Here is a 112719-nt window from a genome sequence, read left to right as displayed (position 1 = left end):
CCAGCTGCGCACGCCGGTCCCCGGCCCGCGCTGCCTGGCGCAGTAACTCATGGCCAATACGCCGGTCACGGGCATTGCCGCAATCCCGGCACAGCATTTGCCCAAGCCGGCTTTGCGCCACCACCACACCTTGGCGGGCCGGCTGCTTCAGCAGGCGGCCTGCCAGATGCTTGACCTGGGGCTTGTCACCAAGGCGCGGGCTATCGAGCAGCCACAAGGCCACTTTCAAGCTGAACCGCTTGGCGTCAGGGGGTGGTGTAGTGGCGGCGGAGGTGGCGAGCTGTTTATAGCGGAACTTCATGGCAACACGTATGGCAATGCGAAAGGCGAGCCACTGTACGCTTTTTTTTTTGCCATGACCCGTCGAAATCGAAACAATGAAAAAAATTTTAAATGATCTTTTCTTGACGTTCGTGGGCGCATAAGAAGGCAGGTCATCCAGGCTTCGCGTTGGTCGGACGGCTCACAGCGCAGCGGACACGCCCGTGCTAGAGCAAGTGCCGGGGACAATCCACAGTTCCTGTGGATAACTCGGTGGACAACCCTATGACACACCCCGCAAACCCCCGTAAACTGTGGGCTTCGGTCAAACTGACGATTTTTTCACCAGCTGAAAATAGTGTTTTTTTTCATTGACTTAACCGCGCAGTCAAGGCATTGGCGAAGTCGGCAGGGGTTGTTGCGGTGCTGTTACAAGCCCTGCACCGAATGTGAACAAATGCACCCTTTGCCCTCCTTTGAATGCACGCAATGGGCACATCCTCGGCGATTCGAGCCATTTTCACCCTCTTCCCAGCGTGGCAAATTCACGCCATACTGCTCGGCTACCCAAGACTGACGTAGTGCTTGCCAAGCGCACTCATTCACTGTACAGTCCGCCTCGTTAGTACCAAGCTGAAAGTCAATTCTGGCCCCATGTCCTTGCAGTCGCCCACCTCCCAAGTGCGGCCCTGCTGAAACCAGGACCGGCCCATTCGATGATTCACTCGCCAGCCACAGGCTGGTCAAGCACGAATCACCCGACAGATTGATCAGGATCCCACCCCGATGGCCGCGAACCTTGGCCCCGGCGTGCTGCCTGCCTTCTGAAGTACCTACCAGTCAGCCCAAGCGCCCACATTTGATTGCGCCCCCTCTGGCTGCCCTGTTCCAGTCAGGTTCGCTCGTCCCTTAATAATGGCGTCACTGGAACGTTTCTATCATGCACGGATCATACTCCCCGTGTTTAAAGCAGGAACATCCAACAATATGCAAACTCATCATCAGATTCAGGCTGCCATTGGCACCCTTTCCCAGGCCTTCTCGCCGTTGAAGTGCCTCATCGTTGCCCCACGCAAAGGCAGCTTCAGCTTTACCCTGGTAGACGAACACGGCGTCGCCTGCCACACCGAGCGTCTGTACCCTGAACAGTACAGCCGCAATGAACCCTTGCAGGCGGTCATTGCAAGGACTCGCCAGTCGCTCACCGCGTGAGCGGCGAATACTGCAGTATTCATGCGCTGAATCGTAGCATCGCCTACCTGCCTGAACGTTCATGGCGTAATCGCCTTAGGGCATATAGCTCGCGACGTCAGGCAGCAATCGATTTAAAAACAGCTCTTTACACCACGATTATCACACTACACTTCAACTCGAGCGGTACTTGCCGCTTCCGGCGGGCCTGACTACTTCACCAGCTGCCAAGCTCCAGCGCCCGTCCGGCCCTTTACTGTTCGAGGGCATCATGGGTATTGCGGCGAATGAATTGTGTCAGTATGTGATACGGCCCACCCTGGTTTACCTGAACCGTCACTGCGCCAGCGCTGAAGCCTTGTTACTGGGCGTTGCCGCCAGCCAGTCGGCACTCGGGGCCGCCTTGCACGACCGACGCGGGCACGGCCTGTACCGCATTGGCGAACACCGCCACCAGGCGCTGTGGGACAACTACCTTGCCCGTGATCCCGACCTGGCCAGCCTGGTCCGGGGCCTGGCGAGCCAGCATGCCTTCCTCGGCGGCCCACACCTCGAGCTTACGGTCAACCTGCGATACTCCACGGCCATTGCCTGGATGCTCATTGAGGAGCATGCCACGCCCTTGCCTGCCGCTGACGATTTACTGGCACTGGCGCGTATATGGCGTCAGATCTTCCACCCCCAAGGCCGCTTGCGCGACTTCACTCACGCTTGGCACACCTGCGTTGATCAAAGATTGCCACAGGCATCTTGAGAAGCGTCCTACATCAAAGCCGGAAAAAAGGGAATTTTGGTCGGATTGTCCTACAAAACCGCTCTAACTCCTGCGATTGAGGCTATAGCGCGGCGCGTCATTTGTTGGTAGCTTTTCGCCCCGGAGATCCCAAGGAGTTTTCTAATAATGAAAAAAGTAATGCTCAAAACCTCCCTCGGCGTAGCCGTTGCTCTTGCATCCAGCCAGCTTTTCGCCAGCGGCTTTGCATTGAACGAACAGAGCATCAGCAGCATGGGGACAGGTTTCGCGGGACGTTCTTCTTCTGCCGAAGATGCCAGCACCGTGTTTGGCAACCCGGCCGGCATGTCCCGCCTCAAACGTGAACAGTTCACCGTGGGCGGCGCAGCCGTCATCGCCAAAACCGACATTTCCGGGCCAGGCAGCAACCTCGGGGGGGAAACCGATGGTGACATGGTGCCGGTCGTTGGCGTGCCCATGGGCTACTACGTCAAACCTATCGACGACCACTGGAGCGTCGGCTTCGGTGTCTACGTGCCGTTCGGCCTGGTAACCGACTACGGCAGCGATGACGCTGCGCGCTACTGGGGCAAAAAGAGCCACGTCGAGGTCGTCACCTTCCAGCCCACCGTCAGCTACGCTTTCAACGACAAGGTCTCGATCGGTTTTGGTCCAACCATCAACCGCATCAAGGGTGAGCTGGGCTCCAGCCTGATCAACCCATTCACCCCGGGCCGCAACGATGGCGAAGTGAAAATCAAGGGTGACGATACTGCCGTAGGCTACAACATCGGCCTTATGGTGCAGGCCACCGACCGCACCCGCGTCGGCCTGACCTACCACTCGATGGTCGACTACAAGCTGGAAGGCAAGACCCGCGTCAGCACCCCGCTGATCGGGCCGTTCAACGGCAACAAGTTCGATGCCAGCCTGAAGATCAAGACGCCGGAATCGGTCGACCTTTCGGTTACCCACGAACTCGATGACCAGTGGACCCTGTACGCGGGCAGCACCTGGACCCGCTGGAGCCGCCTGGAAAACATCACCGTGCAGAACGATGTGCCTGCGCCACTGGCAGGTTCGGCATTCCAGACCATTACCGAAGAGCAGAACTGGCACGATACCTGGGCACACGCCATTGGTGCATCGTACAAGGTCAACAAGGAGTGGGTACTGCGTACCGGCTTTACCGTTGACCAATCGCCAACCAACAACCACGACCGTTCGCCGCGCATCCCCACAGGTGATCGCAAGGTGTTCAGCCTGGGCGCAGGCTGGAGCCCGAATGACGACATGACCATTGACGTGGCCTATTCCTACCTCTGGGAAGAAGACACCAAGGTCAACCAGGTCAGCGCAACCAAGGGCAGCTACCAGGCCAAGTATGAGAACAGCGCGCACGGTGTCGGTGCGTCGCTTACCTATCGTTTCTGACGGTACGCGCTACCTGAAAAAAACCGCCCTCGCGGTTAATGCCTGTCAGTTAAGCGTTACTGGGGCTGCTTTGCAGCCCTTCGCGGGCACGCCCGCTCCCACAGGGGATCGCGCATTTCTTGAGTTCAGCGCCAAACGTGTGGGAGCGGGCGTGCCCGCGAAGGGTCGCAAAGCGGCCCCAAATTACTTAACTCACTCCCATTACCCTCGTGGCGGTTTTTTCACGTCTGGACCTGCCAGGTGTCAGCCAGGTGTTCACGCAGGTACGCCATGAACACGCGCACAGCAGGCGTCATGGCAAAGCGGTCTGCCAGGCACAGGTAGATGTCCATCGGCTCGGTCTGGGCGTATGCCTGGCCGTTGTCGCTGTATTCAAACAACGGCACCAGCGCACCTGAAGCCAGATGTGGCCGCACGATGAATTCGGCCAGGCGGGTGATGCCACCATCATGCACGGCCATTTGGGTCAGCGCATCGATGTCATCACTGATGAGCACGTTGCCGAACACCGGCTCGAAGCGCAGCCCGTCACGCATGAACCCCCAACGTAGCAGGCGGCCGTCCACCGGGTAGCGGAACACCAGGCACCGGTGATCGCGCAGAGCCTCAGGCGTACTTGGTAGGCCGGCGCTTTGCAAGTAGCCGGGTGAGGCGCAGCAAATGAACGGGATACGGGCGATGTGCCGGGCCAGCAGTTGCTCTTCCAACTGCGGGGTGATGCGCAGGCTCACATCGACATCTTCACGGGCATGGTTGACGCGGCGATCGGTCGTTACCAATTCTATCGAAAGCAGTGGGTAGCGGGCGCTGAATGCGGGTATAAGGGGAGCCAGCACATGGCGACCGAAGGCCGAGGTCGAAGCAATGCAGAGTTGGCCCTGGGGTTCACTGTCTGGGGTGGTGATGGCCTGCTCGGCTTCGGCAAGGTCACGTTCGATATGGCTGACACGTTGGTAGTACTGGTTGCCTGCGGGTGTCAGGGACATGCTGCGGGTTGTGCGGGTAAGCAGGCGCACCTGGAGATGGCTTTCCAGGCGGGCGAGGTTCTGGCTGACCGCGGCCGGGGTGAGGCCGAGGTTACGGGCGCCAGCGGCAATGCTGCCGGCTTCGACCACCTTGATGAAGCAACGAATGGCGTTGAGCAGGTCCATGTAGTGGCCCTTGAATTCGTAAGCATCTCTTTATAAAGAACTCAGTATTGCTGGTCTACTGCTGCCACTGCGAGGGTTGCTAGCCTGCGGCTTCACTCAACTTCAAGGAGTTAGCATGAGCGATCTCTCCCCAACCCGCAGCCGCCGCAAATTGCACCCCGTCGCCACGCCCTATGTTTTCGCGTTCTACATGTCTTCCATCATGGCGTTATTGATGAGCTTTGTTATTACTGCGGCGAACGCTGGCGTTACCCCCGACTACCTGAGCAATGTATTGAAGGCCTATCAGTTGGCGATGCCGGTGGCGTTTGTCTGTGTATTGATGGTGAGGCCGGTGGTTGTACGGCTGGTGGCGATCACAGTGCATGCCAAGTGAGGTCGCCTACCGCTGGCACAGGCGGCGCTGGCCCACCTCTTCAACCCCCGCACGCCTGTTGATTTGGTTGGAGCATGACCGTAGCGAGGGAACCCCGGAGCGCAGCGCAGGGGCCGGATGACGGGAGCGCAGCGTTTTTTGGTTACTTTTTGTCGCGTTTGACAAAAAGTGACTCGCCGTAAGGGCGAAAAGGTGACTTTGTGTCGCTATCGCAGCTGGAGTTATCGCGCTATCAAAACCAGCGCTCAAGATTTCAAGCTCTGCAAAGGTGTGGGCGTTTACACCTCATAGGTATTCGTTCGCGGCGGCGGCGCCGAGTCACTTTTCCGCCCTTACGGCGGGTTACTTTGGTCTTGGCCAAAGTAACCAAAGCCGCCCGCTCCCGTCATCCGGCCCCTACGCTACGCTCCGGGGTTCCCTCGCTACGGGCATGCTCCCGGGAGTACGCGCTGCAGGCCCCGTCCCTGGGGCCTCAGCGCTTGACGGGCATCCATGCCCGTCACCTCCCTGCGCATGCCCTTCGCTCGGCCTCCTGAAGTCGCAATCTGCGTCGCCTGTGCTACCGCGCGCTTAGAAGCAAAAGCAAAAAGCAGAGGCAACAGCTGCGCTTACGTGGGTTCGCATCACGCAATCAGACCACGCACAGATTTTGATCTGGCTGTTGATCTTGATCTTGATCTTGATCTTGATCTTGATCTTGATCTTGATCTTCGCGACTTCAGGAGGCCGAGCGGAGGGCATGCGCAGGGAGGTGACGGGCATGGATGCCCGTCAAGCGCTGAGGCCCCAGGGATGGGGCCTGCAGCGCGTACTCCCGGGAGCATGACCGTAGCGAGGGAACCCCGGAGCGCAGCGCAGGGGCCGGATGACGGGAGCGCAGCGTTTTTTGGTTACTTTTTGTCGCGTTTGACAAAAAGTGACTCGCCGTAAGGGCGAAAAGGTGACTTTGTGTCGCTATCGCAGCTGGAGTTATCGCGCTATCAAAACCAGCGCTCAAGATTTCAAGCTCTGCAAAGGTGTGGGCGTTTACACCTCATAGGTATTCGTTCGCGGCGGCGGCGCCGAGTCACTTTTCCGCCCTTACGGCGGGTTACTTTGGTCTTGGCCAAAGTAACCCGCCGTAAGGGCGAAAAGGTGACTATGCGTCGCTATCGCAGCTGGAGTTTTCGCGCCACCAAAACCAGCGCCAAAAAGCTTTCAAGCTTTCAAGCTACGCAATAACCCCCCCATCACTGCGAAGCAATAGCCTTCTCGATAGCCGCCCGGAACGCCGGATCATCCGGCTTCGTCAGGCTGGAAAAATTACCAACCACCTTGCCCTTGCGATCAACCACATATTTGTAGAAGTTCCACTTCGGCGCACTGCTCTGGTTGGCCAATTCAACGAACAACGGAATCGCATCCTTGCCCCGAACCGGCTGAGCCTTGGTCATGGTGAACGTCACACCGTAATTGGCATAGCAGACCTTGGCCGTCTTCTCGCTATCGGCGTCTTCCTGCTTGAAGTCATTGGACGGCACACCCAACATCTCCAGGCCTTGTTCGTGATACGCCTTGTACGTTGCTTCAAGCCCCTCGAACTGCGGCGCAAAACCACAGTAACTGGCGGTATTCACCACCACCAAAGGCTTACCGGCAAACCGCTCGCACAGCTCGATCTGCCCCTTGCCCCGCAATTCCGGCAAGCTGCCCTGCAACAACGCCGGGCAATCGGCAGCCCAGCTCGACGCACTGGCCAGCAAGCCCAGCACCGTCACCGTCAACCCCTGTATACGCATGTCAGTTGCTCCCGCAATTCAAGCCTTGAGCTTGCAGGGTAGCGCCTAACAGACGCTCATGCCCAACTGCATCAACGCCAAGCCCCCGCGGTGCCAGCCCCACCACACCAGCGCCAGCAGCAATAACCCGGCAACAGCCAGCAGCCCGCGAAGCCAATGGCGGCTCATGCTGCCTGCGCCTGCAAGCGGGCGACCGGGCGTTCGCGTACCGGCCAGTTCAGGGCGGCAGCCAACACGCTGAGCAGGATGGAAATCTGCCACACCAGGTCATAGCTGCCCGTGCGGTCATACACCACCCCACCCAGCCAGCCCCCCAGGAACGCACCCAACTGGTGGAACAGAAACACGATACCGCCCAGCATGGAAAGGTTGCGCACGCCGAACACCGTCGCCACGGTGCCGTTGGTCAGCGGCACGGTAGACAACCACAGCAGCCCCATGGCGATACCGAACAGGTAGGCACTGAACTGAGTCACCGGCGCCCACAGGAACAGCACGATCACCACCGCCCGCAGCAGGTAAAGCCCGGTCAGCAGGCGCGGTTTGGACATGCGCCCACCCAGCCAGCCAGCCGTGAAGGTGCCGACAATGTTGAACAGCCCAACCAGCGCCAGCACTGTGGTACCGGTACTGGCGGGCAGATGCTGGTCAACCAGGTAGGCCGGCAGGTGCACGCCGATGAACACCACCTGGAAACCGCAGACGAAGAAGCCCAGCGCCAGGAGCCAGAACCCAGGGTGCGAACACGCCTCACGCAACGCCTGGCCCAGCGTCTGCTCGGCACCATGGCTGGGCAATGGGCGGTCGCGCAGCAGGCCGACAAAAGGCACGATGAATGCCACCAGCAGCCCCAATACCAACAGGGCTGCCGACCAACCCAGCCACTGGATGAGGCCCAGGGTGCCCGGCAACATGGCGAACTGGCCGAACGAGCCTGCGGCGCTGGCGATGCCCATGGCCATGCTGCGTTTTTCGGCCGGCACAGCCCGCCCGACCACACCGAGGATCACCGAAAACGAAGTGCCGGAGAGGCCAATACCAATCAGCAAGCCCGCACTCAGCGACAACGACCAGGCCGAGTCGGCCGTGCCCATCAGGATCAACCCCACGGCATAAAGAATACCGCCGATGATCACCACCCGTGCCGCGCCCAGGCGGTCGGCCAAGGCGCCGGCAAAGGGTTGCGCCAACCCCCAGATCAGGTTCTGCAAGGCAATGGCGAAGGCAAACACCTCACGGCCCCAGCCAAAATCGGCGCTCATGGGCGCCAGGAACAGACCGAAACCGTGCCGTACCCCCAATGACAACGCCAGAATCAACGCTGCCCCCACCAATACCCATCCGCTGGTTCGCCACACCGAAGTCATTGTCGTTATCTCCAGCACATCGCAAGGTTTACGGGTATATACCCGCTTATGGTCATATCATTTCAGGCCAGCTGGTTCAGCAGGTGCACCAGTTGATCACGCTGCCCGCTCCCCAGGCGTTCCACCAAATCGGTTTGCGCCTGCTCCCAGGCCGGGTGGGCGGCTTGCAGCAACTGCGTGCCGGCTGCGGTCAGCAGCACCTCACGGTTACGCTGGTCATCGCCCTCGGCCAGGGCTACCAAGCCCTCTGCCTGCAGCACACGCAGGTTGCGGCCCAACGTACTGCGCTCCAGCCCCATGGCCTCGGCCAGGGTCGTGATGCTGGGACGATCGAGGCGCTGCAGGTGCCGTAACAGCGAAAACTGGGCGACATTGACCCCGAAGCCGGCAAGGGCTTCGTCGTAATGCCGGGTCACCCCACGGGCAGCACGGCGTAAATGGGTACAAAGGCATTCACTGGTCAGCATGGATACGTGTATATACCCGCGTGTTGCATGTTGCAAGAAGTTTCATGGCGCCGGGCGAGGCGCCGCTTGAGTGACACGACGTTCAGAGCCCCAGCGCCATGCCAAGCACCACCGCCAGCTCGAGCAGTTCCAGCAGCGCCCCGGCCGTATCGCCCGTTGTGCCACCCAGGCGTCGGCACATGAGCTGCCGCAGCCAGGCAAATACCGCCAGCGCCAGCACCACGCTCCACCCGCCCAGCCACAGGCAAAACAGCGCACAACCCAGCAGTACCCAGCCCGCGGCGCGCCGTGGCAGATGTTCTGACAGTGCCTGCCCCAAGCCGCCTGGGCGCACGTAAGGGGTGCACAGAAACAAACCCAGCATCGCCGCCCGCCCGAGCAGCGGCGCCAGCAGCAGGTGAGCAGTGACGCCCTGCTCGACCAGCACCCAAAGGGCACAGAACTTCAGCAACAGCACCAGTACCAGGGTCACCACGGCCATTGGCCCGCTGCGTGGGTCTTTCATGATCCGCAGCGTGCGCTCGCGGTCGCCAAAGCCGCCCAGCCAGGCATCCGCACTGTCGGCCAGCCCATCCAGGTGCAAGGCCCCGCTGAGCAGCACCCACAGTGCCAACAGCAACGCCGCCTGCAGCGGCGCCGGCGTGCCCTGCAGCAGGTGGCTTGCCAGCCACAACAGCAACCCGAACAGCAGCCCGACCAGCGGGTAATAGAGCAGCGAACGGCCCACCTCACGGGCGGCGGGCATGCCTGGCAGACTCACCGGCAAGCTGCTGAGAAACTGCAAGGCAATCCAGAACGGCAACGGCAGCATCTCAACCTTCCTCGACCAACTGCCCGCCCTCACCCACCAACAAGCGGACCAAGGCACCATGCCCGACCTCGACCTGCAACAGTTGGTGCCTGGGCAAGCCGCGAGCACGCGCCAGTAGCAAGCGCATCACCCCACCATGGGTGATTAGCAGCACACGCTTGCCGGCGTGCTGCTGGTACAACCCCTCGACCGCCGCCAGCACTCGTGACGCAAAGGCGTGCACCGGCTCGCCGTTAGGCGGCGTGAAGGCGTAGGGGTCTGCCCAGAACTGCCCCAGCGCATCGGCCTGGTCTTGCATGATCTGTTCGGCGCTGCGGCCTTCCCAGTCACCAAAGTGCAGTTCTTGCAGGGCTGGCACCCGGCACACCGGCAAATTCAGTTGCGCACCCAGCTCATCGGCAAACCGCGCACAGCGCTGCAGCGGCGAGCTGACCAACACCTGCCACGGGCCGGCACCGGCCACGGCACTGCGCATCTGGGCCCAGCCTTGGTCGGTCAGCGCGTCATCCAGGCTGCCACGCAGCCCGCCCTGCTCGGTTTCGCCGTGGCGCAGCAGGTCAAGGATCATGCCGGGCGGTCCGCCACAGCGGCTTCGGCAAAGGTCGCCATTTGCCCATGCAGCGCACACGCCAGGCGTAACAGCGGTACCGCCAATGCGGCGCCACTGCCCTCGCCCAGGCGCAGGCCCAGGGCCAGCAACGGCTCGGCCTGCAGCGCCGCGAGCAGGGCCTTGTGCCCAGGCTCGGCACCTTCATGAGCGAACAGCAGCCAGGCCCGGCACTGCGGGTTCAGGCGCACCGCCACCAGCGCGGCGACGCTGCAGATGAAGCCATCGACCAGTACTGCGATACCCGACTGCGCGCAGCCGATATAGGCGCCGACCAGGGCAGCGATCTCGAACCCGCCAACGCACCCCAATGCCTGCAACGGCGCGTCAGCCCGCAGACCATGCAGGCGCAACGCCTGTTCGATGACCTGCGCCTTGTGCCGCACACCCGCGTTGTCCAGGCCGGTGCCAGGCCCGCTCAGCTGTGCCGCCGGGCAGCCCAGCAAGGCGCTGGCCACGGCAGCCGCGGCAGTCGTATTGCCGATGCCCATCTCACCACCGATGAACAACTGCGCACGCTGTTCGGCCGCGCGCAAGGCGCTGTCGCGGCCCGCCTGCAGGGCTGCCAGCAGCTGGCCTTCGGTCATCGCCGGCTGGCGGGCAAAGTTCGCGGTACCGGCCCCCAGGCGCAAATGACGCACGCCGGGCAGCTCCAGCTGTAGGTCGATGGTGCCGAGATCGACCACCTCCAGGCTGGCGTGCAGTTGCCGCGCCAGCACACTGATTGCCGCGCCACCGCCGACGAAATTGCACAGCATCTGCCCGGTTACCGCCTGCGGGTAGGCCGAGATGCCTTCCTCGACCACACCGTGGTCACCGGCAAAAATGGTGATGGCCAGCTGGTCCAGCACGGGGCGTTCCCGCCCCTGCAAACCGGCCAGCTGAATGGCCAGGCCTTCCAGCTGGCCAAGCGAGCCGGCAGGTTTGGTCAGTTGCTGCTGACGCGCGCGGGCCTGGTCCATGGCGGCGTTGTCGAGGGGTTGGCAGGGGGTTTGCCACCAGGGTTGGGTCATCGGGGGAAGCCTGTTCAGGGTTGGACAATGGGTAGTGGGGGTTGCACGATGGGTGGCTGGGTCATGGCGCGGCGCCCTTGAGTACCAATGGCAACCCGGCAACCGTCAACACCACGCGTTGACAGCGCTCGGCTACCGCCTGATGCATCCAGCCCGCCAGGTCGACATAACGCCGGGTCAGCTCGCCCATGGGCACCACCCCCAGGCCGGTTTCGTTACTGACCAAGATAACCGTGCCAGGCAGTTGCTCCAGGCAATCGAGCAGTGCATCACGCTCCTGGGCCAGGCGTTGGTCATCCTCCAGCATCAACAGGTTGGTCAGCCACAGCGTCAGGCAATCCACCAGCAGGCAACGCCCCGCGGCCGCTTCTGCGCGTAATACCGCCGCCAACGCCAGGGGCTCTTCGATCAACCCCCAGGCGGCAGGGCGTCGTCGCCGGTGCAGCACTACCCGCTCGTTCATTTCACCGTCCAGCGGCTGGCTGGTGGCAATGTAGGTCACGGGCAAACCGCTGGCAGTGGCCCATTGCTCGGCCAGGCGGCTTTTGCCCGAACGGGCACCGCCGAGGATCAGGCTGCGCATGTCAGGCCACCCCGCACAGTTGGCGCAACAAGGTGGTGTTCAGGTGCGCGTCCACCAGGTCGGCCAGGCGCTCGATGTCACGTTCACGCAGGGCTTCGTAATCGATGACCTGCACATCGTCCAGGCCCGCCCAGCGCAGCAGGGCGGCACATGAATGGCTGCCTTCGAACAGACCATGCAGGTACGTGGCCAGCACCTGCCCGTCGTCGCTGATGGCGCCGTCGCTGCGGCCATCGGCCAACTGCACGGCAGGCTGCGCCAGGGCCGGGCCGCGGGTGACGCCCGCATGGATCTCATAACCGCTCACCGCCGCAGCCTCGAGGTTCAGCGTGCCGGTGACATTACGCAACTGCTTCTGGGCTTCGAGCACGGTGGCGTAGTCGAACAGGCCCAACCCGCGGCTCGAACCGGCAACCCCTTCGAGCCCCAGCGGGTCATGCACTTCATGGCCGAGCATCTGCAGGCCGCCACAAATTCCGATCAGTTTGCCGCCATAGCGCAGGTGGCGTTCGATCGCCTTGTCCCAACCACGCTCGCGCAGCTGTGCCAGATCGCCGCGGACACTTTTCGAGCCGGGCAGGATGATCAGGTCGGCAGCCGGAATCGGCTGGCCAGGGCCGATAAATTGCAGGTCTACCTGCGGATGCAGGCGCAAAGGGTCGAAGTCGGTGTGGTTGCTGATACGCGGCAGCACCGGCACGATCACCTTGAGCACGCGGTCCTGCTTGCTGCCCTGGCGCCTATCGATGCCATCTTCGGCTTCAAGGTGCAGGTCGGTGACGTAGGGCAACACGCCCAGTACCGGCTTGCCGGTGCGTGCCTCCAGCCAGTCCAACCCTGGTTGCAGCAGCGCGATGTCGCCACGGAAGCGGTTGATCACAAAGCCCTGCACCCGCGCCTGCTCACTGGGCGACAGCAGTTCCAGCGTGCCCACCAGGTGGGCGAACACGCCACCACGGTTGATGTCCGCGACCAAAATCACCGGGCAGTCGACCGCTTCGGCAAAGCCCATGTTGGCGATGTCGCCAGCGCGCAGGTTGATTTCTGCCGGCGACCCCGCGCCCTCGACCATGACCACCGGCCAGGCAGCGCTCAGGCGCCGGTGCGAGGCCAGCACTGCCTGCATGGCGACAGCTTTGTAGTCGTGGTAGGCCACCGCGTTCATGCTGGTGACGGCACGCCCATGGATGATCACCTGGGCGCCGGTATCACTGTTGGGCTTGAGCAATACCGGGTTCATGTCGGTATGCGGCGCCAGCCGGCAGGCCTGGGCCTGCACCGCCTGGGCACGGCCAATTTCGCCGCCATCGGCGGTTACGGCACTGTTCAGCGCCATATTCTGCGGTTTGAACGGCACCACACCCACGCCCTGGCGCAACAGCCAGCGGCACAATGCAGTTACCAGCGTGCTTTTGCCGGCGTCGGAGGTGGTGCCTTGCACCATGAGGGTGGTCATGCCGTTTCCTTTTGGTAGGCCGCCAGGGCCTGGGCCAGGCGTTGCTCATCCGCCAGGCTGGCGGGCAGCCCCAGGCGTACTGCAGCAGGCTGCTCGAACAGCCGCACCAGAATGCCGCGACGGGCGAGAAAATCGTGCAGGTGGGCTGCGCCTGGGCTGCGTACATACTGGAACAGGTCGCAGCCGCCGGTGGGCGTCAGGCCTGCGCTGTGCAACATTGCCGCCAGTCGCTGGCTGGCGGCGGCACAGCGTTCGGTTTGGGCACGCTGCGCGGCCAGGTCAGCCAGGCTGACCTGGGCCAACACCCGGGTCGGGCCGTTGACAGTCCACGGGCCAAGCAGCTCGGCCAGGCGCAACAGCAGGCTGTGCTCGGCGGCCACGAAGCCCAGGCGCACGCCAGCCAGGCCGAAGAACTTGCCGAACGAGCGCAATACGATCAAGCCAGGGCGTGCGCTGCAATCCACCACGCTGTCTGCGGGGGTATTGTCCATGAAGGCTTCATCCACCAGCAGCCAGGCGCCGCGCGCAGCCAGCCGGGCGTGCCAGGCCAGCAGCCGCTCACGGGGCACGCGGCGCCCTGTAGGGTTGTTGGGGTTGACCAACACCAGCACGTCGAGGCCATCGAGTGCGGCCTCAACCTGTGTTTCGTCCAACTCGAGCAGCTGGTGCCCCGCCCTTTGCCAGGCATGGGGGTGCTCGGCATAGCATGGGCCCAGTATCCCGACCCGTCCGCTGGCACGCAGCAGCGGGAGTGCCTGAATAGCGGCCTGCGAGCCGGCGACTGGCAATAGCTGGCTGGCGCCGTAATAGCGGCGCGCGGCCGCTTCCAGGCCGTCCTCGGTTTCCGGCAAGCGGGCCCAGGCTTCAACGGGAATGGGCGGAATGGGGAACGCCCACGGCGCAATGCCGCTGGACAGGTCCAGCCAATGCTCACGGGCAATACCGTATTGGTGCACTGCACGCAGCAGGCGACCGCCGTGTTCAAGCATCCAGGTAGGCCCCCAGGCAAATCACCAGCAACCACAGCCATACGCCGCGCTGCACCAGGCTCCAGCCGCGCTCGATGGCGTCGGCATCGGCTACCGGCCCCTCGCCCAGGCGTGGCCGCTCGTGCAGTTCGCCGTGGTACACCGCCGGGCCGCCGAGTTCGACCCCTAGCGCACCTGCACCGGCCGCCATGACCGGGCCGGCGTTGGGGCTGTCCCACAAGGGGCCCTGCCTGCGCCAGCAGGCCACGGCCACCCGGGTTTTGCCGAGCAGCGCATAAGTCAGCGCCACCAGCCTGGCGGGAATATAGTTGAGCACGTCGTCGATGCGCGCTGCGCACCAGCCAAAGCGCTCGAAACGCGCATTGCGGTAACCCCACATGGCATCGAGGGTATTGCTCAGGCGGTACAACACCACACCCGGCGCCCCGGCCACCACGAACCAGAACAGCGCAGCGAATACAGCGTCGCTGCCATTTTCCAGCACCGACTCGGTAGCTGCCCGCGCCACCGCAGGTGCGTCCAGCTCGCGGGTTTCACGGCTGACCAGAAAACCTACCCGGCGCCGCGCTTCGTCCAGGTCGCCCTGGCGCAACGCCTGAGCCACTGGCAGCACATGTTCGCCCAGGCTGCGCAGCCCCACTGCGCAGTACAACGCCAGCACATCAACCAGCCAGCCAATGCAGGGCAGCCAGGACAGCACCAGCGCCACCAGGGTCAGCGGCACCACGGCCAGAAACCAGGCGCTGACACCGTGGCTGCGCCAACCGCGGCCTCCGGCATTCAGGCGCCGCTCCAGGTGACTGGCCATGTTGCCGAAAGCCACCAGTGGGTGGCGGCGCTGCGGCTCGCCCAGCAACGCATCCAGGGCCACGCCAGCCACGGTCAGCAAAGCCACGCTCATTGGCACTCTCCCCATTGGTTTTCGAACAGCATTTCACTCAAGGGCCGCTGCTGGGCCCAGTTTTCCTGGACCAGCATGGGCGCTGGGTAGAACGCCGTAACCGGCCCCAGGCACAGCACTGCCACCGGTTTGGCCCCCGCCGGCATACCCAGCAGGGCCGCCAGGGCCTGCGGGTCGAACAGCGACACCCAGCCCATGCCCAGGCCTTCGCCACGTGCTGCCAGCCACAGGTTCTGAATGGCACAGGCCAGCGACGCCAGGTCCATCTCAGGGAGGGTGCGGCGACCGAAGATGTGCGGCTCACGGTTGTCCATCAAGGCCGCCACCAGCACCTCGGCACAGTCGTTGATGCCTTCCACCTTCAGTTTCATGAACGCGTCGGAACGCTCGCCCAGGGCTTGGGCAGTGCGCACCCGCTCCGCCTCGACCAAGGCCTGGATCTGCCCGCGCAGTTCACGCCGGGTGATACGAATGAAACGCCAGGGCTGCATGAGCCCGACGCTCGGCGCCTGGTGGGCAGCGGCCAGCAGGCGAGCCAGCACAGCCGGCGCCACGTCCCCGCCAGCGAAATGGCGCATATCGCGGCGCTCGCCGATGGCCCGGTAGATGGCAGCGCGCTCGGCGGCGCTGAAGGCGTGTTCGCTCATGGTCGTAACAGTGCCGCCGCCGCAGGCGGGTTGGAGGGGAAATAGAAATGTACGTAGGAGGCGGTCAGGCGGCCGATCCGGTACACCGCTTCATTACCGCGGCCGCCGTTGGGGCTCAGGCCGCGGGCAATCGGTTCCAGCCCGGTGGTGGTCAGCGAATGGTGGTAGGTGTGCCCGCGCAAGGTGCCTTCCGGCAACTCCACTGCCTGCAAGGCCAGGGCCGCCAGGCGCTTCTGCATGGTCGCCTCACCCGGCAGCAGGCCGAGCAGTTCGGCGCGCTCGCCGGCCACGTCGGTCAACGCCTGGAGCAGGTACAGCATGCCGCCACATTCGGCCAGCAGCGGCTTGCCCTGGGCATGGTGGGCGCGGATCGCTGCGCACATCGGCGCGTTGGCCGCCAGGCCGTGATGGTGCAATTCGGGGTAGCCACCCGGCAGGTACAGGCTGTCTACCGCCGGCAGTTCGCGGTCGTGCAGCGGCGAAAAGAAGGCCAGTTGGGCACCCAGGCTACGTAACAGGTCGAGGTTGGCACCGTAGGTGAAGGCAAAAGCCTCGTCGCGTGCCACGCCGATACGCACACCGGCCAGCGAGGCTGCGCAGGCGTGTACTGCCGGCTCGGCAAAGCACACCGGTGGCGGCAGCGCCGCATCGCAACTGGCCCCCAACGCTTCGGCGGCGGCGTCCAGGCGGGCATCGAGATCGTTCAATTCACTGGCCTGGACCAGGCCCAAGTGCCGGCTGGGCAATTCGATGCCACGCTCGCGGGACAACCCGCCATACCAGCGCAAGCCTTCGGTCAGGCTGCCTTCCAGCAGCTGTGCGTGGCGCAGGCTGCCGACCCGGTTGGCCAGCACCCCGGCAAACGGCAGGTCGGCTTGGTAGCGCGCCAGGCCCAAGGCCAGCGCGCCGAAGGTCTGGGCCATGGCCGTGCCGTCGATCACTGCCAGCACCGGCACACCGAAATGGCGTGCCAGGTCGGCACTGGAGGGGGTGCCATCGAACAACCCCATCACCCCTTCGATCAGGATCAGGTCGGCCTCCCCTGCCGCTTCCCACAACAGCCGGCGGCTTTCCTCCGCGCCGATCATCCACAGGTCCAGCTGGTACACCGGCGCGCCACTGGCCCGTTCCAGAATCATGGGGTCAAGAAAGTCCGGCCCGCACTTGAATACCCGCACCTTGCGCCCGCGGTTACGGTGCAGACGGGCCAGTGCGGCGGTGACGGTGGTCTTGCCCTGACCGGAGGCGGGAGCCGCGATCAGCACGGCTGGGCAGTGGCGCCCCTGACTCACAGCTCTACGCCTTTCTGTGCGCGGATGCCGGCCTGGAAGGCATGCTTGAGCATGCCCATTTCGGTCACGGTGTCAGCCAGCTCGACCATTTCAGGCTTGGCCCCGCGGCCAGTGACGATCACATGCTGCATCGGCGGGCGGGCCTGGAGGTCGGACAGGACCTGGTCAAGGTCGAGGTAGCCGTGCTTGAGGGCGATGTTCAGCTCATCCAGCACCACGAACTGCACGCTGGGGTCCTGCAGCAACTGACGGGACACCGCCCAGGCGGCTTCGGCGGCGGCGATGTCGCGCTGGCGGTCCTGGGTTTCCCAGGTGAAGCCTTCGCCCATCACGTGGTAGCGCACCTGCTCGGGGAAGCGGCGGAAGAACAGCTCTTCACCGGTGCTGTTGCGGCCTTTGATGAACTGCACCACACCACACTGCATGCCGTGGCCCAGGGCCCGCGCAAGCATGCCGAAGGCCGAGCTGCTCTTGCCTTTGCCATTGCCAGTCAGCACCAGCAGCAGGCCGCATTCGTTGGGGGAGTTGGCGATACGTTCGTCGATGACAGCCTTCTTGCGCTGCATGCGCGCCAAATGGCGTTCGTCGCGTTCGGTGGGTTCGCTCATCAGGGTTCTCCGCTGGCTGTCACCACGGCAACGCGCGGCAATAAAGAGTAGGCAGGCAGACGGAGAACGCGCAGGGGCCATGGCAAGGGGCCACGGTGCACCGCGCATCACCCTCCGTGATGCCGTTGGCAGATATCAGGCCGGTCTCCGGGCTTGTGAGGGGGCCTTGGCCCTGGCCTGCGCGCCTTCCCGGGTAAACACCCAGTGGCCCTGCGCGGCCGCGACTCACCTACCGTTGCGGGGGCAGCGCCGGACTCGCGCCATGCTGGCGCCCACCGGCTTCCCAGTTTCACCCTGCCCAGTCGGGGCTGGCAGGGCACCTGAAACACGCGCGAAGGTTAGAGGGTTGTACCGGGAGCGTCAATCGAGGCGGCGACGCTGGCCAATTCTGCTGGCTGTGCCACACTGATATCACATAGCCATCACGCTTGACTGTACGTCACCACAATTACACAAGGAGAGTGCAGCATGCGAGGCCATCTCATTAACAATTCAAACCTGGAATTCCTTGGCCCGGTGCTGGAACGCTGGGTCGACTGCATTGACCGCTGCAACCAGTTTTACGGCGATGGCGAGGCACCTTACTGGCACGGGGCGGTTGCCAATGCCGGGGTGCTGGCAGCCGCGGCGTGGGAGGCTGAGCTGGCGGCGTTACAGCAGTTTGCCGGCAAGAAGCAGCGCGATGAAGGTGAGCATGAGGGGCGCTGCGATCTGTCGATCAGCAGTGCTGACCACGTGCTGTACCTGAGCGTGGGTCAGCGGTGGCCAAGGCTGGCCAAACTGGACATGGCAGCTGCACTGCAGGAAACCGCCGTGCGCGCCCGGCAGGTGGCCTATCCCAGCCAGTTGAAGGCGGGGGCTTTGTTCATCAGCCCATGGAAGGCTGGCCAGCACGCCAGCCCTGAAGAGTTGCAGGACATGGTCGACGACTTACAGAAACACAGCGCGTGCGCGGTGGCCTGGTACTTCCCGTATGCGTACCGCAAATTGCATAACGAACTGGGGCAGTACTTTCCGGGGGTGGCGTTGTTGCTGAAGCAGGCTTGACTGGGTCAGCGTGCGAATGGGGTTGTGCCTTATCAGAGCCGGGGTTTGAAGTTTCAGCTTCTGAGTGTGTGGCGTGGGCGTTTACACCGCATAGCTATTCGTTCGCGTAGGTGGCGCCGAGTCACCTTTCCGCCCTTACGGCGGGTTACTTTGGTCTTGGCCAAAGTAACCAAAGCCGCCTGCTCCCGTCATCCGGCCCCTGCGCTACGCTCCGGGGTCCCCTCGCTACGGTCATGCTCCCGGGAGTACGCGCTGCAGGCCCCGTCCCTGGGGCCTCAGCGCTTGACGGGCATCCATGCCCGTCACCTCCCTGCGCATGCCCTTCGCTCGGCCTCCTGAAGTCGCAATCTGCGTCGCCTGTGCTACCGCGCGCTTAGAAGCAAAAGCAAAAAGCAGAGGCAACAGCTGCGCTTACGTGGGTTCGCATCACGCAACCAGACCACGCACAGATTTTTGATCTGGCTGTTGATCTTGATCTTGATCTTGATCTTGATCTTGATCTTGATCTTGATCTTGATCTTCGCGACTTCAGGAGGCCGAGCGGAGGGCATGCGCAGGGAGGTGACGGGCATGGATGCCCGTCAAGCGCTGAGGCCCCAGGGATGGGGCCTGCAGCGCGTACTCCCGGGAGCATGACCGTAGCGAGGGAACCCCGGAGCGCAGCGCAGGGGCCGGATGACGGGAGCGCAGCGTTTTTTGGTTACTTTTTGTCGCGTTTGACAAAAAGTGACTCGCCGTAAGGGCGAAAAGGTGACTATGCGTCGCTATCGCAGCTGGAGTTTTTCGCGCCACCAAAAACCAGCGCTCAAGATTTCAAGCTCTGTAAAAATGTGGGCGTTGAAACCGCATAGGTATTCGTTCGCGGCGGCGGCGCCGAGTCACTTTTCCGCCCTTACGGCGGGTTACTTTGGTCTTGGCCAAAGTAACCAAAGCCGCCCGCTCCCGTCATCCGGCCCCTACGCTACGCTCCGGGGTTCCCTCGCTACGGGCATGCTCCCGGGAGTACGCGCTGCAGGCCCCGTCCCTGGGGCCTCAGCGCTTGACGGGCATCCATGCCCGTCACCTCCCTGCGCATGCCCTTCGCTCAGCCTCCTGAAGTCGCAATCTGCGTCGCCTGTACTACCGCGCGCTTAGAAGCAAAAGCAAAAAGCAGAAGCAACAACTGCGCTTTCGTGGGTTTCGCATCACACAACCAGACCCCGCACAGCTTTTGATCTTGATCTTGATCTTGATCTTGATCTTGATCTTCGCGACTTCAGGAGGCCGAGCGGAGGGCATGCGCAGGGAGGTGACGGGCATGGATGCCCGTCAAGCGCTGAGGCCCCAGGGACGGGGCCTGCAGCGCGTACTCCCGGGAGCATGACCGTAGCGAGGGAACCCCGGAGCGCAGCGCAGGGGCCGGATGACGGGAGCGCAGCGTTTTTTGGTTACTTTTTGTCGCGTCTGACAAAAAGTGACTCGCCGTAAGGGCGAAAAGGTGACTATGCGTCGCTATCGCAGCTGGAGTTTTCGCGCCACCAAAAACCAGCGCTCAAGATTTCAAGCTCTGCAAAAATGTGGGCGTTGAAACCGCATAGGAACAGAGACCGCGATAAACCATGGGGAACCCTGCAAGCCCAGCCGACCTCTCACCCTCATGAGCCCGCAGCGGAGAACGCCGCCCATGAAACACCTCATGCCATGGCTGCTGGCCACCAGCCTGACCGCCTGCGGCGACACCGCCCTGCTGAGTGTAAACGACGGCACCGGCCCTTCCCCCCAGCTACCCGCCCCCGTACGCACGCCCCTGCCCACCGTGAACATCGCCCCAGCAGTAGGCTGGCCGGAACATGCAAAACCCACGGCAGCCCCCGGACTTCAGGTAAACGCGTTCGCCAGCGGCCTCGACCACCCCCGCTGGCTATACCTGCTGCCAAACGGCGACGTCCTCGTGGCCGAGACCAATGCCCCACCCAAGCCGGAAGACGCCAAGGGCCTGCGCGGCTGGGCCATGAAAAAGGTCATGGCGCGTGCAGGTGCTGGCGTACCCAGCGCCAACCGCATCACGTTGCTGCGCGATGCGAATCACGATGGTTCGGCAGAAACCCAGGTGCCGTTCATTGAAGGGCTGAACTCACCGTTCGGCATGGCCCTGATAGGCGAGGATCTCTACGTCGCCGACACCGACAAGCTGCTGCGTTTTCATTACCAAAGCGGCGCAACACACATCACCGACAAAGGCCAGGTGGTGACTGCGCTACCCGGCGGCCCGCTGAACCACCACTGGACCAAGAACCTGATCGCCAGCCCCGACGGCAAACACCTTTACGTGACGGTAGGTTCAAACAGCAATGTCGCCGAGAACGGAATGGACAAGGAACAAGGGCGGGCAGCGATCTGGGAAGTGAACCCGGCCAACGGCCAGCACCGGCTGTTCGCCACCGGGCTGCGCAACCCCAACGGCCTGGCCTGGGAGCCGAACAGCGGCAGCCTGTGGACTGCCGTCAATGAACGCGACGAAATCGGCAGCGACCTGGTGCCCGATTACATCACCTCCGTGAAGGACGGCGGCTTTTATGGCTGGCCCTACAGCTACTACGGCCAGCATGTGGACAGCCGTGTGCAACCGCCCGCACCGCAAAAGGTAGCCCAGGCGCTGGTCCCCGATTATGCCGTGGGGCCACACACCGCCTCGCTGGGGCTGGCGTTCGCCGAACCGGGTGCGCTGCCAGCGCCATTCCAGCGCGGCGCGCTCGTTGGGCAACATGGCTCGTGGAACCGCAGGCCTCACAGTGGCTACAAGGTCATTTTCGTGCCGTTCGATCGTGCAGGCAAACCTGCAGGCAATCCCGTGGACCTGCTAAGCGGCTTTCTGGATGAACAGGGCCAGGCCAAGGGGCGCCCGGTCGGGGTCATCAACGATGGACGCGGGGCGGTGCTGGTGGCAGACGATGTGGGCAACGTGGTCTGGCGGGTGAGCAAGGCACCCGCCACCGCGCCGTAGCCCCGCCCCCCCCTTCGAACCTGAAAGGTCGCGGGGCCATCAAGCGACGGCTATCAGGGGTTCTGCGCCAGGTGCCCTTGTGGAATCACCCGCTTGGCCTGCAGGTACGCTTTGGCCCAGTAGCTGTTGGACAGGTAGTCCAGGCGCACGGTGCCACCGGTAGAAGGGGCATGCACGAAGCGCCCGTCGCCTACGTAGATACCTGCATGGCTGACTTGCGAGCCGCCACTGGTAGCGAAGAACACTAGGTCACCGGACTGCAACGCGTTGAGGTTTACGGTGGGCGCCCGCATGACAATCATCTCCCGCGTCGAGCGCGGCAGACTGATGCCGGCGGCATCCCGGTAAACGTACTTGATCAAGCCGCTGCAATCGAAGCCAGAATCCGGCGTATTGCCACCCCAGCGGTAGGGCGTGCCCACCAGACCAATGGCACGAATCAACACGTCATCGGCAACCGGCGAAGGGCTGGCCTGGCTATAGGAGGTGACCTGGGGCTTTATCACAGGGGCCGGCGCAGGCGCACGGCTGGAACAGGCAGCCAGCAAGGTTGCCAAGGAGAGGAATGCGAAGCGCGCCATCTTTACCATGGCCATAACTTCCTGTCTGAGACCGCTGCGCCGCAGCTGAAAAGAGTTGAGAAATTAGATTAGACGCTTTCTGTAAATGCGCACGGCGGCGAGCTTTTTTTAAAAAGCATCACCGCCGTGGCAGGGTACAGCATTTTGCCATCAGTTGCGCGCGATGTTGGTCGGCGCCATGGCCAAGGCGCGCTTGGCTTCAATGAAGGTCTTGCTCCAGTAGCGGTCACCGAGGCTGTCGATGCGCACACCACCGCTGCGGCGGCTGCTGGAGTGGATGAACTGGTTGTCACCCAGGTAAATGCCGGCATGGCTGACGCGACCGCGGCCATTGGTGCTGAAGAACAGCAGGTCACCTGGCTTGAGTTTGTTGCGCGCCACTTTCGGGGCATCGACGTTGATCATTTCACGCGTGGAGCGCGGCAGGGTCATGCCAGCCTCTTCGCGGAACAGGTAGCCGATGAAGCCACTGCAGTCGAAGCCGGACTTTTCCGAGGTACCGCCGAAGCGATAGCGGGTGCCGATCAACGACATGCCGCGCTCCAGGATGCTGTCGGCCAGAACCGGCAGCTGGTAAGGCTTGCTGCTGGAGAACGACGCGAGGTCATCTTCGGTAGCCAGCTCTTCCGGTTCGCCGAATACCGACGAAGGCGAGGCTTGGGTTTTAACTGCCGCCTGAGCGGCGACAGGGGTGTGATCCTGGGGCTGGGAAACCGGGCCTTGGGCCGCACAGCCAAAAAGCAGGGTCACGAGTGCGAGTGGCACGAGGGGTGCAAAGCGCTTCAGCATGGGCACGACCGTGTCTGTAATCCTTTAGAAGGGGGAAACTATGCCCTCTATCATGGCCATTTGCAAATTTTATCGAAAAAGATGTGACTTTTTCGTTTTACTGCTCTGGCCCAAGGATTTCAGGGGGTTACCAGCCGAGGGTTTCCTTGAGGAAAGGGATGGTGAGCTTGCGTTGGGCCTGCAGCGATGCCTGGTCGAGGCGCTCGAGCAGGTCGAACAGCGCACTCATGCTGCGTGCACCACGGGTAAGGATGAAATGCCCGACTTCGTCGGTGAGGTGCAGGCCGCGGCGCGAGGCACGCAGTTGTAGCGCACGCAGCTTGTCTTCATCGGACAGGCCACGCATCTGGAACACCAGGGCCAGGGTCAGCCGCGACTTCAGGTCCGGCAATTTCACCGGCAGTTCGCGCGGTGATGCCGAAGCGGCCAGCAACAGGCGTCGGCCGCTGTCACGCAGGCGGTTGAACAGGTGGAACATGGCCTCTTCCCAGTCTGGCTTGCCGGCGATCACATGCAGATCGTCTATGCAGACCAGTTCATACTGCGCCAGGTAGTCGAGCAGCCCTACGCCACGCTCGAGCAGTTGCGCCAGTGGCAGGTAGACCGCGGGCTCACCGCGCTGCTGGAAACGGTGCGTGGCGGCCTGCAGCAGGTGGCTACGGCCAACACCCTGCTTGCCCCACAGGTAGATAAGGCTTTCGGTCCAGCCGGCGTCGGCTTCGCACAACCGCTCGACGTAACCCAATGCCGCAGCATTGGCGCCCGGATAGTAGTTGATGAAGGTGGCGTCATCGCGCAGGCGCACACCCAGGGGCAACTGGATCGGTGGTTTCATGCTCGCGGGCGGTCAATGCGACCGCAGGGGGCCTTAGGTGAACAATCTGCAAAGTCTATACCCGCAACGCGGGGTACACAATCTCGGCAACCGATAGCGCAAGCAAAATCAACAGGTTGCGCTGCAAGCCCCGAGACTGCGCCATGGCAGCAGCGCCCCATGAAGCCGCGACGCGGTGGCCGGGGTTACAGCTCCGGGTCGACGTCCCCGGCATACATGTCCGACTCTTTATAAAGATCATGCACGTGGCGCAGCAGCACCATGATCACCGCCGCCACCGGCAACGCCAGCAATACCCCGGTAAAACCGAACAGCTCGCCCCCTGCAAGGATGGCGAATATTACCGCCACCGGGTGCAAGCCGATGCGGTCGCCCACCAGCAACGGTGTCAGCACCATGCCTTCCAGTGCCTGCCCGATGACGAATACCGCGACAATGCCCAGCATCGGGTACAGGTCGCCACCAAACTGGAACAGCCCGGCCACCAGCGCCGCGCCGATGCCGATAATGAACCCCATGTACGGCACGATCGCCGCCAGGCCGGCGAGCATGCCGATCAGCAGGCCCAGTTCCAGGCCCACCAGCATCAGCCCCACCGAATAGATGATGCCCAACGCCACCATCACCATCAGCTGCCCGCGAACGAAGGCGCCCAGCACTTCATGGCATTCGCCTGCCAGGCCGACTATCTGGGGTTCCTGTTGGCGGGGCAACAGGCTGCGCAGCTTGGCCATCATCAGATCCCAGTCCCGCAGCAGGTAGAAACCCACGACCGGAATCATCACCATGTTGGCCAGCCAGGCGATCAGCGCCAGGCTCGAAGCAGTCGCCTGCGACAACACCACCCCGACAATGTCGGTGGTCTGGCCCATGTGCTCGCTGATAGCCGACTTGATCTTGTCGAATTTCCAGAAACCATCGGCCAGGCCAAGCCGCTGCTGCACCCACGGCAAGGCCACGTGCTGCAACCAGTCAAGCATCTGCGGCGCCAGCTCGTACAGGCGCACCAGCTGCTTGGCCAGCATTGGCACCAGCACCAGCAACAACGCCATGAACAGCAAGGTGAACAGCGCGAACACCAACACCACACCCCAGGTCCGCGACAGCCCACGGCGCTCCAGCCAATCAACCAGCGGGTCGGCCAGGTAGGCCAGCAGAATACCGATCAGAAAGGGCGTGAGAATGTTGTGCAAGCTATACAACAGCACGACCACCAGCAGTATGGCGCCGAGCCAGATCCAGCGACGCAGGTCAGTCAATGTCAGTACTCCTTACCAACGAAAACGCAGGCCGTCGAACGGCCGGGGTGCGGGTTGCGGCTCGGTAGCCGGGGCCTGGCCGCCGGCAGGCGCCGGCGTGGCAGGTACGGCGGCGGCCTGTTCCACCGGCAGCTCCTGCAATTTGGCCAGGCCCAGCTGGGCACGCAATTGCTCACGGTTGCCAGTCACGCCGTAGGTCAAGGTGGTGCCATCAGCCAACTGCAAGCGTGGGCCATAGGGTTCCAGCACCCGAGCCAACTCGGCGTAGCGCTGCAGGTTCATTCCCTGCACCTGCACCTGCAACTGGCTGCTGGCCCCTGGCCGGGTGACATAACGCGGTGCAAGGCGGCTGCCCACCGCCAGCATCACGGCATCGGCCAGTGCGGCCTGGTCGGCGCCCTCGGCGGTGCCCTGCTCGCGCTGGTCACCCAGCCACAGCTGCCATTTACCTTGCCACTTGCCATCGGCTTCCTGGGCATGCACCGCCAGCATGGCGTCGGCGCCGTAACGCTCGGCGGCCTCGCGCAGCGGCGCCGGGTCGCTGCCTTCGAGTTGCTTGGCATTGGCTACCAATTGCTCCTGCAGGTCGGCCAGCGGCAGGCGCAGCGGCAAGCCGCGGTGCTGTGCGGCACGCCGCAGTGGCTGGGCACTGGGCTGGCCATCACCGACCAGGCTGCTGCCTTCGACACTGTCATTGAGCCACCAGCTGAGGATCGACGGCCGGTTGCTCCCCCACAAGGCCAGGCCAGCCTTGCGCAGTGCGCGCTCGGTACTGCCCGGGTCGAACTCGACCACAACCGATTCCGGCGGGCCCGCCTCGGTGCCGACTTGGTTGATGATTTGCTGCGGGTCTTTGCGCAGGCCCGCCAACCCTGGGCTTTGCACCGCCTTGGGGTCACCGGTCAGGCGCAGGATGAGGGTTTCGAGGGCCTTGCCGGTAGCAGCTGTACGCGCTTCGGCGCCCTGCCCCGCAAGCGGTTCGTGCACCTGGTAAAGGTCGGAGACGTTTTCAGCCATGGCGGCGGCCGACACAAGGGCCAGGCAACCGGCTGCCAGAATAGAGATCAAGCGCATCGAGGATTCCGTCCAGTCGTGCTTCAAGCCGTGAGCTTCACGCTACAAGCTTAATGCAGCGCCAACGCGGCGCTGCATTTTCTTGCGGCCTGAGGCTCGCTGGTTGCAGCTTATACACATGCAACCCCATCAACCACCCTGGGCCATTTTTCAGCAATTTACCGGCCTGCCCGTCGGCCTGAGGATGGCCGCTGCCCGGCAACCCTGATAAAATCGCGCGCCTTCACAGACCACTGACGTTTCAGGCAGCCGTCGCTCACCCGCCGGCCTTGGCCGTCATGGTCGTTTTTAAGAATCCCTCCCTCCTAAAGGCCTGGATCAATGAGCAAGCAACCCTCCCTGAGCTACAAGGACGCCGGTGTAGACATCGACGCCGGCGAAGCACTGGTCGAACGCATCAAGGGCGTGGCAAAACGCACCGCACGCCCTGAAGTCATGGGTGGCCTGGGCGGCTTTGGCGCCCTTTGCGAGATCCCGGCCGGCTACAAGCAGCCGGTGCTGGTCTCCGGCACCGACGGCGTCGGCACCAAGCTGCGCCTGGCGCTGAACCTGAACAAGCATGACAGCATCGGCCAGGACCTGGTCGCCATGTGCGTCAACGACCTGGTGGTGTGCGGCGCCGAGCCGCTGTTCTTCCTCGACTACTACGCCACCGGCAAGCTCAATGTCGACGTGGCGGCCACCGTGGTCACCGGCATCGGTGCCGGTTGCGAACTGGCCGGCTGCTCGCTGGTCGGTGGTGAAACCGCCGAAATGCCTGGCATGTACGAAGGCGAAGACTACGACCTGGCCGGTTTCTGCGTGGGCGTGGTGGAAAAGGCCGACATCATCGACGGTTCCAAGGTTGCCACTGGCGATGCACTGATCGCCCTGCCGTCCTCCGGCCCGCACTCCAACGGTTACTCGCTGATCCGCAAGATCCTCGAAGTGTCGGGCACCGACATCGAGAACACCCAGCTGGGCGGCACCCCGCTGACCGACCTGCTGATGGCCCCCACCCGCATCTACGTCAAGCCGCTGCTGCAGCTGATCAAGAACACCGGCGCGGTCAAAGCCATGGCCCACATCACCGGTGGCGGCCTGCTCGACAACATCCCGCGCGTACTGCCGAAAAACGCTCAGGCCGTGGTAGACGTGGCCAGCTGGCAGCGCCCGGCGGTGTTCGATTTCCTGCAGGAAAAAGGCAACGTCGACGAGCACGAAATGCACCGCGTATTGAACTGCGGCGTTGGCATGGTCATCTGCGTGGCCCAGGACCAGGTCGAAGCGGCCCTGAACGAACTGCGCGCCGCCGGTGAACAGCCATGGGTCATCGGCCACATCGCCGAAGCCGCCGAAGGCGCCGCCCAGGTCGAGCTGCAGAACCTCAAGGCACACTGATGCCGAGCAAGACCTGCAATGTAGTGGTACTGCTGTCGGGTTCCGGCAGCAACCTGCAAGCCATGATCGACAGTTGCCAAGGCCAGGACAGCCCGGTGCGCATTCGTGCGGTGGTCTCCAACCGCGCCGATGCCTTCGGCCTGCAACGCGCCGCAGCCGCCGGCATTGAAAGCGCCCTGCTTGACCACACCCGGTTCGACGGCCGTGAAGCCTTCGATGCAGCGCTGATGGCGTGCATCGACGGCTTTGCCCCGGACCTGGTGGTGCTGGCCGGGTTCATGCGCATCCTCAGTGGCGACTTCGTGCGCCACTATCAGGGCCGCCTGCTCAATATCCACCCGTCGTTGCTGCCCAAGTACAAAGGCCTGCATACCCACCGCCGGGCGCTGGAGGCAGGCGACGCCGAGCATGGCTGCAGCGTACACTTCGTGACTGAGGAACTCGATGGCGGCCCACTGGTCGTACAGGCAGTAGTGCCGGTGGCGCCAGACGACACCGTCGAAAGCCTGGCCCACCGGGTTCACCAGCAGGAACACCTGATCTACCCGCTGGCAGTGCGCTGGTTTGCCGACGGCCGCTTGCGCCTTGCTGAACAGGGTGCATTACTGGACGGCCAGCCGCTGGCGGCCAGCGGTCACTTGATTCGATCCTAGGAGAACTTATGCGTCGTGCCCTGCTCTTGGCTCTCGCCGTGCTCGCCCTGCCGCTCCAGGCAGCTGATCTGAAGCCCTTCTCGGCCAGCTACACCGCCGACTGGAAGCAGCTGCCCATGAGCGGCACCGCCGAGCGCAGCCTGGTCAAAAATGCCAACGGTACCTGGGACCTTAACTTCAAGGCTTCCATGATGATCGCCAGCCTGACCGAGCAAAGCACCCTGCGCCTGGAAAACGACACCCTGCTGCCCCAGAAGTATCACTTCGAGCGTGGCGGCCTGGGCAAGGCCAAGAAGGTCGACCTGAACTTCGACTGGAACACCAAGAAGATCACCGGTAGCGACCGGGGCGACGCCATTACCCTGCCGCTTAACCGCGGCGTACTGGACAAGTCTTCCTACCAGCTGGCCTTGCAGCATGACGTGGCGGCAGGCAAGAAGAGCATGACTTACCAGGTAGTCGATGGCGACGAGATCGACAATTACGACTTCCGCGTGCTGGGCACTGAAAAAGTCACCACCAAGACTGGCCAGGTCGATGCGGTGAAGGTCGAGCGCGTGCGCGATCCAAGCCAGAGCAAGCGCATCACCGAGCTGTGGTTTGCCAAGAACTGGGACTACCTGCTGGTGCAACTGCGCCAGGTGGAGACCGATGGCAAGGAGTATGTGATCGTGCTGCAGGATGGTACGGTCGATGGCAAGCCGGTGAAGGGTAACTGAGCCAGCGTTGCCAGTGACATCCAATAGCCCCGCCTAGTGCGGGGCTTTTTTGTACCCGGGTTTCTGGGTGGCCCGTACTGGCCCTATCGCTGGCAAGCCAGCTCCCACAGGTTCTATGCAAGGCTCAGGCTCCAGGAGGTCCCTGTGGGAGCTGGCTTGCCGGCGATAGGGCCAGCCCAGGCACTACACCTTTGAGCCTTCATGAAACTTGTTTCATGCCCGTTTTATTTACTTAGGCTGCTAACAAACTCTATAAAGAAGGTGTGCGACAGAGTGTCGCAGCCCTCTCAAGAAGTGGAGTTTAACGATGACAGTCCAAGTAACCGAACGCGACGAATCGAAAATGTCCCACGAAGGCGTGGCCGCTGGCGTACGCATCTGGGATGTGCACCAGCAAGGTCAACTGGTCGGCATGTTCCACAATGAACACGAGGCCCACCAGTACCGGGCAGAGCTCGAGAACCTGGAAAACCAGCGCACCACGCAATGACCCCATTCGTCATGAAAAACCCCGCCGAAGCGGGGTTTTTCGTGTTTACCACATCAGATCGTCAGGGATCTTGTAGGCCGCGTACGGGTCATCTTCGTCCGCTTCCTCGACATGGGTGTTAAGCAACAGGATACGGCTGGGGTCGCGCTCCTGGATCTTCACCGCTGCTTCGCGCGGGATCACCTCGTAACCACCGGCATGGGCCACCACTGCCAGCGCACCGTTGCTCAGCTTGGTACGCATCAGCGCGTTGACGGCGATACGCTTGACCTTCTTGTCGTCAACGAAGTTGTAATAGTCATCGGTGCTCAGCTTGGGCAGGCGCGTGGCTTCGATCAGTTGCTTGATCTGTGCGGCACGGGCCTTCTGCTCCGCCTTTTCCTGCTGCTGGCGGTTCAGCTCCTGGTCGCGCTTGACCTTTTCGGCCATGGCTTCCTTGGCCAAACGCTGCTGGCTGTCGTCGACGTCGACCTGGCCTTTGTGCTCCATGCGCTTCTGTTTCTTTTCAGCTTTATTGGTCTGCGAGACCTGTTTCTGGTTGACCAGACCGGCTTTGAGCAATTGGTCGCGAAGGGAAAGGCTCATGAATGTTCACTCACTTATGCAACAGCTCAGCCGCAGCTGGGCAGGTTCTTTTCCTGACGCTTGGCTTCGCCCCAGAGGGCGTCCAGCTCGTCAAGGTTACACGCTTCAATAGGGCGACCGCTGTCGCGCAATGCCTGTTCGATAAAGCGGAAACGGCGCTCGAACTTGCGATTGGCGCGGCGCAGGGCATGTTCCGGGTCTTGCTTGAGGTGGCGCGCCAGGTTCACGGCAGCGAACAGCAGGTCACCGACCTCATCTTCGAGCGCATCGGCATCGCCATCGGCCATGGCCTGCAGCACTTCGTCCAGTTCTTCACGGACTTTATCCAGCACCGGCAGCGCCGCCGGCCAGTCGAAGCCGACCGTGGCCGCACGCTTTTGCAGTTTGGCCGCCCGCGACAGCGCCGGCAAGGTCGTGGGTACGTCGTCGAGCAGAGACAACTGCTCGGGCAGGCTTTTTTCCGCCCGCTCCTGGGCCTTGATTTCTTCCCAGCGTGACTTGACTTGGGCCTCGCTCAAGCGGGGGATGTCCAGCGGCGCATACAGCTCACCCGTGGGGAACACATGCGGGTGGCGCCGAATGAGCTTGCGGGTGATGCTGTCGACCACGCCATCGAACTCGAAACGCCCCTCCTCCCTGGCCAGCTGGCTGTAGTAGACCACCTGGAACAGCAAGTCGCCCAGCTCACCTTGCAGGTGCTCGAAGTCACCGCGCTCGATGGTGTCGGCGACTTCGTAGGCCTCTTCGAGGGTATGCGGGACGATGCTCGCGTAGTTCTGCTGCAGGTCCCATGGGCAACCGTACTGCGGGTCACGCAGGCGGGCCATGAGGTGCAGCAGGTCTTCGAGGGTGTAGGTCATTCAGGCAGGTCCTTCGGTGGTGGCTTCTTCGCGGGCTTGCCCGCTGCCACAGGATGGGTGCAGGTTTCGAAACCTGCACCGTACCTGTGGGAGCGGGCAAGCCCGCGAAGCAGGCGCCGCGGTCTCAAGGGGTACGATTACGCCGCGTCTCGATGATGTTCGGCAACTGCGAGATGCGCCCCAACAACCGCCCCAGCGCGTCCAGGCCTGGAATTTCGATGGTCAGCGACATCAGCGCGGTGTTGTCTTCCTTGTTCGAGCGGGTGTTCACCGCCAGCACGTTGATCTTCTCGTTCAGTAGCACCTGCGACACATCACGCAGCAACCCCGGGCGGTCGTAGGCACGAATGACGATGTCGACCGGGTAGGTCTGCACCGGTATCGGCCCCCAGCTCACCTGGATCATGCGCTCCGGTTCCTTGCCTGCCAGTTGCAGCACCGAGGCGCAATCCTGGCGGTGAATGCTCACGCCACGGCCTTGCGTGATGTAACCGACGATGGCATCGCCCGGCAGTGGCTGGCAGCAGCCGGCCATCTGCGTCAGCAGGTTGCCAACCCCCTGGATCTGAATGTCGCCACGCTTGCCGGTACGCGGCCCGGCAGGCTTGCGCGGCACCAGTTCGATCTGCTCGATACGCTCGGGCTCCAGCAACTGCTGGGCTGCGTTGACCAGGTGCGCCAGGCGCAGGTCGCCAGCACCGAGCGAAGCGAACATGTCTTCGGCGGTCTTGACGTTGGTTTTCTCCGCCAGGCGCTCGAAGTCCACCTGCGGCAGGCCCAGGCGGCTGAGCTCCCGTTCGAGCAAGGTCTTGCCAGCGGCCACGTTCTGGTCGCGCGCCTGCAGCTTGAACCAGTGCACGATCTTGGCCCGTGCCCGCGACGTGGTGACATAGCCCAGGTTGGAGTTCAACCAGTCGCGGCTCGGGTTGCCGTGCTTGCTGGTGATGATCTCGACCTGTTCGCCCGTTTGCAGGCTATAGTTCAGCGGCACGATCCGGCCGTTGATCTTGGCGCCGCGGCAGTTGTGGCCGATTTCCGTGTGCACGCGGTAGGCGAAGTCCAGCGGGGTCGCACCCTTGGGCAGGTCGATGGCATGCCCGTCCGGGGTAAACACATAAACCCGGTCCGGCTCGATGTCGACCCGCAGTTGCTCGGCCAGGCCACCGATGTCGCCCAGCTCTTCGTGCCATTCCAGCACCTGGCGCAGCCAGGAGATCTTTTCTTCGTAGTGGTTGGAGCTGGGCTTGACGTCGGTGCCTTTGTAGCGCCAGTGGGCGCACACGCCAAGCTCGGCTTCCTCATGCATGCCGTGGGTACGGATCTGCACTTCCAGCACCTTGCCCTCAGGCCCGATTACCGCCGTGTGCAACGAGCGATAGCCGTTCTCCTTGGGGTTGGCGATGTAGTCATCGAACTCTTTGGGGATGTGCCGCCACAAGGTGTGGACGATGCCCAGTGCGGTATAGCAGTCGCGAATTTCCGGCACCAGCACACGCACTGCGCGCACGTCATAGATCTGGCTGAATTCCAGGCCTTTGCGCTTCATCTTGCGCCAGATCGAATAGATGTGTTTTGCCCGGCCGCTGATGTCGGCTTTCACCCCGGTGGCCAGCAGTTCGTTCTGCAACTGGTTCATCACGTCGCTGATGAACCGCTCGCGGTCCAGCCGGCGCTCGTGCAGCAACTTGGCGATCTGTTTGTACTGCTCGGGCTCCAGGTAGCGGAAGGACAAATCCTCCAGCTCCCACTTGATATGGCCGATACCCAGGCGGTGCGCCAACGGCGCATAGATGTCGAACACCTCACGCGCGACGCGCAGGCGTTTCTCATCGTCGGCCGCCTTGACCGCACGGATGGCGCAGGTCCGCTCGGCCAGCTTGATCAGCGCCACGCGTACGTCGTCGACCATGGCCACAAGCATCTTGCGCAGGTTTTCGACCTGCGCCTGCGAGCCCAATACCAGCGACTGCCGCGGGCTGAGGCTGGCGCTGATGGCGGCCATGCGCAGCACGCCGTCGATCAGCTTCGAGACCACCGGCCCAAAGCGCTGGCTGACCTCGGCCAGCGTGACCTTCCCCTCGCGCACCGAACGGTAGATGACCGCGGCCACCAGCGAATCCTGGTCGAGCTTGAGGTCGGCGAGGATTTCGGCAATTTCCAGCCCTGCCTGAAAGCTGGACGTGCCGTCCGCCCAGGAATGCTTGGCGGGGTTGCCCTTTTTTTCGACCTCGTGAGCAAACTCGCAGGCTTCTTTCAGCGCTGCGCGATCCAGTGCCGAATCGACACTTACCACATGGTCCAGCCATGCATCGAGATTGATACTGCCGTCCGTGTTGACCGGCTGGTGCACTCTCACCTGTACCATCTTGTTTTACCTTTCCATACAGCGCTGCACTCACGGCGGCGCTGGCGATCACCGTACGACCACCCTTCCGTGGCGGCCGCACCAAGGGGCCAGTCAGCTAGCCCGCTTCGAATAACGCCATGGCCTCGACATGCGCCGTTTGAGGAAACATGTCGAGAATCCCGGCCCGTGTTAACCGGTACCCCTGGCCGGCCAGCACCTGGGCGTCTCGCGCCAGTGTGGCCGGGTTGCACGATACATAGACCAGCCTGCTGGCCTTGAGGCGGGCGATGCCTTGCACCACCTCGTAAGCACCGTCGCGCGGTGGGTCCAAGAGTACCGCAGAAAAGCCCTCGGCGGCCCATCCGGTGCCGGCCAATGGCTGCGATAAATCGGCCTGAAAAAACCGTGCGTTATGCACATTGTTGTTTCTGGCGTTGGCCGCGGCCCGATCGACCATGGCCTGCACACCTTCCACTGCCACCACTTCACGCGCCTGGCGTGCCAGCGGCAGGGCGAAGTTGCCCAGGCCGCAGAACAGGTCGAGCACCCGCTCATCGGCCTGCGGCGCAAGCCAGGCCAGCGCCTGCTCGATCATCGCCGTATTGACCTGGGCGTTGACCTGCACGAAGTCGCCAGGGCGCCAGGCCAGCTCAAGCTGCCACGGCGCCAGGGCAAAGCCCAATGGTGCCGCAGGTTCGACGGGCGCCGGTTCAGCTTCGCCTTGCAGCCATAACTGCGCGTTGGCCTGCTCGCAGAACGCCTGCAACCGGGCCAGGTCCTGCGCCGGCAATGGCGCCACATGGCGCACCAGCAGCGCTTGCGCAGAGCCGCTGAACAGCTCCACATGGCCCAGGGCCTGCGGTTTGTCCAGCGAACGCAGCACGGTCGGCAGGTGGCGCAGAATCGACTGCAAGGGCTGTACCAGCACCGGGCAATCGTCGATGGCGATGATGTCCTGGCTGGCTTCGGCACGGAAGCCGACCTGCAGCTCACGCGCCTTGACGTCCCAGCGCACCGCCACGCGAGCACGGCGCCGGTAGCCGAACGCTGGCCCGCTGAGCGGTGGCGCCCAGGCGTCGGGCTGCACACCGGCCACCCGTTGCAGTTGTTCGGCCAAGGTCCGCTGCTTCAGCGCCAGTTGCGCCTCGTGCGGCAGGTGCTGAAGGGTGCAGCCACCACAGCGGCTGTAATGGCGACAGGGGGCTTCACGGCGCTCGGGGCTGGCCTGCAGCACACGCTCCAGGCGGGCCTCGACCACCTTGCCGCGCGCATTGAGCACCCGCGCTTCCACAGCCTCACCGGCCAGGGCGCCACTGACGAACCAGGTACGCCCTTCATGGAAGGCAATGCCGCGGCCGTCGCCGGCCAGGCGCTCGATGTCCAGGCGCTGCTTCTTGCCCACGGGGACCTGGGGGCTGCGGCTACCGCCGGCCGGCTGGAAGCGCAGGCCGCTGTTGGTTTTTTTCTTGGCCATTTAGCTGGGATCGAACAGGCCGGTGGACAGGTAGCGGTCACCGCGGTCGCAAATGATCGCCACCATTACCGCATCTTCCACCTCACGGGACAGGCGCAGCATGGCGGCAACCGCACCACCGGAAGACACGCCGCAGAAAATGCCCTCTTCGCGGGCAAGGCGGCGGGTGGTGTCTTCGGCTTCCTGCTGCGACATGTCGACCACGCGGTCTACGCGCGTGGCGTCGAAGATCTTCGGCAGGTACTCCTGCGGCCAACGGCGGATACCCGGGATGGCCGAACCTTCCATCGGTTGCAGGCCGATGATCTGCACCGCAGGGTTTTGTTCCTTGAGGTACTGCGAGCAGCCCATAATGGTGCCGGTGGTCCCCATGGAGCTGACGAAATGGGTGATGCTGCCGTGGGTCTGCTGCCAGATCTCCGGGCCGGTACTGTTGTAGTGGGCCACCGGGTTGTCGCCGTTGGCGAACTGGTCCAGCACCAGGCCGCGGCCTTCACGCTGCAGCTTATCGGCCAGGTCGCGGGCACCTTCCATGCCCTCTTCCTTGGTCACAAGAAGCAGCTCGGCGCCGTAGGCGGTCATGGCCGCCTTGCGCTCAGCGGTGGAGTTGTCTGGCATGATCAGGATCATCTTGTAGCCCTTGATCGCCGCCGCCATCGCCAAGGCGATGCCGGTGTTGCCGGAGGTGGCTTCGATCAGGGTGTCACCGGGCTTGATCTGGCCACGCAGTTCGGCGCGGGTGATCATCGACAGGGCCGGGCGGTCCTTCACCGAGCCGGCGGGATTGTTACCTTCGAGCTTGAGCAGGAGGGTATTGCTGGTTTGGCCAGCAATGCGCTGCAGGCGAACCAGTGGCGTATTGCCGACGCAATCGGCGATGGTTGGGTACTGCAAGGTCATGGCGTATTTCACAATCCGGACGGCAGGGGCGCCTATCATACCGGCAAACCCTTCCCGGCCATATCACGCAATCTGTAGTGGATATAGCTACAGGCTATATGACGGGGGCTGCTGCACCGGCAACCTCATGCACAGGCGTAAACCACGCTTGCCGTTCTGCGCCCACAGCGTGCCACCCTGGCGCTGGATGGCGCTGCGGGCAATGCTCAGCCCCAGGCCAAAGCCACCCACGCCGGGCCGCGAACCGTCCAGCCGCAAGAACGGCGCGAAAATCCGCTCCAGCTCATCGTCGCCAACGCCACCGCCCTCGTCTTCCAGCCACAGGCACCAGTAGCCACCTTCACGTTGCCCACCCAAGCGCACGACACCGTCGGCCGGCGAATACCGAATGGCATTGCGCAGCAGGTTCTCCAGGGCCTGGGCCAGGTGGTTGAGGTTGCCCTGCACCCAGCAACCGCCTGGTACTTCGCACCGCAGCCGCGTGGGCGCCCAGCCACTTTCATAGCAGGCATTCTCGGCCAGCAGGTCCCACAAGGCCTGAACCTCGATCGGCTCCAGGTTCATCGGCGCACGCTCGGCGTCCTGCCAGGCCAGTTGCAGGGTCTGCTCGACCAGTTGCTGCATGCCGTCCAGTTCCCGGCCGAGGCGCTCGCGCAGGCGTTGCATATCGGTTTCCCCGTCGCAAGCCACGCGCAAACGGCTCAGGGGGGTGCGCATTTCATGGGACAGGTCGCGCAGCAGCTGTTGTTGCAGGGTGACGGTGCCCTGGAGGCGCTCGGCCATCTGGTCGAAGGCGCGGGCCAGTTCCCCCAGCTCGTCGTGCCGGGCGATGAGCCGCGAATCAAGGCGAGCCGAAAGCTGGTCGGCACGCCAGGCCCGGGCCTGCTCGCGCAGTTGGTTCAACGGCACGATCAGCATGCGGTACAGGCCCACGCACAGCAGCAAGGTGAACAGGCCCGGGATGATGCCGTTGGTGATGATGCGCCACAGCACGCGGCGCTGGTCCGGGTTGAAGCGCTTGGGCAGTTCGACCACCAGCATGCCCTGCTCGGGCGCACCGGGGAACGGGATGCGTAGCCACGGTTGCTCGGCGCTGCGCCGGCTCATCGGCCAATCGACCCCGCGCAGGCGGGTCAGGCGCTGCATGATCTGCGGGTTGAGGGCCGCGCTGTCGAGCGGTTTGAGGTTCATATCGAGCACACCCACCCAGCCGTGTTCACGCTGGTGCATGGCCGCCACCCACTGGTCCAGCCCGGCTCGACCACGGCTGCGCCAGGCCTGCTCGGCCTCGCTGGCATAGCCGCGCAAAGTCTGGCGCGCCGGCTCCGACAAGAAGGCGCTCTGCAGCTCCATGCGCTGGCCCCAGGTGTAGCTGAGGCCGATCATCAGCAGGCAGAAGCCGACCAGCAGGATGGCCAGTTTCCAGAACAGCGAATGGCGGTCGAGCATGGCTATTGCGCCTCACCCGCGCCGAGCACGTAGCCTTTGCCCCATACGGTGCGGATCTGCAACCCCTGATAACCGATGCCCTTGAGCTTGCGGCGGATCTGGCTGACATGCATGTCCAGGCTGCGGTCGTGCCGCGAATAGCCGCGTTGCAACACCTGCTGGTACAAGAACGCCTTGCTCAGCACTTCCTCCTGGTTGCGGTAAAGGGTGTCGAGCAGGCGAAACTCACTGGGGGTCAGCCCAGCCAGGCGGCCATCAAGGCGCACGTCGCACAGGCCCTCGTCGAAGTGCAGCGCGCCCGCCTCTGCCGGCGGCTGCGGCGCCTGGTAGCGGCGTTCGAGCGCGACACGGCGCAGGATCGCTTCAATGCGCACTTGCAGCTCGGCGATGCTGAACGGTTTGGGCAGGTAGTCGTCGGCCCCGCGCTGAAAGCCGCTGATGCGGTCCGCCTCGGCGCCCAGTGCCGACATCAGAATCACCGGTGTGGTCATGCGCTGGCGCAACTGGGCCAGCGCGTCCAGGCCATTCAACCCCGGCAGCAGGATATCCATGAGTACCACGTCGAACACCTGGCGGCCGGCCGCTTCCAGCCCCTCCAGGCCACTGCGGCACCAGGTGACCTGGAAACCACCGCGCTGCAGCGCTTCATGCAGGTAGGCGCCAAGCACCGGGTCGTCTTCGATGGCGAGGACATTGGCGTTGTGAATAGCTACAGGACTCATTGGCAACTGCCATGCATTCTCAATTGCGCGATTATTGTGTATAGGCGGCCTGCCAGGCAACTGCGCTGCACCCCATGCTGCGGGATCGGCGCAAAACACCGACTAAACAGGTGCAATGGCGTGGCAGGCGGAGTAACGTCGCGCCTTAGCCGTCACCAACTGACGGTGGCCAGGCACATCACAGGAGGCGCGTGTGCTCGATCGTTTGGGAATCCGCAGCCGGGTCCTGCTGCTGGCACTGTTACCGGCAGGCCTGATGGCGCTGGTGCTGGGCAGTTATTTCACCTGGCTGCAACAAAACGACCTGCGCACCCAGCTGCTGCAGCGCGGCAAGATGATCGCCGAACAGTTGGCGCCGCTGGCCGCCCCGGCCATGGCCCGGCTGGCGCCTGCACAGCTGGAGCGCATTGCCGCGCAAACCCTGGAGCAGAGCGACGTGCGCTCGGTTGCCTTCCTGGCGCCGGACCGCACACGCCTGGCCCATGCCGGGCCGAGCATGCTCAACCAGCCACCCAGCGGCGGCACCGGCACCCAGTTGCTGCAGCGCAGCGGCAATGACGCCACCCGCTACCTGATGCCCGTGTTCGGCCACCACCGGGACCTGGCCACCGATGCCGTGCCCGCCGAGGCCGAACGGCTGCTGGGCTGGGTCGAGATCGAGCTGTCCCACGATGGCACCCTGCTGCGCGGCTACCGCAACCTGTTCACCAGCCTGCTTTTGATCCTCGCCTGCCTGGTGCTCAGCGGCCTGCTGGCATTGCGCATGGGCCGCTCGATCAACGACCCCATCGAACGTATCAAGCATGCGGTCAACCAGCTCAAGGACGGCCACCTCGAAGAGCGCCTGCCGACCATGGGCAGCCATGAGCTGGACGAACTGGCACGCGGCATCAACCGCATGGCCGAAACCCTGCACAACGCTCATGAAGAATTGCAGCACAGCATCGACCAGGCCACCGAAGACGTGCGCCAGAACCTGGAAACCATCGAAATCCAGAACATCGAACTGGACATGGCGCGCAAGGAGGCACTGGAGGCCAGCCGCATCAAGTCGGAGTTCCTGGCCAACATGAGCCATGAGATCCGAACCCCGCTCAACGGCATCCTCGGCTTTACCCATTTGCTGCAGAAAAGCGAGATGACCCCGCGCCAGCTGGACTACCTGAGCACCATCGAAAAGTCTGCCGACAACTTGCTGGGCATCATCAACGAAATTCTCGACTTCTCCAAGATCGAGGCCGGCAAGCTGGTGCTGGACAGCATCCCGTTCAACCTGCGCGACCTGATCCAGGACACCCTGACCATTCTGGCACCGGCCGCCCATGCCAAGCAGCTGGAACTGCTCAGCCTGATCTACCGCGACACGCCAACGTCGTTGGTCGGTGACCCGCTGCGGCTCAAGCAGATCCTCACCAACCTGGTCAGCAACGCCATCAAGTTCACCCGCGAAGGCACCATTGTCGTACGCGCCATGCTCGACGATGAGCATGAAGATCATGCTCAGCTGCGCATCAGCGTGCAGGACACCGGCATCGGCCTGTCACCGCAGGACGTGCGCACGCTGTTCCAGGCTTTCAGCCAGGCCGATAACTCGCTGGCCCGGCAACCAGGTGGTACCGGCCTGGGCCTGGTGATTTCCAAGCGCCTGATCGAGCAGATGGGTGGCGAAATCGGCGTCGACAGCACCCCGGGCGAGGGCTCGCAGTTCTGGATCAGCCTGAACCTGCCCAAGGCGCACGACGATATCGAAGAGCTGCCGCTGCAAGCGTTGCTGGGCCGCCGTGCCGCCATCGTCGATAACCATGAACTGGCCCGGCAAGCTTTGGAGCACCAGCTGGAAGACTGTGGCCTGAGTGTCAGCCTGTTCGCCTCCTACGACCAATTGCTGCAAGCCGTGCAGGCCGCCAGCCAGGCCGGGCAGCCATTCGAGCTGGCTGTGCTGGGCGCCAACCTGGGCAACCTGTCGCCAGAACAACTGGGCCGCTACCATCAACAGCTCGAACGCTACCATTGCCAGTGCGTGGTGCTGTGCCCGACCACCGAGCAGGCGCTGTACCACCCCTTCCTGCCCAATGGCCATGGCCAGTTGCTGTCCAAGCCTACCTGCACGCGCAAATTGCGCCGGCTGCTGCTGGAGTTGGTCCAACCCCGCCGCCTGCTGGGCGAGGTGAAGAGCAGCAACGGCCCGCGGCGGCCGAAAATCCTGTGTGTCGACGACAACCCTGCCAATCTGCTGCTGGTGCAGACGCTGCTCGAGGACCTGGGTGCCGAAGTGCTGGCCGTCGACAATGGCTATGCGGCACTGCAGGCCGTGCAGCAGGAACCCTTCGACCTGGTGCTGATGGACGTGCAGATGCCCGGCATGGACGGCCGCGCCTGTACCGAACAGATTCGCCGCTGGGAAAACACCCAAAGTGGCAACCCATTGCCGATCGTCGCCCTCACCGCCCATGCCATGGCCAACGAGAAACGCGCACTGCTGCACGGCGGTATGGATGACTACCTGACCAAGCCGATCAGTGAACGGCAACTGGCACAGGTGGTGATGAAATGGACCGGTCTCAGCTTGGGCACACCGCAGCAGGCGCCGACTGAACCCACCGCCAACGGTGATGAACTCAAGGTGCTCGACCCGCAGGAAGGCCTGCGCCTGGCAGCCGGGAAAGCGGACCTTGCCGCCGATATGCTGAACATGCTGCTGGCCTCGCTGGAGGCCGACCGCGAAGCCATCCACGCCGCGCGCCTGGCCAATGACCATGAGGGCCTGATCGAACAGGTACACCGCCTGAACGGGGCTTCACGCTATTGCGGCGTGCCGCAGTTGCGCGCGGCGTGCCAGCGCACTGAAACCTTGCTCAAGCAGGAAAGCCCGCAGGCCCACCAGGCACTGGATGAACTGGATGCGGCGATCAGCCGCCTGGCCGTCCAGGCGCGGTCGAGCGCTTGAGCTCACTGCCAACCCGGACATGCCCGACAAAGGAACCCTGACCATGCGCGCGCTATTGTTCAGCAGCCAGCACTACGACCAGGAAAGCTTCACCCGAGCCGCCAGCGGTACCCCACTGGACCTGCATTTCCAGCCTGCCCGCCTGAGTCTCGACACCGCAGCGCTGGCCGACGGCTACGAGATTGTCTGCGCCTTCATCAATGATGAACTGGACGCCCCGGTACTGCAGCGCCTGGCCGCCGGCGGCACGCGCCTGATCGCCCTGCGTTCGGCCGGCTACAACCACGTCGACCTGGCTGCTGCGCAACGCTTGGGCCTGGCCGTGGTGCGTGTACCGGCCTACTCACCGCACGCGGTCGCCGAACACGCCGTGGCGCTGATCCTGGCGCTAAACCGGCGCCTGCACCGGGCCTACAACCGTACCCGTGAAGGGGACTTCACCCTGCATGGCCTGACCGGCTTCGACCTGCATGGTAAAACGGTCGGGGTCGTGGGTACCGGCCAGATCGGCGCAGCCTTCGCCCGCATAATGGCCGGTTTCGGCTGCCAGTTACTGGCCTACGACCCCTACCCCAACCCGGAACTGCTGGCCCTCGGCGCGCGCTACCTGCCACTGCCCGAATTGCTACGCGAAGCGCGCATCATCAGCCTGCACTGCCCGTTGACCGAACATACCCGGCACCTGATCAACGCCCGGAGCCTGGCCGAAGTCCAGCATGGCGCCATGCTGATCAACACCGGCCGCGGCGCACTGGTCGATACCCCGGCACTGATCGACGCGCTGAAAAGCGGCCAGCTCGGCTACCTGGGGCTGGATGTCTATGAAGAAGAAGCCCAGCTGTTCTTCGAGGACCGCTCCGACCTGCCGCTGCAAGACGATGTGCTGGCACGCCTGCTGACCTTTCCCAATGTCATCATCACCGCGCATCAGGCGTTCCTGACCCGGGAGGCGCTGGCTGCGATCGCCAGTACCACGCTGGACAACATCAACTGCTGGGCGGCAGGCAATCCACAGAATCTGGTCATGGGTTAATGCTAGGATACGCGGCATTTCTGGAGGACCCATGGTCGAGCACGATTTCCGCTATACCCTTTTCAACCCGCAACACACCCTGATCGAGTGCCGCGCCCTGGTGCCAGGCCGCTATCAGGTCACTGGCAACGGCGGTTCGATGCACAAAGGCGATACCCTGCTGGTGACCCTCAAAGGCAGCAAGGACCTGGCCATGCGCCTGACCGTGGAGAGCGTGCGCCACCTGATCAACCCGCGCGGCCAGTGGGTTGCCGTGGCCACTGGCCCGGTGTTCAACGCGCTGGAAATCCTCAACTGGAAGGTTGAGTGCGACCACTGTGACGCCGCCCTGGACTTCGAGTTCGCCGTAGACGCCAAGCTGGGCAAGCAAGCCCGCCAGCCTGCAGCCAGCGCTCGTATCGCCGAGCTGGACTGGGCCAGCCGTGGCGACAAGCATGTGTGCCCACGTTGCCAGGAGAGCGCCGAGTGAAGAATCTGCTGACCGGCGCGCTGATTGCCACCGGCCTGCTCGGCTGCGCTGCGCAACCTTCAAAGTTGCAGCAGGAGCGCAGCTATGTGCTGGAGTGGATTGGTGAGCGCCCGTTGATCGACTACAGCCACCTGACCCTGACCTTGGCCAGTGATGGCCGTGCCTATGGCAATGCCGGCTGCAACCACTGGTTTGCGCCCTACACGCTGGACGGCGAGCACCTGAGTTTCGGCAAGGTCGGCAAAACCCGCAAGCTATGTGCGCCGGCGCTGATGGAGCAGGAAAAACGCTTCCTGCAGGCGCTGGAAACGGTGCAGCGCTGGGATGTATCACCCATCGAGCAACTGCGCTTCTGGCCGGCCGAGGGTAAGCCGCTGCGCTTCTGGGCTGAAGAAGGCTGAGCGCAGCTGCAAGCTGCAAGCTTCAAGCTTCAAGCTTCAAGCTTCAAGAAAAAGCAGATCCTAGCACCGGCCTGCTTTTCTTTTAGCTTGTAGCTTGCAGCTTGTCACCCCTGCTTCAGGGCCTTGATCCTGGCCTGCAGCCCTTCGAGGGTCTGTTCGCCCAGCAACTGCTCACGCACCTTGCCCTTGTCATCGATGATGTACGTTACCGGCAACGCCTCGCTGCGCGGCAGGTCATAGCGCTCGGCCGGGTCCTGGGCCAGTACGGTGAACCCGATGCCCAGGGTTTCGGCGGCCTGCTTCAGGTCCTGGCCCTGCAGGCCATCGAAATTCACCCCCACCACCTTGATGCCCTCGGCCGCCCACTGCTTGGCCGCGGTATTGAGTTCCGGGATTTCGGTACGGCACGGCCCGCACCATTCCGCCCAGTAATTGAGCACCAGCCAGTGCCCGTCGATCTGTTCGGCCTTAACCGTATTGCCGTGCTGGTCTACGCCATAATCGGCACCGCAACCACCGAGCATCAGGCTCGCGGTGATGGCCAGTACTGCTGCCAGACGCCTTGCCATGGGTCAATCCTTCTCGAGTTTTAAAGCAAACTGGTCAGTCGCTGCGGTTAGAATAGCCGCCACAACCAGCTGGATGCGACCCCACATGACTGACCTCACGCTCTATCATAACCCGCGCTGCTCAAAATCCCGCGGCGCGCTGGAACTGCTCGAAGCCCGTGGCCTGGCCCCGGTCATCGTGCGCTACCTCGAGACCCCGCCAGACGCCGCCACCCTCAAGGCCTTGCTCGGCAAGCTGGGCCTGGCCCCTCGGCAGCTGCTGCGCACGGGTGAGGATGAATACAAGGCATTGAACCTGGCCGACCCTGCACTGACCGACGCACAGCTGATCGAGGCCATGGTCCAGCACCCCAAGCTGATCGAGCGGCCGATCCTGGTAGCCGGTGACAAGGCGGTGGTCGGTCGCCCACCGGAAAAAGTGCTGGAGATTCTGCCGTGAGCCAACCCTACATCCTGGTGCTTTACTACAGCCGCCATGGTGCCACCAGCGAAATGGCCAGGCACATCGCCCGCGGCATCGAGCTGGCCGGCATGGAAGCGCGCCTGCGCACGGTGCCGGCGATTTCCACCGAATGCGAAGCTGTGGCCCCGGACATTCCGGCCAGCGGCGCGCTGTACGCCACCCTCGACGACCTGCGCCACTGCGCCGGCCTGGTGCTGGGTAGCCCGACCCGCTTCGGCAACATGGCGGCGCCGCTCAAGTACTTCCTCGATGGCACCAGCAGTCTGTGGCTGGGCGGTGAACTGGTCGGCAAGCCCGCCGGTGTGTTCACCTCTACCGCCAGCCTGCACGGTGGCCAGGAAACCACGCTGCTGTCGATGATGCTGCCGCTGATGCACCACGGCATGCTGGTAATGGGCCTGCCCTACAGCGAATCGGCACTGCTGGAAACCCGCGGTGGTGGCACCCCTTATGGCGCCAGCCACCATGCCGGGGCAGACGGCAAGCGTGAACTCGACCCGCACGAGATCGCCCTGTGCCGCGCCCTTGGCCAACGCCTGGCGAGCACCGCCAAGGCCCTGGAGGCCGCGCGTGGCTAAGAAGCCCAAGGTGTTGCCGCCGCTGGCTTGGCTGGCACCGCGCTTGCGCCTGACGCGGGCGCTTAGCCTGGCGTTTTTCTTTGGCCTTATTGCCCTGCTGGTGGTGAACAACCTGTGGTTCGCCAACCTGCATGGGGCTCGGGTCGAGGTGATCCTGGCGATCGAACTGGTGCCGCTGCTATTGCTGCTGCCGGGCATGCTGCTGGGCAGCGCCCGGGCGCATGCCTGGACCTGCTTCGTGGTGAATATCTACTTCATCAAGGGCGTGCTGGCAGCCTTCGACCCGGCGCGGGCGGTGTTTGGCTGGGGTGAAGTGCTGGTCAGCTTGGGGCTGTTCATTGCCGGGCTGCTGTATGTGCGCTGGAAGTTCCAGCATGAACGGCGCATGGCGGGCGAAGGCAGTTGAGTCAAGGGGCTGCCTTGCAGCCCAATCGCCGGCAAGCCAGCTCCCACCTCGACCGCATCAGCCTCAAGCCCTGTGCAAACCTGTGGGAGCTGGCTTGCCGGCGATTGGGCCGCACAGCGGCCCCGGCGATCTCAATGGTTGACGGTATGCGCCAGCATCACCGACAACTGGCACAGCGGCCGCCCGCTTTCGGCATGCCACTGGTTGAACACCTGCTGCACCAGCGCCAGGTCGCGCTGGCTGGTCGGCTGCTTGTCGATCACCTTCTGGGCAATCAGCGCCGCCGCCACGTCCTCGGTCGGGACAAAGGTGTCTTTGCCAACCATGCGCAAGAACCGTGGCGCCGACAAACCGCCGAGCTGGTTGCCATGCTTGGCCAGGTACTTCCACAGCCCGACAATGTCGGTCACCGGCCAGTCGGCAACGAACGCACCAAAACTGCCATGCACCTTGGCAATGTCCAGCACCATCTGTGCGTTGCGCGGCACGCTCTTGAGTTTGCCCAGGTGGCGGATGATGCGCTGATCCTGCATCAGCCGCTCCAGGTGTTCGGCGCCCATCAACACCACTTTTTCCGGGTCGAAGCCGAAAAACACCTGCTCGAAGGCTGGCCACTTGGCATCCACCAGGCTGTGCTTGAGGCCAGCGCGAAATACCCGCAGGGCCAAGGTCGACAGGTAGCGGTCGTCGCTGATGTGGCGCAGTTGCGCTGGCATGCGCGGCTGCGGCAGAAAGGCTTCCAGCGCCTGGGCAGAGCCGAAGCGGTTCAGGCAGTATTCATGCAGCCACTGATAATCGCGCATAGGCCTAGATGTTCACCACGTCCAGGAAGCGCGGCGCCGCGTTTTCGTCGATCTTCAGGCTGGTGAAGTCGAACAGGTTGCGGTCGGCCAACTGCGACGGCGCCACGTTCTGCAATGCACGGAAAATGCTCTCGGTACGGCCCGGGTGCTTGCGCTCCCACTCCACCAGCATGTCCTTGACCACCTGGCGCTGCAGGTTTTCCTGCGAGCCGCACAGGTTGCACGGGATGATCGGGAATGCCTTCATGTCCGAATAGGCCTGGATATCCTTCTCGCTGCAGTAGGCCAACGGGCGGATCACCACGTTGCGGCCATCGTCGGCACGCAGCTTCGGCGGCATACCCTTGAGCGCGCCGTTGAAGAACATATTGAGGAAGAAGGTTTCGACGATATCGTCGCGGTGGTGCCCCAGCGCCATCTTGGTCGCACCGATTTCGTCGGCGAAGGTGTACAGCGTGCCACGGCGCAGGCGCGAGCACAGCGAGCAGGTGGTCTTGCCCTCGGGCACCAGCTCCTTGACCACCGAGTAGGTGTCCTTCTCGACGATGTGGTACTCGACCCCCAGCTCCTTCAGGTACGCCGGCAGCACGTGCTCGGGGAACCCTGGTTGCTTCTGGTCCATGTTCACCGCAACGATCTCGAAGGTGATCGGCGCCACCTTCTGCAGGTGCAACAGAACATCGAGCATGGTGTAGCTGTCCTTGCCGCCGGACAGGCAGACCATGACCTTGTCGCCATCCTCGATCATGTTGTAGTCGGTGATGGCTTCGCCGGCGAGACGACGCAGGCGTTTTTGCAGTTTGTTCTGGTTGACCGAGAGGGTGCCCATAGCGCTTGAATCCGCGAGGTGTGACAAAAGGCGGCTATTTTACGCACAAACGCGCGCGTGCTGTAGGCATTCCGACAAAGACTTCAATGTAATCAACAGGGCGGGCGACAGCGCAATTTGCTCTAAAAAGCGCGGTTTGTGCGGGTAACCGCTTCCTATACTGCGACATAAGGCCACATTACCGCTTGCTTCGGTGTTCGGCCTAGGGCCGCTTGCGCTCCATTTGGGGGCGTTTGGCAACATTGAGAGGAGTGACGGCATGATTCATCACGTTGTGGGGCTGTTTACCCATCCCGACCAGGAATGGCGGGAAATCCGTGGCGAAGAAGAATCCATCAGCCACATGTACCTGACGCACACCCTGATCCTCGCGGCGATTCCCGCAGTGTCCGCATTCATCGGCACCACCCAGGTCGGCTGGGTGATCGGCGACCGGCCGGCTGTGATGCTGACCATGGAAAGTGCCCTGTGGATGAGCATCATGTCCTACCTGGCGATGCTGGCCGGGGTAGCGGTAATGGGCGCGTTCATCCACTGGATGGCCCGCACCTACGATGCCAACCCATCCATGGCCCAGTGCATAGCGTTCGCCACCTATACCGCCACCCCATTGTTCATCGGCGGCCTGGCGGCGCTGTACCCGCACTTGTGGCTGGGCATGCTGATCGGCACTGCGGCGGTCTGTTACACGGTGTACCTGCTGTACGTCGGCTTGCCGACCTTCATGAACATACCCTCCGACGAAGGCTTCCTGTTCTCCAGCTCGGTGCTGGCGGTGGGCCTGGTAGTGCTGGTGGCGATCATGGCCGCCACGGTGATCATCTGGGGACTGGGCGTGGGACCCGTCTACACCAACTAGAACAGACTCGACCAACACCGGGGCATCAACCAGGGGCCGCCGCAAGGCGGCCCTTGGCTGAGCGCTGACCGGTGGCTCGGCACATGGCCCGAGGTTGCGGCATAATGATCGGGTCAGGAGAACCACCCCGCCATGCCCGAGCTGCTCAAGCAACGCGTCGAAACCTGTTACCAGCAAGCCGAAACCTTCTTCAAACGCCGGTTCCCGCGCCCGGAAGTCAGCTTCAAGCTGCGCGGGCAAAAAGCCGGCGTTGCCCACCTGCACGAGAACCTGCTGCGTTTCAACCTGCAGTTGTACCGTGAAAACCAAGAAGACTTCCTGCGCCAGACGGTCGCGCACGAAGTGGCGCACCTGGTGGCCCACCAATTGTTCGGTGACCGCATTCAGGCCCATGGCGAGGAATGGCAACTGATCATGCGCGGCGTGTACGAACTGCCGCCAAACCGCTGCCACAACTACGAGGTGCAACGGCGGGTGGTGACTCGTTACATCTACCGCTGCCCTTGCCCGCAGAGTGACTTCCCGTTTACCGCCCAACGGCACAAGCTGGTGCGCCAGGGCCGCCGTTACCTGTGCAAGCGTTGCCGGGAGATTCTGGTGTACAGCGGCGAGACCCGGGTTGAATAGGCCGCAACAGCCAATGGATAAATGCCTGTCAGTTAAGTAATTTGGGGCCGCTTTGCGACCCTTCGCGGGCACGCCCGCTCCTACAGGGGATCGCGCTTTTCTTGCGTTCAGCGCCAAACCCGTGGGAGCGGGCGTGCCCGCGAAGGGCTGCAAAGCAGCCCCAGTAACGCTTAACTGACAGGCATTAACCCGAAGGTCGCCTTCTTCGTACCTACCTGCGCCTTATTTCTCGACGAAGGCACGCTCGATCAAGTAGTCGCCCGGCTCGCGCATCCGCGGGGAGATCTTCAGGCCGAAGCTGTCCAGCACTTCGCTGGTCTCGTCGATAATGCCTGCCAGTTAAGTAATTTGGGGCCGCTTTGCGACCCTTCGCGGGCACGCCCGCTCCTACAGGGGATCGCGCTTTTCTTGCGTTCAGCGCCAAACCTGTGGGAGCGGGCGTGCCCGCGAAGGGCTGCAAAGCAGCCCCAGTAACGCTTAACTGACAGGCATTAACCCGAGGGTCGCCTTTTTCGTACTGCCTGCGCCTTATTTCTCGACGAAGGCACGCTCGATCAAGTAGTCGCCCGGCTCGCGCATCCGCGGGGAGATCTTCAGGCCGAAGCTGTCCAGCACTTCGCTGGTCTCGTCGATAATGCCTGCCAGTTAAGTAATTTGGGGCCGCTTTGCGACCCTTCGCGGGCACGCCCGCTCCTACAGGCAGGGGATCGCGTTTTTCTTGCGTTCAGCGCCAAACCTGTGGGAGCGGGCGTGCCCGCGAAGGGCTGCAAAGCAGCCCCAGTAACGCTTAACTGCAGGCATTAACCCGAGGGTCGCCTTCTTCGTACTGCCTGCGCCTTATTTCTCGACGAAGGCACGCTCGATCAAGTAGTCGCCCGGCTCGCGCATGCGCGGGGAGATCTTCAGGCCGAAGCTGTCCAGCACTTCGCTGGTCTCGTCGAGCATGCTCGGGCTACCGCAGATCATCGCACGGTCGTCCTGCGGGTTGATCGGCGGCAGGCCGATGTCGCTGAACAGCTTGCCGCTGCGCATCAGGTCGGTCAGGCGGCCCTGGTTCTCGAACGGCTCGCGAGTCACGGTCGGGTAGTAGATCAGCTTGTCGCGCACCGCCTCACCGAAGAACTCGTTCTGTGGCAGGTGCTCGGTGATGAATTCGCGGTAGGCCACTTCGTTCACGTAACGCACGCCGTGCACCAAGATCACTTTTTCGAAGCGCTCGTAGGTTTCCGGGTCCTGGATGACGCTCATGAACGGCGCCAGGCCAGTGCCGGTGCTCAGCAGGTACAGGTGCTTGCCTGGGTTCAGGTCGTCCAGTACCAGCGTGCCGGTCGGCTTCTTGCTGATGATGATCTCGTCGCCTTCCTTCAGGTGCTGCAACTGCGAAGTCAGCGGGCCGTCCGGCACCTTGATGCTGAAGAACTCCAGGTGCTCTTCCCAGTTCGGCGAGGCGATGGAGTAGGCACGCATGAGCGGGCGGCCGCTTTCCTGCTGCAGGCCGATCATCACGAACTGACCGTTCTCGAAGCGCAGGCCCGGGTCGCGGGTGCACTTGAAGCTGAACAGGGTGTCGTTCCAGTGGTGCACACTGAGGACACGTTCGTGGTTCATGTTGCTCATCGATGGGGCTCCTGAAGAAAAACGCAGCGCGTGCAGCACGCACAGTTGCGCGATAGTTTAGGGGCAGCGACAATATCTGTTAACTGGATTATCAAGATATGTGTTATCGGTTATATCGATATGCGATTTACACTTCGTCAACTGCAAGTCTTCGTCGCGGTAGCCCAGCACCAGAGCGTCTCTCGAGCCGCTAGCCTGCTGGCCTTGTCGCAATCGGCCGCCAGCACCTCCATCACCGAACTGGAGCGGCAATCGAGTTGCCAACTGTTCGACCGCGCCGGCAAACGCCTGGCCCTCAACGCCCTCGGCCACCAGTTGTTGCCGCAGGCGGTCGCGCTGCTCGACCAGGCCAAGGAAATCGAAGACCTGCTCAATGGCAAGTCCGGTTTCGGCTCACTGGCGGTCGGCGCCACGCTCACCATTGGCAACTACCTGGCCACCCTGTTGATCGGCAGCTACATGCAGACCCACCCTGAGAGCCAGGTGAAGCTGCATGTCCAGAACACCGTGCATATCGTGCAGCAGGTCGCTCATTACGAAATTGATCTAGGTCTGATCGAAGGTGACTGCAACCACCCCGACCTGGAGGTCCAACCTTGGGTGGAGGACGAACTGGTGGTGTTCTGCGCGCCCCAGCACCCGCTGGCCAAGCTGGGCCGAGCCGATATCGACAGCCTGTCGCAGGAAGCGTGGATCCTGCGCGAACAAGGCTCGGGGACACGCCTGACCTTCGACCAGGCCATGCGCCATCACCGCGCCAACCTCAACATCCGCCTGGAACTGGAGCACACCGAGGCGATCAAGCGTGCAGTGGAATCGGGGTTGGGTATCGGCTGCATTTCACGCCTGGCGCTGCGGGACGCCTTTCGCCGTGGCAGCCTGGTACCGGTGGAAACCCCGGAGCTGGACCTGATGCGCCAGTTCTACTTCATCTGGCACAAGCAGAAGTACCAGACCTCGGCCATGCGCGAATTTCTGGAGCTCTGCCGCAACTTCACCGCGGGCTTCACCCGCAGCGACGAAATCGTGTTGCCGCCGATCGCTTAAAGCAGGATCACCCCCCACACCAGCGCCACCATGCTCAGCGCCACCAGCTGTGCGGCGCTGCCCATGTCCTTGGCGTTTTTCGACAGCGGGTGGCGCTCCAGCGAAATGCGATCGATAGCGGCCTCGATCGCAGAATTGAACAGCTCGACAATCAACCCCAGCAGGCACACGGCGATCATGATCGCCCGCTCTGCACGGCTGACCGGCAGCCAGAACGCCACCGGGATCAGCAGCACGTTGAGCAGCACCAGTTGGCGGAATGCTGCCTCGCCCTTGAAGGCCGCGCGCAGGCCGTCCAGCGAATAGCCAGCGGCGTTGAAGATACGTTTGAGGCCGGTCTGGCCCTTGAATGGCGATGTCATGTGAGTCATTTCACAACAGAAGGCCGGCAGGCTAGACCGGCTCAGGTCAAAAAAGCGTGAAGCCGCACGCCGTCAGTGGCTGGCAACTGATTCAAGTTGTTGCAACAGCAGCGCAGCCTGGGTGCGGGTGCGCACCCCCAGTTTACGGAAAATCGCCGTGACGTGGGCTTTGATAGTGGCTTCCGAGACATTCAGCTCATAGGCAATCTGCTTGTTCAGCAAGCCTTCGCAGACCATGGTCAGTACCCGGAACTGCTGCGGCGTGAGGCTCGCCAGGCCTTCGCTGGCAGCCTTGGCCTCGGCCGACACATCGACCTTCTCGAACGCCTGCGGCGGCCACCAGACTTCGCCGTCGAGCACTTTGCGCACCGCATCCTGGATCACTTCCAGCGGGCTGGACTTGGGAATGAAGCCGCTGGCGCCAAACTCGCGGGACTTGACCACCACGGCGGCCTCCTCCTGCGCCGAAACCATCACCACGGGAATTTGCGGGTATTGCCCGCGCAGCAGCACCAGCCCGGAAAAACCGTAGGCGCCCGGCATGTTCAGGTCGAGGAGCACGAGGTCCCAGTCGGCTTTTTCGCTCAACCGCACCTCCAACTCGGCAATGCTCGCGACCTCGACCAGGCGAACGTCCGGGCCAAGGCCGAGGGTAACGGCCTGGCGCAGGGCGCCGCGAAACAGCGGGTGGTCATCGGCAATCAGGATTTCGTAAGTGGCCATCGATCTAAGGATCCTGTTCTGTCCCGGGCACTGGGGGTAGGCAAGTGCCCGACGGGGAATCGGCGCCAAGCATGCCGAGCACGGTCAAGGGTGGTCAAGCCAACCGCCTTGCCGCCTCGCCCACCCTGGCCGCCAGCCCCGTCATTATGAACCAAAGCCGGGTGAGTGCCCCTTGGACTATAGGAAGGTATGCAAACGCTGATGGGTCTCGTCCTGCTCGTCCAGCGGCAGTCGCCGCTTGCCACTGAGGTAATGCAGGCTGAATACATCCAGGTAGGCATCCAGTGCTTGCGACGCCAGGCTATCGCCGGCCAGCTCCAGGCACATGGCTGCAACTTCTGCGGTGCAGAAGTGATCATCGCGCTTGGAGCGGCGCAGGCGGTAGCGTGACATCTGTTCCGCCTGCAGGCTCAGCACCGGGAACCGGTCCAGGTAGGGGCTTTTGCGAAACATCTTGCGCGCCTCGGTCCAGGTGGCATCCAGCAGAATGAACAGCGGGCGCTTGCCCGGCTCACGCACCACCTCGCTGACCACCCGCTGCGGGGCGACGAACTCACCCGGGAAAACGATGTAGGGCTGCCAGTGCGGGTCGTCGAGCAGGGCCAGCAGGCGCTCGTCAACCGAGGTGCGCAGCCAGCCGAACGCCGAGGTATCTTCGATCAGGTCGGCAATCAGCCAGCCGGTATTGGTGGGTTTTAGTGGCTCGGTGTCATGCATCAGCAGGCACATGCCGGCGTCGGCCTGCACGCGGGGCTTCCAGGCGCACAGGCAATGGCTGGCAATGACCCGGCAATCCGGGCAACGCTCGGCCCGCGACCCTCGGGCAATGAAAGGCTTGTTGCTGCGGGCCAGGCGCTCGGCACGCAGGCGCGCTACCGCATGGCTCATGCCGGCAGGCCTATGGAAAGATGGGAAATGGGCACAAGGATGGCTCTGGGAAAACAAGGGCGCCAGTTTACCAGAATCCTTATAATCAGGCTTTTCCCGTGCCCCGGGCTGCCGCCGGCCAAGGGGTTCACGGAACGCCGTCGACACGCGCATGTCAAAGCGCCAGTCATCGAACCAGGAGATACTCATGCTGCGCCTTATTGCCCCCGCCCTGAGCATGTTGCTCGCCCTGCCCCTGGCAGCCCAGGCGGCTTCCAAACAGGACTACGACCTGAACAAGATGCTGGAAAAGGTCGCCAAAGAGAGCAGCGTCGGCACCCCACGTGCCATCAATGAAGACATCCTCGACCAGGGTTACACCGTGGAAGGCAAGGCACTGGTCAATCACCTCAGCGTGCGCCAGAGCCACGCCGAGCGCATGCAGGCCAACCCTGCGCAGGTGCGCAGCCAATTGGGCGACAGCGTGTGCCGCAACAATGGCTTCCGCAACCTGATGTCCAAGGGCGCGGTGATGGTTTACCGGTTCACCGTCTACAAAACCAACCAGCCGATCATGGACCAGGCTTTCGACAATGCCAGCTGCGTTGCCGGCAACAAGAAGAAGTAAGCACCGCGCCCAGGCTAAACCTGCCTTTGCTCCCGTGCGCGCCAGTGCCCCTCGGCAGCTTCGGCGCGCATCTCGGCCAATAGCGCCTGCACGTAGCGCGACTGGCATTCCAGGCCCGCGAGCCGGCGCTGGCACTCGGCCTCCAGGCTCAGGTGATGAACCTGGGCGGCACGTTCCAGTTGCTGGTAGAGCTGCAGGTCCACTTCGATGACCAAGCGATGCATACCGCCACCTCCCGCATCGATACGTTTCGCTTTACCAGTTAACCAGACCCCTGCCGCCATTGGCCACGTGCCGACGGGTGGCGCTGGCAATCCCACCGGCACGATCGGCCGCCAGGGTCTAGATTGAGGTCTAGAGGTATTGGTGCAGAAGGAGACGTTGCATGCCTTACCAATCGAACGAATCGCTGTTCAGCCATTTCCAGGACAACCATATCGACTTGAGCCACATCGACGCCCAATTGCAACTGGTTGCACCCAACAGCCCGAACCTGCCGCTGTACCGCGACATGATGCTGACCATCCTGCGCATGGCCCACGATGACAGTGACCGCTGGAGCGCCAAGATCACCCTGCAGGCCTTGCGCGAACTGGACCACTCGTTCCGCACCCTGCAGCGCTACAAGGGCCGCCGCAAGGTGACCGTGTTCGGCTCGGCGCGTACGCCGCTGGAACACCCGATGTATGCACTGGCCCGTGAACTGGGCGCTACCCTGGCTCGCTCGGACCTGATGGTCATCACCGGGGCGGGGGGCGGCATCATGGCCGCAGCCCACGAAGGTGCCGGCAGCGCCCACAGCCTGGGCTTCAACATCACCCTGCCTTTCGAACAACATGCCAACCCTACGGTGGACGGCACCGACAAGCTGCTGCCTTTCCACTTCTTCTTCATCCGCAAACTGTTCTTCGTCAAGGAGGCCGATGCCCTGGTGCTGTGCCCGGGCGGCTTCGGCACCCTCGATGAGGCGCTGGAAGTGCTGACCCTTATCCAGACCGGCAAAAGCCCCCTGGTCCCCGTGGTTTTGCTGGACTCACCGGGCGGCAGCTTCTGGCACGACTGCCTGGGCTTCATCAGCCGGCAGTTGGAGGACAACCATTACATTCTGCCGAGCGACCTGAAGCTGGTGCGCCTGGTGCACAGCGCCGAGGAGGCGGTGGAGGAAATCAACCAGTTCTACCGCAACTATCACTCCAGCCGCTGGTTGAACAGCCAGTTCGTGATCCGCATGCATCACGCCTTGAGCGAGGCGGCGCTGTCTGACATCGAGGAAGGTTTTGCTGACCTGCGCCTGAGCGGCAAGTACCACCAGCAAGCAGACAGCAGCGCCGAACATGAGTTGGGGGACTACAGCCACCTGACCCGCTTGTCGTTCGCCTTCAATGGCCGAAACCAAGGGCGCCTGCGTGAACTGGTGGACTTTATCAACCTGCCGGAGAACTGGGCCAAGCCACAGCCCATGCATACCACGCAGCGGGCCAGGGAGGCGTTGAAGGCCAGTTGATCAGGCACTGTGGGGCAGCGCGCTGGAGAGTACCGGCGTTGCCGATGTTCGCGGCTGAGACCGCTGCTACGGGGATTGTTGCGAGGTCTGCGGCGGCTAGTAATCGTCGAGGTCTCGCCCGCTGAGCAAGCGGCCGATCATGTCCATGGTGAAGCCTCGATAGGCGAGAAAGCGGGTTTGCTGGGCGCGGCTGCGGGGGTCCTGCGGGCGTTGCCCGGCGAACTTGCGCTGCCATACATCCCGCATACGTTCGGCCCAATCCACGCCGCTTTCACGCAGCGCTTGCTCAATGTCGGCGCGCAGCAAACCACGCTGCCCCAGCTCTTCACGAATACGTGCTGGGCCATAGCCAGAACCGGAACGGTAACGAATGAAGCTCTCGAGGTAACGGGCCTCACTCAGCAGCCCCTCTTCGGTGAGCCGGTCGAGCTCTGGCTCGATCAGCTCATCGGAGGCACCGCGCTGACGCAACTTGCGCGTCAGCTCGACGCGACCATGCTCACGTCGCGCAAGCAGGTCCATGGCTGTCCGCCGAATGGCGACGGGGGTGTCGAGTACGGCGGACATGTTCAGCTATAAACCACGCGATCAATAACCGGCTTCAGCGTCGGCCATGTCGTCGGCACCCGCCTCGACAGCGGCAGCTTTACCGGCCGCGGCTACAGCGCCAGCGTTCAGCAGCTTCTCACGGATCTGCCTCTCGATCTCGGTTCCGATAGCCGGGTTTTCCGCCAGGTACTTGGCCGCGTTGGCTTTACCTTGGCCGATCTTGTTGCCCTGGTAGGCATACCAGGCACCGGACTTCTCGACCAGGCCTTGGGCAACGCCCAGATCGATGATCTCACCGTTACGGTAGATACCCTTGCCGTAGAGAATCTGGAACTCGGCCTGACGGAACGGAGGCGAGACCTTGTTCTTGACGATCTTGACGCGGGTTTCGCTGCCGACCACCTCGTCGCCTTCCTTGACAGCGCCGGTGCGGCGGATGTCCAGACGCACAGAGGCGTAGAACTTCAGGGCGTTACCACCGGTGGTGGTTTCCGGGCTACCGAACATGACGCCGATCTTCATGCGGATCTGGTTGATGAAGATGACCAGGCAGTTGGCGTTCTTGATGTTACCGGTGATCTTGCGCAGCGCCTGGGACATCAGGCGAGCCTGCAGGCCCACGTGCATGTCGCCCATTTCGCCTTCGATCTCGGCCTTGGGTACCAGCGCGGCCACCGAGTCGACGATGATCACGTCGACTGCGTTGGAACGCACCAGCATGTCGGTGATTTCCAGGGCCTGCTCACCCGTGTCTGGCTGCGAGACCAGCAGGTCGTCGACATTGACGCCCAGCTTGCCGGCATATTCAGGGTCGAGTGCGTGCTCAGCGTCGACGAAGGCGCAGGTGGCGCCATTCTTCTGGGCTTCGGCGATGACCGACAGGGTCAGCGTGGTCTTACCCGATGATTCCGGACCGTAGATTTCGACGATACGGCCCTTGGGCAGACCACCAATGCCCAAGGCAATGTCCAGGCCCAGAGAGCCGGTAGAGATGGCCGGGATAGCCTGGCGCTCGTGGTCGCCCATGCGCATTACCGCGCCTTTACCGAATTGACGTTCGATCTGACCCAGGGCCGCAGCCAAGGCGCGCTTCTTGTTGTCGTCCATTGAAATCCTCACGTGTTCGACGGGCCCTGATGGCCGCAATACCTGTATAAGTAGCCAGTATTATTCCACAGGCTAGCGCTGGCGCAAACCCCTGTCTTTGATTTCCTCGGCAGTAAGCTGTAACAAGCCGTCTAACGCGGCGCTCACCGTCTGTCGCCGCACCGCCTCGCGGTCGCCGTCGAACCGCCGCCGCTGGCTGCTCACCCGACTGCCGTCGCCCCAGGCCAGCCATACGGTACCCACGGGTTTGGCCGGCGAGCCGCCATCGGGCCCCGCCACTCCGCTTACCGCCACGGCAAAGCGCGCGCCGCTGGCCGCCTGGGCGCCGCGGACCATGGCCTCGACCACCTCCTGGCTGACCGCCCCCACCTGCCCGAACAACGCTTCGGGCACCCCCAGCAGACGGGTTTTCTGGGCATTGGAGTACGTCACGTAACCGGCCTCGAACCAGGCGGAGCTACCGGGGATGCGTGTGATGGCTTGTGCAATGCCGCCGCCCGTGCAGGACTCGGCAGTGGTCACTTGGGCATCCAAACGGCGCAGATGTTCACCCAAACGGGCGGCAAGCAGGGTGATCGGGTCCATGTCGGGCTCCTCCAGGGCGGCCCTTTACCCTACCACCCTGCCGGCATCCTCGCTCAGGAAACCTGCAGCACCGCAGCGGCCTGCAGGGGCTGCCGGCCACTGTTCGGTGCGTGCCTGCATCTCGCGAAAAAAGCCTGTACCATTGCCGGTTTACCGCCAACCAGATCACCCGCTGTAAGGCCCTGAATGTCTGATCTCTCCGCACACACCCCGATGATGCAACAGTACTGGAAGCTGAAGAATCAGCACCCGGACCAGTTGATGTTCTACCGCATGGGCGACTTCTACGAGATCTTCTACGAAGATGCGAAGAAAGCCGCCAAACTGCTGGACATCACGCTGACCGCGCGCGGTCAGTCGGCCGGCCAGTCCATCCCCATGTGCGGGATTCCGTTCCATTCGCTGGAAGGTTACCTGGCCAAGCTGGTCAAACTGGGCGAATCGGTGGTGATCTGCGAGCAGATCGGCGACCCGGCGACCAGCAAGGGCCCGGTCGAGCGCCAGGTGGTGCGCATCATCACCCCCGGCACGGTCAGCGATGAAGCCCTGCTCGACGAACGCCGCGACAACCTGATTGCCGCGCTGCTCGGTGACGAGCGCTTGTTCGGCCTGGCTGTATTGGACATCACCAGCGGTAACTTCAGCGTGCAGGAGATCAAGGGCTGGGAAAACCTGCTGGCCGAACTCGAGCGCCTGAACCCGGTCGAGCTGCTGATCCCCGACGACTGGCCACGCGACCTGCCCGCCGAGAAGCGCCCGGGCGCGCGGCGCCGTGCACCGTGGGACTTCGACCGCGACTCAGCGCGCAAAGCCTTGTGCCAGCAGTTCGCAACCAAGGACCTGAAAGGCTTCGGCTGCGACAAGCTGACCCTGGCCATCGGTGCCGCTGGCTGCCTGCTGACCTACGCCAAGGAAACCCAGCGCACGGCGCTGCCGCACCTGCGCAGCCTGCGCCATGAGCGCCTGGACGATACGGTCATCCTCGACGGCGCCAGCCGGCGCAACCTGGAACTGGACATCAACCTGGCCGGCGGGCGCGACAATACCCTGCAATCGGTGGTCGACCGTTGCCAGACGGCCATGGCCAGCCGCCTGCTGAGCCGCTGGCTGAACCGCCCGCTGCGCGACCTCAAGGTGCTCCAGGCACGCCAGGACTCGATTCGCTGCCTGCTCGACGGCTACCGTTTCGAAAAGCTGCAGCCACAGCTGAAAGAAATTGGCGACATCGAGCGCATCCTGGCGCGTATCGGCCTGCGTAACGCCCGCCCGCGCGACCTGGCCCGGCTGCGCGACGCCCTGGGCGCGCTGCCCGAGCTGCAGAACGCCATGACCGAGCTCGAAGCGCCGCACCTGGCACGCCTGGCTGCGATCACCGGTACCTACCCCGAGCTGGCCAGCCTGCTGGAACGGGCGATCATCGACAACCCTCCGGCGGTCATCCGCGATGGCGGCGTGCTCAAGGCCGGTTATGACAACGAACTGGACGACCTGCTGGCCATCAGCGAAAACGCCGGGCAGTTCCTGATCGACCTCGAAGCCCGCGAAAAGGCGCGCACCGGCCTGGCCAACCTGAAGGTCGGCTACAACCGGGTACACGGCTACTTCATCGAGCTGCCGACCAAGCAGGCCGAACAGGCCCCCGGCGACTACATTCGTCGCCAGACCCTCAAAGGTGCCGAACGCTTCATCACGCCGGAACTGAAGGCCTTCGAGGACAAGGCATTGTCGGCCAAGAGCCGCGCCCTGGCCCGCGAGAAGATGCTCTACGACGCCCTGCTGGAAACCCTGATCAGCCACCTGGCGCCGCTGCAGGACAGCGCTGCCGCCCTGGCCGAGCTGGACGTACTCAGCAACCTGGCCGAGCGCGCGCTGAACCTCGACCTGAACTGCCCACGCTTTGTCGACGAGCCTTGCCTGCGGATCGAACAAGGCCGTCACCCAGTCGTCGAGCAGGTCCTGACCACGCCGTTCGTAGCTAACGACCTGGGCCTGGACAACAACACGCGCATGCTGATCATCACCGGCCCGAACATGGGCGGTAAGTCCACCTACATGCGCCAGACCGCCTTGATCGTGCTGCTGGCCCACATCGGTAGTTTCGTGCCGGCCGCCAGCTGCGAGCTGTCGCTGGTCGACCGCATCTTCACCCGTATCGGCTCCAGTGACGACCTGGCCGGCGGGCGCTCGACTTTCATGGTCGAGATGAGCGAAACCGCCAACATCCTGCACAATGCCACTGACCGCAGCCTGGTGCTGATGGACGAAGTGGGCCGGGGCACCAGCACCTTCGACGGCCTGTCGCTGGCCTGGGCCGCCGCCGAGCGGCTGGCCCAGCTGCGCGCCTACACGCTGTTCGCCACCCACTATTTCGAGCTCACCGTGCTGCCGGAAAGCGAGCCACTGGTGGCCAACGTGCACCTGAACGCCACCGAGCATAACGAACGCATCGTGTTCCTGCACCACGTCCTGCCTGGGCCTGCCAGCCAGAGCTACGGCCTGGCGGTAGCACAACTGGCGGGCGTGCCGGCCGTGGTGATCCAACGTGCCCGCGAACACCTTGGCCGGCTGGAAACCACCAGCCTGCCCCATGAGCAGCCCGTGGCCCAAAAGGCCAAGGACGCGCCGCAGGTGCCGCACCAGAGCGACCTGTTCGCCAGCCTGCCACACCCGGCCATCGAAAAGCTGGGCAAACTGCAGTTGGACGACATGACCCCGCGTCAAGCTATCGAAATGCTATATCAACTAAAGAACCTGTTATAACGGCGCCCATTACAAGCTGGTAGAATCCGCCGCGGTTTGCTGGTGCTGCAGGTTACTAGCCTGGCCTGCAGCCATATGCCCGTAAACCGCGCGGCCCCGAGAGGAAGGGCCGCCGCCGTCGCCTGAGGAGAGAACTAAAAATGACCTTCGTTGTCACCGACAACTGCATCAAATGCAAATACACCGACTGCGTGGAAGTCTGTCCGGTGGACTGCTTCTACGAAGGCCCGAACTTCCTGGTTATCCACCCGGACGAGTGCATCGACTGCGCCCTGTGCGAGCCGGAATGCCCAGCGCAAGCGATTTTCTCGGAAGACGAAGTGCCTGCGGGCATGGAGAACTTCATCGAGCTGAACGCCGAGTTGGCGGAAATCTGGCCGAACATTACCGAGCGTAAGGAGGCCCTGCCAGACGCCGAAGAGTGGGATGGCAAGACTGGCAAGATTGCCGACCTGGAGCGCTGATAGCGCTGAAATGCAAAAAGGCCCTACGGGGCCTTTTCTGTTTTGGTGCCGGGCAAAAACTGCGGACAAAAAAAGGGGCGGTTTGACCCGCCCACATTTTTTTCCGTAGTCCCTGCTTGTCCCAAACATCATCCTGATGAAATCGCGTCTTGCGATGTCCTTGGCCTTCATCCTGAAAGCCTGTGCATGTCCCTGTGCACAGTTCGAATACTAGCGGGTTCAGCGGCGCGGGCAAGCGCCGGAGTTTGCCGGATATTGCCGGGGAAACATTTACTCACCTGCAGATAAGCCTTGTTTTTCAATGCGTTATGAAAAACCAGTCTCTGAAAACGACTTTGATTTACTGTCGCTCGCTAGAATGGCTTACAGCACGAGTAAGCAAAGGCTTACAGCAGGTGTTAGCAGGGTAGCGCATTACATATTCGACAGGTTTTTTGCCGGGCAGTTCTGGGGGGCTTTTGCCGTGCTTCAACCCACAAACAAAAACGCCCCGACGGTATCGGGGCGTTCGTGAGCGACTGCCTTGGCTACTGGAACAAAGACTCGCTCGACAAGCCGTTCTTCTCCAGGATCTCGCGCAGGCGCTTAAGGCCTTCTACCTGAATCTGCCGCACCCGTTCGCGGGTCAGGCCAATCTCCAGCCCAACATCCTCCAAGGTGCTGCTTTCGTGCCCACGCAGCCCGAAGCGGCGTACCACCACCTCACGCTGCTTGTCGGTCAACTCGCCCAGCCACTGGTCGATGCTCTGCGACAGGTCGTCATCCTGCAGCAGTTCGCACGGGTCAGTGGGACGGTCGTCGGTCAAGGTATCGAGCAGCGTCTTGTCTGAATCCGGGCCGAGCGAAACGTCCACCGACGACACCCGCTCGTTCAGGCCGAGCATGCGCTTGACCTCGGCAACGGGCTTTTCCAGCAAGGTGGCGATTTCTTCCGGCGAGGGTTCGTGGTCGAGCTTCTGCGTCAACTCGCGCGCAGCGCGCAGGTAGACGTTGAGCTCCTTGACCACGTGGATCGGCAGGCGGATGGTACGGGTCTGGTTCATGATAGCCCGTTCGATGGTCTGGCGAATCCACCAGGTCGCATAGGTCGAGAAACGGAAACCGCGCTCCGGGTCGAACTTCTCCACCGCACGGATCAGGCCCAGATTGCCTTCCTCGATCAGGTCGAGCAACGACAGGCCACGGTTGACGTAACGACGGGCAATTTTCACAACCAGGCGAAGGTTGCTTTCAATCATGCGCTTGCGGCCGGCAGGATCACCTTTTTGCGACAGACGCGCAAAATGGACTTCCTCTTCCGGCGACAGCAGTGGCGAGAAACCGATCTCGTTGAGGTACAGCTGGGTGGCGTCTAGCGCCCGGGTGTAATCGATATACTTGTGTTGCTTGAGCGAAGAGCCCGACTTGGCCCTCGTCCGAACCGAAGATACAGCAGGTTCGTCTGACACCACATCCGTTTCCAAAACGATACCCGTCTCCATCAGGAGGACGTCATCGTCGATGTCAAACTCCGGCACTTCTTTACTGAGAGCCATTGTTATAGTCCTTTGCTGAGTTCGAACTCAGACTCGAGCGGCACCTTTATCCCTGGCAGCGCTTGAGCCTGTCCCCTCTACATCACAGGAACAGGCCGGGTACAACGGTCAACGACGTGGCAGGAACTGGAGCGGATCGACGGGTTTGCCCTGGCGGCGAATCTCGAAATGCAGCTTCACCCGATCAGTGCCCGTGGACCCCATTTCAGCAATCGACTGCCCTGCCTTGACCTGCTGCCCCTCCCGAACCAACAGCCTGCGGTTGTGACCGTAGGCACTGACGTAGGTATCGCTGTGCTTGATGATGATCAGCTCGCCGTAGCCCCTTAATCCACTCCCGGCGTAAACCACTGCACCATCAGACGCAGCAAAAACAGGCTGTCCCAAATCACCGGCGATATCAATGCCTTTATTCAAACTACCGTTTGAAGCAAATTTTCCAATCAGCACGCCATTGGCGGGCCAGGTCCAACCACCGACCGCGCGCTCTGCAGCGGGCACAGTGGCGACCACCGGCGCGCTGGTGGTGCCAGCCGGGGTAGCGGGTTTGCTGGAACCGGCCGGCGCCGTGACAGGCCGCCGCGTGACCGTGGTGCGGCTTGAGGAAGACGGGCTGGACACCACCGTGGTGCTGCTGCCGGCGCCGCTGCTGAACCGAATCGCCTGGCCCGGGCGGATGGTGTAGGGCGGCGCGATACCATTACGGGCGGCCAGCTCCTTGTAATCCCAACCATAACGGAAGGCGATGGAGAACAGGGTATCGCCAGGCTTGACGACGTATTGCCCGGAGGTCACCGTCGGGCGCTTGGGCGCACTGCTGTTGCGATCGACCACGCGCGCGCTGTTGCTGCCGGTGCTCGAGCAACCCACCAGTAGCGTGCCCATGGCCAATGCAATCACCAGAAGCTTGAAGCCCGAACCGTCCTTGCGCTGCCGAATGACTGTGTGACCCACCCGCGCTCCCCTCATGGTGCCGAAAAACGATATGAAGACAAGAAATGCAATATTGTTGCAATTATAACCAAGCGAGCCGGGATTGGCAGGCCGCCACCAGGCTGTTGCGCAGCGCCACTGCAAGCCATGCGCTAACGCCACGCCCCGCCTGATAGACAGGGCGGCGCCGCGAGAATTCGCCGCCCACGTAAAAATACCACTGGCCGCGTACCGGGGCTGCTCAGGCCAGCGGCCCGTTCAGCAACGGGACGAAACGTACGGCACCCAGTACACGACGGGAGAAGCCATGCTCTTCGCGGACGATCAGCATCAATTGCTGCGCTTCGCCCGCAGGCCCTACCGGTATGACCAGACGGCCACCGGGTGCCAGTTGGTCAAGCAGCGCCTGGGGCACTTCCGGCGCAACGGCGGTGACGATGATGCCGTTGTACGGTGCCAGCGCCGGCCACCCCTCGCAACCATCGCCCCAGCGGAACACCACGTTGCGCAGGTTCAGCTCCAGCAGGCGCTCCTTGGCTCGGTCCTGCAGCACCTTGATGCGCTCCACCGAGAATACCCGCTCGACCAACTGCGCCAGCACCGCCGTCTGGTAGCCGGAACCGGTGCCAATCTCCAGCACCTTGTCCAGCGGCCCGGCCTCAAGCAGCAACTCGCTCATGTGGGCAACCATGAATGGCTGCGAGATGGTCTGGTTGTGCCCGATTGGCAGTGCGGTGTCTTCGTAAGCGCGGTGCGCCAGCGCTTCGTCGACGAACAGGTGGCGCGGGGTGCGGCGGATCACGTCGAGCACCTGGGTGTTCGATACACCCTCTTCGCACAGGCGCTGGATCAGCCGCTCCCGGGTCCGTTGGGAGGTCATGCCGATGCCCCGCCGCAGCATATCGTCCTCGCGCATCAAAGCAGGCCCTCCAGCCAACCATCGAGCTGCTCGAAGGCATCACTGAAGGTGCGGTCGAGTTGCAGCGGGGTGATCGACACGTAACCCTGCATCACCGCATGGAAATCGGTGCCCGGGCCGCCGTCCTCGGCATCGCCGGCAACGGCGATCCAGTAGCCTTCCTTGCCGCGCGGGTTGACCACCTTGGTTGGCGCTGCAGCTCGTGCGCGGTGCCCCAGGCGGGTCAGCTGGATACCGCGGATGTGCGCCAACGGCAGGTTGGGAATGTTGACGTTGAGCACGGTACGCGGGGGCAGTGCCAGGCGCGGCTGCGCCTCGACCAGGCGCCGGGCGATATGCGCCGCGGTCGGCAGGTTGTCGGGCTGGCGCGAGAGCAGCGAGAACGCCAGGGAAGTCCGCCCAAGGAAACGCCCCTCCAGCGCCGCGGCGACCGTACCCGAATACAGTACGTCGTCCCCCAGGTTGGCGCCCAGGTTGATCCCCGACACGACCATGTCCGGGGTGTACGGCAACAGCCCGTTGAGCCCCAGGTGCACGCAGTCGGTCGGCGTACCGTTGAGGCTGATGAAGCCGTTGGCCAAGGTCTGCGGGTGCAGGGGCCGGTCCAGCGTCAGCGAACTGCTGGCGCCGCTCTTGTCTTGCTCCGGGGCAATTACCGCGCACTCGGCGTAATCCGCCAGCGCAGCGTGCAGCGCGGCGATCCCGGGTGCGGTAACACCGTCGTCGTTCGAAATCAGAATACGCATGGGCTGTCCGTCTGCCCTGCCGACACCAGATCCACGACTTCACGCACCACCACGGTGGCGAAGCATCCGGCCGGCAGGACGAATTCCAGTTGCAGGATATCAGGCTCGGGATAATGCCACGTAAGGCCGCCAATAGGGAGCCGCAGAATACGCCGTTCGTGATCCATGCCCGCCTGGGCCAGCCACTGGCACAGCGCCGGTTGCTGTTCGCCTACGGCATTTTCCAACTGCGCGGGGGCGGCGGCGGCGGGCGAACCGCCCGCGCCCCACATCGGGCCAGTCGGGTGCAGGTCGAGAATGGCCAGGCGCGGGTCGGTACATTCCGCTTCACCAGCAGGGAAAAAGCTGCGGCTGTCGGTGAACGCCAGCAGATCGCCGACCTGCGCCCGGTTCCAACTGCCGTCGGCGACTCGTGCCGCCAGCACCTGGTTGAACAGGTAGCTGCGCCCGGCCGACAGCAGCCGTGAGCGCGTGTTGCGTTGCTCGGGCAAGGCCTTGCGCGCCGCCCAGTCCAGGGCGTCATGGACGTTGCCACCACCGTGACCGAAGCGTTGGCTGCCGAAGTAGTTGGGCACACCTTGTTGCTTGAGCAGTTGCAGCCGCGCATCCAGCGCCTGGTGATCGGCGTTCAGCGCGGTCAGGCGCAAGGTGAAGCCGTTGGCCGAATGCGCACCACGCTGCAGCTTGCGCTGGTGGCGCACCTGCTTGAGCACACGCAGGGTGGCATCTTCGGCGCGTGACAGGTCCGGGTCGGCCTTGCCTGGCAGGTGCAGGCTGAACCACTGGCGGGTCAGCGCCTGGCGGTCCTTCAGCCCGGCATAGCTGATGCTGCGCACTGGCACGCCTGCGGCGCGAGCCAGGCGGCGGGCGGCTTCTTCGGTGTTGAGGTCACGCTTCTCGACCCACAACCACAGGTGCTCGCCCTGGCCAGACAACGGGATATCCAACACCTCGTCGACCTGGAAATCCTCGGCCACTGCCTTGAGCACGGCGGTGCCCAATACTTCGCCCGATGCACGCGGGCCCAGCAGTTGCAGTTCCGTCATGCTGGCAGCAGCAGGGCAACCGAATGCACGGCAATGCCCTCCTCGCGGCCGCAGAAGAAACCGAGTTTTTCGGTGGTGGTGGCCTTGACGTTGACCTGGTCGAGTTCGACTTGCAGATCTTCGGCGATCAACTGCCGCATGGTTTCGATGTGCGGGGCCATTTTCGGCGCCTGGGCGACGATGGTGGCGTCGACGTTGCCGACCTTCCAACCCTTGGCGCGGACAATGCCCACCACGTGCCGCAACAGCGCGCGGCTGTCGGCGCCTGAACTGGGGGTCGGTATCGGGGAAGTGCTTGCCGATGTCACCCAGCGCTGCAGCGCCAAGCAAGGCATCGCTCAGGGCGTGCAGCAGCACGTCGCCGTCGGAATGGGCCAGCAGGCCGAATGTGTGCGGGATACGCACCCCGCCCAAGGTAATGAAATCACCGTCGCAGAAACGATGCACATCGTAGCCGTGGCCAATACGCATAAGAAAACGCCCTGAATGAGTCAGGGCGTGATTCTACCTGCTTTAGGCGCGAGTGGGGCTGGAGGTGATCGCCTCAAGATTTTTAGCGCCTATGCGATCGAGCGCCGCCCGAGCGGCGCTCGATCTCACAGACACCGAAAATGCAAAGCCCTACACCCGCCCCAGCGCCACCGCATGGTGGCGCAGGTGCTCTTCGATGAAGCTGGCAATGAAGTAGTAGCTGTGGTCATAGCCTGGTTGCAGGCGCAGGGTCAGCTCGTGGCCGCCTTTGCGTGCTGCCTGCTCCAGCGCTTCGGGCTTGAGCTGCTTTTCGAGGAAGTCGTCACGGTCGCCCTGGTCCACCAGCAACGGTGGGCACTCGCCAGCGGGTGTCTCGGCCAGCAGTACGCTGGCATCCCACTCGCGCCAGCGCGCGCGATCGTCACCCAGGTAGCGGCTGAAGGCTTTCTCGCCCCACGGGCAATCCATGGGGTTGCTGATCGGCGAAAACGCCGACACCGAGCGATAACGCCCCGGGTTGCGCAAAGCGCACACCAGCGCACCGTGCCCACCCATGGAATGGCCGCTGATGCTGCGCTCGGCCGAGGCCGGGAAATGCGCCTCGATCAACGCTGGCAGCTCCTCTACCACATAGTCATGCATGCGGTAGTGCTTGGCCCAGGGCTGCTGGGTGGCATTGAGGTAGAAGCCGGCCCCTAGGCCAAAGTCCCAGGCGCCGTCCGGGTCGCCAGGCACCTGCTCGCCACGCGGGCTGGTATCCGGCGCAACGATGATCAACCCCAGGTCGGCAGCCAGGCGCTGGGCGCCGGCCTTCTGCATGAAGTTCTCGTCGGTACAGGTCAGGCCGCTCAGCCAGTACAGCACCGGCAGCTTGGCGCCCTGCTCGGCTTGTGGCGGCAGGTACACGGCGAACACCATGTCGCAACCCAGCACGCTGGAATAGTGCCGGTAGCGTTTGTGCCAGCCGCCGAAGCTTTTCTGGCAAGAGATGTTATCCAGGCTCATGGCGCACCTCAGAAGTGGATGACGCTGCGAATGCTCTTGCCTTCATGCATCAGGTCGAAGGCCTTGTTGATGTCTTCCAGGCCCATGGTGTGGGTGATGAACGTATCCAGGGGAATCTCGCCTTTCTCGGACATTTCCACGTAGCTCGGCAACTCGCTGCGGCCACGCACGCCGCCGAACGCAGAGCCACGCCAGACCCGGCCGGTCACCAGCTGGAATGGCCGGGTGGCGATTTCCTGGCCGGCACCGGCCACGCCGATGATGACCGACTCGCCCCACCCTTTGTGGCAGCATTCCAGGGCAGCACGCATCAGTTGCACGTTACCGATACATTCGAAGGAGAAGTCCACGCCACCGTCGGTCAGGTCGACAATCACTTCCTGGATCGGGCGGTCGTAGTCTTTCGGGTTGATGCAGTCGGTGGCGCCCAGCTGACGGGCGATCTCGAACTTGGCCGGGTTGATGTCGATGGCGATGATGCGCGAGGCCTTGGCCTTCACCGCACCGATCACCGCCGACAGGCCGATGCCACCGAGGCCGAAGATGGCCACGGTGTCACCCGCCTTGACCTTGGCAGTGTTGAGCACGGCACCGATACCGGTAGTCACGCCGCAGCCCAGCAGGCAGACCTTTTCCAGAGGGGCTTCTTTCTGGATCTTGGCCACCGAGATTTCCGGCAACACCGTGTACTCGGAGAAGGTCGAGGTGCCCATGTAGTGGAACAGTTGCTGGCCTTTGTAGGAGAAGCGCGTGGTGCCGTCAGGCATCAGGCCCTTGCCTTGGGTAGCACGGATCGCCTGGCACAGGTTGGTCTTGCCCGACAGGCAGAACTTGCACTTGCCGCATTCCGGGGTGTAGAGCGGGATCACGTGGTCGCCCACGGCCAGCGAGGTCACGCCCTCGCCTACTGCTTCGACGATCGCACCGCCTTCATGGCCGAGAATGGATGGGAAGATGCCCTCCGGGTCGGCACCCGACAGGGTGTAGGCGTCGGTGTGGCAGACACCGCTGGCGACCACGCGCAGCAGCACTTCACCGGCCTTGGGCATGGCCACATCGACTTCGACGATTTCCAGGGGTTTCTTGGCTTCGAAGGCTACAGCAGCACGGGACTTGATCATCGAGGGTCTCCAGACAGAATGTCAGTTCAGACCGGCAGTGTAATTCACTACCTTTTGATGAATAATCCAGGCAAAGACAAAACATTATTGCCGTACAGGGATAATCATGAGCAACCGCTGGGAAGGCATCGATGAATTCGTGGCTGTGGCCGAATCGGGGCAGTTCACGGCTGCCGCCGAGCGCCTGGGGGTTTCGTCTTCACACATCAGCCGGCAGATCGCCAGGCTGGAAGAACGCTTGCAGACCCGCCTGCTGTACCGCAGTACCCGCCGCGTGACCTTGAGTGAAGCCGGGCAAACCTTTCTGCAGCATTGCCAGCGCCTGCAGGATGGCCGTGAAGAAGCCCTGCGCGCCATGGGTGACTTGGCCAGCGAGCCCAAGGGCCTGCTGCGCATGACCTGCGCGGTGGCCTATGGCGAGCGCTTCATCGTGCCGTTGGTCACCCGCTTCATGGCGTTGTACCCCCAGTTGCGCGTGGATGTGGAGTTGAACAACCACACCCTTGACCTGCTGCATGAAGGCATGGACCTGGCCATCCGCCTGGGCAGGCTGGCCGATTCGCGACTGGTGGCGACCCGCCTGGCGCCGCGGCGCATGTACCTGTGCGCATCGCCAGCCTATCTGGAGCGCTATGGCCGGCCGCACAGCCTGTCGGAACTGGCGCGACACAATTGCCTGATCGGCAGCTCGGATGCGTGGGCACTGCAGCAGGACGGCCGCGAGATCAGCCAGCGGGTGCAGGGCAACTGGCGTTGCAACAGTGGGCAGGCGGTTCTGGATGCAGCCTTGCAAGGCATGGGGCTGTGCCAGTTGCCGGACTATTACGTACTGGAGCACCTGCACAGCGGCGCGCTGGTGTCGTTGCTGGAGGGGCATCAACCGCCCAATACCGCGGTTTGGGCGCTGTACCCGCAACAGCGGCACCTGTCGCCGAAGGTGCGGCGGTTGGTGGACTATCTGAAGGAAGGGTTGGCGGGGTTGCCGGAGTATCGCGGGGCCTGATTGCAAAGGGGGCCGCTGCGCGGCCCAATCGCAGGCAAGCCAGCTCCCACAGGCGCCGCGATGCCTTGGGTCTGTGGGGTACCTGTGGGAGCTGGCTTGCCTGCGAATGGGCCGCGCAGCGGACCCGGCGTTCTCAGCGTCTACCTGCCCAGCGCTGGCGCAACCACTCCAGGTCTTCCGGCCGGGTCACCTTGATGTTGTCGCTGCGCCCTTCGACCAGCCGCGGCGCCTGCCCGGACCATTCGATGGCAGAAGCTTCATCGGTCACGACGACATCCGACACCAGGCACTCGGCCAGCGCCCGGTGCAACGCCCCCAAGCGGAACATCTGCGGCGTGTAGGCCTGCCAGATGGTGCTGCGGTCAACGGTGGCGCTGACCCGGCCTTTGCCATCGGCACGTTTGAGCGTGTCGCGCGCCGGCACCGCCAGCAGGCCACCCACCGGGTCATCCGCCAACTCCGCCAGCAGCTTGTCCAGGTCGCTACGCGCCAGGTTGGGCCGCGCAGCATCGTGCACCAGCACCCAGTCGCTATCCGCCGCCCCTTGGGCATGCAGCAGCAGCAAGGCATTGAGTACCGAATCGGCGCGCTCGCGCCCGCCCGCCGCGCGCTGGATACGCGGGTCGCTGGCACAGCTCAGGGCAGGCCAGTAAGGGTCGTGTTCGGCAATGCTGACCACCACGCCGTTAAGCGTCGGGTGGCCAAGAAAACAGTCGAGGCTGTGTTCGAGAAGGGTCTGCCCTGCCAGCTCCAGATACTGCTTGGGGCGGTCGGCAGCCATGCGGGCGCCTACGCCCGCCGCTGGAATCACGGCCCAGAAGGCCGGTAAGGTATCGATCATTTCTGTGGCAACTGGAAGAGGGTTTCACCCTCCTTGACCATCCCCAATTCATGGCGAGCCCGCTCTTCAACGGTCTCCATGCCTTTTTTCAGCTCCAGCACTTCAGCATCGAGCACGCGATTACGCTCCAGCAGGCGCTCGTTTTCGGCGTGCTGCTCAGCAATCTGCTGCTTCAGCTCGGTCACTTGCGCCAGGCTGCCATTGCCGACCCACAGACGGTACTGCAGGCCACCCAGCAGCAGGAGCAGAATAAGGAACACCCAATAGGGACTGCGCATCACGTTATCCAGGTCAAAAAGGCTGCCGCGCATTTTACGGGAGCTCGAATAGCACGAAGCCTGGCCGAGGCCAGGCTTCGTTGACAGAAACCCGTTGGGAAGAAGGAAAGTTCAGTAAGAACGTTCCTACAACTCCGGCTGCTGCCTTTTTACCATCTCTTGCTTAGCCGCGAAACTCGGCACGACCACGGTAAACCGCTTTGGCGCCCAGTTGCTCTTCGATACGCAGCAGTTGGTTGTACTTGGATACGCGGTCGGAACGGCACAGCGAACCGGTCTTGATCTGGCCAGCAGCGGTACCTACGGCCAGGTCGGCAATGGTCGAGTCTTCGGTTTCACCGGAACGGTGCGAAATCACCGCGGTGTAGCCGGCAGCCTTGGCCATCTGGATGGCTTCGAGGGTTTCGGTCAGCGAGCCGATCTGGTTGAACTTGATCAGGATCGAGTTACCGATGCCCTTCTCGATGCCTTCCTTGAGAATCTTGGTGTTGGTCACGAACAGGTCGTCGCCAACCAGCTGAACCTTTTCACCGATCTTGTCAGTGAGGATTTTCCAGCCAGCCCAGTCCGACTCGTCCAGGCCATCTTCGATGGAGATGATCGGGAAGCGCTCGGTCAGGCCTTTGAGGTAGTCTGCGAAGCCTTCGGCATCGAACGACTTGCCTTCGCCGGACAGGTTGTACTTACCGTCTTCGTAGAATTCGGAAGCGGCGCAGTCCAGTGCCAGGGTCACGTCGGTGCCCAGTTTGTAGCCGGCTTTTTCGACGGCTTCGGCGATTGCACCCAGGGCATCTTCGTTGGACGCCAGGTTAGGGGCGAAGCCACCTTCGTCACCCACGGCAGTATTCAGGCCACGGGCCTTGAGCACAGCCTTGAGGTGGTGGAAGATTTCCGTGCCCATGCGCAGGCCGTCGGAGAAGGTCTTGGCGCCAACCGGCTGAACCATGAACTCCTGGATGTCGACGTTGTTGTCGGCGTGCTCGCCGCCGTTGATGATGTTCATCATCGGAACCGGCATGGAGTACTGGCCTGGGGTGCCGTTCAGGTTGGCGATGTGCGCGTACAGCGGCAGGTCCTGGTCCTGGGCAGCGGCCTTGGCGGCAGCCAGGGAAACGGCCAGGATGGCGTTGGCGCCCAGCTTGGCCTTGTTCTCGGTACCGTCCAGCTCGATCATGGCGCGGTCCAGGGCTTTCTGGTCAGCCGGGTCCTTGCCCAGCAGCAGGTCGCGGATAGGGCCATTGATGTTGGCGACAGCCTTCAGCACGCCCTTGCCCAGGTAACGGCTCTTGTCGCCATCACGCAGCTCCAGCGCTTCGCGCGAGCCGGTGGAAGCACCGGACGGCGCGCAAGCGCTGCCGATGATGCCGTTGTCGAGCAGTACATCGGCTTCCACGGTGGGGTTGCCACGCGAGTCGAGAACTTCACGACCTTTGATGTCGACGATTTTTGCCATTGTTGTAAGCACTCCAGAATTGACGAAAACAACGCAGCTTTAGGGAATTCTTGCCTTTCACCAGGCAGGGACGCAGCAGGCAGGCCTGGCAAAAGCAACCCCTGACCGAGTGGTCAGGGGTAGATCGGGGCGTACTTTACCCGAGAAATGAGCCTCGCGCGGACTTAACCGTCGGAAAACTCACCAAAGACCCGAAAAAATCAGGCCTTGTTCTTCTGCGCCAGGGCCGCCTTGACGAAGCCGCTGAACAGCGGATGACCGTCACGCGGGGTGGAGGTAAACTCCGGGTGGAACTGGCAGGCAACGAACCATGGGTGGTCTTTGGACTCGACCACTTCGACCAGCGCGCCGTCTTCGGAACGACCGGAAACCACCAGGCCGGCGTCAACCAGCTGCGGCAGCAGGTTGTTGTTGACCTCGTAACGGTGGCGGTGGCGCTCGGTGATCACGTCCTTGCCATAGCAGTCGTGCACCTTGGAGCCGGCTGCCAGCTGGCAGTCCTGTGCACCCAGGCGCATGGTGCCGCCCAGGTCGGAGGCCTCGTCACGGGTTTCGACCGCGCCGGTGGCATCGGCCCACTCGGTGATCAGGCCGACGACCGGGTGGCCGCTGTTGCGGTCGAACTCGGTGGAGTTGGCGTCTTTCCAGCCCATGACGTTACGGGCGAATTCGATCACCGCGACCTGCATGCCCAGGCAGATACCCAGGTACGGCACCTTGTTCTCACGGGCATATTGAACCGCAGTGATCTTGCCTTCCACGCCGCGCAGGCCGAAACCGCCGGGGACCAGGATGGCATCGGCACCCTCGAGCAGGCTGGTGCCTTGGTTCTCGATGTCTTCCGAGTCGATGTAGCGCAGGTTGACCTTGGTACGGTTGGTGATACCGGCGTGGCTCATCGCTTCGATCAGCGACTTGTACGCATCCAGCAGTTCCATGTACTTGCCGACCATGGCGATGGTCACTTCGTGCTCAGGGTTGAGCTTGGCATCGACCACCTTGTCCCACTCGGACAGGTCGGCACCGTTGCATTGCAGGCCGAAGCGCTCGACGACGAAGTCGTCCAGGCCCTGTGCGTGCAGCACACCCGGGATCTTGTAGATGGTGTCGACGTCTTCCAGCGAAATCACCGCACGCTCTTCAACGTTGGTGAACAGCGCGATCTTGCGGCGCGAGGAAGCATCGACCGGGTGGTCGGAACGGCAGATCAGCACGTCTGGCTGCAGGCCGATGGAGCGCAGCTCCTTGACCGAGTGCTGGGTCGGCTTGGTCTTGGTTTCGCCAGCGGTGGCGATGTACGGGACCAGGGTCAGGTGCATCAGCATGGCGCGCTTGGAACCCACTTCGACGCGCAGCTGGCGAATGGCCTCGAGGAATGGTTGCGACTCGATGTCGCCCACGGTACCGCCGATTTCCACCAGGGCCACGTCGGCGTCGCCAGCACCCTTGATGATGCGGCGCTTGATTTCGTCGGTGATGTGCGGAATGACCTGGATGGTCGCGCCCAGGTAATCACCACGGCGCTCTTTGCGCAGCACGTGCTCGTAGATACGGCCGGTGGTGAAGTTGTTGTTCTGGGTCATGGTGGTGCGGATGAACCGCTCGTAGTGGCCCAGGTCGAGGTCGGTCTCGGCGCCATCGTGGGTGACGAACACTTCACCATGCTGGAACGGGCTCATCGTGCCCGGGTCGACGTTGATGTACGGATCCAGCTTGAGCATGGTGACCTTCAGGCCCCGCGCTTCCAGGATGGCCGCCAGGGAAGCCGAGGCAATGCCTTTCCCCAATGAAGAAACAACACCGCCCGTGACGAATATGTAGCGCGTCATGAAAAACCCTAGAAGTCTGCGTTAAGGCGGCCAGCGCCGCCGGAGAAAGCGAAGGAAGGCCGAAGCCCCCGATCACCTGCGTCAATCACAGTGCATCTCGAACAACTGCCGCGTCTGTACAGACCAGGGGTATCCCCGGCATGGAGCTCGCTCGTCATTTCAGAATCAGCCCAGCAAAAAACTGCTTGGTAATCGGCAACTCCTGTGTTTTCGCGGAACCCACAGAAGCTGTATCAAGAAGGGAGGGTAGTCTACCCGAATGTACCCTTCAGCTCAAACCTTGCGCGTTCGTCGGTAACTGCCAGTGCAGCTGCCAACCCGCCTGCCCCAGCCCGGGCAAATTGGCCACTGCCAGCAGGCGCTCGCCCTGGTACAGCAAGGGCAGGCGCGAACGCAGGAAATGCGGCACCTGCTGCTCGTTGAGCAGGCGCTTGAGGTCGCGCCGGCCGCGCCCGGGCACCGCCAGTGTTTCGCCGCCCTGGCGGTAGCCAATCCACAGCCCGCCAACCCCGGCTGCGCCAACAAGCCGCACGTTACCGTTGCCCGGCAGTGGCAAAGGCACGCCTGGATCCGGCCAGGCCAGCTGACCGGCGGCTGGCTGCAGCCAGTCGCCACTCAGCCACCAGATGCGCCCTTGGCTACGCTGCAACTGCCCGTCGGCCAGCCGCCACACCGGCTGGGCATCGACCGCGGCATCGCGCAGGTCTGCCCAACCGGCCCAATGGCGGGTATCGGGCAGCCGCGTACGTTGGCTCAGCCAGTACTGCAAGGCGTTGCGCTGGCGCGCCGGCGACAGCGCCATCAGGGCAGCCAGGTCGAGGGAGGCCAGGCCCGGCCAGGCGGCAGGCGCCCCCTGCTGCGCGGTCACCAGATCGCCCTGGGCCAGTTCGTCGAGCAGGCCCAGCGCCTCGCCCAGATGATCGGCGGCACGGGCGAAATTCTGGCCAACCTGTGGCCAGCGCTGCTGCAACTGCGGTATCACCTCCCGGCGCAGAAAGTTGCGGGCAAAACGGGTGTCAGCGTTCGAAGGGTCGTTGATCCACGCCAGCCCGCGGGCCTGGGCATAGACCTGCAACTGCTGCCGGGCACAGCCCAGCAACGGCCTGACCAGCCTGCCCTGCCCTAGCGGCCGCTGCCCCGGCATGGCCGCCAGGCCACGCAGGCCGGTGCCGCGCAGCAAGCGCAACAGCAGGGTTTCGGCCTGGTCGTCACGGTGCTGGCCGGTGAACAGAATGTCGCCTGGACCGAGGGTTTGCTGGAAAGCCCCATAGCGGGCGTCGCGGGCCGCCTGTTCCAGGCTGGCGCCGGGCTTGACCTGAACGTGGATTACCTCAAGCGCGATGCCAAGACTGGCGCAGACGGCCTGGCAGTGGGCGGGCCAGGCGTCGGCGGCGGCCTGCAGGCCATGGTGGACATGAACCGCACGCAAGGGCGGCGCTGCGTGGCTGCGGGCGTAGTCGGCCAGCAGGTGCAGGAGGACGGTAGAGTCGAGGCCGCCGGAGAAGGCGATGTACCAGGTGGGGGCGTTGAGCCAGGGGGTGAGGTTGATCATGAAGGCCTCACATGGCTTGAGATCGCCGGGGGTGCTTTGCACCCCATTCGCCGGCAAACCAGCTGCCACACTATGAGACAGCGGGCTTGCCGGCGAATGGGCCGCAACGCAGCCCCCGGATCACATCACGGAATCAGAGCCCGTAGCTCATCAAGCGCTCGTAACGACGGGCCAGCAGCGCGTCATTGTCGAACTTGCCGAGCATGTCCAGCTGCTGCACCAGGTCAGCGCGGATGCTTTCCGACATCGCAGCCGGGTCACGGTGGGCGCCGCCCAGCGGCTCCTGGATGACCTTGTCGACGATGTTCAGGCTCTTCAGACGCTCGGCGGTAATACCCATGGCTTCGGCAGCATCGGCGGCCTTGTCGGCGGTCTTCCACAAGATCGAGGCGCAACCTTCTGGCGAGATCACCGAGTAGGTGGAGTACTGCAGCATGTTGAGCTGGTCGCAGACACCAATGGCCAGTGCACCGCCCGACCCACCTTCACCGATCACGGTGGCGATGATCGGGGTTTTCAGGCGCGCCATCACCCGCAGGTTCCAGGCGATGGCTTCGCTCTGGTTGCGCTCTTCGGCGTCGATGCCCGGGTAGGCACCTGGGGTGTCGATGAAGGTCAGGATCGGCATCTTGAAGCGCTCGGCCATTTCCATCAGGCGGCAGGCCTTGCGGTAACCTTCAGGGCGCGGCATACCGAAGTTGCGGCGCACCTTTTCGCGTACTTCGCGGCCTTTCTGGTGGCCGATAACCATGACCGGCTTGCCATCCAGGCGCGCAGTGCCGCCGACGATGGCAGCATCATCGGAGAAGTGGCGATCGCCGTGCAGCTCTTCGAACTCGGTGAAGATGTGCTCCAGGTAGTCCAGGGTGTAGGGACGACGTGGGTGACGCGCCAGGCGTGCAATCTGCCAGCTGGTCAGGTTGCCGAAGATGCTTTCGGTCAGGGTGTTGCTCTTGTCTTGCAGACGGGCAATTTCATCGCTGATGTTCAGCGAATTGTCGTTACCCACCAGGCGCAGGCCTTCGATCTTGGCTTGCAGGTCGGCAATCGGCTGTTCGAAATCGAGAAAATTCGGGTTCATAGTCATCCGTCTTGGGTCTACGGCCAGGCGGCCGGCCGGTTGATCCGTTTGGCGCCATACCTTAAGGGATCAGGCGCATTCAGGTCGAGATTAAATTTTTGTCGGTTCAACGATATTGCAGGAAGACGTTCTCACGTCCGAACTGGTCACGCAGTGCCTGAATCAGCCCATCGGCAGGGTCGATCGCCCACTGCTCGCCGAACTGCAACATGGCCTTGGCGTCACTGCCGGTGTACTCCAGCGTGATCGGGCAGGCACCGCGGTGGCGGGTGATCAGTTCCCCCAGCCATTTCAGCCGGTCGCCCTTCAACGCTTCGTGCGCCACCTTCAGGCGCAGGCTTTCGGCCAGCTTGGTGCGCGCGTCTTCCATGGTCATGACCTGCTTGACCCGCAGGCGCAAGCCACCGGAGAAGTCGTCATTGCTGACCTCCCCTTCGACCACCACCATGGCGTCGGTCTGCAGCAACGACTGCGCCGCGATATAGGCGTCGGCGAACAACGAGGCCTCGATCCGCCCGGAGCGGTCGTCCAGGGTGACGAAGCCCATCTTGTCACCCTTCTTGTTCTTCATCACCCGCAGCGCAATGATCATGCCGGCGATGGTCTGGGTTTCACGCGACGGTTTGAGGTCGATGATGCGCTGGCGGGCGAAGCGGCGAATCTCGGTTTCGTACTCGTCGATCGGGTGGCCGGTCAGGTACAGCCCCAAGGTGTCCTTTTCGCCTTTCAGGCGTTCCTTGAGGGTCAGCTCGCGCACCTTGCGGTGGTTGGCGTAAACATCGACATCCGCCGCGTCGAACATGCCCCCGAACAAGTCGACATGACCACTGTCCGCGGTATGCGCGGCCTGCTCGGCGGCCTTGATGGCCTCACCCAGTGCCGAAAGCAAGGTCGCCCGGTTGATGTCGATATGGGCATGGTAGGCCTTGATTTCGTCATGGAAATGCGGGCCCAACCGGTCCAGCGCCCCACTGCGCACCAGCGCATCGAGGGTGCGCTTGTTGACCCGTTTGAGGTCGATGCGCTCACAGAAGTCGAACAGGTCCTTGAACGGCCCGCCCTGGGCACGGGCTTCGACGATGGCCTCTACCGGGCCTTCGCCAACGCCCTTGATAGCGCCCAGGCCGTAGACGATACGGCCGTCGTTGTTCACGGTGAACTTGAAATCGGAGAAGTTCACGTCCGGCGCATCCAGGCGCAGCTTCATGCTGCGCACCTCCTCCACCAGTACCACCACCTTGTCGGTGTTGTGCATGTCGGCCGACAGCACCGCCGCCATGAACGGTGCCGGGTAGTGGGTTTTCAGCCAGGCGGTCTGGTACGACACCAGGCCGTAGGCCGCGGAGTGGGATTTGTTGAAGCCGTAACCGGCGAACTTCTCTACCAGGTCGAAGATGTTGCCTGCCAGGTCCGCATCGATATTGTTGGCCACGCAGCCTTCGATGAAACCACCACGCTGCTTGGCCATTTCCTCGGGCTTTTTCTTGCCCATGGCCCGGCGCAGCATGTCGGCGCCGCCGAGGGTGTAGCCGGCCATCACCTGGGCAATCTGCATCACCTGTTCCTGGTACAGGATGATGCCGTAGGTGGGGGCCAGCACCGGCTTGAGGCCTTCGTACTGGTAGTCGGAGTGCGGGTAGGCCAGCTCGGCACGGCCGTGCTTGCGGTTGATGAAGTCGTCCACCATGCCCGACTGCAGCGGGCCGGGGCGGAACAGTGCCACCAGTGCGATGAGGTCTTCCAGGCAGTCGGGCTTGAGCTTCTTGATCAGCTCCTTCATGCCACGCGATTCAAGCTGGAATACCGCCGTGGTTTCGGCCTTCTGCAACAGCTCGTAGGTTTTGCGGTCGTCCAGCGGGATGAAGTCGATATTCACGTCGGGCAGGTTTTTCTTGGCCTGCTCGCGGTTGATGATCTCCATGGCCCACTTGATGATGGTCAGGGTACGCAGGCCGAGGAAGTCGAACTTCACCAGCCCGGCCGCCTCGACGTCATCCTTGTCGAACTGGGTTACCAGGCCGCCGCCTTCTTCGTCACAGGCGATCGGGGAGAAGTCGGTGAGCTTGGTCGGGGCGATCACCACGCCACCGGCGTGCTTGCCGGTACCCCGGGTCACACCTTCCAGCTTCAGCGCCATATCCCAGATCTCGCGGGCGTCCTCGTCACCCTTGAGGAAGTCACGCAGGATCTCTTCCTGCTCGTAGGCCTTCTCCAGGGTCATGCCCACTTCAAACGGAATCATCTTCGACAGGCGGTCGGCCAGGCCGTAGGACTTGCCCTGAACCCGTGCCACGTCGCGCACCACCGCCTTGGCAGCCATGGTGCCGAAGGTGATGATCTGGCTGACCGCGTTGCGGCCATAAGCCTCGGCCACATAGTCAATGACCCGGTCACGGCCGTCCATGCAGAAGTCGACGTCGAAGTCGGGCATGGAAATACGTTCAGGGTTGAGGAAGCGCTCGAACAGCAGGTCATAGGCCAGCGGGTCGAGGTCGGTGATCTTCAGCACATAGGCCACCAGCGACCCGGCGCCCGAACCACGGCCAGGGCCAACCGGCACGTCGTTGTTCTTGGCCCACTTGATGAAGTCCATAACGATCAGGAAGTAACCGGGGAAGCCCATCTGGATGATGATGTCCAGTTCGAACTTCAACCGGTCGAGGTAAACCTGGCGCTTCTCTTCATAATTGGGCGTGGTTTCCTTGGGCCACAGCACCGCCAGGCGCTCTTCCAGGCCTTCGTGGGACACGTGCCGCAGGTAGTCGTCGATGCCCATGCCGTTGGGCGTAGGGAAGTCGGGCAGGAAGTACTTGCCCAGCTGCACCTGGATGTTGCAACGCTTGGCGATTTCGACGGTGTTGGCGATGGCATCGGGCAGGTCACTGAACAGCTCGGCCATTTCCTCGGACGACTTGAGGTACTGCTGGTCGCTGTAGCAACGCGGCCGGCGGGGGTCGTCGAGGGTCCAGCCTTCACCGATACAAACCCGGGTTTCATGGGCGTCGAAGTCGGACTGCTTGATGAAACGCACGTCGTTGGTGGCCACCAGCGGCGCGCCCAACCTGTCGGCCAGGGCAACGGCAGCATGCACATACTCCTCGTCGCGGGCGCGGTTGGTGCGCTGCACTTCTACGTAGAAGCGCTCGGGGAACATGCCCATCCAGTCTTGCAGCAGGGCCTGGGCTTCGTCGTCACGGCCGGCCAGCAGGGCCATGCCGATGTCACCTTCCTTGCCGGCCGACAAGGCGATCAGGCCTTCGCTGGCTGGCGCGATCCATTCACGCTGAAGAATCACCAGGCCGTTGCGCTGGCCGTCGGTCCAACCGCGCGAGATCAGCTCGGTGAGGTTGCGATAGCCCTTGGGGTTCATGGCCAGCAGGCAGATACGCGACAGCGGCGCTTCCGGGTCGGCGCCGGCCAGCCACAGGTCGGCACCACAGATCGGTTTGATGCCGGCGCCCATGGCCGTCTTGTAGAACTTCACCAGCGAGCACATGTTGCTCTGGTCGGTGATGGCCACTGCTGGCATGTTCATCCCGGCCAGCGCCTTGGCCAGCGGCTTGATCCTCACCAGGCCGTCAACCAGCGAGAATTCGGAATGGACGCGCAGGTGAACGAAGGGAACCGACATGGGAGATCCTGTAGCAGTGCTGAACGACAAGGGCGGGATTGTAGCGTAATTGCGAGGGGGTTTTGGGGCTGCTTGTAGGAGCGGGTTTACCCGCGAATCATGCGCCGCGGTGGATGGCACCGGCTGTGCCGGTGTTCGCGGCTAAAGCCGCGCCTACAAGGGGCCCGCCCCATTGGTCAGATCAGGGAATCGATAACGCCTTCACGCGCTTCCCAGGCCGCCCGCACCGGGGCGAAGGAACGCCGATGAATGGGCGTAGGCCCAAGCCGGGCCAAGGCCTCCAGATGCACCGGCGTGGGGTAGCCCTTGTGCCCGCCGATACCGTAACCCGGGTAGATCAGCTCGAACGCGCTCATTTCGCGGTCACGGCTGACCTTGGCAAGAATCGATGCTGCCGCAATCGCCGGGACCTGGCTATCGCCCTTGACCACTGGCGCTGCCGGCACGGCCAGTTTCGGGCAGCGGTTGCCGTCGATCAGCGCCAGCTTCGGTGGAACGTGCAGGCCTTCGACCGCGCGCTGCATGGCCAGCATGGTGGCCTGCAGGATATTGAGCCGGTCGATTTCCTCGACCTCGGCACGGGCGATACAGAAACTCAGGGCCTTTTCGCAAATCTCGTCGAACAGCGCTTCGCGCTTGGCTTGCGTGAGTTTCTTCGAATCGTTCAGGCCGAGGATCGGCCGGGTTGGGTCGAGGATCACCGCTGCCGTTACCACCGCACCGCACAGCGGGCCACGGCCCACTTCGTCAACGCCGGCGACCAGGTCTTCGACCAGGTTGAAGTCCAGTCCAAATTGCATGTCAGCGGTCCTTGAGCAGGGCCAGCACCGCCTCGGCCGCCTGATTGGAGGCGTCGCGGCGCAGGGTGCGGTGAATTTCGTCGAAACGCTCGGTCTGCCGGCTACCATCGCGCAACAGCGGTACCAGGGTATTGTCCAACGCCTCGCTGGTGGCAGCGTCTTGCAGCAGCTCAGGTACCAGCTCACGCTGCGCCAACAGGTTGGGCAACGACACGTAGGGGCTTTTCACCAGCCGCTTGAGAATCCAGTAGGTCAGCGGCGCCAGGCGGTAAGCCACCACCATCGGCCGCTTGTACAGCAGGGCTTCGAGGGTGGCGGTACCCGAGGCGATCAACACCGCGTCGCAGGCGGCCAGGGCCTGGTGCGACTGGCCATCAAGCAGCATCAGCGGCAACTGCCGCCCTTCGAGCATCTGCTCGACCTGCGCGCGCCGCGCCGCGTTGGCACACGGCAGTACGAAGCGCACGCCCGGTACGTGGTGGCACAGGCGCTCGGCAGCATCGAGGAACAACGCCCCCAAGCGGCCAACCTCGCCGCCGCGGCTGCCCGGCATCAGGGCCACCACCGGGCCCTCGCCCAGGCCCAGGGCGGCACGCGCAGCTGCGCGGTCGGCTTGCAGCGGGATGGTGTCGGCCAGCGGGTGGCCGACAAAGCGCACCGGCACGCCCTGCTCTTCATAGAACCGCGCCTCGAACGGCAGCAGGGTCAGCATCAGGTCGCAGCCTTCGCGGATCTTCAGCACCCGCTTCTGCCGCCAGGCCCAGACCGACGGGCTGACGTAGTGCACGGTCTTGATCCCGGCCTGCCGCAGTTTCAGCTCGATGTTGAGGGTAAAGTCAGGCGCATCGATACCGATGAACACATCCGGCTTTTCATCGATCAGGGTCTGGATCAGCAGTTTGCGCCGCTTGAGCAGCTCGCGCAGGCGCCCCAGCACCTCCACCAGGCCCATGACCGCCAGGCGTTCCATTGGGAAATAGGATTGCAGGCCTTCGGCTTCCATCAAGGGGCCGCCTACCCCGATAAAGCGTATGTCGGGGTGCCGCTCGCTGAGGGCACGCATCAGGCCTGAACCCAGAATATCGCCGCTGGCCTCACCGGCAACCAGCGCTACGCAAAGCCGGGCCATGTCAGCGGGTGATGCCGCGGGCGGAGTTCACGATCGACTGGCGGAACAGCTCGACCTCAGGGTGCAGCGCGGCAGGCTCGGCCAGCTCCTTGAGTGCGTCTTCGACGGTAAGGCCCTGACGATAGACAATCTTGTAACAACGGCGCAGCACGTGGATCACTTCGGCGCTGAACCCGCGCCGGCGCATGCCTTCGAAGTTCATGCTGCGGGCTTCGGCCGGGCTACCGAACACGGTCACAAAGGCCGGTACGTCCTTGCCGATCGCCGTACCCATGCCGGAAAACGCGTGGGCACCGATATGGCAGTACTGGTGCACCAGGGTGTAGCCGGACAGGATCGCCCAGTCCCCCACATGCACATGCCCGGCGAGGGCCGTGTTGTTGACCAGAATGCAGTGGTTGCCGATGACGCTGTCATGGCCGATGTGGGCATAAGCCATGATCAGGTTGTGGTCACCCAGGGTGGTTTCGGCACGGTCCTGGATGGTCCCGCGGTGAATGGTCACCCCTTCGCGAATCACGTTGTGGTCGCCAATCACCAGGCGCGTCGGCTCACCCTTGTACTTGAGGTCCGGGGTGTCTTCACCAATCGACGAAAACTGAAAGATACGGTTGTGCTTGCCGATACGGGTCGGCCCCTTCAACACAACATGCGGGCCGATAACGGTGCCCTCCCCGACCTCGACATCGGGGCCCACGATCGACCAAGGGCCCACCTCGACACCGTCGGCGAGCTTGGCCGAGGGATCGATGATGGCCCGAGGATCAATCGAATTCATAGGGAGCGTTCCGCGCAGGTGATTTCTGCCGAGCACACCGGCTTGCCGTCGACCAGGGCGCGGCATTCGAACTTCCAGATCATGCTCTTGCGGCTGAGGAACTTGGCTTCCAGCACCAACTGGTCACCCGGCAGCACCGGCTGACGGAAACGCAGCTTGTCGGAGCCGACGAAGTAATACAGGGTGCCATCGGCAGGCTTGGCATCGAGCATCTTGAAACCCAGGATACCGGCCGCCTGGGCCATGGCTTCGATGATCAGGACGCCCGGCATGATCGGGTGCGCCGGGAAATGGCCATTGAAGAACGGCTCGTTGATGCTGACATTCTTGTAGGCACGAATGCTCTGGGCCTCGTAGTCCAGCTCCGTCACGCGGTCCACCAGCAGGAACGGGTAACGGTGAGGCAGGTATTCGCGAATCTCGTTGATGTCCATCATTTCGGGGGGGAAGCCTGTAATAAGAATAGGGAGCGCAGGTGCTGACCGCACGCTCCTTTTGCAATCCAAAGAGGAGCCAGCTAGCGACTGTTCACTCTTGCTCAGGGAATGGTATCAGCCTTCTGATGCCGGCTGGCCACCTGAGGTCACGGTATCGACGCGTTTTTCCAGCTGCTGGAGGCGCTTGGCCATATCGTCCAGGTGGCGGATACGCGCGGCGCTCTTGCGCCAGTCAGCCAATGGCTGCATGGCCGTACCGGAAGAATAGGAGCCCGGCTCGGTGATCGAGCGGGTAACCATGGTCATTCCGGAAATGAATACGTTATCGCAAATATCAATGTGCCCCACCAACCCCACGCCACCCGCCAGCATGCAGTGCTTGCCGATGCGCGTGCTGCCGGAAATACCGACACACGCAGCCATGGCGGTGTGGTCGCCGATCTGCACGTTGTGGGCGATCTGGATCTGGTTATCCAGTTTGACCCCATTGCCGATGCGGGTGTCCGACAACGCACCACGGTCGACCGCCGTGTTGACGCCGATTTCCACATCATCGCCGATGGTAACGCCACCAATCTGGGCGATCTTGCGCCAGATGCCCTTCTCGTTGGCGAAGCCGAAGCCCTCGCCGCCGATCACCGCACCCGACTGGATGACCACGCGCTTGCCGATGGTGACATCGTGATACAACGTGACCCTCGGTGCCAGCCAGCCGCCTTCACCCACCACGCAACGGGCACCAATGAAGCAATGTGCACCAATGCTCACGTTGGCGCCGATACGGGCGCCACTTTCGATGACCGCGAACGGCCCGATGCTGGCGCTGGCATCTACCTGAGCATCCTCGGCCACCACGGCGCTGGGATGTATTCCCGCCACAGCCTTGGGTTTCGGATCGAACAGGTGGGAAATGCGCGCATAAGCCAGGTACGGGTCGGCCACGACCAGGGCATTGCCGGCAAAGCTTTCGGCGTCCGCGGCCTTGAGCAGCACCGCGCCGGCCTGGCAGTTATCCAGGTACTTGCGGTACTGCGGGTTGGCCAGGAAGGTCAACTGCCCGGGGCCAGCCTCTTGCAAGGTGGCCAGCCCGGTAATCTGCAGCGCCTCGGGCCCCTGCAGGGTGGCACCGAGGGCCTCGGCCAGTTGGCCTAGCGTCATGGTCACACTCATATCAACGGGCTTGGTTCATGCGCTCGATGACCTGGCGGGTGATGTCGTACTGGGGTTTGACATCGATAACCGCGCCACGCTCGAGAACCAGGTCGTAACCGCCTTTCTTGATCACTTCCTCAACAGCGCCATCCAGCTTCGGCTTCAGCTGCTTGAGCATGTCACGGTCGGCAACGGCCTTGGCTTCGTTCAGTTCCTTGGACTGGAACTGGAAATCGCGGGCTTTTTGCTTGAACTCGAGCTCCAGGCGCTCACGCTCCTGCTGCTGCATCTTGTCGCCGCCCTTGATCAGGCGGTCCTGGATACCCTTGGCGCTGCTTTCCAGGCTTTTCAGCTTGGTCAGTTGCGGGCCGAATTTCTTCTCGGCATCCACCGCGTACTTCTTGGCGGCGTCCGATTCCAGCAGGGCCATCTGATAGTTCAGCACGGCAACCTTCATTTCGGCGAAAGCCGGGGTGGCGACCAGCGCCGCGGCCACTACGGCCAGTTGAGCCAATTTACGCACGATGCACTCCTGGATAAACCGTTGTCGTTAAGCAAGGGCCGACCTTAGAAGGTCTGGCCCAGAGAGAATTGGAACACCTGGGTATCGGCATCGTCCGGTTTCTTGACCGGCATTGCCAGGCTGAAGCTCAGCGGGCCCAGTGCAGTAATCCAGGTCACGCCCAGGCCGACCGAACTGGCCATGCCCGAGAAGCCGACCTTCTCGCAATCAGGCTTGCTGCCGCAATTGGTGTCGAACACGTTACCCACATCCCAGAACACGGAGGTGCGCAGCGAACGCTGATCCTTGACGAACGGCAGCGGGAACAGCAATTCGACGCCACCTTGCACCAGCACGTTACCACCGAACGGCAACGGATCCTGATCCGGGTCGGCGATGGTACCGGGCTTGCCACCTGGGTTGCCTTCACCGCGGCTTGGGGTACTACGTGGGCCCAGGCTGCTGTCCTTGAAGCCACGCACGGAGTTGAAGCCACCCGCGAAGTAGTTCTCGTAGAACGGCAGGCCGGAGGTGCTGCCATAACCATCACCATAGCCCAGCTCGGTGTGCAGGCGCAGGGTGTAGTCGTTGGTAATCGGCTTGAACAGTTGGCCACGGTAGTCGAGTTTGAAGAACGACAGGTCGCTGCCCGGAATGGTCGACTCCAGGGTCAGGCTTTGCGAGTGACCACGGGTCGCCAGCACGCCTTTGTTCAAGGTCGACTCGGACCAGCCGATCGACGCCTTGAAGTTGAGGAAGTTGTCGCCCTCCTGGTCGAGGAAGTCGAAGATCTCGTCAACGGTGTACTTGCCGGTCTTGATCTTGTCCTGCTGCACGCTCAGGCCGTAGGTCAGGCGCGAGGTTTCGCTGATCGGGTAACCCAGGCTCACACCTGCACCAAGGCTGTCCACCGCGTAGCTGGCCACGTCGACATCGAGGTCATCGTAGTTGGTGCTGCGGTAGAAGGCGTTGTAGCCCAGGCTCACGCCGTCGGCAGTGAAGTAGGGGTCCACGAAACCAAAGTTGTAGCGGGTCTGGTATTCCGAACGGGTCAAGCCGATGGATACCTTGTTACCGGTACCGAGGAAGTTGCTCTGGCTGATCGAACCACCCAGGATCAGGCCCGCGCTCTGGGCGAAACCGACGCTGGCGGTGATCGAACCGGAGGCTTGCTCCTCCACGCTGTAGTTGACGTCGACCTGGTCATCGGTGCCTGGCACCGGTGGGGTCTCGACGTTGACTTCCTTGAAGAAGCCCAGGCGCTCGAGGCGAGTCTTGGACTGGTCGATCAAGTAGGTCGACGCCCACCCGCCTTCCATCTGGCGCATTTCGCGACGCAGCACTTCGTCTTCGGTCTTGGTGTTGCCGCGGTAGTTGATGCGGTTGACGTAGGCACGCTTGCCCGGGTCGACCACGAACATGATGTCAACCGTGTGGTCCTGTTCGTTTGGCTGTGGCACGCCGTTGACGTTGGCGAAGGTGTAGCCCTCGTTGCCCAGGCGGCGGGTGATCAGCTCGGACGTGGTGGTCATCACCTTGCGCGAGAATACCTGGCCGGGCTGCACCAGCAGCAGCGACTTGACCTGGTCTTCCGGCACCTTGAGGTCACCGGACAGCTTCACGTCGCGAACGGTGTACTTCTCGCCTTCATTGATGTTGACGGTGATGTAGACGTGCTTCTTGTCCGGAGTGATCGACACCTGGGTGGAGGCAATGTCCATGTTGATGTAGCCGCGGTCCAAGTAGTAGGAACGCAGGCGCTCAAGGTCGCCGGACAGCTTTTCGCGGGCGTACTTGTCGTCGTTCTTGAAGAACGACAGCCAGTTGGTGGTTTTCAGCTCGAACAACTGGCCCAGGGTTTCGTCATCGAACACGTTGTTGCCGACGATGTTGATGTGCTGGATGGCCGCGACCGTGCCTTCGTTGATCTTGATCTTCAGTGCCACGCGGTTGCGCGGCTGTGGCACCACCTCGGCGTCGACCTCGGCCGAGTAGCGGCCCTGGGCCACGTACTGGCGCTGCAGTTCGTTACGCACGCCTTCAAGGGTGGCACGCTGGAAGATCTCGCCTTCGGCCAGGCCGGATTGCTTCAGGCCTTTCATCAGGTCATCGGTGCTGATCGCCTTGTTGCCTTCGATCTCGATGCTCGACACCGACGGGCGCTCGACCACGTTGATGATCAGCACATTGCCATCGCGGTTCAACTGGATGTCCTGGAAGAACCCGGTCTTGAACAGGGAACGGGTCGAGTCCACCAGGCGGCGGTCATCAGCCTGGTCACCGACGTTCAGCGGCAAGGCCCCGAACACGCTGCCGGCGGATACCCGCTGCAGGCCGTTGACGCGAATATCGGAGATGGTGAAGGACTCGGCGTGAACTTCAGCGATCATCAGTGCGGACATGACCGCAGTTAGCAGCAGACGTTTCATGAAGTCCTTTTATTCCAACTGGCAATAAACAACCCGCCGTGAAAAAACGGCGGGTTCGCAATTGAGCGAAGCTTTATAGTCGACCCAGATCGTTGATCAGGGCGAGCAACATCACCCCTATGACCAAACTGATACCGATCTGGACCCCCCAACCTTGCACCCGATCCGACAGCGGACGACCGCGCGCCCACTCGACCAGATAAAACAGCAAATGCCCCCCATCGAGTACCGGGATGGGCAGCAGGTTAAGAACCCCCAGGCTTATGCTCAGGTAGGCGAGGAAATTCAGGAAATCCCCGATGCCGGACTGGGCTGAAGCGCCCGCCACTTTAGCAATGGTTATCGGTCCACTCAAGTTTTTTACCGAGAGCTCCCCGAACAGCATTTTCTTCAGCGATTCGAGGGTCAGGACACTCATGTTCCAGGTGCGTGACAAGCCCTCGCCCACCGCCTCCAGCGGGCCATAGCTGACTTCGCGAAGCATGCTGGCAGGCCATTCGCCACCTTTGACCCCGGCGCCCAGGTATCCGGCAACGGCCTTGCCCTCGCCCTTGTGGGCCAGGACCACCGGCACGTCGAGGGCAGCACCGTCGCGCTCCACGCGGACCTGCACCTTGGCGTCCGGGCGGGCACGTACACTGTCGACCACCTGCTGCCATTCGGTCACGGCAACGTCATCGACCGCCAGCAGCTTGTCACCACTCTTGAGGCCCGCAGCGGCAGCCGGCCCTTTCGGGTCGATCTCGGCCAACACCGGCGCAATCGCCGGGCGCCATGGGTGCAGCCCAAGGGACTGGATCGGGTCTGGCTCATCGGCGCCTTTCAACCAGCTGTCCAGCTTGACCTGCAACTGGCGCTCGGCACTGGCGCCATCGTCGCGCACGCCAACCTGCAAGGTGCCGCTCTCGCCCAGGCGCCGCACCAACTGCAGGTTGACCGAGGCCCAACCGCTGGTCGGCTTGCCGTCCACAGAGACGATTTCCTGACCTGCGGCCAGCCCGGCCGACGCCGCCAGGCTACCGGCATCGACGCTACCAATGACCGGGCGAACCTGTTGGGTACCCAGCATCGCCAGCAGCCAGAAGAACACGATTGCCAGCAGGAAGTTGGCGATCGGGCCGGCCGCGACAATGGCGATACGCTGGCCTACCGGCTTGCGGTTGAACGACTGGCCGAGCAACGCCGGCGGCACATCACCTTCGCGCTCGTCGAGCATCTTCACGTAGCCGCCCAGCGGGATCGCCGCCACGACGAACTCGGTGCCATGGCGGTCATGCCAGCGCAGCAGCGGCGTGCCGAAGCCCACCGAAAAACGCAGCACCTTCACGCCACAGCGGCGCGCGACCCAGAAGTGGCCGAATTCATGAAAGGTCACCAGCACCCCCAGGGCCACGAGGGTGCCGATAATCATGTAGAGCGCTGTCATGTCCATCTCCGAATGATATTCAGCGGGGCGGGGCAATACCCTGCCCCCTCACGCACCGTAGCGAGCCTGCATCAGCGGCCGTGGCGACGCAGCCACTCACGGGAAAGCTCCCGGGCCCGCTGGTCGGCGGCGAATACCGCATCCAGGGAAGGCAGGGGCACCACAGGTTCCTGCTCGAGTACCTGTTCGATCATACCCGCGATCTCCGGGAAGCGAATACGCCGCTCGAGAAATGCTTGCACCGCCACTTCGTTGGCGGCATTGAGCACGGCGGGGGCACTGTTGCCGGCTTCGGCAGCCTGCCGCGCGAGGCGCAGGCAAGGGAAGCGTTGTTCGTCGGGCGCCTGGAAATCCAGACGAGCGACGGCGAACAGGTCCAGCGGCGCCACCCCGGAGTCGATCCGCTCGGGCCAGGCCAGGGCGTTGGCGATCGGGGTACGCATGTCGGGGTTGCCCAGCTGCGCGAGGACCGAGCCATCCACGTAGTCGACCAGCGAGTGGATCACGCTCTGCGGGTGCACCACCACTTCGACCTTGGCCGGCGCAGCATCGAACAGCCAACAGGCTTCGATCAGCTCCAGCCCTTTGTTCATCATGCTGGCCGAATCCACGGAGATCTTGCGCCCCATCGACCAGTTAGGGTGCGCACAGGCTTGCTCCGGGGTCACCCCCATCAGCGCTTCGATGGGCGTTTCACGGAATGGGCCACCGGAAGCCGTCAGCAGGATCCGCCGCACCCCCACGGCACTCAGGCCGCGGGCATAGTCGCCAGGCATGCACTGGAAGATAGCGTTGTGCTCGCTGTCGATTGGCAGCAGCACCGCGCCATGGCGCTGCACGGCGTCCATGAACAGGGCCCCCGACATCACCAGCGCTTCCTTGTTGGCGAGTAGGACCTTCTTGCCCGCCTCGACAGCCGCCAAGGTGGGCCGCAAGCCGGCAGCCCCGACGATCGCCGCCATCACGGCGTCCACTTCGCTTGCCGACGCCACCTGGCACAGCCCGGCGTCGCCTTCTAGCACCTCGGTCGCACAACCGGCTGCCGCCAGCCCTGCACGCAACCGCATGGCCGCCTCGCTGCTCGGCACCACGGCGAACGCCGGGCGGTGGCGCACGCACAGGGCCAGCAGTTCGTCGACACGTGAATAGCCGCTGAGGGCGAACGCCTGGTAGCGATCAGGGTGCCGGGCAATCACGTCCAAGGTGCTCAGGCCGATGGAGCCGGTGGCACCGAGCACGGTGATACGTTGCGGGCGAGTCACATGACACCCCATTCGGCAGCCCACAACAACACGGCAAAGATCGGGATCGCCGCCGTCAGGCTGTCGATGCGGTCGAGCACACCGCCGTGGCCGGGAAGCAGGTTGCTGCTGTCCTTGATGCCGGAGCGGCGCTTGAACATGCTCTCGGTCAGGTCACCGACCACCGAGGCCATCACCAGCAGCGCAGCACCCAGCAAGCCCAGCAGCACCTGACCAACGCCCCAGTCGCGGCTTATGCCCACCCCCAGGGTGATCAGCAAGCTGACCGCCAGGCCGCCATACACGCCTTCCCAGCTCTTGCCGGGGCTGACCTGCGGAGCCAGCTTGCGCTTGCCGAATGCACGACCAGAGAAGTACGCGCCGATGTCGGCAGCCCACACCAGCACCATGACCGAGAGAATCAGCCAGTTGCCCAGCGGCCAGTGCTTGAGCAGCACCAACCCCTGCCAGGCGGGCAGCAACACCAGCAGCCCTATCAGCAGCCGGCAGGCAGCACTGGCCCACAACTCGCTGCTGCGTGGATAGGTCAGCACCAGCCAGGTCGCCAACCCCCACCAGATCACTGCGGCGCCGAGCACCCAGGGGGCCAGTTCCGGCAGGATGTACAGCAGCATCAGCGCCCCGGCCACCACCAAGGCGTAGGCAATGCGCATTGGCTGGGCCATCAGGCCGGCCAGGCGCGCCCACTCCCAGGCACCGAGGGTCACTACGAAGCCGATGAACAGGGCAAAATCCCCACCGTTGAGCAGGAAGAAACCACCCAGCGCAATCGGCAGCAGGATCAGCGCGGTAATGATGCGTTGTTTAAGCATTAAGCACGAGCTCCAGCCTCGACCTGCTCGCTGGTCTTACCGAAGCGGCGCTGGCGCGAAGCGAAATCGGCCAGGGCATTACGCATGGCCTCGTGTTTGAAGTCCGGCCAGTACAGGTCGGAGAAATACAGCTCGGCATATGCCAGCTGCCACAGCAGGAAATTGCTGATGCGATGCTCGCCACCGGTGCGGATGCACAGGTCCGGCAACGGCAGTTCACCGGTTGCCAGGCACGTCTGCAGCAGGCCAGGAGTGATGTCGTCCGGGCGCAGGTGCCCGGCTTGCACTTCCCGCGCCAGCCGTTGCGCGGCCTGGGCAATGTCCCACTGGCCGCCGTAGTTGGCAGCGATTTGCAGGATGAAGCGGTTGTTGCCGGCGGTCAGCGCCTCGGCCTCACGCATGGCAGCCTGCAGCTCCGGGTGGAACCGCGAGCGGTCACCGATGATGCGCAGGCTGATATTGTTTTCGTTCAGGCGCTTGGCCTCACGGCGCAGGGCCGAGAAGAAAAGTTCCATCAGCGCACCGACTTCTTCGGCCGGGCGCTGCCAGTTTTCACTGGAGAAGGCGAACAGGGTCAGCACCTCGACCCCGGACTGGGCACAGACTTCGATGACCGCGCGAACGGCGTCGACACCCGCCTTGTGCCCGGCCACGCCGGGCAGCAGGCGTTTTTTTGCCCAGCGGTTGTTGCCGTCCATGATGATCGCGACATGACGCGGCACCGAGGACGGCACCGCTGGCTTGGTCTTTTCCATTAAAAAACCCCGGCCTCAGACGGCCATCAGGTCCTTTTCCTTGGCCTTGAAGGCAGCATCGACCTCGGCAACGAACTTGTCGGTCAGCTTCTGGATGTCATCAGCGGCGCGACGCTCTTCGTCTTCGCTGATTTCCTTGTCCTTGGTCAGCTTCTTCAGGTCGGCCAGGGCGTCGCGGCGCACGTTGCGCACGGCTACCTTGGCGTCTTCGGCAACAGCGCTGGCCTGCTTGGTATAGCCCTTGCGGGTTTCTTCGGTCAGGGCCGGCATCGGTACGCGAATGGTGGTACCGGCGCTGGACGGGTTCAGGCCCAGGTCAGAGGTGAGGATGGCTTTTTCGATAGCCGCGCTGAGGTTCTTGTCGTGGGCGACGATCTTCAGCGTGCGGGCATCTTCGACGGTGATTGCAGCCACCTGGTTCAGCGGCATCTCGCTGCCCCAGGCAGTAACCTTGACGGTATCCAGGATGCTTGGGTGAGCGCGCCCCGTACGGATGGCCGCCAGGTTGCGAGCCAGGGCCTCGAGAGACTTGGTCATGCGCTCCTGCGCGTCTTTCTTGATGTCGTTGATCATTTCTGGACTTCCTCGATCAGGGTTCCTTCCGCGCCGCCATGCACGATGTTCAGCAGGGCGCCGGGCTTGTTCATGTTGAAGACGCGCAGCGGCATCTTGTGGTCGCGGCATAGGCAAATTGCCGTGAGATCCATTACCCCCAGCTTGCGATCCAGCACTTCATCGTAGGTCAGATGATCGAACTTCTCGGCATGCGGGTCCTTGAATGGATCTGCAGTGTATACACCATCGACCTTGGTTGCCTTCAATACCACGTCGGCATCGATTTCGATGGCGCGCAGGCAAGCGGCAGAGTCGGTGGTGAAGAACGGGTTGCCAGTACCGGCGGCGAAAATCACGACTTCCTTGGCGTTGAGGTGACGCATGGCTTTGCGGCGGTCGTAATGATCGGTGACACCCACCATGGAGATCGCCGACATGACGATGGCAGTGATGTTCGCCCGCTCCAGCGCGTCGCGCATGGCCAGGGCATTCATCACGGTGGCCAGCATCCCCATGTGGTCGCCGGTAACACGGTCCATGCCGGCTGCACTGAGCGCCGCGCCACGGAACAGGTTGCCACCACCGATCACCAGGCCTACCTGAACACCGATACCGACCAGTTGGCCGACTTCCAGCGCCATGCGATCCAGGACCTTGGGGTCGATCCCGAACTCTTCCGAGCCCATCAGGGCCTCGCCGCTAAGTTTGAGTAGAATGCGTTTATAGCGAGCCTGATGACCACTGCCCTGCTGAGCCATTGCGAATCTCTCCTGCGGCGTTTGTAAAATTCTGGCGGGCTGCTTGAGCCTGCTTGTAACTGTAACGTGACGCAACGGTTGCGTCCGCGAACAGCGGTTTCTGTAAACCGCTCCCGCTTTGACAAAGAGGCTGCGCGCGTGAGCGGGCAGCCTCTTTGGGGCGACAGACGGGGCTGTCTTACTGCTTGGCAGCAGCTACCTGAGCGGCAACTTCAGCAGCGAAGTCGTCGACTGGCTTCTCGATGCCCTCGCCTACTTTGAAGTAGGTGAAGGAAACGATTTCAGCACCGGCTTTCTTGGCCAGCTCGCCAACTTTGACTTCCGGGTTCATGACGAAAGCCTGCTCTTTCAGCGACGCTTCAGCCTTGAACTTGGTGATACGGCCGTTGATCATGTTCTCAACGATGTTCTCTGGCTTGCCGGCGATCTTGTCAGCGTTCAGCTGCAGGAACACGCCCTTCTCACGCTCGATGGCCTCGGCGGAGATTTCCGACGAATCCAGGAACTCAGGGTTCGACGCAGCCACGTGCATGGCGATGTTCTTGGCCAGCTCGACGTCGCCGCCGTTCAGGACAACAACGGCACCGATCTTGTTGCCGTGCAGGTAGGCACCGACAACGTCACCCTCAACGCGCACCAGGCGGCGGATGTTGACGTTCTCGCCGCACTTGGCGACCAAGGCTTCACGAGCAGCTTCACGCGAAGCGATCAGCGGCGCAGCGTCGGTCAGCTTCTGGGCGAAGGCTTCTTCGAGGCTTTCAGCAACGAAGTTCTTGAAGTCGTCTTGCAGGGCCAGGAAGTCGGTCTGCGAGTTCACTTCCAGCAGAACGGCGGATTTACCGTCGGTCTTGACCGCGATAGCGCCTTCAGCAGCGACGTTGCCAGCCTTTTTGGCGGCCTTGATGGCGCCCGAGGCACGCATGTCGTCAATGGCTTTTTCGATGTCGCCGCCGGCCTTTTCCAGGGCCTTTTTGCAATCCATCATGCCTTCGCCGGTACGCTCGCGCAGTTCTTTGACCAGCGCTGCAGTAATTGCTGCCATTTCAAAATCCTCTTGGAAAGTTTTTCAACCATTCCACCCGTTGGTCACGGGCGTTAAATTCTGCAAATCCGCTGCTTGTGTTCCAGCAGGCCCATGATGCGGGGCCGATGCTGACAGCAGGATTTCAAGGTGGCAAAAAGGGGGCAGAGCCCCCTTTTCGCGTGCCAAGTAGACGCTAGCGCCTATTACTCAGCAGCAGGTGCAGCCGCTTCTTCAGCGTAGACTTCAGTGCCGCCGGCAACGTTGTTGCGGCCGCGGATGACAGCGTCAGCCATCGAAGTCATGTACAGCTCGATAGCGCGAATGGCGTCATCGTTACCTGGGATGATGTAGTCAACACCTTCCGGGCTGCTGTTGGTATCGACAACGCCGATAACCGGGATACCCAGTTTGTTGGCTTCGGTGATCGCGATGCGCTCGTGATCAACGTCGATAACGAACAGAGCGTCTGGCAGACCACCCATGTCCTTGATGCCGCCCAGGCTGCGATCCAGTTTTTCCAGGTCGCGGGAGCGCATCAGGGCTTCTTTCTTGGTCAGCTTGGCGAAAGTGCCATCTTCGGCCTGGGTTTCCAGGTCGCGCAGACGCTTGATCGAGGCGCGGATGGTTTTGTAGTTGGTCAGCATGCCGCCCAACCAACGGTGGTCAACGTATGGCGAACCGCAACGAGCAGCTTGCTCGGCGACGATCTTGCCGGCGGAACGCTTGGTGCCGACGAACAGGATCTTGTTCTTGCCCTGGGCCAGGCGCTCTACGAACGACAGAGCGTCGTTGAACATTGGCAGGGTTTTTTCCAGGTTGACGATGTGGATCTTGTTACGCGCGCCGAAAATGTACTTGCCCATTTTCGGGTTCCAGTAACGGGTCTGGTGGCCGAAGTGCACACCGGCCTTCAGCATATCGCGCATGTTGACTTGGGACATGATAGTTCCTTGATAAGTCGGGTTGGGCCTCCACGTATCCCAATGACCAACCCGCGAATTCTGCAACTCGGGGCACCCAGGTCATCGTGTCGACACGTGTGTGGGTTAAATGCTGACGGGGTCGTGCCCGAAAGCGGCGCATGTTATACCACAGACCGCGGGCAAACGGAACCCGGTGGAGGCAGCTGCAAGCTGCAAGCTGCAAGCTGCAAGCAAAAGCAAAAGCAAAAGCAAAAAGCAAAAAGCAAAAAGCAGCCGACGCACGATCCGCTTCTTCTTGTAGCTTGCCGCTTGCCGCTTGCCGCTTGCCGCTTGCCACTTGCCACTTGCCACTTGCCACTTGCCACTTGCCACTTGCAGCTTGCACCCTGACGCTCTGATAGAATAAGCCCTTTCCCGTTTGTTCGCGCCGTGCACGGCGCCGTAGAGAGCCTGTAATGACCGTTACCATCAAGACCGCAGAAGACATCGAAAAGATGCGCATCGCTGGCCGCCTGGCTGCCGAAGTGCTGGAAATGATCGAGGAACACGTCAAGCCCGGCGTCACCACCGAAGCGCTGGACCGCCTGTGCCACGACTACATCGTCAATGTTCAGCAGGCCATCCCGGCGCCGCTCAACTACAAAGGCTACCCGAAGTCGATCTGCACCTCGATCAACCATGTGGTCTGCCACGGCATCCCCAATGACAAGCCGCTCAAGGACGGTGACACGCTGAACATCGACGTCACCGTGATCAAGGACGGCTACCACGGCGATACCAGCCGCATGTTCCACGTCGGCACCGTGCCAGCATGGGCAGAGCGCCTGTCCAAGGTGACCCAGGAATGCATGTACAAGGCCATTGAACTGGTCAAGCCGGGGTGCCGCCTGGGCGACATCGGTGAAGTGATCCAGAAGCACGCCGAAAAGAACGGCTTCTCGGTGGTGCGTGAATTCTGCGGGCACGGCATCGGCAAGGTGTTCCACGAAGAACCGCAGATCCTCCACTACGGCCGCGCAGGCACGGGCATGGAACTGAAAGAAGGCATGACCTTCACCATCGAGCCCATGATCAACCAGGGCAAGGCTGACACCAAGGTGCTGGGCGACGGCTGGACCGCCATCACCAAGGACCGCAAGCTCTCGGCCCAGTGGGAGCACACCCTGGTGGTGACTGCGACCGGCTACGAGATCTTCACCCTGCGCAAGGACGACACGATCCCGCGCACCTCGGCCTGATCCCGGCCAACCCACGACAGGAACGTGACGCGATGCCCCAGGTGGACCCCGAACTGTTCGACCGCGGCCAGTTCCAGGCGGAACTGGCCCTCAAAGCGAGCCCTATCGCCGCTTTCAAGAAAGCCATCCGCCTGGCCGGCGAGGTGCTCGACAAGCGTTTTCGCGCCGGCGGCGACATTCGCCCGCTGATCGAGGCCCGTGCCTGGCTGGTCGACAATATCCTGCAACAGGCCTGGAACCAGTTCGACTGGGGCGACCACAGCGGCATCGCCCTGGTTGCGGTGGGTGGCTACGGGCGCGGTGAACTACACCCGCATTCGGACATCGACCTGCTGATCCTCCTGGGCGCTGCCGAGCATGAACAGTACCGCGACGCCATCGAACGGTTTCTGACCTTGCTGTGGGACATAGGCCTGGAAGTCGGCCAGAGCGTGCGTACCGTGGACGAGTGTGCCGAGCAGGCCCGCGCCGACCTTACGGTGATCACCAACCTGATGGAAAGCCGCACCATTGCCGGCCCGGAGCCGTTGCGCCAACGCATGCTGGACGTGACCAGCACCGCACACATGTGGCCGAGCAAGGAGTTCTTCCTGGCCAAGCGCGCCGAGCTCAAGGCCCGCCACCACAAGTACAACGACACCGAGTACAACCTGGAACCCAACGTCAAAGGGTCCCCTGGCGGCCTGCGCGATATCCAGACCGTACTGTGGGTGGCGCGCCGCCAATACGGCACCTTGAACCTGCTCGCGCTGGCTGGCGAAGGCTTCCTGCTGGAAAGCGAGAACGAACTGCTGGCCTCGTCGCAGGACTTTCTATGGAAGGTGCGTTACGCCCTGCACATGCTGGCCGGCCGCGCCGAAGACCGCCTGCTGTTCGACCACCAGCGCAGCCTGGCCGAACTGCTGGGCTACCACGACGAGAACCCCAAGCGGGCGATCGAGCAGTTCATGACCCAGTACTACCGGGTGGTGATGAGCATCAGCCAGCTGTGCGACCTGATCATCCAGCACTTCGAGGAGGTCATCCTCGCCGACGAGGACAGTGGCAGCACCCAGCCGCTGAATGCGCGCTTCCGCCTGCATGACGGCTATATCGAGGCTACCCGGCCGAACGTGTTCAAGCGCACACCGTTCGCCATGCTGGAGATGTTCGTGCTGATGGCCCAGCACCCGGAAATCAAGGGTGTACGCGCCGATACCGTGCGCCTGCTGCGCGAACACCGGCACCTGATCGACGACACGTTCCGCACCGACATCCGCAATACCAGCCTGTTCATCGAGCTGTTCAAGTGCGAGATCGGCATACACCGCAACCTGCGCCGAATGAACCGCTACGGCATCCTGGGGCGTTACCTGCCCGAGTTCGGCCTGATCGTCGGGCAGATGCAGCACGACCTGTTCCACATCTATACCGTGGATGCGCACACCCTCAACCTCATCAAACACCTGCGCAAGCTGCAGTACACACCGGTGTCCGAGAAGTTTCCGCTGGCCAGCAAGCTCATGGGGCGCCTGCCCAAACCCGAGCTGATCTACCTGGCTGGCCTGTACCACGACATCGGCAAGGGCCGCCACGGTGACCACTCGGAGCTCGGTGCGGTAGACGCGCAGAGGTTCTGCGAACGCCACCAACTGCCCGCGTGGGACAGCCGGCTGATCGTCTGGCTGGTGCTCAACCACCTGGTGATGTCTACCACCGCCCAGCGCAAGGACCTGTCCGACCCGCAGGTGATCAACGACTTCGCCCTGCACGTCGGCGACGAAACGCGCCTGGACTACCTGTACGTGCTGACCGTGGCCGATATCAATGCCACCAACCCCAGCTTGTGGAACTCGTGGCGCGCCAGCCTGTTGCGCCAGCTTTACACCGAGACCAAGCGGGCCTTGCGCCGCGGCCTGGAAAACCCGCTGGACCGCGAAGAGCAGATTCGCCAAACCCAGTCTGCGGCCCTGGACATCCTGGTGCGCGAGGGCACCGACCCGGACGACGTCGAACAATTGTGGTCGCAGCTGGGCGATGACTACTTCCTCAAGCACACTGCGGCCGACGTGGCCTGGCACAGTGATGCGATCCTGCAGCAGCCCGCCGATGGCGGCCCCCTGGTGCTGATCAAGGAAACCACCCAGCGCGAGTTCGAGGGTGGCACGCAGATCTTCATCTACGCCCCGGACCAGCACGACTTCTTTGCGGTGACGGTAGCGGCCATGTCGCAGCTGAACCTGAACATTCACGACGCGCGAATCATCACTTCCAGCAGCCAGTTCACGCTCGACACCTACATCGTGCTGGACAACGACGGTGGCTCGATTGGCGACAACCCGCAACGGGTGCGGCAGATTCGCGACGGCCTGAGCGAAGCCTTGCGCAACCCCGAAAACTACCCGACCATCATTCAGCGCCGGGTGCCCCGCCAGCTCAAGCACTTCGACTTCCCGCCACAGGTGACCATCCTCAACGATGCCCAACGGCCAGTGACCATCCTCGAGATCACGGCCCCCGACCGCCCTGGCCTGCTGGCCCGGTTGGGGCGGATTTTCCTGGAATTCGACCTGTCACTGCAGAACGCCAAGATTGCTACCCTCGGCGAACGGGTCGAGGACGTGTTCTTCATCACCGATGCCGACAACCAGCCGCTGTCCGACCCGCAACTGTGCAGCCGCCTGCAGGAGGCTATCGTGCAACAGTTGCAGGCCGGCCAAGGCAGCGACACCAGCCCCAGCCGCGTGACCATTTAACGATTAGACGATTGACGAGACCTTGCGCCGATGAACCATGCCTTGACCCAGCTTCAGCCCTACCCGTTCGAAAAGCTCCGCGCCCTGCTGGGCACCGTGAAGCCTGCGGCGAACAAACGCGCCATCGCCCTGTCGATCGGTGAGCCGAAGCACGAATCGCCGGCGTTCGTCGCCCAGGCCATGGCCGATAACCTCGACAAGCTGGCTGTCTATCCCAGCACCCTCGGCCTGCCGGCGCTGCGCCAGGCTATTGGCCAGTGGTGCGAGCAGCGGTTTGGCGTGCCCGCCGGCTGGCTCGACGCCGACCGCCATATCCTGCCGGTCAATGGCACCCGCGAGGCGCTGTTCGCCTTCACCCAGGCCGTGGTCAACCGCGCCGATGACGGCCTGGTGGTCAGCCCGAACCCGTTCTACCAGATCTATGAAGGCGCAGCCCTGCTGGCCGGTGCCACCCCGCACTACCTGCCGTGCCTGGAAGGCAATGGCTTCAATCCGGACTTCGACGCCGTGCCGGCCGATGTCTGGCAGCGCTGCCAGATCCTGTTCCTGTGCTCGCCGGGCAACCCGACCGGGGCGCTGGTGCCCATGGACACCCTGAAAAAGCTGATTGCCCTGGCCGACGAGCATGACTTCGTGATCGCCGCCGATGAGTGCTACAGCGAACTGTACTTCGACGAAGACGCCCCGCCGCCCGGCCTGTTGAGCGCTTGCGCCGAGCTGGGCCGCAGCGACTTCAAACGTTGCATGGTCTTCCACAGCCTGTCCAAGCGCTCCAACCTGCCGGGCCTGCGCTCGGGCTTCGTTGCCGGCGACGCCGACATCATCAAGCCATTCCTGCTGTACCGTACCTACCACGGCTGCGCCATGCCGGTGCAAACCCAACTGGCGAGCATCGCCGCCTGGCAGGATGAAGCGCATGTGCGTGAAAACCGCGACCAGTACCGCGCCAAATACGATGCCGTGCTGGAGATTCTGCAGCCGGTACTGGACGTACAGCGCCCGGACGGCAGCTTCTACCTGTGGGCCAAGGTGCCTGGCGACGATGCCGAGTTCACTCGTGATTTGTTCGAAGCCCAGCATGTGACGGTGGTGCCGGGGTCTTACCTTTCGCGGGAAGTGGATGGTGTGAACCCGGGTGCGGGGCGTGTCCGCATGGCCTTGGTCGCACCGTTGGCCGAGTGCATCGAGGCTGCCGAGCGCATTCGCGCGTTTCTGCAAAGCCGCTGACAGAATCGGGGGGCGGTTTGTACGCGGTTCCTGTGGGAGCGGGCGTGCCCGCGAACACCGGCGCAGCCGGTGCTAGACACCGCGTCGCCTGCTTCGCGGGCTTGCCCGCTCCCACAGGTGAATCGCGCAGGCTTTTCAAATTTTGAGAAAGACAGTTGCTCCTGCAAGTACGGCGGCAACTCCAAGCCAGCGCAGGCCCTGTGGGAGCGGGCATGCCCGCGAACACCGGCGCAGCCGGTGCCAGACACCGCGTCCCCTGCTTCGCGGGCTTGCCCGCTCCCACAGGTGAATCGCGCAGGCTTTTCAAATTTTGAGAAAGACAGTTGCTCCTGCAAGTACGGCGGCAACTCCAAGCCAGCGCAGACCCCCTGTGGGAGCGGGCATGCCCGCGAACACCGGCGCAGCCGGTGCCAGACACCGCGTCGCCTACTTCGCGGGCAAGCCCGCTCCCACAGGTGAATCGCGCAGGCTTTTCAAAATTTGAGAAAGACAGTTGCTCCTGCAAGTACGGTGGCAACTCCAAGCCAGCGCAGGCCCTGTGGGAGCGGGCATGCCCGCGAACACCGGCGCAGCCGGTGCCAGGCACCGCGTCGCCTGCTTCGCGGGCAAGCCCGCACCCACAATGAATCGCGCAGGCTTTTCAAATTTGCAGAAAGACAGTTGCTCCTACCGGGTTAGGTGAGATACCTGTTGCTGCAAGGCAGCCCCGGCGCTCTATTTGACCTGGCCCAGGTTCGCCTCGCTCATATCCAGCTCGCCCAGCACCTGCCGCACCACTTCATCGCCCACCTGGTGCTGACGATGCAAGTTGTACAGCTCCAGCCGCTGCGCCCTCAGCGCCCGCAGGCGCAAGCGGCGCTCCAGCAAATCCATCTGCTCGGCCAGTGCCTTGGCTTCGGCCGTGTCGTTGTAACTGTCCAGCTCATCCCGGTACTCTGCCATCAGGCGCGCCTTCAGTTCCGTGGCCATGGTTGCCTGGTCTGCATCCTGCGGCGCATTGCTGTCGATCACTTCCTCCGCCTCCAGGGCATGGATCGCAGCTTCTGCCGTGCGCCGCCAGGCTTCCTGCACCTCCTGTTGCAAGCGCTCGTCAGCGCTTTTGGTCACCCCGCGCAGCAACAGCGGCAAGGCGATACAGGCGCTGACCAACGACAGCAGGATCACCCCTGCCGCGATGAAAATCAGCAGGTCCCGTTCCGGGAACGCCTTGCCTGCCCCCATCAGCAACGGGACCGACATCACACCCGCCAGGGTCACTGCACCCCGTACGCCGCCGAAGGTCAGCAGCCAGCAGGAGCGTGCCGTAGGTACCAGCACCAGCGCCGGCTTACCGCGCCAGCGGCGTACCACGCCGATCGCGCGCCAGATACTCTGCACCCAGATGAAACGCAGCAGGATCAGCGCGGCAAAAATCGCCAGCACATCCAGGCAGCGGTAGGCTAGGGTAGGCCACACGGTGGTTTCGTGGCTGACCACGGCCTTGATGATGTCCGGTAACTGCAGGCCCAGCAGCAGGAAAATCAGGCCATTGAAGGCGAACTCCAGCAGCGACCAGACGCTGCGGTTGAGCAGGCGAGTGCTGGTCTGGCGTGGCAGCAGGTCGAGCCAGCTCTGCATCATGCCGGCGGCCACTGCCGACAAAATGCCCGACACGCCCAGGCGCTCGGCCAGTACATAAGCCGCGAACGGCAACAGCAGCATGAACACGACATGGGTCGCAGGGTCGTCCCAGCCCCGGGTGATCATCCACATGCGCAGGCGGCCGATCAGCCAGCTCAGGGCCACGCCCACTGCAAGGCCCCCCAGTGCTACCAGCACGAAGCTGAAGCTGGCGTCGGCCAGCGAGAAGACCCCGGTGATTGCCGCCGCCAGGGCGAACTTGAAGGTCACCAGGCCAGACGCGTCGTTCATCAGCGCCTCGCCCTGCAGCATGTGCATCAGCGGGCTGGGCAGGCGGTCCTGGGTAATGGCCGATACGGCAACGGCGTCGGTCGGCGACAACACGGCGGCCAAGGCGAAGGCCACCGGCAGCGGGATACTGGGCATCAGCCAGTGAATGAAGTAACCGGCGCCGACCACGGTAAACAGCACCAGCCCTACCGCCAGCGCCACCACAGGCCCTCGAAGGCGCCACAATTCGCGCTTGGGAATACGCCAGCCATCGGCGAACAGCAGTGGCGGCAGGAACAGGAACAGGAACAGCTCGGGGTCCAGCGCCACATGCAGGCCCAGGGTCGGCCACGCCAGCAAGGCGCCAGCGGCGATCTGCACCAGCGGCAAGGGCAGCGGAATCAGGCGACCGACCAGTTTCGACAGGCTGACCAAGGTCAACAGGATGAGGACGGTGTAGGCGGACTGCATCCGGTAAGGCTTCCTTTATAAACCAGAAACGACAACAGGGCGAAACATCGCCATTGAAACAATATGCTAGCGGTGATCGGCGCGTTGAGGCCGCTGCACGATAGTCGCAGGTGGCGGGCAAATATGTAACATGATGATACCCGGCAATCGTGCGGGCAGCAGGGTATCCATGGGAATGAGCGCAATTTCAGCATTAATCAGGCGCGCCACAGGCGTGGCGCCGCGAGGTTGCTTCCCGCATAATCCCGCGACTGAAATCGAAAAACGGAGAGGTTGGGGCAACCTGTGATCCCCAATGCACACAATGACCTACACGCTCTACGGCATCAAAGCCTGCGACACCATGAAAAAAGCGCGTACCTGGCTCGAAGACCAGTCCATCGCCTACGAATTCCACGACTACAAGACCCGAGGCATCGACCGTGACAGCCTGAACCGCTGGTGCGACGAACACGGCTGGGAAGTCATCCTCAACCGTGCCGGCACCACGTTCCGCAAGCTGGACGACGCCAGCAAGGCAGACCTCGACCAGGCCAAGGCCGTCGAGCTGATGCTGGCCCAGCCGTCGATGATCAAGCGCCCGGTGCTCGACCTTGGCGCGCGCACGTTGGTCGGCTTCAAGCCTGACCTGTACGCCGCAGCCTTCGCCTGAGCCCCTACCCTATTTCGCACGAGGTAATCACATGTCCAATACCCTGTTCAGCCTGGCCTTCGGTGTCGGCTCCCAGAACCGCCAGGGCGCCTGGCTGGAAGTGTTCTATGCACAACCCCTGCTCAACCCAAGCGCCGAACTGGTCGCCGCAGTCGCGCCTGTTCTTGGTTACCAGGGTGGCAACCAGGCCATCGCCTTCAGCAACGCCCAGGCCGCCCAACTGGCCGAAGCCGTGAAAGGCGTGGATGCCGCCCAGGCCGCGCTGCTGACCCGCCTGGCCGAAAGCCACAAGCCGCTGGTCGCCACCCTGCTGGCCGAAGACGCTGCGCTGGCTTCGACCCCAGAGGCGTACCTCAAGCTGCACCTGCTGTCGCACCGCCTGGTCAAGCCACACGGCGTAAGCCTGGCCGGCATCTTCCCGCTGCTGCCGAACGTGGCCTGGACCAACCAGGGCGCGGTCGACCTGAGCGAACTGGCCGAACTGCAACTCGAAGCACGCCTCAAAGGCGAGTTGCTGGAAGTGTTCTCGGTGGACAAGTTCCCGAAAATGACCGACTACGTGGTTCCCGCCGGCGTGCGTATCGCCGACACCGCTCGTGTGCGCCTGGGCGCCTACATTGGCGAAGGCACCACCATCATGCACGAAGGCTTCGTCAACTTTAACGCTGGCACCGAAGGCCCGGGCATGATCGAAGGCCGGGTTTCCGCTGGCGTATTCGTCGGCAAGGGCTCGGACCTGGGCGGCGGCTGCTCGACCATGGGCACCCTGTCCGGTGGCGGCAACATCGTCATCAAGGTCGGCGAAGGCTGCCTGATCGGCGCCAACGCCGGTATCGGTATCCCGCTGGGTGACCGCAACACCGTCGAAGCGGGCCTGTACATCACTGCCGGCACCAAGGTGAACCTGCTGGACGAGAACAACGAACTGGTCAAGGTGGTCAAGGCGCGTGACCTGGCAGGCCAGACCGACCTGCTGTTCCGCCGCAACTCGCTGAACGGTGCAGTGGAATGCAAGACCCACAAGTCGGCCATCGAGCTGAACGAAGCACTGCACGCCCATAACTGAGAACCTTGCACGGTTTGAGGTGTTAACATCGGGTCTGGCGCCAACACGCCAGACCCGTTTTTCATTCCAGGCCCCGCGATCATGTTCCAGCCCTCCCCCTGGCGTGCCGATTTCCCCGCCATCGACGCCCTGCAACGGCAGCACCAGACCTACCTGGACAGCGCCGCCACCACCCAGAAGCCGCAAGCCTTGCTGGATGCTCTGGGCCATTACTACGCCCATGGCGCAGCCAACGTGCACCGCGCCCAGCACTTGCCCGGTGCACTGGCGACCCAGGCCTTCGAAACCAGCCGCAACAAGGTGGCCGCCTGGCTCAACGCCGCCGATGCCCGGCAGATCGTGTTCACCCATGGCGCCACTTCGGCGTTGAACCTGCTGGCCTATGGGCTGGAACACCGCTTCGAGGCGGGCGACGAAATTGCCGTCAGCGCGCTGGAGCACCATGCCAACCTGCTGCCCTGGCAGCAACTGGCGCAGCGGCACAACCTGCGTCTGGTGGTACTGCCGCTGGACATTCACGGCCACATCGACCTGGACCAGGCCCTGCAGTTGGTTGGCCCACGCACCCGGGTACTGGCCGTTAGCCAGTTGTCCAACGTGCTGGGCACCTGGCAGCCCTTGCCTGCCCTGCTGGCCCATGCCCGTGCGCAAGGTGTGGTGACCGTGGTCGACGGTGCCCAGGGCGTGGTCCATGGGCGCCATGATGTGCAGCAGCTGGGCTGCGACTTCTATGTGTTTTCCAGCCACAAGCTGTATGGCCCGGACGGTGTCGGCGTGCTCTACGGCCGCAGCCAGGCTTTCGAGCTGCTGCGCCATTGGCAGTTTGGCGGTGAGATGGTGCAACTGGCCGACTACCATAGCGCCAGCTTCCGCCCGGCGCCGTTGGGTTTCGAAGCGGGTACCCCGCCCATTGCCGGGGTGATCGGCCTGGGCGCGACCCTTGCCTACCTGGCCAGCCTCGATAGCCACGCGGTCGCCGCCCACGAAACCAGCCTGCATCAGCAACTGCTGCGCGGCCTGGCCGACCGCGAAGGTATCCGGGTGCTGGGCACGCCACAGGCGGCGCTGGCCAGCTTCGTCATCGAAGGCGTGCACAATGCCGATATCGCCCACTTGCTCACCGAGCAGGGCATTGCCGTGCGTGCCGGGCACCACTGCGCCATGCCGCTGCTCAAGGGGCTGAGCCTGGAGGGTGCGATCCGTGTGTCGTTGGGCTTGTACAACGACAGCAGCGACCTGCAGCGCTTCTTCGACGCGCTGGACCAAGGCCTGGAGTTGTTGCGATGAGCCTGTCGGAACAGGCGCTGCAGGCGCTGGCCGCGTTTGAACAGGGCAAGGGCTGGGAACAGCGTGCTCGCTTGCTGATGCAATGGGGCGACCAGCTGGAGCCGCTGGCTGCCAGCGAAAAAACCGAGGCCAACCGGGTGCACGGTTGCGAAAGCCTGGTGTGGCTGGTGGCCGAGCAGGCCGATGGCGCATGGCGGTTCAAGGCCGGTAGCGATGCCCGTTTGTTGCGCGGGCTGCTGGCTTTGTTGCTGGTGCGGGTGCAGGGTTTGACCAGCGGTGAACTGCTGGCGCTCGACCTGCGGGGGTGGTTCAGCCAGCTGGGGCTGGAGCGCCAACTGTCGCCATCACGCAGCAACGGGCTGCATGCGGTGTTGCAGCGCATGGCAGAGCTGGTGGCCAACCGTTAATTGGCGGGGGCGCCAACATCGTCGGGGGCGCTGCGCGCCCCATCGCGACACGAGGCCGCTCCTACAGGGGATTTACACGGGCTTGACCCGCTCCGATGGCCGTCGCGCACCGGCCACCAGTTTCTCTATCGCCTTGCTCGCTGCCACCATGCCAAAGGTGGCGGTCACCATCATCACCGCGCCAAAGCCGCCGGCACAATCCAGCCGCACGCCTTCGCCAACGAAGCTTTTCTGCAGGCACACGCTGCCATCGCCCTTGGGGTAACGCAGCTGCTCACTGGAAAACACGCACGGCACGCCATAGTTGCGGCTGACATTGCGTGAGAAGTTGTAGTCACGCCGCAACGTGGAGCGGACCCGCGAGGCCAGCGGATCGTTGAAGGTCTTGTTGAGGTCGGCGATCTGGATCTGCGTGGGGTCGATCTGCCCGCCTGCCCCCCCGGTGGTGACGATGGCGATCTTGCGCCGGCGGCACCAGGCGATCAGCGCGGCCTTGGCCATGACGCTGTCGATGCAGTCGATCACGCAGTCCAGGTGTTCGGTGATGTACTCGACCATGGTGTCGCGGGTGACGAAATCGGCGACTGCATGCACCGTGCAGGCCGGGTTGATCGCCCGCAGGCGCTCGGCCATGACCTCGACCTTGGGGCGCCCCACCTGCCCTTCCAGGGCGTGGGCCTGGCGGTTGGTGTTGCTGACGCAGACATCGTCCAGGTCGAACAGGGTGATTTCGCCCACGCCACTGCGCGCCAGCGCTTCGGCCACCCACGAACCCACCCCGCCAATCCCGACTACCGCCACATGGGCCTGGCCCAGGCGTTGCAGGCCTTGGTCGCCGTACAGCCGGGCAACGCCGGCGAAGCGTGGATCTTCTGTACTCATGTTCATACCCCAAAAAACCGGCGCGCATTATATGCCAGCGAGCCCAAGGCCTGCACCGTTAGGAAATGGACTACTAACCCTGCTTTAATGTCCTATCACTTCGACAGAAATTGACGACAATGTCTTCACGTAAATTCGGCCTGAACCTGGTTGTGGTGCTGGCCATCGCTGCGTTGTTCACCGGCTTCTGGGCGCTGATCAATCGCCCGGTTTCCGCGCCCGCCTGGCCAGAACAAATCTCTGGCTTCTCGTATTCGCCGTTCCGCCTGGGTGAAAGCCCGCAAAAGGGCCAGTACCCCAGTGACGAAGAAATGCGTCAGGACCTGGAGCAACTGAGCAAACTGACCGACAGTATCCGCATCTACACCGTGGAAGGCACCCAGGCGGACATCCCACGGCTGGCCGAGGAGTTCGGCCTGCGCGTGACACTGGGCATCTGGATCAGCCCCGACCTCGAACGCAACGAGCGGGAAATTGCCACCGCCATCGAGTTGGCCAATACCTCGCGCAGCGTGGTGCGCGTAGTGGTGGGTAACGAGGCGCTGTTCCGCGAAGAAGTGACACCGGAAAACCTCATCAAGTACCTGGACAGGGTGCGTGCCGCGGTCAAGGTCCCGGTAACCACCAGTGAGCAATGGCATATCTGGAAGGAACACCCGGAGCTGGCCAGGCACGTCGACCTGATTGCCGCGCACATCCTGCCCTACTGGGAATTCGTGCCGATGAAAGACTCGGTGGAGTTCGTGCTCGACCGTGCCCGCGAGCTGAAGCAGCAGTTCCCGCGCAAGCCGCTGTTGCTGTCGGAGGTCGGCTGGCCGAGCAATGGCCGCATGCGCGGGGGGGCCGATGCCACCCAGGCCGATCAGGCCATCTACCTGCGCACCTTGGTCAACACGCTCAACCGCCGTGGCTACAACTATTTTGTCATCGAAGCCTATGACCAGCCCTGGAAGGCCAGTGACGAAGGCTCGGTAGGCGCTTACTGGGGCGTTTACAACGCCGAGCGCCAGCAGAAGTTCAACTTCGAGGGGCCCGTGGTGGCCATTCCGCAGTGGCGCGCCCTGGCGGTCGCTTCGGTAGTGCTGGCCATGATCGCGCTGATGGTGCTGTTCATCGACGGCTCGGCCTTGCGCCAACGCGGCCGGACCTTCCTGACGTTCATCACCTTCCTGTGCGGGTCGGTGCTGGTGTGGATCGCCTACGACTACAGCCAGCAATACAGCACCTGGTTCAGCCTGACCGTCGGCGTGTTGCTGGCGCTCGGCGCATTGGGGGTGTTCATCGTGCTGCTCACCGAGGCGCATGAACTGGCCGAGGCAGTGTGGATCCACAAGCGCCGCCGCGAGTTCCTGCCGGTACAGGCCGACAGCGCCTACCGGCCCAAGGTGTCGGTGCATGTACCGTGCTACAACGAGCCGCCAGAAATGGTCAAGCAGACCCTCGACGCCCTGGCCGCGCTGGACTACCCCGATTATGAAGTGCTGGTGATCGACAACAACACCAAGGACCCGGCCGTGTGGGAACCGCTCAAGGCCCATTGCGAGAAACTGGGCGAACGGTTCAAGTTCTTCCACGTCGCACCCTTGGCTGGCTTCAAGGGCGGCGCGCTGAACTACCTGATCCCGCACACCGCGCCAGACGCCGAAGTGATCGCGGTGATCGACTCGGACTACTGCGTCGACCGCAACTGGCTCAAGCACATGGTGCCGCACTTCGCCGACCCGAAAATTGCCGTGGTGCAATCGCCGCAGGACTACCGCGACCAACACGAAAGTGCATTCAAGAAGCTGTGCTACAGCGAATACAAAGGCTTCTTCCACATCGGCATGGTCACCCGCAACGACCGTGACGCGATCATTCAGCATGGCACCATGACCATGACCCGGCGCAGCGTGCTGCAAGAACTGGGCTGGGCCGAGTGGTGTATCTGCGAGGACGCCGAACTGGGCCTGCGCGTGTTCGAAAAAGGCCTGTCGGCCGCTTATGCCCACAACAGTTATGGCCAGGGCTTGATGCCCGACACGTTCATCGATTTCAAGAAACAGCGCTTCCGCTGGGCATATGGTGCCATCCAGATCATCAAACACCACGCCGGCGCCCTGCTGCGCGGCACGGGTAGCCAGCTGACGCGCGGCCAGCGCTACCACTTCCTGGCCGGCTGGCTGCCCTGGATCGCCGATGGCATGAACATTTTCTTCACCATCGGCGCGCTGCTGTGGTCGGCCGCGATGATCATCGTGCCGCATCGGGTCGACCCGCCACTGATGATTTTCGCAATCCCGCCGCTGGCGCTGTTCTTCTTCAAGGTCGGCAAGATCCTATTCCTCTACCGGCGCGCGGTGGGGGTGAACATGAAGGATGCCTTCGCGGCGGCGCTGGCAGGGCTGGCGCTGTCGCATACCATCGCCAAAGCGGTGCTGTACGGGTTCTTCACCAGCAGCATGCCGTTCATCCGCACGCCAAAGCATGCTGACAGCCATGGCTTGCTGGTGGCGATTGCCGAGGCGCGCGAAGAAGTGTTCATCATGCTGCTGTTGTGGGGCGCGGCGCTGGGTATCTACCTGGTGCAGGGGCTGCCGAGTTCGGACATGCGCTTCTGGATGGCCATGCTACTGGTGCAGTCGTTGCCGTACGTGGCCGCACTGGTGATGGCGCTGCTGTCGTCGCTGCCCAAGCCTGCGCACAAGGCTGCCGAGGCGCAGCAGGCTTGAGATGTTGGGGGCGCGTGGCGCCCCTTTCGCGACTGGTTTGCTATAAGATAACGCCCCTCAGATTTCCCCGCCTTGCCTTGCCCCGGAGTTCCCCATGACGGCCCCTGCCGAGCTCTCGCCTACCCTTCAACTGGCCTGCGACCTGATCCGTCGCCCCTCGGTCACCCCCGTCGACGCCGATTGCCAGGCGCAAATGATGAACCGCCTGGGCGCCGTGGGCTTCCAGCTCGAGCCCATGCGCATCGAAGACGTCGACAATTTCTGGGCGACCCATGGCCAGCAGGAAGGCCCGGTACTGTGCTTCGCCGGCCACACCGACGTGGTGCCCACCGGCCCCGTGCAGCAATGGCAGCATGAACCGTTCGATGCGCTGATCGACGCCGACGGCATGCTCTGCGGCCGCGGCGCAGCCGACATGAAAGGCAGCCTGGCCTGCATGGTGGTTGCCAGCGAACGCTTCGTGCAGGACTACCCCGACCACCGCGGCAAGGTCGCCTTCCTGATCACCAGCGACGAGGAAGGCCCGGCCCACCATGGCACCAAGGCTGTGGTCGAACGCCTGAAAGCACGTAACCAGCGCCTGGACTGGTGCATCGTCGGCGAACCGTCCAGCACCACCCTGCTGGGTGACGTGGTCAAGAACGGCCGCCGTGGCTCGCTGGGCGCCAAGCTGACCGTGCGCGGCAAACAGGGCCATGTGGCCTACCCGCACCTGGCGCGCAACCCCATTCACCTGGCCGCACCGGCCCTGGCGGAACTGGCAGCCGAGCACTGGGACGAAGGCAATGCATTCTTCCCGCCCACCAGCTTCCAGATCTCCAACCTCAACTCCGGCACCGGTGCCACCAACGTGGTCCCGGGCGAGCTGACTGCGCTGTTCAATTTCCGGTTCTCCACCGAGTCCACCGTCGAAGGCCTGCAGGCGCGGGTGTCGGCGATCCTCGACAAGCACGGACTGGACTGGTCGATCGACTGGGCGCTGTCAGGCCTGCCGTTCCTCACCGAGCCGGGCGAACTGCTGGATGCCGTTTCGGCCAGCATCAAAGGTGTCACCGGCCGCGACACCCAGCCGTCGACCAGCGGCGGCACGTCAGATGGCCGCTTCATCGCCACCCTGGGCACCCAGGTGGTCGAGCTGGGCCCGGTCAACGCCACCATCCACCAGGTGGACGAGCGGATTCTGGCCAGCGACCTCGACCTGCTGACCGAAATCTACTACCAGACCCTGGTCCGGTTGCTCGCCTGATGCTTGCCTGCCCCCTTTGCCAGGCGCCGCTGGCGCAAGTCGACAACGGCGTGGCCTGCCCGGCAGGCCACCGCTTTGACCGGGCCCGCCAGGGCTACCTGAACCTGCTGCCGGTGCAGCACAAGAACAGCCGTGACCCGGGTGACAACCAGGCCATGGTCGAGGCGCGTCGCGACTTCCTCGACGGCGGCCACTACGCACCGGTGGCCCAGCGCCTGGCCGAACTGGCCGCCGAGCGCCAGCCCGGTGCCTGGCTGGACATTGGCTGCGGCGAGGGCTACTACACCGCGCAGTTGGCCCAGGCCCTGCCCGCGGCCGACGGTTACGCCCTGGATATCTCCCGCGAGGCGGTCAAGCGTGCCTGCCGCCGCGCACCGGCTGTCACCTGGATGGTCGCCAGCATGGCACGGGTGCCGCTGGCCGATGCCAGCTGCCAGTTCATCGCCAGCGTATTCAGCCCGCTGGACTGGGCCGAAGCCAAACGCCTGCTCAGCCCCGGCGGTGGCCTGATGCGGGTAGGCCCGACCAGCGGCCACCTGATGGAACTGCGCGAAGTGCTCTACGATGAAGTACGCCCTTACGCCGACGACAAGCACCTTGCCCTGGTCCCCGAAGGCATGGCCCATGCCCACAGCGAGACCCTGGCGTTGCGCCTGAGCCTGGCCGCCCCCAAGGCCCGTGCCGACCTGCTGGCCATGACCCCACACGGCTGGCGCGCCAGCGCCGAAAAACGTGCACGGGTGATCGACCAGCCCGAGCCGTTCGAGGTAACGGTTTCCATGCGTTATGACTATTTTGTGCGCCAAGACTGAGCACACCCGGAGCCCTTATGCGCCAACCTGATATCGAGATCTACCTGAAGGACGCCGACGTCGACCACAAACAGATTGCCGGGTGGCTTGCCCAGGCGATCGGCCCGTGCAGCGAATGGAAGCAGAAAGGCCAGACCTTCAAATGCCAGGCCGGTAACATTCCGGTCACTTGGTTACCGAAGGCTGTAGGGAAATGGAACAGCCTGTACCTGGAAAGCGACCAGACCCCCTGGGCCGACGATATTGCCTGCGCCCGCGCTGCATTCGCCGCACTGGGCGTGGAAGTACGCTGCGCACCGGGTGGCTGGGTCGAGGAAGACGGCGAGGAGGATGCCGACCGCTGGGTCCGCATCAGCGCCGACGGTGAAGAGGAAATCACCTGGCGTACGTCTTGAGCTGCAAGCTTCAAGCTGCAAGTTTCAAGAAGGCTCGCATCAGGCTGCAAGTACACGGTCACTTGCAGCTTGAAGCTTATAGCTTAAGGCTCAGAGGCCTACCACGTCTTCGGCTTGCAGGCCTTTCTGGCCCTGCACGCAAGCGTATTCAACCCGCTGCCCTTCGACCAGGGTACGATGCCCCTCACCGCGAATCGCCCGATAGTGGACGAATACATCCGCACCACCTTCGCGCTGAATGAAGCCATAACCCTTGGCATCGTTGAACCACTTTACATTCCCAGTCTCACGAGACGACATCTGAACTACTCCGGTTTTTTATTGTGAAGATCGCCGTGCAGGCATGGGCTTACCTGCCCCGTGCCAACGCCGCTTGCCGAAATAACCTGCAAGTGGCAGGCCGAGTATATGCCACAGCACAAAAAAATTTGATGACGGTCCCGCTGTTGGCCGATTTTTGCTGAACTTACGCACATACGGCAGACTAATTAACTGGATACTCACCTGAACATCACACCCAGGGCACACACCCCATGACCCGTTCCCCCCTGCGCCGCCTGATTTTCGGCGCCCTGCGTCGCCTGTTGTACCTGTGGGTGCGCTCCGAAACCATCAACCAGTCGGCCATGTCGTTGAACCTGGACCGCAGCCGGCCCGTGATCTATGCCTTGCCTACGCCGGCGCTCACCGACCTGGTCGTACTCGACCACGAGTGCACCAAGGCAGGGCTGCCGCGCCCGGTGCTGCCGGTAACGGTCGGTCCGCTGCAGGAACCCGCCGCGTTCTTCTACCTGACCCCCGACCCCGACTGGCTGGGCCGCCAGGACAAGCGTGGCGCCCCGCCCACCCTCGAGCGCCTGGTAGCTGCCGTTACCCAGCATGCCGAGGAAGATGCGCAGATCATTCCGGTCAGCGTGTTCTGGGGCCAGACCCCAGCCAGCGAGTCCAGCCCGTGGAAACTGCTGTTTGCCGACAGTTGGGCAGTGACCGGGCGTTTGCGGCGGCTGCTGACCGTACTGATACTCGGGCGCAAGACCCGCGTGCAGTTCTCTGCCCCCATCCACCTACGCGAACTGGTGCAGCACAACAAAGGCCACGAACGCACCGTGCGCATGGCCCAGCGCCTGATGCGCGTGCATTTTCGCAACCTCAAGACCGCGGTCATCGGCCCCGACCTTTCGCACCGCCGCAATCTGGTCAAAGGGCTGGTTCATGCACCGCTGGTGCGCCAGGCCATCGCCGAGGAGGCGCAACGCGAAAACCTGCCGCTGGCCAAGGCCGAAGCCCAGGCTTTGCGCTACGGCAACGAGATTGCCTCTGACTACACCTACACTGCCATCCGCTTCCTGGAGGTGGTGCTCAGCTGGTTCTGGAACAAGATCTACGACGGCATCAAGGTCAACCACATCGAGCAGGTGCAGGGCATCGCGCCCGGCCACGAAGTGATCTACGTGCCCTGCCACCGCAGCCATATCGACTACCTGCTGCTGTCGTACCTGCTGTTC

At 63.0% G+C, this 112719-nt stretch carries 110 protein-coding genes, 3 pseudogenes and 1 riboswitch (2 of these 114 cut by a window edge); of the genes and pseudogenes, 37 read left to right on the top strand and 76 right to left on the bottom strand.

From position 1 onward, the window contains the following. A protein-coding gene (locus GEV39_RS05735) for a tetratricopeptide repeat protein (protein WP_173887847.1) crosses the window boundary here: on the bottom strand, nt 1-301 show its 5' portion. It extends 119 nt beyond the left edge of the window; the window shows 301 of its 420 coding nt (coding positions 1-301); its start codon is at nt 299-301; the stop codon falls past the left edge of the window. A 947-nt stretch (nt 302-1248) separates the two neighbouring features. Here GEV39_RS05735 and GEV39_RS05730 point away from each other — a divergent pair. The 3 genes from GEV39_RS05730 (at nt 1249) to GEV39_RS05720 (ending at nt 3619) form a co-directional block, all read left to right on the top strand. Next, on the top strand, nt 1249-1473 hold the full coding sequence (locus GEV39_RS05730; RefSeq protein WP_009686213.1) for a hypothetical protein: 225 nt from the start codon (nt 1249-1251) through the stop codon (nt 1471-1473). Between the two features lie 250 nt (nt 1474-1723). Then, a complete protein-coding gene (locus GEV39_RS05725; RefSeq protein ID WP_173887846.1) occupies nt 1724-2206 on the top strand; it encodes a hypothetical protein in 483 nt (160 codons plus the stop codon). A 147-nt stretch (nt 2207-2353) separates the two neighbouring features. Beyond that, nucleotides 2354-3619, top strand: coding sequence for an OmpP1/FadL family transporter (locus GEV39_RS05720; RefSeq protein WP_173887845.1), 1266 nt, complete (start codon nt 2354-2356; stop codon nt 3617-3619). Nucleotides 3620-3840: 221 nt separating this feature from the next. Here GEV39_RS05720 and GEV39_RS05715 read toward each other — a convergent pair whose 3' ends face one another. After that, nucleotides 3841-4770, bottom strand: a complete 930-nt coding sequence (locus tag GEV39_RS05715) for a LysR family transcriptional regulator (protein ID WP_173887844.1) — start codon at nt 4768-4770, stop codon at nt 3841-3843. A 115-nt stretch (nt 4771-4885) separates the two neighbouring features. On the opposite strand from GEV39_RS05715, the gene GEV39_RS05710 reads away from it, so the two are divergent. Further along, nucleotides 4886-5146 carry a DUF2798 domain-containing protein gene (locus tag GEV39_RS05710; RefSeq protein ID WP_173887843.1) on the top strand — a complete coding sequence of 87 codons (261 nt, stop codon included), beginning with the start codon at nt 4886-4888 and terminating at the stop codon, nt 5144-5146. 570 nt (nt 5147-5716) lie between these two features. Here the strand turns inward: GEV39_RS05710 and GEV39_RS05705 are convergent. The 15 genes from GEV39_RS05705 to cobO form a co-directional block, all read right to left on the bottom strand. Beyond that, entirely contained in the window at nt 5717-5908 is a 192-nt protein-coding gene (locus tag GEV39_RS05705) for a hypothetical protein (RefSeq protein WP_173887842.1), read from the bottom strand. A 467-nt stretch (nt 5909-6375) separates the two neighbouring features. Then, nucleotides 6376-6924: a glutathione peroxidase gene (locus GEV39_RS05700; RefSeq protein WP_054914256.1), complete on the bottom strand. Its 549-nt coding sequence runs from the start codon at nt 6922-6924 to the stop codon at nt 6376-6378. A gap of 45 nt (nt 6925-6969) precedes the next feature. Further along, entirely contained in the window at nt 6970-7092 is a 123-nt protein-coding gene (locus GEV39_RS26330) for a hypothetical protein (RefSeq protein WP_283246105.1), read from the bottom strand. After that, nucleotides 7089-8291: an MFS transporter gene (locus GEV39_RS05695; RefSeq protein WP_144187729.1), complete on the bottom strand. Its 1203-nt coding sequence runs from the start codon at nt 8289-8291 to the stop codon at nt 7089-7091. Before GEV39_RS05695 ends, GEV39_RS26330 begins: the two co-directional genes overlap by 4 nt. 62 nt (nt 8292-8353) lie before the next feature. Beyond that, a complete protein-coding gene (locus GEV39_RS05690; RefSeq protein WP_173887841.1) occupies nt 8354-8758 on the bottom strand; it encodes a MarR family winged helix-turn-helix transcriptional regulator in 405 nt (134 codons plus the stop codon). A gap of 82 nt (nt 8759-8840) precedes the next feature. Beyond that, complete coding sequence (locus GEV39_RS05685; protein ID WP_173887840.1) at nt 8841-9569, bottom strand: adenosylcobinamide-GDP ribazoletransferase; 729 nt, start codon at nt 9567-9569, stop codon at nt 8841-8843. Between the two features lies 1 nt (nt 9570). Then, on the bottom strand, nt 9571-10137 hold the full coding sequence (locus GEV39_RS05680) for a histidine phosphatase family protein (protein ID WP_173887839.1): 567 nt from the start codon (nt 10135-10137) through the stop codon (nt 9571-9573). Further along, nucleotides 10134-11189, bottom strand: a complete 1056-nt coding sequence (gene cobT, locus GEV39_RS05675) for a nicotinate-nucleotide--dimethylbenzimidazole phosphoribosyltransferase (protein WP_173887838.1) — start codon at nt 11187-11189, stop codon at nt 10134-10136. The genes GEV39_RS05680 and cobT overlap by 4 nt, the downstream gene beginning before the upstream one ends. Before the next feature lie 61 nt (nt 11190-11250). Beyond that, nucleotides 11251-11772 (bottom strand): bifunctional adenosylcobinamide kinase/adenosylcobinamide-phosphate guanylyltransferase, encoded by a 522-nt coding sequence (gene cobU / locus GEV39_RS05670; protein WP_173887837.1) that lies wholly within the window; start codon nt 11770-11772, stop codon nt 11251-11253. A gap of 1 nt (nt 11773) precedes the next feature. Further along, a complete protein-coding gene (locus GEV39_RS05665) occupies nt 11774-13228 on the bottom strand; it encodes a cobyric acid synthase (protein ID WP_173887836.1) in 1455 nt (484 codons plus the stop codon). Continuing rightward, nucleotides 13225-14217 (bottom strand): threonine-phosphate decarboxylase CobD, encoded by a 993-nt coding sequence (gene cobD, locus GEV39_RS05660; RefSeq protein WP_173887835.1) that lies wholly within the window; start codon nt 14215-14217, stop codon nt 13225-13227. The genes GEV39_RS05665 and cobD overlap by 4 nt, the downstream gene beginning before the upstream one ends. Continuing rightward, nucleotides 14210-15118: an adenosylcobinamide-phosphate synthase CbiB gene (gene cbiB, locus GEV39_RS05655; protein WP_173887834.1), complete on the bottom strand. Its 909-nt coding sequence runs from the start codon at nt 15116-15118 to the stop codon at nt 14210-14212. The genes cobD and cbiB overlap by 8 nt, the downstream gene beginning before the upstream one ends. Then, nucleotides 15115-15765 (bottom strand): 5,6-dimethylbenzimidazole synthase, encoded by a 651-nt coding sequence (gene bluB, locus GEV39_RS05650; protein WP_173887833.1) that lies wholly within the window; start codon nt 15763-15765, stop codon nt 15115-15117. Before bluB ends, cbiB begins: the two co-directional genes overlap by 4 nt. After that, the gene (locus GEV39_RS05645) at nt 15762-17057 is read right to left on the bottom strand and encodes a cobyrinic acid a,c-diamide synthase CobB (RefSeq protein WP_173887832.1); all 1296 of its coding nucleotides are present in this window, start codon (nt 17055-17057) and stop codon (nt 15762-15764) included. Before GEV39_RS05645 ends, bluB begins: the two co-directional genes overlap by 4 nt. Further along, nucleotides 17054-17665: a cob(I)yrinic acid a,c-diamide adenosyltransferase gene (gene cobO / locus GEV39_RS05640; protein WP_173887831.1), complete on the bottom strand. Its 612-nt coding sequence runs from the start codon at nt 17663-17665 to the stop codon at nt 17054-17056. The genes GEV39_RS05645 and cobO overlap by 4 nt, the downstream gene beginning before the upstream one ends. Nucleotides 17666-17786: 121 nt before the next feature. Beyond that, nucleotides 17787-18004: riboswitch (cobalamin riboswitch) on the bottom strand. 129 nt (nt 18005-18133) lie between these two features. Here cobO and GEV39_RS05635 point away from each other — a divergent pair. Then, nucleotides 18134-18712, top strand: coding sequence for a hypothetical protein (locus GEV39_RS05635; RefSeq protein WP_173887830.1), 579 nt, complete (start codon nt 18134-18136; stop codon nt 18710-18712). Between the two features lie 362 nt (nt 18713-19074). Here the strand turns inward: GEV39_RS05635 and GEV39_RS05630 are convergent, their stop codons facing one another. Beyond that, nucleotides 19075-19284 (bottom strand): hypothetical protein, encoded by a 210-nt coding sequence (locus GEV39_RS05630; RefSeq protein ID WP_173887060.1) that lies wholly within the window; start codon nt 19282-19284, stop codon nt 19075-19077. 1091 nt (nt 19285-20375) lie between these two features. Here GEV39_RS05630 and GEV39_RS05625 point away from each other — a divergent pair. Further along, complete coding sequence (locus tag GEV39_RS05625) at nt 20376-21695, top strand: PQQ-dependent sugar dehydrogenase (protein ID WP_173887829.1); 1320 nt, start codon at nt 20376-20378, stop codon at nt 21693-21695. A gap of 53 nt (nt 21696-21748) precedes the next feature. On the opposite strand, the gene GEV39_RS05620 is transcribed toward GEV39_RS05625, so the two are convergent. From GEV39_RS05620 to GEV39_RS05600, 5 genes are all read right to left on the bottom strand, one after another. After that, nucleotides 21749-22285, bottom strand: a complete 537-nt coding sequence (locus GEV39_RS05620; RefSeq protein ID WP_173887828.1) for a C40 family peptidase — start codon at nt 22283-22285, stop codon at nt 21749-21751. A 141-nt stretch (nt 22286-22426) separates the two neighbouring features. Further along, nucleotides 22427-23065, bottom strand: a complete 639-nt coding sequence (locus GEV39_RS05615; RefSeq protein ID WP_009683957.1) for a C40 family peptidase — start codon at nt 23063-23065, stop codon at nt 22427-22429. Nucleotides 23066-23192: 127 nt separating this feature from the next. After that, nucleotides 23193-23900 carry a DnaA regulatory inactivator Hda gene (gene hda / locus GEV39_RS05610; RefSeq protein ID WP_009683956.1) on the bottom strand — a complete coding sequence of 236 codons (708 nt, stop codon included), beginning with the start codon at nt 23898-23900 and terminating at the stop codon, nt 23193-23195. Between the two features lie 185 nt (nt 23901-24085). Continuing rightward, nucleotides 24086-25159: an AI-2E family transporter gene (locus tag GEV39_RS05605; protein WP_173887827.1), complete on the bottom strand. Its 1074-nt coding sequence runs from the start codon at nt 25157-25159 to the stop codon at nt 24086-24088. 12 nt (nt 25160-25171) lie between these two features. After that, nucleotides 25172-26233, bottom strand: a complete 1062-nt coding sequence (locus tag GEV39_RS05600; protein ID WP_173887826.1) for a DUF2066 domain-containing protein — start codon at nt 26231-26233, stop codon at nt 25172-25174. Between the two features lie 321 nt (nt 26234-26554). Here GEV39_RS05600 and purM point away from each other — a divergent pair, with 321 nt between their 5' ends. From purM to GEV39_RS05580, 4 genes are all read left to right on the top strand, one after another. Beyond that, the gene (gene purM, locus GEV39_RS05595) at nt 26555-27613 is read left to right on the top strand and encodes a phosphoribosylformylglycinamidine cyclo-ligase (protein ID WP_173887825.1); all 1059 of its coding nucleotides are present in this window, start codon (nt 26555-26557) and stop codon (nt 27611-27613) included. Next, on the top strand, nt 27613-28266 hold the full coding sequence (gene purN / locus GEV39_RS05590; RefSeq protein ID WP_173887824.1) for a phosphoribosylglycinamide formyltransferase: 654 nt from the start codon (nt 27613-27615) through the stop codon (nt 28264-28266). The genes purM and purN overlap by 1 nt, the downstream gene beginning before the upstream one ends. 8 nt (nt 28267-28274) lie before the next feature. Further along, a complete protein-coding gene (locus GEV39_RS05585) occupies nt 28275-28985 on the top strand; it encodes a DUF3108 domain-containing protein (protein ID WP_029886606.1) in 711 nt (236 codons plus the stop codon). Nucleotides 28986-29292: 307 nt separating this feature from the next. After that, nucleotides 29293-29475, top strand: a complete 183-nt coding sequence (locus GEV39_RS05580) for a hypothetical protein (protein WP_029886605.1) — start codon at nt 29293-29295, stop codon at nt 29473-29475. A gap of 45 nt (nt 29476-29520) precedes the next feature. On the opposite strand, the gene GEV39_RS05575 is transcribed toward GEV39_RS05580, so the two are convergent. The 7 genes from GEV39_RS05575 to GEV39_RS05545 all read right to left on the bottom strand — a co-directional run bounded on the left by GEV39_RS05575 (nt 29521) and on the right by GEV39_RS05545 (nt 37812). Beyond that, on the bottom strand, nt 29521-30060 hold the full coding sequence (locus GEV39_RS05575) for a DUF2058 domain-containing protein (protein WP_173887823.1): 540 nt from the start codon (nt 30058-30060) through the stop codon (nt 29521-29523). A 26-nt stretch (nt 30061-30086) separates the two neighbouring features. Next, nucleotides 30087-30920 (bottom strand): nucleoside triphosphate pyrophosphohydrolase, encoded by an 834-nt coding sequence (gene mazG / locus GEV39_RS05570; protein WP_173887822.1) that lies wholly within the window; start codon nt 30918-30920, stop codon nt 30087-30089. A gap of 124 nt (nt 30921-31044) precedes the next feature. Further along, nucleotides 31045-33285, bottom strand: a complete 2241-nt coding sequence (gene relA, locus GEV39_RS05565; RefSeq protein WP_173887821.1) for a GTP diphosphokinase — start codon at nt 33283-33285, stop codon at nt 31045-31047. A 97-nt stretch (nt 33286-33382) separates the two neighbouring features. Then, nucleotides 33383-34741, bottom strand: coding sequence for a 23S rRNA (uracil(1939)-C(5))-methyltransferase RlmD (gene rlmD, locus GEV39_RS05560; protein WP_173887820.1), 1359 nt, complete (start codon nt 34739-34741; stop codon nt 33383-33385). Then, nucleotides 34742-35641: a cysteine synthase CysM gene (cysM, locus tag GEV39_RS05555; RefSeq protein WP_173887819.1), complete on the bottom strand. Its 900-nt coding sequence runs from the start codon at nt 35639-35641 to the stop codon at nt 34742-34744. It lies immediately after the preceding gene. Between the two features lie 87 nt (nt 35642-35728). Next, nucleotides 35729-37090: a sensor histidine kinase gene (locus GEV39_RS05550; RefSeq protein WP_173887818.1), complete on the bottom strand. Its 1362-nt coding sequence runs from the start codon at nt 37088-37090 to the stop codon at nt 35729-35731. A gap of 2 nt (nt 37091-37092) precedes the next feature. Beyond that, nucleotides 37093-37812 (bottom strand): response regulator transcription factor, encoded by a 720-nt coding sequence (locus tag GEV39_RS05545; RefSeq protein WP_173887817.1) that lies wholly within the window; start codon nt 37810-37812, stop codon nt 37093-37095. 193 nt (nt 37813-38005) lie between these two features. Here GEV39_RS05545 and GEV39_RS05540 point away from each other — a divergent pair, with 193 nt between their 5' ends. Genes GEV39_RS05540 through GEV39_RS05525 form a run of 4 tightly spaced genes read left to right on the top strand, consistent with a single transcriptional unit; the run spans nt 38006 to nt 42662 of the window. Next, on the top strand, nt 38006-40759 hold the full coding sequence (locus GEV39_RS05540; RefSeq protein ID WP_173887816.1) for a response regulator: 2754 nt from the start codon (nt 38006-38008) through the stop codon (nt 40757-40759). Nucleotides 40760-40802: 43 nt separating this feature from the next. Beyond that, complete coding sequence (locus GEV39_RS05535; protein ID WP_173887815.1) at nt 40803-41792, top strand: 2-hydroxyacid dehydrogenase; 990 nt, start codon at nt 40803-40805, stop codon at nt 41790-41792. A 31-nt stretch (nt 41793-41823) separates the two neighbouring features. After that, the gene (locus GEV39_RS05530; RefSeq protein WP_173887814.1) at nt 41824-42261 is read left to right on the top strand and encodes a hypothetical protein; all 438 of its coding nucleotides are present in this window, start codon (nt 41824-41826) and stop codon (nt 42259-42261) included. Continuing rightward, complete coding sequence (locus GEV39_RS05525; protein WP_173887813.1) at nt 42258-42662, top strand: META domain-containing protein; 405 nt, start codon at nt 42258-42260, stop codon at nt 42660-42662. The genes GEV39_RS05530 and GEV39_RS05525 overlap by 4 nt, the downstream gene beginning before the upstream one ends. Nucleotides 42663-42766: 104 nt before the next feature. Here GEV39_RS05525 and GEV39_RS05520 read toward each other — a convergent pair whose 3' ends face one another. Then, nucleotides 42767-43231, bottom strand: coding sequence for a TlpA disulfide reductase family protein (locus GEV39_RS05520; protein WP_009684283.1), 465 nt, complete (start codon nt 43229-43231; stop codon nt 42767-42769). 85 nt (nt 43232-43316) lie between these two features. Between GEV39_RS05520 and arsC the strand changes: the two genes are divergently transcribed. Genes arsC through GEV39_RS05505 form a run of 3 tightly spaced genes read left to right on the top strand, consistent with a single transcriptional unit; the run spans nt 43317 to nt 44678 of the window. Beyond that, complete coding sequence (gene arsC / locus GEV39_RS05515) at nt 43317-43670, top strand: arsenate reductase (glutaredoxin) (protein WP_173887812.1); 354 nt, start codon at nt 43317-43319, stop codon at nt 43668-43670. Then, nucleotides 43667-44272 (top strand): NAD(P)H:quinone oxidoreductase, encoded by a 606-nt coding sequence (wrbA, locus tag GEV39_RS05510; RefSeq protein WP_029887453.1) that lies wholly within the window; start codon nt 43667-43669, stop codon nt 44270-44272. The genes arsC and wrbA overlap by 4 nt, the downstream gene beginning before the upstream one ends. Continuing rightward, the gene (locus GEV39_RS05505; RefSeq protein WP_173887811.1) at nt 44265-44678 is read left to right on the top strand and encodes a DUF2069 domain-containing protein; all 414 of its coding nucleotides are present in this window, start codon (nt 44265-44267) and stop codon (nt 44676-44678) included. Before wrbA ends, GEV39_RS05505 begins: the two co-directional genes overlap by 8 nt. Nucleotides 44679-44809: 131 nt before the next feature. Here GEV39_RS05505 and GEV39_RS05500 read toward each other — a convergent pair whose 3' ends face one another. Further along, nucleotides 44810-45481 carry a DNA-3-methyladenine glycosylase I gene (locus GEV39_RS05500; RefSeq protein WP_173887810.1) on the bottom strand — a complete coding sequence of 224 codons (672 nt, stop codon included), beginning with the start codon at nt 45479-45481 and terminating at the stop codon, nt 44810-44812. A gap of 4 nt (nt 45482-45485) precedes the next feature. Beyond that, nucleotides 45486-46310: a tRNA 2-thiocytidine(32) synthetase TtcA gene (gene ttcA, locus GEV39_RS05495; RefSeq protein ID WP_173887809.1), complete on the bottom strand. Its 825-nt coding sequence runs from the start codon at nt 46308-46310 to the stop codon at nt 45486-45488. Between the two features lie 259 nt (nt 46311-46569). Between ttcA and GEV39_RS05490 the strand changes: the two genes are divergently transcribed. Then, the gene (locus GEV39_RS05490; RefSeq protein ID WP_173887808.1) at nt 46570-47169 is read left to right on the top strand and encodes a Yip1 family protein; all 600 of its coding nucleotides are present in this window, start codon (nt 46570-46572) and stop codon (nt 47167-47169) included. A gap of 132 nt (nt 47170-47301) precedes the next feature. Further along, on the top strand, nt 47302-47796 hold the full coding sequence (locus GEV39_RS05485) for a SprT family zinc-dependent metalloprotease (protein ID WP_173887807.1): 495 nt from the start codon (nt 47302-47304) through the stop codon (nt 47794-47796). Between the two features lie 222 nt (nt 47797-48018). On the opposite strand, the pseudogene GEV39_RS05480 reads toward GEV39_RS05485, so the two are convergent. The 3 genes and pseudogenes from GEV39_RS05480 to fpr form a co-directional block, all read right to left on the bottom strand. Further along, nucleotides 48019-48126, bottom strand: a pseudogene (locus GEV39_RS05480) (ferredoxin--NADP reductase); the annotation flags it as partial. A gap of 198 nt (nt 48127-48324) precedes the next feature. Further along, nucleotides 48325-48432 (bottom strand): annotated as a pseudogene (locus tag GEV39_RS05475) (ferredoxin--NADP reductase); the annotation flags it as partial. A gap of 201 nt (nt 48433-48633) precedes the next feature. Beyond that, nucleotides 48634-49413 (bottom strand): ferredoxin-NADP reductase, encoded by a 780-nt coding sequence (gene fpr / locus GEV39_RS05470; protein WP_046616646.1) that lies wholly within the window; start codon nt 49411-49413, stop codon nt 48634-48636. A gap of 120 nt (nt 49414-49533) precedes the next feature. On the opposite strand from fpr, the gene finR reads away from it, so the two are divergent. Beyond that, complete coding sequence (gene finR / locus GEV39_RS05465) at nt 49534-50460, top strand: LysR family transcriptional regulator FinR (protein ID WP_054890399.1); 927 nt, start codon at nt 49534-49536, stop codon at nt 50458-50460. Here finR and GEV39_RS05460 read toward each other — a convergent pair. The 3 genes from GEV39_RS05460 to GEV39_RS05450 all read right to left on the bottom strand — a co-directional run bounded on the left by GEV39_RS05460 (nt 50457) and on the right by GEV39_RS05450 (nt 52433). After that, nucleotides 50457-50822, bottom strand: coding sequence for a diacylglycerol kinase (locus GEV39_RS05460; RefSeq protein ID WP_009686040.1), 366 nt, complete (start codon nt 50820-50822; stop codon nt 50457-50459). The two genes, finR and GEV39_RS05460, sit on opposite strands and share 4 nt — an antisense overlap. A 72-nt stretch (nt 50823-50894) precedes the next feature. Next, complete coding sequence (erdR, locus tag GEV39_RS05455) at nt 50895-51545, bottom strand: response regulator transcription factor ErdR (protein WP_009686041.1); 651 nt, start codon at nt 51543-51545, stop codon at nt 50895-50897. Between the two features lie 177 nt (nt 51546-51722). Next, nucleotides 51723-52433, bottom strand: coding sequence for a tRNA-uridine aminocarboxypropyltransferase (locus tag GEV39_RS05450; RefSeq protein WP_009686042.1), 711 nt, complete (start codon nt 52431-52433; stop codon nt 51723-51725). Nucleotides 52434-52620: 187 nt separating this feature from the next. Between GEV39_RS05450 and GEV39_RS05445 the strand changes: the two genes are divergently transcribed. Next, a complete protein-coding gene (locus GEV39_RS05445; RefSeq protein ID WP_173887806.1) occupies nt 52621-53040 on the top strand; it encodes a quorum-sensing-regulated virulence factor family protein in 420 nt (139 codons plus the stop codon). A gap of 14 nt (nt 53041-53054) precedes the next feature. Here GEV39_RS05445 and GEV39_RS05440 read toward each other — a convergent pair whose 3' ends face one another. Beyond that, nucleotides 53055-53264, bottom strand: coding sequence for a hypothetical protein (locus tag GEV39_RS05440; protein ID WP_173887805.1), 210 nt, complete (start codon nt 53262-53264; stop codon nt 53055-53057). Nucleotides 53265-53425: 161 nt separating this feature from the next. Here GEV39_RS05440 and GEV39_RS05435 point away from each other — a divergent pair, with 161 nt between their 5' ends. After that, nucleotides 53426-54544, top strand: a complete 1119-nt coding sequence (locus GEV39_RS05435; protein ID WP_173887804.1) for an LOG family protein — start codon at nt 53426-53428, stop codon at nt 54542-54544. A 96-nt stretch (nt 54545-54640) separates the two neighbouring features. Here the strand turns inward: GEV39_RS05435 and recX are convergent, their stop codons facing one another. From recX to GEV39_RS05420, 3 genes are all read right to left on the bottom strand, one after another. After that, nucleotides 54641-55111 carry a recombination regulator RecX gene (recX, locus tag GEV39_RS05430; RefSeq protein WP_009686046.1) on the bottom strand — a complete coding sequence of 157 codons (471 nt, stop codon included), beginning with the start codon at nt 55109-55111 and terminating at the stop codon, nt 54641-54643. Between the two features lie 21 nt (nt 55112-55132). Next, nucleotides 55133-56200, bottom strand: a complete 1068-nt coding sequence (gene recA, locus GEV39_RS05425; protein ID WP_009686047.1) for a recombinase RecA — start codon at nt 56198-56200, stop codon at nt 55133-55135. Between the two features lie 72 nt (nt 56201-56272). Then, nucleotides 56273-56785 (bottom strand): CinA family protein, encoded by a 513-nt coding sequence (locus GEV39_RS05420; protein WP_173887803.1) that lies wholly within the window; start codon nt 56783-56785, stop codon nt 56273-56275. Nucleotides 56786-56971: 186 nt separating this feature from the next. Between GEV39_RS05420 and mutS the strand changes: the two genes are divergently transcribed. After that, entirely contained in the window at nt 56972-59545 is a 2574-nt protein-coding gene (mutS, locus tag GEV39_RS05415; RefSeq protein ID WP_173887802.1) for a DNA mismatch repair protein MutS, read from the top strand. 140 nt (nt 59546-59685) lie between these two features. Next, nucleotides 59686-60009, top strand: coding sequence for a ferredoxin FdxA (gene fdxA / locus GEV39_RS05410; RefSeq protein ID WP_173887801.1), 324 nt, complete (start codon nt 59686-59688; stop codon nt 60007-60009). A gap of 527 nt (nt 60010-60536) precedes the next feature. Here the strand turns inward: fdxA and rpoS are convergent. The 8 genes and pseudogenes from rpoS to GEV39_RS05370 all read right to left on the bottom strand — a co-directional run bounded on the left by rpoS (nt 60537) and on the right by GEV39_RS05370 (nt 67785). Further along, nucleotides 60537-61544, bottom strand: a complete 1008-nt coding sequence (rpoS, locus tag GEV39_RS05405; protein WP_009686059.1) for an RNA polymerase sigma factor RpoS — start codon at nt 61542-61544, stop codon at nt 60537-60539. Between the two features lie 108 nt (nt 61545-61652). Continuing rightward, nucleotides 61653-62498 (bottom strand): peptidoglycan DD-metalloendopeptidase family protein, encoded by an 846-nt coding sequence (locus tag GEV39_RS05400; protein WP_047150205.1) that lies wholly within the window; start codon nt 62496-62498, stop codon nt 61653-61655. 220 nt (nt 62499-62718) lie between these two features. Continuing rightward, the gene (locus GEV39_RS05395) at nt 62719-63357 is read right to left on the bottom strand and encodes a protein-L-isoaspartate(D-aspartate) O-methyltransferase (RefSeq protein WP_009686062.1); all 639 of its coding nucleotides are present in this window, start codon (nt 63355-63357) and stop codon (nt 62719-62721) included. A 35-nt stretch (nt 63358-63392) separates the two neighbouring features. After that, the gene (gene surE / locus GEV39_RS05390; RefSeq protein ID WP_173887800.1) at nt 63393-64142 is read right to left on the bottom strand and encodes a 5'/3'-nucleotidase SurE; all 750 of its coding nucleotides are present in this window, start codon (nt 64140-64142) and stop codon (nt 63393-63395) included. Continuing rightward, a complete protein-coding gene (truD, locus tag GEV39_RS05385; protein ID WP_173887799.1) occupies nt 64130-65188 on the bottom strand; it encodes a tRNA pseudouridine(13) synthase TruD in 1059 nt (352 codons plus the stop codon). The genes surE and truD overlap by 13 nt, the downstream gene beginning before the upstream one ends. Then, nucleotides 65185-65659, bottom strand: a pseudogene (ispF, locus tag GEV39_RS05380) (2-C-methyl-D-erythritol 2,4-cyclodiphosphate synthase). The gene truD and the pseudogene ispF overlap by 4 nt, the downstream one beginning before the upstream one ends. A 150-nt stretch (nt 65660-65809) precedes the next feature. Continuing rightward, complete coding sequence (gene fghA, locus GEV39_RS05375; protein WP_173887798.1) at nt 65810-66664, bottom strand: S-formylglutathione hydrolase; 855 nt, start codon at nt 66662-66664, stop codon at nt 65810-65812. Nucleotides 66665-66672: 8 nt separating this feature from the next. Beyond that, on the bottom strand, nt 66673-67785 hold the full coding sequence (locus tag GEV39_RS05370) for an S-(hydroxymethyl)glutathione dehydrogenase/class III alcohol dehydrogenase (protein WP_060480139.1): 1113 nt from the start codon (nt 67783-67785) through the stop codon (nt 66673-66675). 106 nt (nt 67786-67891) lie between these two features. Here GEV39_RS05370 and GEV39_RS05365 point away from each other — a divergent pair, with 106 nt between their 5' ends. Then, nucleotides 67892-68788 (top strand): LysR substrate-binding domain-containing protein, encoded by an 897-nt coding sequence (locus GEV39_RS05365; RefSeq protein WP_047150206.1) that lies wholly within the window; start codon nt 67892-67894, stop codon nt 68786-68788. 133 nt (nt 68789-68921) lie between these two features. Here the strand turns inward: GEV39_RS05365 and ispD are convergent, their stop codons facing one another. The 22 genes from ispD to rpsB form a co-directional block, all read right to left on the bottom strand. Beyond that, the gene (gene ispD / locus GEV39_RS05360) at nt 68922-69629 is read right to left on the bottom strand and encodes a 2-C-methyl-D-erythritol 4-phosphate cytidylyltransferase (protein WP_173887797.1); all 708 of its coding nucleotides are present in this window, start codon (nt 69627-69629) and stop codon (nt 68922-68924) included. Further along, entirely contained in the window at nt 69626-69907 is a 282-nt protein-coding gene (gene ftsB, locus GEV39_RS05355) for a cell division protein FtsB (protein WP_009686932.1), read from the bottom strand. Before ftsB ends, ispD begins: the two co-directional genes overlap by 4 nt. 163 nt (nt 69908-70070) lie before the next feature. Continuing rightward, nucleotides 70071-71360, bottom strand: a complete 1290-nt coding sequence (gene eno, locus GEV39_RS05350) for a phosphopyruvate hydratase (protein WP_054890065.1) — start codon at nt 71358-71360, stop codon at nt 70071-70073. 200 nt (nt 71361-71560) lie between these two features. Beyond that, a complete protein-coding gene (gene pyrG, locus GEV39_RS05345) occupies nt 71561-73189 on the bottom strand; it encodes a CTP synthase (RefSeq protein WP_012270851.1) in 1629 nt (542 codons plus the stop codon). A 268-nt stretch (nt 73190-73457) separates the two neighbouring features. Beyond that, entirely contained in the window at nt 73458-74741 is a 1284-nt protein-coding gene (gene tilS, locus GEV39_RS05340) for a tRNA lysidine(34) synthetase TilS (RefSeq protein WP_173887796.1), read from the bottom strand. A gap of 133 nt (nt 74742-74874) precedes the next feature. Further along, the gene (locus tag GEV39_RS05335; protein WP_009686937.1) at nt 74875-75822 is read right to left on the bottom strand and encodes an acetyl-CoA carboxylase carboxyltransferase subunit alpha; all 948 of its coding nucleotides are present in this window, start codon (nt 75820-75822) and stop codon (nt 74875-74877) included. Nucleotides 75823-75928: 106 nt separating this feature from the next. Continuing rightward, nucleotides 75929-79453: a DNA polymerase III subunit alpha gene (gene dnaE, locus GEV39_RS05330; RefSeq protein ID WP_173887795.1), complete on the bottom strand. Its 3525-nt coding sequence runs from the start codon at nt 79451-79453 to the stop codon at nt 75929-75931. A gap of 176 nt (nt 79454-79629) precedes the next feature. After that, the gene (gene rnhB, locus GEV39_RS05325) at nt 79630-80253 is read right to left on the bottom strand and encodes a ribonuclease HII (RefSeq protein ID WP_173887794.1); all 624 of its coding nucleotides are present in this window, start codon (nt 80251-80253) and stop codon (nt 79630-79632) included. Between the two features lies 1 nt (nt 80254). Beyond that, a complete protein-coding gene (gene lpxB / locus GEV39_RS05320; protein ID WP_173887793.1) occupies nt 80255-81382 on the bottom strand; it encodes a lipid-A-disaccharide synthase in 1128 nt (375 codons plus the stop codon). A gap of 1 nt (nt 81383) precedes the next feature. After that, on the bottom strand, nt 81384-82160 hold the full coding sequence (lpxA, locus tag GEV39_RS05315) for an acyl-ACP--UDP-N-acetylglucosamine O-acyltransferase (protein ID WP_009686941.1): 777 nt from the start codon (nt 82158-82160) through the stop codon (nt 81384-81386). Then, complete coding sequence (gene fabZ, locus GEV39_RS05310; RefSeq protein ID WP_004375427.1) at nt 82157-82597, bottom strand: 3-hydroxyacyl-ACP dehydratase FabZ; 441 nt, start codon at nt 82595-82597, stop codon at nt 82157-82159. The genes lpxA and fabZ overlap by 4 nt, the downstream gene beginning before the upstream one ends. Nucleotides 82598-82711: 114 nt before the next feature. Then, nucleotides 82712-83767, bottom strand: coding sequence for a UDP-3-O-(3-hydroxymyristoyl)glucosamine N-acyltransferase (lpxD, locus tag GEV39_RS05305; RefSeq protein ID WP_173887792.1), 1056 nt, complete (start codon nt 83765-83767; stop codon nt 82712-82714). A 1-nt stretch (nt 83768) separates the two neighbouring features. Then, a complete protein-coding gene (locus GEV39_RS05300; RefSeq protein WP_003252311.1) occupies nt 83769-84272 on the bottom strand; it encodes an OmpH/Skp family outer membrane protein in 504 nt (167 codons plus the stop codon). A 44-nt stretch (nt 84273-84316) separates the two neighbouring features. Next, nucleotides 84317-86680 (bottom strand): outer membrane protein assembly factor BamA, encoded by a 2364-nt coding sequence (gene bamA / locus GEV39_RS05295; protein ID WP_173887791.1) that lies wholly within the window; start codon nt 86678-86680, stop codon nt 84317-84319. 73 nt (nt 86681-86753) lie between these two features. Continuing rightward, entirely contained in the window at nt 86754-88106 is a 1353-nt protein-coding gene (gene rseP, locus GEV39_RS05290) for an RIP metalloprotease RseP (protein WP_173887790.1), read from the bottom strand. A 71-nt stretch (nt 88107-88177) separates the two neighbouring features. Further along, nucleotides 88178-89368, bottom strand: a complete 1191-nt coding sequence (gene ispC / locus GEV39_RS05285) for a 1-deoxy-D-xylulose-5-phosphate reductoisomerase (RefSeq protein ID WP_173887789.1) — start codon at nt 89366-89368, stop codon at nt 88178-88180. Beyond that, on the bottom strand, nt 89365-90180 hold the full coding sequence (locus GEV39_RS05280) for a phosphatidate cytidylyltransferase (protein ID WP_173887788.1): 816 nt from the start codon (nt 90178-90180) through the stop codon (nt 89365-89367). The genes ispC and GEV39_RS05280 overlap by 4 nt, the downstream gene beginning before the upstream one ends. Next, the gene (gene uppS, locus GEV39_RS05275; protein ID WP_173887787.1) at nt 90180-90935 is read right to left on the bottom strand and encodes a polyprenyl diphosphate synthase; all 756 of its coding nucleotides are present in this window, start codon (nt 90933-90935) and stop codon (nt 90180-90182) included. Before uppS ends, GEV39_RS05280 begins: the two co-directional genes overlap by 1 nt. 15 nt (nt 90936-90950) lie before the next feature. Beyond that, entirely contained in the window at nt 90951-91508 is a 558-nt protein-coding gene (frr, locus tag GEV39_RS05270; RefSeq protein WP_054911714.1) for a ribosome recycling factor, read from the bottom strand. Then, complete coding sequence (gene pyrH / locus GEV39_RS05265) at nt 91505-92248, bottom strand: UMP kinase (RefSeq protein WP_009686950.1); 744 nt, start codon at nt 92246-92248, stop codon at nt 91505-91507. Before pyrH ends, frr begins: the two co-directional genes overlap by 4 nt. Before the next feature lie 178 nt (nt 92249-92426). Beyond that, nucleotides 92427-93290 (bottom strand): translation elongation factor Ts, encoded by an 864-nt coding sequence (tsf, locus tag GEV39_RS05260; protein WP_009686951.1) that lies wholly within the window; start codon nt 93288-93290, stop codon nt 92427-92429. Nucleotides 93291-93475: 185 nt separating this feature from the next. Then, nucleotides 93476-94213, bottom strand: coding sequence for a 30S ribosomal protein S2 (rpsB, locus tag GEV39_RS05255; protein WP_003252287.1), 738 nt, complete (start codon nt 94211-94213; stop codon nt 93476-93478). Nucleotides 94214-94650: 437 nt separating this feature from the next. Here rpsB and map point away from each other — a divergent pair, with 437 nt between their 5' ends. The 3 genes from map to dapC are packed head-to-tail and all read left to right on the top strand — an operon-like array spanning nt 94651 to nt 99395. Next, nucleotides 94651-95433, top strand: coding sequence for a type I methionyl aminopeptidase (map, locus tag GEV39_RS05250; protein ID WP_009686955.1), 783 nt, complete (start codon nt 94651-94653; stop codon nt 95431-95433). Nucleotides 95434-95465: 32 nt separating this feature from the next. Then, nucleotides 95466-98168, top strand: coding sequence for a [protein-PII] uridylyltransferase (locus tag GEV39_RS05245; protein WP_173887786.1), 2703 nt, complete (start codon nt 95466-95468; stop codon nt 98166-98168). Between the two features lie 30 nt (nt 98169-98198). Then, the gene (gene dapC / locus GEV39_RS05240; protein WP_173887785.1) at nt 98199-99395 is read left to right on the top strand and encodes a succinyldiaminopimelate transaminase; all 1197 of its coding nucleotides are present in this window, start codon (nt 98199-98201) and stop codon (nt 99393-99395) included. Between the two features lie 714 nt (nt 99396-100109). Here dapC and GEV39_RS05235 read toward each other — a convergent pair. Beyond that, nucleotides 100110-101756, bottom strand: a complete 1647-nt coding sequence (locus tag GEV39_RS05235; protein WP_173887784.1) for a Na+/H+ antiporter — start codon at nt 101754-101756, stop codon at nt 100110-100112. A gap of 304 nt (nt 101757-102060) precedes the next feature. Between GEV39_RS05235 and GEV39_RS05230 the strand changes: the two genes are divergently transcribed. From GEV39_RS05230 to GEV39_RS05215, 4 genes are all read left to right on the top strand, one after another. Beyond that, on the top strand, nt 102061-102408 hold the full coding sequence (locus tag GEV39_RS05230; RefSeq protein WP_173891655.1) for an ArsC family reductase: 348 nt from the start codon (nt 102061-102063) through the stop codon (nt 102406-102408). 31 nt (nt 102409-102439) lie between these two features. Next, nucleotides 102440-103474, top strand: a complete 1035-nt coding sequence (dapD, locus tag GEV39_RS05225; RefSeq protein WP_009686960.1) for a 2,3,4,5-tetrahydropyridine-2,6-dicarboxylate N-succinyltransferase — start codon at nt 102440-102442, stop codon at nt 103472-103474. 81 nt (nt 103475-103555) lie between these two features. Further along, nucleotides 103556-104761, top strand: coding sequence for a cysteine desulfurase (locus tag GEV39_RS05220; protein WP_173887783.1), 1206 nt, complete (start codon nt 103556-103558; stop codon nt 104759-104761). Continuing rightward, nucleotides 104758-105168 (top strand): SufE family protein, encoded by a 411-nt coding sequence (locus GEV39_RS05215; RefSeq protein ID WP_173887782.1) that lies wholly within the window; start codon nt 104758-104760, stop codon nt 105166-105168. The genes GEV39_RS05220 and GEV39_RS05215 overlap by 4 nt, the downstream gene beginning before the upstream one ends. Before the next feature lie 72 nt (nt 105169-105240). Here the strand turns inward: GEV39_RS05215 and tcdA are convergent, their stop codons facing one another. Beyond that, nucleotides 105241-106050, bottom strand: a complete 810-nt coding sequence (gene tcdA, locus GEV39_RS05210) for a tRNA cyclic N6-threonylcarbamoyladenosine(37) synthase TcdA (protein ID WP_009686964.1) — start codon at nt 106048-106050, stop codon at nt 105241-105243. A 119-nt stretch (nt 106051-106169) separates the two neighbouring features. Here tcdA and GEV39_RS05205 point away from each other — a divergent pair, with 119 nt between their 5' ends. From GEV39_RS05205 to GEV39_RS05190, 4 genes are all read left to right on the top strand, one after another. Continuing rightward, nucleotides 106170-108761, top strand: a complete 2592-nt coding sequence (locus tag GEV39_RS05205) for a glycosyltransferase (RefSeq protein ID WP_173887781.1) — start codon at nt 106170-106172, stop codon at nt 108759-108761. 94 nt (nt 108762-108855) lie between these two features. Then, on the top strand, nt 108856-110007 hold the full coding sequence (dapE, locus tag GEV39_RS05200) for a succinyl-diaminopimelate desuccinylase (protein ID WP_173887780.1): 1152 nt from the start codon (nt 108856-108858) through the stop codon (nt 110005-110007). After that, nucleotides 110007-110819 carry a putative RNA methyltransferase gene (locus tag GEV39_RS05195; protein ID WP_054890077.1) on the top strand — a complete coding sequence of 271 codons (813 nt, stop codon included), beginning with the start codon at nt 110007-110009 and terminating at the stop codon, nt 110817-110819. The genes dapE and GEV39_RS05195 overlap by 1 nt, the downstream gene beginning before the upstream one ends. A 17-nt stretch (nt 110820-110836) precedes the next feature. After that, nucleotides 110837-111214: a hypothetical protein gene (locus tag GEV39_RS05190; protein ID WP_009686969.1), complete on the top strand. Its 378-nt coding sequence runs from the start codon at nt 110837-110839 to the stop codon at nt 111212-111214. Nucleotides 111215-111304: 90 nt separating this feature from the next. On the opposite strand, the gene GEV39_RS05185 is transcribed toward GEV39_RS05190, so the two are convergent. Beyond that, the gene (locus GEV39_RS05185; protein ID WP_003252255.1) at nt 111305-111514 is read right to left on the bottom strand and encodes a cold-shock protein; all 210 of its coding nucleotides are present in this window, start codon (nt 111512-111514) and stop codon (nt 111305-111307) included. A gap of 233 nt (nt 111515-111747) precedes the next feature. Here GEV39_RS05185 and plsB point away from each other — a divergent pair, with 233 nt between their 5' ends. Then, nucleotides 111748-112719, top strand: the 5' end (the start) of a protein-coding gene (gene plsB / locus GEV39_RS05180) for a glycerol-3-phosphate 1-O-acyltransferase PlsB (protein WP_054912882.1). 1515 nt of this gene lie beyond the right edge of the window; only the first 972 of its 2487 coding nucleotides appear in the window; its start codon is at nt 111748-111750; the stop codon falls past the right edge of the window.

This window comes from Pseudomonas sp. NY5710 (assembly GCF_013305665.1).
GTDB lineage: Bacteria > Pseudomonadota > Gammaproteobacteria > Pseudomonadales > Pseudomonadaceae > Aquipseudomonas > Aquipseudomonas juntendi.
This window is presented reverse-complemented; position numbering and strand designations above follow the sequence as displayed.

Bases quoted from the DNA above. Each gene is read 5' to 3' on its own strand.
- GEV39_RS05370 (WP_060480139.1), bottom strand. From the start codon at position 67,785: ATGATCAAGTCCCGTGCTGCTGTAGCCTTCGAAGCCAAGAAACCCCTG.
- recX (WP_009686046.1), bottom strand. From the start codon at position 55,111: ATGTCCGCCGTACTCGACACCCCCGTCGCCATTCGGCGGACAGCCATG.
- GEV39_RS05435 (WP_173887804.1), top strand. From the start codon at position 53,426: ATGCCTTACCAATCGAACGAATCGCTGTTCAGCCATTTCCAGGACAAC.
- GEV39_RS05280 (WP_173887788.1), bottom strand. From the start codon at position 90,180: ATGCTTAAACAACGCATCATTACCGCGCTGATCCTGCTGCCGATTGCG.
- fpr (WP_046616646.1), bottom strand. From the start codon at position 49,413: ATGAGCAACATGAACCACGAACGTGTCCTCAGTGTGCACCACTGGAAC.
- GEV39_RS05395 (WP_009686062.1), bottom strand. From the start codon at position 63,357: ATGACCTCCCAACGGACCCGGGAGCGGCTGATCCAGCGCCTGTGCGAA.
- GEV39_RS05520 (WP_009684283.1), bottom strand. From the start codon at position 43,231: ATGGCAAGGCGTCTGGCAGCAGTACTGGCCATCACCGCGAGCCTGATG.
- GEV39_RS05450 (WP_009686042.1), bottom strand. From the start codon at position 52,433: ATGAGCCATGCGGTAGCGCGCCTGCGTGCCGAGCGCCTGGCCCGCAGC.
- rpsB (WP_003252287.1), bottom strand. From the start codon at position 94,213: ATGTCCCAAGTCAACATGCGCGATATGCTGAAGGCCGGTGTGCACTTC.
- cobO (WP_173887831.1), bottom strand. From the start codon at position 17,665: ATGAGCGAACCCACCGAACGCGACGAACGCCATTTGGCGCGCATGCAG.
- GEV39_RS05490 (WP_173887808.1), top strand. From the start codon at position 46,570: ATGATTCATCACGTTGTGGGGCTGTTTACCCATCCCGACCAGGAATGG.
- arsC (WP_173887812.1), top strand. From the start codon at position 43,317: ATGACTGACCTCACGCTCTATCATAACCCGCGCTGCTCAAAATCCCGC.
- fdxA (WP_173887801.1), top strand. From the start codon at position 59,686: ATGACCTTCGTTGTCACCGACAACTGCATCAAATGCAAATACACCGAC.
- ftsB (WP_009686932.1), bottom strand. From the start codon at position 69,907: ATGCGCAGTCCCTATTGGGTGTTCCTTATTCTGCTCCTGCTGCTGGGT.
- lpxB (WP_173887793.1), bottom strand. From the start codon at position 81,382: ATGGCCCGGCTTTGCGTAGCGCTGGTTGCCGGTGAGGCCAGCGGCGAT.
- ttcA (WP_173887809.1), bottom strand. From the start codon at position 46,310: ATGGGCACCCTCTCGGTCAACCAGAACAAACTGCAAAAACGCCTGCGT.
- tsf (WP_009686951.1), bottom strand. From the start codon at position 93,290: ATGGCAGCAATTACTGCAGCGCTGGTCAAAGAACTGCGCGAGCGTACC.
- GEV39_RS05445 (WP_173887806.1), top strand. From the start codon at position 52,621: ATGCTGCGCCTTATTGCCCCCGCCCTGAGCATGTTGCTCGCCCTGCCC.
- GEV39_RS05710 (WP_173887843.1), top strand. From the start codon at position 4,886: ATGAGCGATCTCTCCCCAACCCGCAGCCGCCGCAAATTGCACCCCGTC.
- rnhB (WP_173887794.1), bottom strand. From the start codon at position 80,253: ATGCAATTTGGACTGGACTTCAACCTGGTCGAAGACCTGGTCGCCGGC.
- mazG (WP_173887822.1), bottom strand. From the start codon at position 30,920: ATGACCTACACCCTCGAAGACCTGCTGCACCTCATGGCCCGCCTGCGT.
- GEV39_RS05230 (WP_173891655.1), top strand. From the start codon at position 102,061: ATGACCTACACGCTCTACGGCATCAAAGCCTGCGACACCATGAAAAAA.
- GEV39_RS05365 (WP_047150206.1), top strand. From the start codon at position 67,892: ATGAGCAACCGCTGGGAAGGCATCGATGAATTCGTGGCTGTGGCCGAA.
- dapC (WP_173887785.1), top strand. From the start codon at position 98,199: ATGAACCATGCCTTGACCCAGCTTCAGCCCTACCCGTTCGAAAAGCTC.
- lpxA (WP_009686941.1), bottom strand. From the start codon at position 82,160: ATGAATTCGATTGATCCTCGGGCCATCATCGATCCCTCGGCCAAGCTC.
- GEV39_RS05575 (WP_173887823.1), bottom strand. From the start codon at position 30,060: ATGAGCCTTTCCCTTCGCGACCAATTGCTCAAAGCCGGTCTGGTCAAC.
- GEV39_RS05685 (WP_173887840.1), bottom strand. From the start codon at position 9,569: ATGCTGCCGTTGCCGTTCTGGATTGCCTTGCAGTTTCTCAGCAGCTTG.
- hda (WP_009683956.1), bottom strand. From the start codon at position 23,900: ATGAAACCACCGATCCAGTTGCCCCTGGGTGTGCGCCTGCGCGATGAC.
- bluB (WP_173887833.1), bottom strand. From the start codon at position 15,765: ATGAGCGAACACGCCTTCAGCGCCGCCGAGCGCGCTGCCATCTACCGG.
- GEV39_RS05185 (WP_003252255.1), bottom strand. From the start codon at position 111,514: ATGTCGTCTCGTGAGACTGGGAATGTAAAGTGGTTCAACGATGCCAAG.
- cbiB (WP_173887834.1), bottom strand. From the start codon at position 15,118: ATGAGCGTGGCTTTGCTGACCGTGGCTGGCGTGGCCCTGGATGCGTTG.
- pyrH (WP_009686950.1), bottom strand. From the start codon at position 92,248: ATGGCTCAGCAGGGCAGTGGTCATCAGGCTCGCTATAAACGCATTCTA.
- purM (WP_173887825.1), top strand. From the start codon at position 26,555: ATGAGCAAGCAACCCTCCCTGAGCTACAAGGACGCCGGTGTAGACATC.
- GEV39_RS05195 (WP_054890077.1), top strand. From the start codon at position 110,007: ATGCTTGCCTGCCCCCTTTGCCAGGCGCCGCTGGCGCAAGTCGACAAC.
- rlmD (WP_173887820.1), bottom strand. From the start codon at position 34,741: ATGGCCAAGAAAAAAACCAACAGCGGCCTGCGCTTCCAGCCGGCCGGC.
- GEV39_RS05690 (WP_173887841.1), bottom strand. From the start codon at position 8,758: ATGCTGACCAGTGAATGCCTTTGTACCCATTTACGCCGTGCTGCCCGT.
- GEV39_RS05245 (WP_173887786.1), top strand. From the start codon at position 95,466: ATGCCCCAGGTGGACCCCGAACTGTTCGACCGCGGCCAGTTCCAGGCG.
- GEV39_RS05545 (WP_173887817.1), bottom strand. From the start codon at position 37,812: ATGAGTCCTGTAGCTATTCACAACGCCAATGTCCTCGCCATCGAAGAC.
- GEV39_RS05635 (WP_173887830.1), top strand. From the start codon at position 18,134: ATGCGAGGCCATCTCATTAACAATTCAAACCTGGAATTCCTTGGCCCG.
- tcdA (WP_009686964.1), bottom strand. From the start codon at position 106,050: ATGAGTACAGAAGATCCACGCTTCGCCGGCGTTGCCCGGCTGTACGGC.
- GEV39_RS05460 (WP_009686040.1), bottom strand. From the start codon at position 50,822: ATGACATCGCCATTCAAGGGCCAGACCGGCCTCAAACGTATCTTCAAC.
- GEV39_RS05580 (WP_029886605.1), top strand. From the start codon at position 29,293: ATGACAGTCCAAGTAACCGAACGCGACGAATCGAAAATGTCCCACGAA.
- dapD (WP_009686960.1), top strand. From the start codon at position 102,440: ATGTCCAATACCCTGTTCAGCCTGGCCTTCGGTGTCGGCTCCCAGAAC.
- GEV39_RS05725 (WP_173887846.1), top strand. From the start codon at position 1,724: ATGGGTATTGCGGCGAATGAATTGTGTCAGTATGTGATACGGCCCACC.
- bamA (WP_173887791.1), bottom strand. From the start codon at position 86,680: ATGAAACGTCTGCTGCTAACTGCGGTCATGTCCGCACTGATGATCGCT.
- purN (WP_173887824.1), top strand. From the start codon at position 27,613: ATGCCGAGCAAGACCTGCAATGTAGTGGTACTGCTGTCGGGTTCCGGC.
- GEV39_RS05620 (WP_173887828.1), bottom strand. From the start codon at position 22,285: ATGGTAAAGATGGCGCGCTTCGCATTCCTCTCCTTGGCAACCTTGCTG.
- frr (WP_054911714.1), bottom strand. From the start codon at position 91,508: ATGATCAACGACATCAAGAAAGACGCGCAGGAGCGCATGACCAAGTCT.
- rpoS (WP_009686059.1), bottom strand. From the start codon at position 61,544: ATGGCTCTCAGTAAAGAAGTGCCGGAGTTTGACATCGACGATGACGTC.
- cobU (WP_173887837.1), bottom strand. From the start codon at position 11,772: ATGCGCAGCCTGATCCTCGGCGGTGCCCGTTCGGGCAAAAGCCGCCTG.
- GEV39_RS05215 (WP_173887782.1), top strand. From the start codon at position 104,758: ATGAGCCTGTCGGAACAGGCGCTGCAGGCGCTGGCCGCGTTTGAACAG.
- GEV39_RS05715 (WP_173887844.1), bottom strand. From the start codon at position 4,770: ATGGACCTGCTCAACGCCATTCGTTGCTTCATCAAGGTGGTCGAAGCC.
- GEV39_RS05335 (WP_009686937.1), bottom strand. From the start codon at position 75,822: ATGAACCCGAATTTTCTCGATTTCGAACAGCCGATTGCCGACCTGCAA.
- GEV39_RS05485 (WP_173887807.1), top strand. From the start codon at position 47,302: ATGCCCGAGCTGCTCAAGCAACGCGTCGAAACCTGTTACCAGCAAGCC.
- GEV39_RS05615 (WP_009683957.1), bottom strand. From the start codon at position 23,065: ATGCTGAAGCGCTTTGCACCCCTCGTGCCACTCGCACTCGTGACCCTG.
- GEV39_RS05190 (WP_009686969.1), top strand. From the start codon at position 110,837: ATGCGCCAACCTGATATCGAGATCTACCTGAAGGACGCCGACGTCGAC.
- GEV39_RS05700 (WP_054914256.1), bottom strand. From the start codon at position 6,924: ATGCGTATACAGGGGTTGACGGTGACGGTGCTGGGCTTGCTGGCCAGT.
- GEV39_RS05420 (WP_173887803.1), bottom strand. From the start codon at position 56,785: ATGGACCCGATCACCCTGCTTGCCGCCCGTTTGGGTGAACATCTGCGC.
- ispD (WP_173887797.1), bottom strand. From the start codon at position 69,629: ATGATCGATACCTTACCGGCCTTCTGGGCCGTGATTCCAGCGGCGGGC.
- finR (WP_054890399.1), top strand. From the start codon at position 49,534: ATGCGATTTACACTTCGTCAACTGCAAGTCTTCGTCGCGGTAGCCCAG.
- GEV39_RS05550 (WP_173887818.1), bottom strand. From the start codon at position 37,090: ATGCTCGACCGCCATTCGCTGTTCTGGAAACTGGCCATCCTGCTGGTC.
- dnaE (WP_173887795.1), bottom strand. From the start codon at position 79,453: ATGTCGGTTCCCTTCGTTCACCTGCGCGTCCATTCCGAATTCTCGCTG.
- fabZ (WP_004375427.1), bottom strand. From the start codon at position 82,597: ATGATGGACATCAACGAGATTCGCGAATACCTGCCTCACCGTTACCCG.
- GEV39_RS05535 (WP_173887815.1), top strand. From the start codon at position 40,803: ATGCGCGCGCTATTGTTCAGCAGCCAGCACTACGACCAGGAAAGCTTC.
- cobT (WP_173887838.1), bottom strand. From the start codon at position 11,189: ATGACCCAACCCTGGTGGCAAACCCCCTGCCAACCCCTCGACAACGCC.
- erdR (WP_009686041.1), bottom strand. From the start codon at position 51,545: ATGGCCACTTACGAAATCCTGATTGCCGATGACCACCCGCTGTTTCGC.
- GEV39_RS05630 (WP_173887060.1), bottom strand. From the start codon at position 19,284: ATGCCCGTCACCTCCCTGCGCATGCCCTCCGCTCGGCCTCCTGAAGTC.
- map (WP_009686955.1), top strand. From the start codon at position 94,651: ATGACCGTTACCATCAAGACCGCAGAAGACATCGAAAAGATGCGCATC.
- dapE (WP_173887780.1), top strand. From the start codon at position 108,856: ATGACGGCCCCTGCCGAGCTCTCGCCTACCCTTCAACTGGCCTGCGAC.
- relA (WP_173887821.1), bottom strand. From the start codon at position 33,285: ATGGTACAGGTGAGAGTGCACCAGCCGGTCAACACGGACGGCAGTATC.
- GEV39_RS05720 (WP_173887845.1), top strand. From the start codon at position 2,354: ATGAAAAAAGTAATGCTCAAAACCTCCCTCGGCGTAGCCGTTGCTCTT.
- GEV39_RS05705 (WP_173887842.1), bottom strand. From the start codon at position 5,908: ATGCCCGTCACCTCCCTGCGCATGCCCTCCGCTCGGCCTCCTGAAGTC.
- GEV39_RS05730 (WP_009686213.1), top strand. From the start codon at position 1,249: ATGCAAACTCATCATCAGATTCAGGCTGCCATTGGCACCCTTTCCCAG.
- GEV39_RS05585 (WP_029886606.1), top strand. From the start codon at position 28,275: ATGCGTCGTGCCCTGCTCTTGGCTCTCGCCGTGCTCGCCCTGCCGCTC.
- GEV39_RS05600 (WP_173887826.1), bottom strand. From the start codon at position 26,233: ATGCGCTTGATCTCTATTCTGGCAGCCGGTTGCCTGGCCCTTGTGTCG.
- mutS (WP_173887802.1), top strand. From the start codon at position 56,972: ATGTCTGATCTCTCCGCACACACCCCGATGATGCAACAGTACTGGAAG.
- GEV39_RS05680 (WP_173887839.1), bottom strand. From the start codon at position 10,137: ATGATCCTTGACCTGCTGCGCCACGGCGAAACCGAGCAGGGCGGGCTG.
- eno (WP_054890065.1), bottom strand. From the start codon at position 71,360: ATGGCAAAAATCGTCGACATCAAAGGTCGTGAAGTTCTCGACTCGCGT.
- cobD (WP_173887835.1), bottom strand. From the start codon at position 14,217: ATGCTTGAACACGGCGGTCGCCTGCTGCGTGCAGTGCACCAATACGGT.
- GEV39_RS05205 (WP_173887781.1), top strand. From the start codon at position 106,170: ATGTCTTCACGTAAATTCGGCCTGAACCTGGTTGTGGTGCTGGCCATC.
- GEV39_RS05235 (WP_173887784.1), bottom strand. From the start codon at position 101,756: ATGCAGTCCGCCTACACCGTCCTCATCCTGTTGACCTTGGTCAGCCTG.
- tilS (WP_173887796.1), bottom strand. From the start codon at position 74,741: ATGATCAACCTCACCCCCTGGCTCAACGCCCCCACCTGGTACATCGCC.
- truD (WP_173887799.1), bottom strand. From the start codon at position 65,188: ATGACGGAACTGCAACTGCTGGGCCCGCGTGCATCGGGCGAAGTATTG.
- fghA (WP_173887798.1), bottom strand. From the start codon at position 66,664: ATGAGCCTGGATAACATCTCTTGCCAGAAAAGCTTCGGCGGCTGGCAC.
- pyrG (WP_012270851.1), bottom strand. From the start codon at position 73,189: ATGACGCGCTACATATTCGTCACGGGCGGTGTTGTTTCTTCATTGGGG.
- surE (WP_173887800.1), bottom strand. From the start codon at position 64,142: ATGCGTATTCTGATTTCGAACGACGACGGTGTTACCGCACCCGGGATC.
- uppS (WP_173887787.1), bottom strand. From the start codon at position 90,935: ATGGAAAAGACCAAGCCAGCGGTGCCGTCCTCGGTGCCGCGTCATGTC.
- GEV39_RS05530 (WP_173887814.1), top strand. From the start codon at position 41,824: ATGGTCGAGCACGATTTCCGCTATACCCTTTTCAACCCGCAACACACC.
- recA (WP_009686047.1), bottom strand. From the start codon at position 56,200: ATGGACGACAACAAGAAGCGCGCCTTGGCTGCGGCCCTGGGTCAGATC.
- GEV39_RS26330 (WP_283246105.1), bottom strand. From the start codon at position 7,092: ATGAGCCGCCATTGGCTTCGCGGGCTGCTGGCTGTTGCCGGGTTATTG.
- rseP (WP_173887790.1), bottom strand. From the start codon at position 88,106: ATGACAGCGCTCTACATGATTATCGGCACCCTCGTGGCCCTGGGGGTG.
- cysM (WP_173887819.1), bottom strand. From the start codon at position 35,641: ATGACCTTGCAGTACCCAACCATCGCCGATTGCGTCGGCAATACGCCA.
- GEV39_RS05500 (WP_173887810.1), bottom strand. From the start codon at position 45,481: ATGCGCGATTATCAGTGGCTGCATGAATACTGCCTGAACCGCTTCGGC.
- GEV39_RS05220 (WP_173887783.1), top strand. From the start codon at position 103,556: ATGTTCCAGCCCTCCCCCTGGCGTGCCGATTTCCCCGCCATCGACGCC.
- lpxD (WP_173887792.1), bottom strand. From the start codon at position 83,767: ATGAGTGTGACCATGACGCTAGGCCAACTGGCCGAGGCCCTCGGTGCC.
- GEV39_RS05695 (WP_144187729.1), bottom strand. From the start codon at position 8,291: ATGACTTCGGTGTGGCGAACCAGCGGATGGGTATTGGTGGGGGCAGCG.
- GEV39_RS05440 (WP_173887805.1), bottom strand. From the start codon at position 53,264: ATGCATCGCTTGGTCATCGAAGTGGACCTGCAGCTCTACCAGCAACTG.
- GEV39_RS05665 (WP_173887836.1), bottom strand. From the start codon at position 13,228: ATGACCACCCTCATGGTGCAAGGCACCACCTCCGACGCCGGCAAAAGC.
- GEV39_RS05625 (WP_173887829.1), top strand. From the start codon at position 20,376: ATGAAACACCTCATGCCATGGCTGCTGGCCACCAGCCTGACCGCCTGC.